The following is a 115,343-nucleotide window of genomic DNA, read 5'->3' as shown; positions in this document are numbered from 1 at the left end:
ACGTAATATGATTGATGAGGTAGCCAATTAATATAGCGCTTGTGAAGATTGTTCCACCTAAAATCACACCTTCAGAAATGTATTTATAGGCTCCGTGTATAAGTATTCCAAGTAACGATAAAATGATTGTTAGTAAAATGAAATTTTTGCGATTCATATTAGAAATGACACCTCCTATTATGTAAAAAACTCTTTACATTCATAGTATAAAATTGGAAAAGTTTTATGTCAAATACTTTTTACATAAAGGGACAAAAATGTGATATTTTGTTTTTACGATAAACAAAAAATTACATTACATCTGAATGTAAAAGAATGGGCTCGCATATATTTGGAAGGGATGTCAGATTAATTTAGGGGGTAGTTATGTCTATTCTATTAAAAGCTGGTGCTGATGCAGGAAATAACGGTTTGAAGTTAATGGTGAAAGGGCAAGACCCTATTTTTATTCCGAGTATATATTCTTTATATATAGGAGAGCCTACAGGATTGTTAGATGAGGTAGATGTTTCATTATCTGAATTAGAAAATCACATTGACGTGACCATTAGTTCTCCATCGCTAATGTTAAATAACGTGCGGTATATTGTTGGAGAAAAAGTCATTCAAGATCAATTAAAAGGTACTGAGGTTGAGAAGAAATCGAATAAGTCAACTGATGAGTTAATGGTTATTACAATTCTATCGGGTTTAGCGGTAAGTGCTATGCGTCAAAGTCCAACTTCAAGTCATATTAATATTCGTTACGATTTATCTGTTGCTCTTCCTATGCAGCTTATTACACAAGAAATAGCTGCGGAAAATGCGAAACGTTATATGGGTAATCATAAAGTTGTGTTCCATTATCCAAACGGACGTGATGTTACGATTAATGTATCTATCGAGTTTTGTAAATGCCTACCTGAAGGTGCTTCCGGGACGTGGGGCATTGTATATGATGAAGAAGGAAATGTTGTGAAACATAAAATAGAATGTGAACAAAATCAAGTTTCAGAAATTGATTTTGTTGATAAAACACTATTATCTTTTGATATTGGTGCCGGAACGACAGAGGAAGTAGTTTCTCTAGGTGTTAACTTTAGACCACAATTAAGTAAGGGTTTATCATACGGTGTGAAAGAAACGTTGCTACAAATTATTACGAGATGGAACCGGAAATATCCAACAAAGACGATTGATAGCATTACAGAATTTAACCAAATTTATTTACATGAAAAGCACCCGCGAAATGCGTTATTAGTTGAAGAATCACAGCCGGCATTATTAGGTTTAGCAGCGCGTGTCGCAACGGATATCATAAATAAAATTGATGATATGAAAGATGATCCATACGTATTTATTTATGGCGGGGGCGCAGTAATTATTAAAAACAGTTTGAAAATGATTTTAAAGCAAAAAGGACGATTAACAAATGTAATTTTTGTAGATAATCCGTTATTTACAAATGCACGTGGATTATTAGTATACACTTGTTCACCAAAATATAGAGAGCATAAGCAAAAAGAGTTAGGGTTTACAAACTTAACGATAAGTTAGTTGGTGGAAGTATGCGATCTAGGCGATATAAACGTGGTGATCGGGTAAAAATCAATATTCATAAGTCGGTATCACCTGAAATGCTTGCATGGCTAAATAAACAATCGAACCCAACGAATTTCTTTTTCTTTGCAGCGCAGCAACTTTTTAAACAAGTAGGAGATATTGATGTGTCAAAAGCTATACCTAGTAGCCATGTTTTCTCATTATACGTAGAGCCATCTTCCATATTAAAAGTTGAAGTAAACCCTTTTAAAAACGTACCACTAGAAGCTAATAAATCCACCGAAAATATAAAAAAAAAATCATGGGAATCTGTTGATCAATTAGATTGTCCGTTTTTTTAAACATAGAAAAATATAAGAAGTGCCCATCACTATACATATGGATACAGTGATGGGCTTTTTTCATGTAACGAATAAAAGGGCACAAATTGTGGTGTGCCCCTTCTATACGTTATTCACCTATATTTTAGAAGTATGTTCAGTAACAGCATGAATTATGTCTTTCCAGTCATCAGGATGATTCTCATGTCCTGCGCCTTCGAGGGTTAATAGGACTGAGTTAGGAATTTCATCAATAAGTGCGAGAGCATGTTCGAAAGGGAGTGCTGTATCGTCTGTTCCGTGAATAACTAATGTAGGTGATTGTATGGAGTGAAGCACACCTTCATAAGCATCATCACCCTGGAGTAAAGCGTGATTAAACATACTTAATAAATTGTTAGCTCGTTCTATTTCTTGTATTACTTGTTTATAGACTCTGTTTTCATCAAATGTTCGTTTGGATCCACATAATAGGCGAGATCCGGAAACTAAATATTCTGCTACAACTTTATCATTGGTCCAATCTAAATGCGTGCCATTTGCATGATGTGTTAAAATTTTTTCATCCATCGGAGGTAAATCGCGCGTGTTATTGTCAGATCCTATTACACTTGTAGCTAATAATGTTAACGACAATATTCTTTCGGGATATTTTACAGCAGCAATTTGAGCTATCATGCCACCTAAAGACATACCAAATAGATGTGCTTGATCAATATGATAAACATCAAGGACTCCGATTGCATCTTCTGCCATATTTGTAACTGTATAATTGGAAGTACCAGGTTCATATGAAACAGATCGCCCTACATCACGGTTATCAAAACGAATAACAAATTTCCCTGTGTTAGCCAACTGTTCACAAAATTCTTCATCCCAATAAACCATTGAGCACGTAGCACCCATAATTAATAAAACAGCTGGGTTTTTAGGGTTTCCAAAGCTTTCTGTACATATATCAATCCCGTTTATTTTAAATATCTTTTCAGTCATAAAGTTATCCCCATTTCTTTTGAATGTAATTAAAAATACAGTTTTGAATGATTCTAAGGTGTGTGTAAGATTCATTTTGGAATTCATAATCTTTCTTACGTAATTACCTCCAAAAATAAGTTTATGATAATTCAAGGCAAAAAATTTTGAGAAATATTTGTAAGTAATTAAAATAAACAGCAAGGAGGAATGGAAATGAAAGCAATTGTTATAGATCAATATGGTAGTGTTGAAGAATTAAAAGAAAGACAAGTTTTAAAACCGGATGTTAAAGATAACGAGGTATTAATACGTATTCTCGCAACATCTATTAATCCTGTTGATTGGAAAATAAGAAAAGGGGACTTACAACAACAGTTACGATTTTTATTTCCAATCATTTTGGGGTTAGATGTAGCTGGAATTATTGAAGGAATTGGGGAAGAGGTAGAGTGTTTCAAAATAGGAGATAAGGTGTATACGAAACCTGAAAATATAGGACAGGGTTCTTATGCTGAATTCATCACAGTAAAATCGGATTTAGTATCCTATATGCCTACAAATCTAAGTTTCGAAGAGGCAGCTTCGATTCCTCTTGCAGGACTTACAGCGTGGCAAAGTCTTGTAGATTACGCAAAAATAAAAGAACATGACCGAGTACTTATTCATGCTGGAGCTGGCGGAGTTGGAAGTTTAGCTATCCAAATCGCAAAATCATTTGGAGCTTTTGTTGCGACAACTGCAAGTAGTAAGAATGAAGAGTTTTTAAAGTCTTTAGGAGCGGATCTTATTATTGATTATAAAAAAGATAAATTTGAAGAACTATTATCAGATTTTGATATTGTGTTAGATACAATAGGTGGAGAAGTACAAGAAAAAAGTTTTCAAATTATAAAACCTGGTGGTGTGTTAGTTTCGATTGTTCATGAGCCAATTCAAAAAGTAAAAGGGATAAAATCAGGTTTTTTATGGTTAAAACCAAATGGAAAGCAACTAGAAGAATTATCAGATTTAATTGTACATGGAAAAATAAAACCAATCATAAGTAAAGTTGTTCCGTTTAATGAAGCAGGGGTTAGAGAAGCTCATATTTTGAGTGAAGGTCAACATGTTAGAGGTAAGATTGTAATGAAAGTCGGAGGATAATGTTTGAACCACAAAAAAACTCAGAAACAAATACTATCCCAAAAGTCACATTTTCATTTTGGGATAGTATTTCTTATTGGACATGTAATGTTATCTCTATCATATACATTTTCGTATTGTATCATGTAATCTCTCTAAACCAATTAACATATCTTTTTCATTTAACATAGAATAGCTAATTCTTAGTTGGTGATTATTTATTTCGGGATTTAATAGACAAGCTGTTCCTGGTAAAAAAGAGACATCTACTTCATTTGCTATTTGTAATAAGCTAAAGGGATCCATCGAGTCAGGAAGTGTAATCCATAAATTAAATCCACCATTTGGTATTTCAAATCTTATTTCTGTAAGTCGTGATAACATATCAATCGTTATATCACGTCTAATTTGTAAAGCGGTACGTAATTTTTCTAAATGGTTTTTCATACGTTCTGCACGCAGGAAAGATAGAAGTGCTTTTTGTGTTAATAAAGGACTACCGATATCCATTGAACCTTTTACAGCATATAACCATTCGAAAATAGGTCCATCAGCAATAAGCGAGGCGATACGCAGTCCAGGTGCTAACGTTTTACTAAATCCTTTTATATATATTACGTGGCCATTCGTATCAAAATTTTTGATAGGAGGGGGAACAGTCGCACCCTCAAAATATATTTCTCCGAAAGAATCATCTTCAATTATAAAAAACTTATATAGCTCTGCTAGTTCTATAAGTTCCATTCTCCGTTCTTTACTCATTACTGTACCTGTTGGGTTCTGAAAAGTCGGATTTGTATACAATAATACGGGATTTTTACTTTGACAAATATCATCGACTAAATCGGCTCGAATTCCATGATTATCAAGAGAAATTGGAATGATTTGAGCGCCTTTATTGATAAAAATATCAAGTGCGGCACTGTAACACGGACTTTCCACTAATACAATATCACCAGGTTTTAATAATGTTTGAGCAATTAAATCAATTCCTTGTTGAGCGCCGCTTGTAATTAATAATTGAGATGGGTCTGTCAGTAATTGCTGGTGTTCATTTAAGTAACTTGCTATTTCAACTCGCAGTTCATAATCGCCTTGAACTGGCCCATACGTTGCTAGGATCATCTGGTCTTTATCTAGTATTTTATGCATTTCATCGGCTAAGAATGGATTTGGTAATAAGCGAGGATATAAAATTGCTTGTGAAAAATCGTAATATTTCCGGTGCTGATTCATTGCATATTGAGATCGCATAACATTAATCGTTTTCGTTTGTTGCCATGTATACGGAATTGGTTTGAAATCTTTCTTTCCATTCTTATGTATATAAGCACCTTTTCCTTGCTCAATGCGTATATATCCTTTCTTTTCTAACTGCTTATATGCTTTACGAACTGTTAATAGGCTAATCTGCAAATCTTCGGCCATAGAGCGTAAAGACGGAAGTGCATCACCATGTGAAAGCATGCCACTTTGTATTCTTTCAACGATTTGCATATATATTTGCTTGTAATACGGTATGTTGGATTCTTTACGAAGGACAATCTTCATAGTTTCACCTTTTTCGTTTTTATTTCATTAAAGCGAAAAATATAGAGAGAATCAACTACAATTTTAGGTAACTGTTATATACATAGATACACTGTTATACACCATACCTTCTATACTCATGGTAAGAGTGAAAAGGAGGAAGAAAAATGGTTATTTTCAATTATATTTTAGTATGTATTATTTTCGGAACAACATTTTTAACGATAAAAATCGGAATTGAAGCAGGAGCACCTCCATTATTTTCAGCAGGCATTCGTTTCTTTTTAGCAGGAGTAATTTTGATGATTATATTTAAGTTAAAAAGGAAAGAAATTATGCCACATGTATTTTCGAAACGTATTATGTATGCTGGTTTTTGTTTAACATTTATGACATTCGCATCACTGTACTGGGCAGAACAATTTATTTCTTCGGGATTAGCTGCTGTACTTTCTGCAACAGGACCGATGATGATTTTGTTTTTACAGGCAAGGAGAAATAAGACGAAATTACAAAAGGAGCAACTACTAGCTTTAATTATTGCACTAATAGGTGTTGTTTTTGTTTCTTTACCAGGAATGCACCAAGAAGTAAGTTTCATATGGAGTATTGCTTGTGTTGTTTTAATAATAGGAGAGTTATTTTACGGAATAGGCTCTATTCGCTCAAAAGAAATACTTTCGGATTTACAAAGTGTATCACCATTTCTCATAAATGGTATTCAAATGTTTTATGGAGGAGTTTTACTATTAATCGTGTCTGCCGTAGTAGAACAACCGAATGTATCTGTATTAGCCTCATGGAGTGTACAGTGGCCTATTTTATATCTTATTTTTATCGGATCAATTGGTGGGCATGGATTATATTATTGGCTCTTATCAAAAACAAATCCTGTATTCCCGTCAACGTGGTTATATGTATCGCCGTTAATCGCTATTATAGTAGGCTATATCATATTAGGAGAACCTTTAAACCCTACAATGGGGATAGGTGCTTGTTTTATTTTGGCTGGTGTATTTTTAGCTAATCGATCCACACTCCGGACTTATTTCAAACAAGGGAGATTATTTGAGAAGGAAATGTAGTAGAATCAAAAACACAGTTGGAAAAATAACCAACTGTGTTTTTTTACTTAATTTACTTTTTTTATAAATCCTTTATAATGACGTTTCACAAGCTGACTTTCTAATGTCTTCATTGTTTCAAGTGCTACACCGACGATGATAAGTAAGCTTGTACCACCAATTTGTGCAGAAGGTGGTAACGTAGCAATTTTTGTGAATACGAGCGGTAAAATGGAAATGGCACCTAAGAAAATCGCACCAATAAATGTTAAACGGTATAAAATTTTCGTTACATATTGTTCTGTTGATTTACCAGGACGAATACCAGGCACATATCCATTTTGCTTTTTCAAATTCTCAGCCATTTGTTCAGGATTTACTTGAATAAATGCGTAGAAGTATGTGAAAGCAACGATAAGACCGACATAAAGTGTCATTCCAAATGGATGTGCAAAATCAAGATTTGCAACTATCCATTTTGAGACGCTTGAATCAGGGAAGAGCTGCGCAATTGTACGCGGCGTCATTAAAAATGCAGAAGCAAAGATTACTGGAATTACACCAGCACTATTTACTTTAAGAGGTAAATGAGTGTTTTTTGCTCCTTGATATTGATTGTTTCCTGAAACAGCTTTTGCATATTGAATCGGTATTTTACGCACGGCTTGTTGTATGTAAATAACGCCAACAACTATCGCTAAAATTACGAGACCAATTAAGACCATCTTTATGATGTGCATGAATAATTGATCGCCTGCATTTTGAAATTGTTGCAAATAAATTTGGTTCGCAACATTTGGAATCGCTGCTACAAGTCCTGCGAAGATAATCATCGAAATACCATTACCTACTCCATTAGCGGTAATTTGTTCACCTAACCAAAGTAAAAATGCAGTACCTGCAGTTAAAACTGTCGCAATAAATAAGTATGTAGTCCAGCTTTGATCTGTTATTAATTGTCCGCCTGCTATATTATTAAAACCATAAGACATCCCAATGGCTTGTATGAATGCGAGAATGATTGTAAAGTATCGAGTGAATTGAGCTGATTTCTTACGGCCCATCTCACCTTGCTTTGCCCATTCCGAAAATTTAGGTATAACATCCATTTGTAGTAATTGTACTATGATGGAAGCTGTAATATAAGGTGTAATACCTACAGCGAAGATTGAGAAGTGTTGCAGTGCTCCTCCGCCAAATACGTTTAGCATACCTAAAACGTTAGCTTGATCTTGTACTTTTAATACCTCTGCGTTAGTATGAGGAACTGGAATAAACGTGCCAATTCGAAAAACAATTAGCATCGCTAATGTAAAAAGAATTTTGTTTCTTATCTCAGCTACTCTCATGAAATTTGAAATCGTACGAAACATTTTGTCGCCTCCTATATTTTTATCAGTTTAAAACTGATTATTATATCCCGATGAAGTAACCACAAACCTCCTTCCGCATTAAATTCATTTGACAAATGGAATTTTATACATTTTGTAGTTTTCTCGGATATAAAAATATAAGGTGTTTTTTAGCGACCAATAAGCTTTTCGTAATCATTCAATACACATAATATATCGAATAAATTAACAAATGTACATACATACGCATGAAAAATGAATGAATAGGGGCATTTTTTACATTTATTTAATGCTAGATTGATAATTAGGAACGTTTTATGTATTTGTATTGAAAGGATTCCGTGGAAAGTATTATGGTGTAGCTGTAGCACATGATAACCTCAAGGAAATCTTCAAGGATGTTGAGAAAACTCATATATTTAGTCGTGAATTAGAGAAACTATTAAAGCAAGAAAAGATTTGATTGAAATAGTAGTGAAGGAAAACCTTTCTTCTATAGAGAATATTTCTAACGCAGGAATCTAAGTATATAGGCTCTAATGAAAGGAGAATTCACATGAACACATTTGTAAAGGACAAGTTTTATGAAAAGAGAAATCAATTATTTGAGGAAATTACTTTGTTAAGTGATGCTCAATTTAATAGAAAACCAAATAAGGATAAATGGAGTATAGCACAAGTTTGTCATCACTTAGTTTTATTAGATGAGAGAGTTATAACGGTTATTTCGTCAGGATTAAAAAAGATGGATAGTTTCCAAAATGAGCGTAAAGAAATTCATACTATTGTATTAGATAGATCGATAAAATTTATAGCACCAGAAATGATTGAACCAAGTATAGAACCATTTGAAGTGCTGCAAATGGTTGATTTGTTAAACGACTCTAGAAAAGAATTGATGCGTTTTCTGAGTTCAATAGAAGATGAATCTAAATTGGTAAAAAAATCAGTGATGCATCCAGCTCTTGGAGAACTATTTCTTGATCAGTGGATAGAATTAATCTATTTGCATGAACAGCGTCATATAGAACAAATCAAAGAGGTCAAATTGCTTTGTGAAGTTGAAAAGTAAAAATTATTATCTATTTATTGAGCGATTTAGGAGAGCATCAAGGGTTTGAGTGATAAAATACAAGTCTTGATTAAAATTACGATGAATTTAGTTGAAAGCAACCAATAAGCAGAAGAAAATACGAAACTAGCAGATCTTACTCTTGAATAGGAAACGAACATTCAAAAAAACTGAATCCGAATTGCTGTATAAGTGTAACCCCGTCTTAAATGAAGAACGGGGTTATTATTTTTGGAAGTAATCTCAGCATTTTCATTTAGAAGGAAATAAATTAGCAATGAAATCCGAAAATGTAACCAGCATTACACACTATATCTTTAAGTTATAATGATTTCCGGAAATGAGTTATATGTCCATAATTATACATCTACTGTTGGTTTAGCGCTCTTCACACGTTAGAGGAAGAAGAAAATACGATTCTGCTAGGGGGGGATATGCATTTTATTCTCTATATTTTCACAACAGAACCACCTCCAAAATTATCTTTTGTAGTTGAATTTTTCCGAATAATAAGTTACATTTTTTAAGTTCAAGCAACTTTATAGCAGTACAAAAAGGGGAGAAATATTGTTATTATGCAAAAAATGAAATGGAAGACCTATTTATGTTATTTTGTTATTTTTATACTTCTTGGAACAGCAGTAATAGTCAAGCCATCTATCTCAAAAGCTGAGGAATCTGATGTTAATATTACATTGTTAGGTACGGCAGATATTCATGGTAGATTTATGCCCTGGGATTATGCGCTCGATGGTGCAAATACGAGCGGAAGTTTAACACAGCTTTATACGGTTATAAAAAAGGTACGTCAAGAAAATCCAAATACCATATTAGTAGATGCTGGGGATACAATTCAAGGAAACTCAGTAGAATTATTCAATGATAAGCCACAATCGCCAATGATGGTAGCGATGAATACAATGGGATATGACGCCTGGGCATTTGGAAATCATGAATTCAACTTTGGATTAGATACATTGAAAAAAGTTAGTGAGCAATATAAGGGAAAGACGTTAGCAGGAAATATTTATAAGGAAAATGGAGAGCGTTTTCTTCCTGCATATACGATTGTTGAAAAAGGTGGAATTAAAGTCGGGATAATTGGTATGAATACACCAATGATTAGTGATTTTGAAAAAGGGACAGATCATTTGGATGGTTTAGTAGTGAAAAATCCAGTAGAAGAGACAAAAAAGGCAATTAATGAATTAGAGGGTAAAGTAGATGTAATGGTAGGGGTTATGCATATGGGACTAGAAAATGAGAATGGAATCCCTGGTACTGGTGTTCAAGATATTGCGAATGCTTGTCCGGAACTAAGTGCTATTTTTGCAGCTCATATGCATAAACTTGTTAAAAAAGAAGTTGTAAATGGCGTTATTATTACAGAACCAGATAAATATGGAACACATATCTCGCGTATTGATCTTACTTTTACAAAGCAAGATGGAAAGCTGGTTCTAAAAGATAAAACTGCTACCGCTATACCTGTAAAAAATACTGATGGAACAACAGTAGTATCTGATCCTGCACTTGAAGACACACTGACACCTTTTCATGAGTATGCGAGAGGAGATGCAAATGTTGTTGTCGCTCAATTAAAGGGTAGAAACCTTGTTCCTGAAAATGAAATAAAGGGTATTCCAAGTGTGCAGATTCAAGAAACACCTTTATCAGATTTCTTTCATGAAGTCATGCTCTACTACAGCAAAGCAGATGTAGTAGCCCATCAAATTGATAACGATAATGCTCGTTTGGATGTAGGTCCTATTAAGAAAAAAGATATTGCGTATAATTATCAATATGCTTTGGGAGAAATTACAGTATATAAGGTAACTGGGAAAGACTTAAAAGACTATATGGAATGGGCGGCAGGGTACTTTAACTCATCTCGTGCCGGAGATGTAACAGTTAGCTTTGATAAAACCCGTCGTGCTTCTAAATACAGTACGAATGATTTCTTTGGAGGCGTAAAATATGAAATTGACTTAGCAAAACCATATGGAAGTAGAATTACAAATTTACGTTCTATTCGTACAAATAAACCAATCAAAACGAACGATGTTATGACACTAGGAATGAATGCATATAGAATGGAGGCTCTTCAGGCAAAAGGTGGAGCTTTAGAGGGGCGTAAGTTTGAACAAATTTGGTCATCTAAACAAGAGAATGCATTCGGGGAAACTGGTGGAACCATTCGTAACCTTGCTATTACATATTTAAAAGAGGTAAAGAATGGTGTATACACACCAAAAGTTATGCATAATTGGAAAATTACTGGCGTGAATACACATTCTTCAGAGCATAAGGCTGTAGTGGATCTTGTAAATAAAGGGATTTTAGAAATTCCAAAAACAGAAGATGGAAAATATACAAATATAGCATCTATAAATACTAAAGATTCAATTACAAAAGAAGAGATTGTAGCACTCTCACAAAAAGTTAATATTAATCCAAATCAGTTTAATCATGTAAAAAGAAAAGGTGAATTTTACAAAAAACTTAGTAGGATAATTAAATAAATATAAAATAGATAGCTTTCATGCAAAAAACTATTAAACTTGGACATACCATTATCCTAAAAAAGTTTGTGATTGGTATGGAAATATAAAGAATCAACGATAAAAAATCCCCTGGATCATTAAACAAATCCGAGGGGTTTTTTATTTGAATAATTATGGTTTTATTTCTTACTATGCATATTTATTATATGCTTTAAAAGAACATACCTCGAGCTAATAACATGCAATAGATGTGTCCTTTACTATATTTAAATGGGAGACAAATTAAAGATATTTTTGACAAAATAAAAAAGCCTGAAACTCATATGAGACTTCAGCTATCTCATAATGTTACAATCCATGCAACTATAGACATACATAACAACATTATATTAAAAAATCTAAATTGTAGATGCGCTGCCTCACTAAAATATTTATATACTATATACATCATAAAACAAAACACGCACTTTCTTTTTCTTGTTTATCAAGGTCATTAGTATTCATTTGATCCATCTTTATCCTAAATCAACTTCATGTCCAAAATATAATTTAAAATAAGTAATATAAATTATAAGATGTCCTATAATAATTGTTATTTTAATAGCATTAAACCTACTCTTAAAATAGTAAAGAGTGGGTTTTTATGTTGTTATTTGGATGTAAGGGTACTTTGATTAGAATGAATATAGATAATTAACAACTAACCAATTGGATGAGCGCCTAAAAGAGCTCTTTTTTTATTGAAATTAATATACATATGTGTGTCGTTCTTTATTTATATCATCGGCCATATATATGTAATTTTGCATAATGTTACATGAATTTTGTATTTTCTCTTTTTTCCGACATGAATAGACAGTATACTTTGTACAAGCTTTCTATTTCAAAAATTATACGAGGTGAAAAAATGAAAAACAAAAAGACATTAACTAAGGTAGCTTTAACAACAGGCTTAGCTTTAACAGCTGTAGCACCATACGGAGTAGGTCATGCAGAGGAAACAGATCAACTACAAGTTCAAATTCAGGAAGAATCGTTCCGTTCGGGTGAACTTACACAACCGTCACAAAAAGCGCCAGAGAATGTAGTAAAAGATGCTCTGAAGGAGAAAACAGAACAAGCTCTTTCTCCAAAGCAAGTCAATGGGGAAACAGGAGTAGATTATAAAGTTCTTCAAAAACGTGGTTCATATGATGGGACTACACTTGTACGTATTCAGCAAACATACGAAGGAAAAGAAGTATATGGCCATCAATTAACTGCACACGTAGATAATAACGGTGTTATTAAAAGTGTTTCAGGCGATAGCGCGCAAAATTTAAAACAAGAAGAATTGAAAAAACCTATCAATCTATCAAAAGATGAAGCAACACAATATATTTATACGAAATACGGGAACGATATCAATTTTATTACTGAGCCAGAAGTTAAAGAAGTTATTTTTGTTGATGAAAATAATGGACAAGCTAGCAATGCATACCAGGTTACATTTGAAGCTGCAACACCAAACTATGTTTCCGGAACTTATTTAGTAAATGCACAAAATGGTGATATGTTAAAAAATATGGTACAAGAATCTAACTTAAAAGCAAGTGAAAAACTAGTTGGAGCATTAAAGAAAAGTAAAAAAAGTAATCTTACATCATTAACTGGAACAGGAAAAGATGATTTAGGTATATCACGTACATTTGGTATCTCTAAACAAAATAATGGCACATATGCTCTTGCTGATTATACAAGAGGACAAGGAATTGAAACATATGATGTGAACTATAGAGACATTACTAAAGAAGAAAGCTATTATCCTGGTACATTAGCAACTAGTACTTCGACAACATTTAACGATCCAAAAGCAGTAAGTGCTCATTACTTAGCAACAAAAGTATTTGATTTTTATAAAGATAAATATAAGCGTAATAGCTTTGATAATAAGGGACAAAAGGTAGTTTCAGTTGTACATGCTTGGGATTCCGGAGATACGAATGATCCGAAAAATTGGCAGAATGCTTTAAGTGCGAATAATGGAAGTATGCTTGTATATGGAGATCCTATCGTCAAAGCATATGACGTAGCTGGCCATGAATTTACACATGCTGTTACTTCTAGCGAATCTAATCTTGAATACTACGGTGAATCTGGTGCGATTAATGAGGCGCTATCTGATATTATGGGAACATCTATTGAGAAATACGTAAATAATGGAAGCTTTAACTGGACGATGGGAGAACAAACTGGATCTGTTTTCCGTGATATGGAAAACCCGGCTTCTGTTCCATCTTCACTTGGTGTACCTTATCCAGATGATTACAGTGAATTTAATGATTTTAATGGATGGGATCAAGGTGGCGTTCATTTTAATTCAAGTATTATTAATAAAGTTGCGTATCTCATTGCACAAGGTGGAACTCATAACGGTGTAACTGTTAAAGGGATTGGTGAAGATAAAATGTTTGATATCTTCTATTATGCAAATACAGATGAGTTAAATATGACTTCTAATTTCAAAGAATTGAGATCAGCATGTATTCGAGTGGCAACGAATAAATATGGAGCGAATACAGCTGAAGTTCAAGCAGTTCAAAAGGCATTTGATGCAGCAAAAATTAAGTAAGTTAGAAATATAGTTTTCATTCATATATTATTACATTATGAAAAACAGCTACTGTCATTTTAAAGATAGTAGCTGTTTTTTATGCAGCAATGTATGAGTGAAAATAAACTTACTAAGCGAAAATGAAGCTGTCTATCTTCAATAAGCTGTGACAAATATATAAGGATTAAAATCAAAAAACTGAAAATTAATAATATATTGACCTATTGATAGGAAGTACTATAGAATGAAAGCGATAACAAACGATTGCTTTAAAATGATTTCCCTGATCTTTTAGTATTTACAAATATATGAAGATATAAACAAATCTATTTTTTTGAATATTAATGCAAACGTTTTCGTATTGAAAGGTCATTGAAATACATATGTGAAATTAGCCAATATGGGGGTGAAGTAAAAGAGATTTCTAGATTAATTTAAATAGTGTAATTTAGTACGAGCATAATAAATTGTGCCTACTATTTAAAGAAAGGGTGTATGTGGTGCAAATGATAAAAAGATTAGTTAACAAATCAGTTTTATTACTTACTATAATCGTTATGTTATCATCTGTTTTCTCTTTTCAAAGTGTAAAGGCAGTTTCAAATTCGAAAACAACTGAAGTTATCATTCATTACAAAGAGCAATCTGGAAATACAAAGAACTGGAACCTTTGGACATGGGGAGAAAATGCAAATGGTAAATCATATGAATTTACTGGTGAAGATGAATTTGGAAAGTACGCTAAGATTAATTTAGATGGTGAATATAATCGTGTAGGATTTATCATTCGTACAAATGAATGGGAAAAAGATGGTGGCGATCGTTGGATTGAAAATATAAAGGACGGTCGTGCGGAAGTGTGGATTCTTTCTGGTGATGATAAAGTATATAACTCTAAGCCTTCTTCGGATCTATCAATTCAAAAAGCAACTATTGATAGTTTCAATGAAATTACTGTAACGACTAATGTCCCGTTTCATATTAAGGAACGGAAAATTGAAATTGAAGGCATTAAAATAAAGAATATTAGTCCTTATGATACAAGCAGTGGAAATGTTACTAATAAGGTGAAAATAATTACGGAGCAGAAAATTGATTTAAAACAATCATACAAAGTGAAAATTGAAAACGTAGCTGATACGAACACTGAAATCGGTAAAGTCATTCGTAGTGAGGAATTTGATCATTCATTTTATTATGGTGGTAACGATTTAGGGAATGTATATACGCCACAATTTACTAAGTTCCGTGTATGGGCTCCTACTGCGAGTGAAGCGAAGTTAGTTACATATGAAAAATGGAACGATAAAATAGGTACTGAAATAAACATGAAACAAGCTGAAAAAGGGACCTGGATAGCAGAACTTAAAGGAAACAAAAAAGGACTCTATTACACGTATAAAGTGAAAATTGGTGATAAGTGGACTGAAGCAGTTGATCCGTATGCACGTGCTGCTTCTGTAAATGGGGATAAAGGTGCAGTTGTTGATTTAGAAGAAACAAATCCGAAAAAATGGAAAGCAAACAAAAAGCCAAAATTTAAAAACCCGGAAGATGCTATTATTTATGAATTGCATGTACATGATCTTTCTATTCAGCCCGAAAGTGGCATTAAGCAGAAAGGGAAATATTTAGGCGTAACAGAAAAAGGAACAAAAGGGCCTGAAGGTGTGAAAACAGGACTAGATCATATAAAAGATCTTGGTGTTACGCACGTTCAGCTTTTACCAATATTTGATTATGCATCAGTAAATGAAGAGAATTTAAACGAACCACAATATAACTGGGGATATGACCCGAAAAACTTCAACGTTCCAGAGGGCTCCTATTCTACAAATCCATATGAGCCTACTGTCCGAATAACTGAATTAAAGCAAATGATTCAAACACTACATGATAATAATCTTCGTGTTGTAATGGATGTAGTATATAACCATATGTATAATGCTGCTGAATCTAATTTTCATAAGTTAGTTCCAGGTTATTATTACCGTTACAATGAAGATGGAACATTTGCAAATGGAACCGGAGTAGGAAATGATACTGCTTCAGAACGAAAAATGATGAGAAAATTTATGGTTGATTCCGTAGCATACTGGGCAAAAGAATATAACTTAGACGGATTCCGTTTTGATTTAATGGGTATTCATGATTATGAAACAATGAATGAAATACGTAAAGCTGTTAATCAAATTGACCCTACTATTATATTGCATGGAGAAGGTTGGGATTTAAATACACCTCTTGCAGCTGAGTTGAAAGCAAATCAAAAAAATGCAGAGAAAATGAAAGGGATTGCTCATTTTAACGATAATATACGTGATGGATTGAAAGGTAGTGTATTTGAGGAGAAAGAAAATGGCTTTGTAAATGGGAAGGAAAATATGGAAGATCGTATTAAAAAAGGCATTACAGCAGGTATTGACTATGATACAAAGTCGTCTACCTATCAAGATCCAGAGCAGGTGCTAACTTATGTGGAAGCACATGATAATCATACATTATGGGACAAACTTGAGTTGACTAATCCAGGTGACAGTGAAGAAGTGTTAAAACAAATGCACAAATTGTCTTCTTCGATTTTATTAACATCACAGGGTATTCCATTTTTACATGCAGGGCAAGAGTTTATGCGCACGAAATACGGCGATCATAACAGTTACAAATCTCCTGATTCAATTAACCAAATGGACTGGTTGCGCCGTGCAGCATTTAATAATGAAGTAGATTATATGAAGGGCTTAATAGAATTACGCAAAAAGTATCCAGCATTTCGAATGACATCTGCAGAACAGATTAAAAAGCATATAACTTTTATCGATGTTCCAAAAAATGTTGTCGCTTATACAATAGATGAAAAGGTAAGTGGGAATAAAAGCGAATACTTTATGGTGGCTCACAATGCAAATATGGAAGACATTGACATAACACTTCCATCAAAAGGTCCTTGGAAAGTACTAGTGGACGGTAAACAAGCAGGTAGTAAAACGCTTTATGTTGTCAATGATAATAAAATTAAAGTTCCTGCGTTAAGTTCATTCGTTTTAAAAACAGAGAAACCGAATAAATAAATGCAAAAAGCGGAGTGAAATGTTGTTTTCACTTCGCTTTTAAAGTTCAAGTAATATAATTTCACGTACTGTAATTTTATTACAATTTAATAAAAAAGAGAAGAACTCACCAAGGTTCTTCTCTTTTTTATGTGTAATTAGGGTTTACATAATTGTAGATATAAGAGTTTTTGAAAATAGCTAAAGGCAAGATGATGAACCTATTTACAAAGTGACAAGAAAATGACAAAACTGTAAGAATGCATGAATGTTTGTAAGAAAGTTCGATGTTTTCCTTTTTCTTTTTTTATTAAAGTGAAAAAGAAGAAAGCGGTGTCATAAGAGCTTGGTATTTTTAAATGAGTACAATAACCAAAACTATTCATGTAATGAAGGTATATGGCAATCAGTAAAACATCTTACAAAAAAGGAGGTCTTTGAATATGTCTTTTTCTCAATTCAATATTGATATTTTTCGAGTAATTAATGATTTAGGTGAACAATATTCATTCCTAAACTCAACCATGGTATTTTTGGCAGAATATATGGTATATATTTTAGCTTTTATTGTTTTAGCTTATTGGTTTACTAGGTCCAGAAAAAGTAGGATGATGGTTATGCAAGCGATGGTTGCTTTTGTAATTGCTGAGGTGATTGGAAAAATAGCAGGGGAATTTCATCTGAATTATCAACCATTTGCAGTATTGCCTGATGTGAATAAACTTGTCGACCATACTGTAGATAATTCATTTCCTAGTGACCATACAATTCTCTTTTTTTCGATTTGTTTTTCGTTTTGGCTTGTTCGTAAAAAAACTGGATGGTTATGGCTTATACTTGCATTTAGTGTAGCAATTTCTCGTATTTGGGTAGGGGTTCATTATCCTTTTGATGTTGCAATAGGGGCTTTAATAGGATGTGTTTCAGCATTTTTTTCTTATTGGTTAGTACAGAAATTTTCTTTTATCAATCAATTGCTTACTCTATATGAAAGAGTAGAGAAACATGTTTTACCATCCAAAAACAATTCAAAGGAATTTTGAGTATAGAAATATAAAAAAGACGTTATCCTTTCCTATAATTCTACAGAAAGGATAACGTCTTTTTCGTTTTATCGAAAGTGCAAAATATTAGATTGATAATGATGTATAGGGAACCCATAGTTGAATATAAGTCTCTTCAACTCTATCTAACCATTCAAAATAGCTTATTTTTGTATTAAAAAGTGTACCTTTTAAAATGACGTGATTTCTATGAGTACATTAACAATCCCTATGTAGATATTTAAATAGGTTCTCTATATTCATTGTATATAAATTATACAATGAATATTTTTTATATTACATACATTAAATTAAGCTTAACCTCTCTCTTTTCCTATAATTCTCTTTACGCTTTTGGATTGGCTTTTCGGTTTTCTTGACCAGGCCAATGAATAACTACACATAAACTCCTTATATCTCTAGATAAACTACCGATTAGCTCCATATAGCCTCTAGATAACATATATAGAATATAAGTTATCAAGGAGGTAAGAAAAAATGAACTTTATGAAAAGAGCAATTCTCAGTATGAAAAAAAGAGTAGGAACATCATTAATTTTGATGGCAGTCTTCCTAATTGTTACACATTTAGTGTTGGCAGGATTTACAATCCAAAATGCATCAAAAAAAGCTGCGGATGCAGCAAGAAAAAAACTAGGTGCAGATGTTACTTTAAGTCTTGATTTTGACAAATTAGGTCAAAAAGCTCAGGAAACTGGAGAAATGCCAAAGCCACCGCAGCTCGATACAAAAGAAACAGATCAATTAGCGAAATCCAAGTATGTAAAAGACTATAATTACATAGCTAACACTTTCGGTATTTCTGATGGACTTAAACTAGTAGGAGCTTCAGAAGGAGAAGAAGAAGGAAAAGGTAAAGTGGGAATGGCGGCTGTGCGAGGCGGTTCAAGCTCTGGTACAGAAATAGATATGAATGCTTCTTTTATGATTGAGGGAGTCCGCAAGACTGCATTACAAGAAAGCTTTAAAAACGGAAAAAGTAAAATCATTGATGGAAAACCAATTACAGAACAGATGAAAGATCAGAATGTAGCTTTAATGGAAAAACGATTAGCGGAATTAAATAATTTGAAAGTAGGAGACAAAGTAAAAGTACAATCAGGGGATAAGAAGGAAACCCTCGAGATTGAAATTATCGGTATTTACGAAACGAATGAACAAGCAATGGGTCAACAGGCTCCTCCTATTATGGATCCAGCTAATAAACTATATATGCCACATTCAACTATGAAAAAATTAGAAGTAGACCAAGGTATAAGTAGTGTTCAAGTCGTGTATTTCTTGAATGATCCACAATATATTGATGCATTTAAAAAAGAAGCGAAAAAATCTAATATTGATTTTAATTATTATAAATTAGATGCGCATGATTCATTGTACAAACAAATGATTGGTCCTATCGAAAATATCTCTTCGACTTCTCAAATGATTATTTATATTGTATCGATTGCAGGTGCGATTATTTTAGGATTAATCATTATGCTATCAATTAAAGGACGTCGTAAAGAAATGGGAATTCTATTGTCTATTGGAGAGAAAAAGTGGAAGCTGATGGCGCAGTTCGTAGTAGAAGTAGTGTGTGTCGCTATTTTAGCATTTGGATTATCCATAACAACAGGAGCTAAAGTTTCTCAATATATCGGGGATAATTTACTTTCGAATGAAATTGCTACAACAAGCGAAGAAACGGACAACATGCGAAATAATAGTACTGTAATGATGTCTGGACCTGGTGGCACGCTACAAAATCAAAAAGAAGATCCAATTGATAAAATTGATGTAAGTGTAACAGGAGAAGATGTAGGGAAAATGGGAGGGATTGGACTAGCTATTGCTATAATAGCAACGCTTCTTCCGGCATTATCTATTCTACGTTTAAACCCAAAACAAATTCTTTTAAAAGATGAATAAGGAGGCTTAACATGGAAACGATTTTACAATTTAAAAATTTGGATTATTATTATGAAAGTAATGGGAAAAATGTAGCGATACTAGACAATGTTAACTTTTCTTTTCAAAAAGGGCATTTCTACACGATTTTAGGACCATCTGGATCTGGTAAAACTACAACTCTAAGCTTAGGTTGTGGATTGGATATCCCTAAAAATGGTTATGTACTGTATAATGGCAAAGATATTCGAAAAATTGGTTTGGATCGATATCGTAATCAAAATGTATCTGTAATTTTCCAATCTTATAATTTGATTACTTATATGACTGCTCTTCAAAATGTCCTAACAGCAATGGAAATTACAGGTGTCAAAGTGAAAAATAAGACAGTAAGGGCATTAGAATTATTAGAGAAAGTAGGACTCACAGAAGTAGAAGCGAAACGAAACGTCTTGCAACTAAGTGGCGGGCAACAACAACGTGTAGCAATTGCTCGAGCATTATCTTGCAATGTTGATTTACTTATTGCAGATGAGCCGACGGGAAACCTCGACGAAGAAACGGCAATGGATATTATAGAACTGTTTCAAGAACTTGCACATAAAGAGAATAAATGTATTATTGTTGTAACGCATTCACAGGAAGTTGCAAAAAAATCCGATCGTGCAGTGTATTTAAGTAAGAAGAAGTTGGTCGTAAACCACATCTAATACAAATATCTTAGTTTTTAAATCCACAAAATTTTCAAAAATCAACCATTTCAAAAGCTTATATTTGATATATAATAAAATTAAACCATAATCAAAATGGTCTCCCTGTATTGAATGTGAAGATAGTTTGTTGTTTCCTTTTTAACAATATTTGAAAAAGAACTTGTAGGATATTCTACAGGTTCTTTTTGTTATGATTAGTTACCTATAATATTGAGGAATCACATATAAAAAAAGGGACGGTAATTAGATCATAGATCTAATTACTGTCCCTTTTAACTGTTTATCTACATAGTTATTGAAGAATTAAACCTACTATCATAATTAAACTAAATACTATCATCCAGCCAAATGCACAATAGCCGAAGATTCTAATCCATTTAGGTAATTGATTCATGTTAACTTTATTTGTGGGAACTCCTTGCATAGAAAACATCATTTTTTGGTCTCTATCCCTATTATTTTGTTGTTCATACATAACATCATCACCTTTCTAGAATAGTTGTATGTATAATATATCAGTCTGGAGAAAACTAAATACCGAATATTAGGCGAAATAAAAGTGATTCGACAAATATAGTGGATGGTTCTCTTTTCCAATACTGTATACTATATTTCAAAAAACGAAAATTTGTTTACTCAAAAGCTATATATACTAAAGTATTTGCTAATTTAAAATGTAGTAAACCTTTACCAAGAGATATTTATTATTCGTTATTGATTAATTCGGATAAATTCACTAATACTTCTTAGCGTTTAGACACGTATATGTCTTTCGAAATATAAGTACCGTAAAGTAGGAGTAATTATTTATTCGTTATTTTTAAAGCGTTTAACACTATTTTGGTTACGTCTGCAATAAGTTTATCATCGTATTTCGCATCCTCATTAGCATGATTAGAAAGTATCGCAAGAACAATTGGCTTTTTATTTGGTGGCCAAATAATTGCGATATCATTCCTTGTTCCATAAGAACCAGAGCCAGTCTTATCGGCTACTTCCCATTCTTCTGGAACTCCAGCGCGGATTAAGTTGTCCCCCGTAGTATTTCTTTTCATCAAATCTATTAAAAAGTTCCGTTTCTCAATTGGAAGAATATCACTTAGCGCGTAAGTTTGAAGACTAGTAGCTAATGCCATTGGGGTACTAGTATCACGAGTGTCACCAGGCTGCACTTCATTTAATTCTGGTTCAAAACGTTCAGGATTTGTAACAGAATCTCCTATTTCTCTTAGTGATTTTTTGAATTCACTTGGCCCACCTAATTGTTTAAGAATAAGATTTTGTGCAGTATTATCACTATATCGAATGGAAGCATCTGCAAGCTCCTTCAGAGTCATACCTGTATCTACATATTTTTCTGTAATTGGATTGTAATTCACAAGATCTTTGCTGGTATACTTAATTTTTTGATCTAAATCTTCTATTGATTTCTTTTGTAACAGTGCTCCAACAGTAAGGGCTTTGTGGGTAGATGCGTATGCAAAGCGTTCATCTGAACGATAAGTAACAGTTTGATTCGTACCTGTGTCCAATGCATAAATACCGAGTTTAGCATCATATTCTTTTTCAAGCTTTACAAAAGAATGCCTACTTGTATTTTCTTGTTTGGCTTGTTTCGGTGGTTCGGATTGAATATTACTATTGGAACAGCCTATAAGCGTTACACATGAAAGTAATACTACAGGTAGCACCTTTTTATAATGTGCAATGTGAAAAAACTTCTTTGAAACTATCATACATTTTCAACCTCTTTCAAGAATATATGGATTTTGTATACCTATACAATTAACAAATGCACTGGATAGCACTCCTCTTGTATTTCTTATATTACAAAATGAGAGGACTATCAAGAACGCCTTTTTTATACGTAATAGACAATCTAAGTAACACATTTGTTCCATTTATGATTAAATTTTTTAACATATCTATTAACTTTGTTTTTAAGCATCGCAAACTCCATTTTTTGAACTCCACTTAATTTAATATGGATTTAGATTGAGTTTTTCTTGTAACGGGAATTTCAATTGGATAGCCCATATATAACAACCTCGTTACGGATAGAATAAGTAATAACAACTACTGATTTTATTTTAAGATTGGATGGTAGAAATAAAGATCTTAAAAAAACGAAAAGTCCACTTATTGATTCCTAATAAGATTATACTTGCTACAAAAACAAACAAACTCGTCCTACTAAGAGGGGAGTTTGTTTATTGTTTAGATAAAGGAATGTTCATGCAAAATTGCACACTGTGTTCCATATTTTTTATAGAATACTTTATATTTAGCGTTTCAAGAATTTGTTTAACAATATATAGCCCCAAACCACTTCCTCCAGTATTTCGATTCCTAGATTTTTCAATTCGATAAAATGGTTTGAAAATTTGTTGTATGTCTTCATCTTTCATATTGATACCTGTATTTATAATTTGCATTTCGATTTGACCATGTTTAGAATCTTTACTTAATTTTATATAGACTTTTTCATTATGTGGTGAATACATAACTGCATTATGGATAATATTTTTACATGCTTTTTCAAAAAGAACACAATCTGTATAAACAGAAAAATCGGAGTCAATTTCTTTTATTATTTGGATGCTTTTTTGAGAAGCGAAAAATTCGAGATCTTTTGTAATTGTACCTATTAACTTTGAAAGATTAACTTCTTCTATTTTTAGTTTAAAAGTGTGTTGTTCTAACTTTGACATACTTAAAATTTCACGAACTAATTGTTCTATACTTTCAATAATTTGATGATTTTTCCTTAAATATTGATCACGATTTTGATAAGGGCCAATATTGTATATCATCCCTTCTAAGTATCCTTTCATTACAGTAAGAGGGGACTTTAATTCATGTGCTACAATGGCAAAAAACTCTCTGCGTTTTGTTTCTATTTCTCTTTCTTTTTCAATATCATTTTTTAATTGTTCATTTGCTTTTTTTAAATCAAACATAGCTTGTTGTAAGTTAATAGACATGTCATTCAAACTATTAGATAATTCTCCTAACTCATCTGTAGAGCGAACTTCAATTTTTTCGGAGAAATCTAAATTTGCCATCTTTTGTGCACCCTCATTAATATAAATAAGTGGCTTTGTAATAAACCTCGAATAGAAATAAGCACTCCCTATACCAATCACAAGCACGATGATACTAATATAGGGGAGAAAGCGCACTAATACCTGCGAAGCTTCATCAATCGGTTGAAATGTTGCGAACACTACAAGCATTAAACTACCATCTTGGAATTGAATTGGTTCCGTAACATTATATGAATTGCTAATAGTACCCGCATTATCAATTCGTGTTGCCTTAGTAACTACTGTTGTTTGTGTACCACTTTGAATAAAAGAAAATGAAGGCGAGTAAATAATTACTCCTTCTTTATTTTGAAGCGAAAGCATAGCGTTATTTTTTTTTGCGTATTCATCAAAAAGTGGTATCGCATCTTGAAACGTAAGATTTTTGGACTTATCAATTATCTCTTTTATCCCTGTTTGAAGTTGATCTGTTTTGTATTGCTCATAAAACGTAGGGAGAAAGAAATATAAAGTTAAATAAATCAATACTGCAAAGGATAACAAAATGAGAGATGTAGTCATAAAGAGTTTATAAGTAATTTGCTTCATCTTCATGATTTTTACAATTCTATTCATCAATTTTATAACCAATACCCTTTATTGTTTTAATATAGGGGATGGCTAGTTTTTTACGTAGGTTTTTAATATGTGTATCTATTATTCGTGTTTCTCCAAAATAATCGTATCCCCAAACTTTTTCTACGATATTTTCTCTTGTAAGTACTTTTCTCTCATTTTGAAATAGTAGTTGCAGAATTTCGAACTCTTTTGTCGTTAACAAAATTTCAACATCATTTACATATACTCTATATGCATCAACATCAATACGCACTTCTTTAAACACCAAATGATTATTTACATTTTTATCATAACTTCTTCTAAGTACAGCTTCGACTCGTCTAATTAAAACATGAAACGAAAAGGGTTTTGTAATATAATCATCAATCCCAAGATCGAACCCTTTCATTTGATCTTCCTCTTCTTCTAACGCAGTTAGCATAATAATTGGTATGTTTGACTGACTTCGAATCATTTTAGCAACTTCAAATCCATTAAGATTGGGCATCATTACATCTAGAAGAACTAAATCAAAGGATTGCTTATTAAATTGTGTCATACCCTCTAGTCCATCTGAAGCAACTACCACTGTATACTGTTGTGTCATTAAAAATTGTTTAATTAATTCCTGAATTTCTTGATCGTCCTCAACCACGAGGATATGATAGTTCTTCATAATATCACCCCTGGTAGTCATTATAGCCGTACTATCTGTAGTTTATGTGGAGATACAGTAGGAAACTTCATAAGACGTTTAACATATTAACTCCATTTTTCAAGATTGTGTATTCTTCGTAAAAAAGTATTATTCTCCATATTTCCTTTTTATGGAGAAATATTTATGCGCATAAAAAAACTTATCATATAGAAAACTGAACGATTAATATTTACGAAAAACTAATGTATAATAATGTAAAATGCATGTAGTTTTTTAAACTTTTTGAAAATATACTTTCGGAACTTTAATAAAAGGGAGAAAGGGAGATGAATTTAAATATAAAAGAAGCTAGCGAAATTCTAGAGCGTACGCCACAAACTTTGGAGTTTTTTTGCTAATTTAGTAAAGGCCTAAGGTGCGAACTAAGGATTATTTAAATTATGTGAGAAAGGTTGTGAAATTATTTGATGGGTTATAAAGCGATGCTGTTTGATTTAGATGATACGTTACTTGATAGAGATAAAGCAGTAGATAACCTGTTTTTATTAGTTTTAGAAAAGTGTTATAAGGATGTTAGTGATACAGTCAAAAACAATATGTTACAGAAATTTAAGGAGTACGATAAAAGGGAATATGGCATTAGTGATAAAACGATAGTTATAGAATCATTATTTGATGAATTCGCGCCGAAATATAGATTGCCGCGCAATTATATCCAAGATTTTTGGAATGAAAATTTCCCTAAATGTTTTTCAATTGACCAAAATACTATTCATTTCTTAAATCATATAAAGAAACACTTTAAAGTAGGAATAATAACAAATGGCTCAACTCAGAGGCAAAAGGCTAAAATAATTAATACGAATTTAAACAATTACTTTGATACAATCATTATTTCGGAAGAAGTGGGATTGAGTAAACCTGATAAACGTATATTCGAACTAGCATTAAGTAAGCTAAATGCACAGCCGGAAAATACCTTATTTGTTGGGGATGACTTAGAAAAGGATATTGCTGGTCCTCAAAATGCAAATATAAAAGGTGTGTGGTTTAACCCTCGGAAAATCAAGAATACTACCGAAATACAACCGTATGACGAGATTCATACTTTGGATAGTTTGTTAAGTTATGTTACTCCACAATATTTTTATAACAAGTAAAACCAATCTCGGTATTTAATAATTTCATTGACCGTATTAGTAATATAAATAATATATATGAAATAAAAAGAGGCTATTTTATTCACTGTATCTAATTTGAACTATGACTACTATGAAGAGCTGCAATACAAGTTTACTCTTACTGTGTAAGTATAAAAGGAGTGGGACTATGGAAATAAAGAAATTAGTTATCAATGGAATAAATATAGCGGTCATAAAAAACGATAAAGTATTAATTTCCGATGTTCAAACTGCATTGGATCTTATGGCAACAGTTCAATATGAGGTGGATGCGAAACATATTATCATCGACAAATCATTAATAAGCGAAAGTTTCTTTGACTTAAAAACACGACTTGCTGGTGATATTCTTCAAAAGTTTATAAACTACAGAGTAAAGATTGCTATCATTGGAGATTTCTCTATGTATATTAGTAAAAGTTTAAAGGACTTTATATATGAATGTAATAAAGGAAAAGACATTTTTTACTTAGCAACTGAACAGCAAGCAATTGAAAAACTAAGTACATTGAAGCTTTAATAATGCCCCAGTAAAATCTCTTTCTTTTTCACGTCGTTTATTATTTACAACATATAAGAACTGATGTTTGTGATAAACTAAGAGGTGAATAAAGGGGGGATTTTCTTGAATAAATTTAATAATGTAATCCAAAATTTAAACAATATAATTTACAAACCTAACGAATTAATAATTACGAATCTAAAAGAAGAACCGCAAAATGCAGAATATGCAGGTAGTTTATTTCACTTAAATAACAAGACTATCCGTTTTAGAGTATCAAAAATTACTCCTAATAAAATCGGGCAATTTGTTTCTTTTTGGGAAAAAGATGACAATATGCAAAATCAAGCATTTTCTTATGACGCTGCTCCTGACTTATTAGTTATCACTTGTATTGATGATAATAAACTAGGACAATTTATTTTCCCTAAAGAAATTCTTCTTAAAGAAAAAATATTGAAAACGCAAAGTCAAAAAGGGAAGATGGCTATGAGAGTTTATCCAATTTGGGATACTCCTGTTAGCAATCAAGCGAAAAAGAGCCAATTGTGGCAACTTCAATATTTTGTTGATTTAAGCGATCATAATAATTTACCTTTAGATAAACTATTAAATTTGTATTTGTAGTTTCTGTTCTTATGTAATATTGTGAGTGAGACTTTTTGTACCGGTACAGTTAAACGAAATGTACATTGTTTCAGTACCCCATCAAATATACAATCAGCATATACTATTTTAACTTATACATGTTAAGGGGTGCTGACTATGACAAGTCTACAACATAAGCTTTTTACAAGATTGAATCTTGCAAACCGTACTGAAGTGAACTTTGAAGAATTAAACACAATTCTCTTTGCATTTGCACACACTATACCATTTGAGAATTTAGATGTTATAGCACGTAATGCGAATACAATTACTATGGAAAACTTACAGAATAAAATTTTAAATACGTCCCGCGGCGGACTTTGTTATGAATTAAATACTCTTTTTTACTACTTTTTGCAAGATTGTGGTTATGATGTACAGCTTGCACTTGGTACCGTATATAAAAATGATATAAACATATGGGCACTTGAAAATGGACATATAACGATTATTTTAAATTATGATAACGTACGATACTTAATTGATGTAGGTATTGCATCTTTAGTACCACTAGTCCCTGTACCTTTTACTGGTGAGTCTGTTTCCTCTAAAAATGGTACGTATCGAGTGAAAAAACGAGAGACAAGTAAGGGAAATTACGTTCTAGAAAGAAAAGATACGAACGGAGAGTGGAAAGTTTGTCATGCATTTTATAATCGTATCATTGATGAGGCAGTAGTGAATGATGTTCAAAAAAGAGTAATAGAAGATGAGAAATCTATTTTCAATAAAGGACCAATTGCAGTTAAATTGACGGTCTCTGGCCATGTCTCTTTAACGAATACGAGTTTAACTGAAATGATTCATGGGGAAAAAATGAAACGAGTAATTACAGAAGATCAATATAGAGAGCTATTAAATACTTTATTTGCTATTGAGTTGTGATGAAACAAATAGCTAGCCGGTTCTTACGCAGAATCGGCTATTTTTATTAACTTTAATTTGAAACTAACTATTAAAGTTTGATTTTCTAATTAGATATAATACACTAGAACAGTATGAAAAATTATAAACAATGAATTTTGAATGTAAAGGAAGATTTTTATGTCAATTATTGATAAATTGAAACTGAATAAGTATACAAATATGGTCGTAATTAATGAACCTAGTGATTATGATATTTTTACAGGGAAAGAAACTGCATTTTCAAAAGAACACGATGCCATTTTTGTTTTTGTAGAAACACTTGATGAAATGGTGAAACAAACGAATTATATTATTAGTAATGAAGAATTACTAATTGAAAAAGGCTACATATTCTTCGCGTATCCGAAAAAAGGGAATTCTCGTTACAGTACGTTTATTCACCGTGATGAGATGTTTCCTGCATTAAGCGTTGGCGAAGATGGGTATGTAGGACAGAGTGATATTAAATTTGCACGAATGGTTAGTATGGACGACGTCTTTACTGTTGTAGGTTTAAAGCGTGAAAAGAAAAAAGAGAAGAAAACGCCTGCTATGAGTCAATGTGTTGCCGATTATGCAGATCGTATTAAAGATGTAGAAGCCCTACTGGCTAATCATCCAAATGAACTTAAATTTTATCAAAGTTTAACACCTGGATATCAAAAAGATTGGGCTCGTAATTTATTTTCTGTAAAACAAGAAAAAACACGTGATAAACGTCTGGAGAAAATGATTGAAATCCTTTCACAAGGTTATAAAACAATTGAATTATTCCGTAAGAAGAAAAAATAACGATAAGGAAAGTCACAATGATGCAACAATTAATTACACTTAGCACATTGAAAAAAGAATTCCTTTCAGTATACTAAAGTATGTTCTTATATTTAAATAATTAGCAAAAGAGAAAAGGTGTTTGAAATGAAATCGTATATTGTAGTTGGAGCTGGTATTTTAGGAGCATCTACTGCTTATCATCTTGCTAAAGCAGGTGCGAATGTTACTATCGTTGATCGCCAACAATTAGGTCAAGCAACTGATGCAGCAGCAGGTATTGTATGTCCTTGGCTTTCACAGCGTCGTAATAAAGCATGGTATAAAATCGTTAAAGGCGGTGCACGTTACTATTCTTCGTTAATTCAACAATTAGAAGAAGACGGTGAAACAGATACAGGTTACAACCGTGTAGGTGCAATTAGTTTACATACTGACGAGAAAAAACTAGATCAAATGGAAGAGCGAGCTTATAAACGACGTGAAGATGCACCAGAGATTGGTGAAATCACTCGCTTATCAGCTGAAGAAACGAAAAAATTATTCCCAGCATTATCAGAAGAATATAGTTCTGTTCATATTAGTGGTGCTGCACGAGTAAATGGCAGATTATTACGTAACGCATTAATAAGTGCTGCGAAAAAACATGGTGCTACTTTTATAAAAGGAGATGCTGTATTAGTTCATGAGAGTAATCATATTACTGGAGTTACAGTAAACGATGAAACAATTGTAGCAGAAAAGGTCATTGTAACTGCAGGTGCATGGGCGAATGAACTCTTGAATCCATTAGGAATTAATTTCTTAGTTACATTCCAAAAAGGACAAATTGTTCATTTACAAATTGAAAATACAGCAACGGAAAATATGCCGGTTGTTATGCCGCCAAACGATCAATACATTTTAACATTTGACAATGGTCACGTCGTAATTGGTGCAACACATGAGAATGACACTGGTTTCGATCACCGTGTAACAGCAGGTGGTTTACATGAAGTATTCCATAAAGCATTAACAGTTGCGCCTGGTTTAGAAGATAGCACTATGCTTGAAACGAGAGTTGGATTTAGACCATTTACTCCAGGATTCTTACCTGTTATCGGACCATTGCCTAACTTTGAAGGCATTCTCGTTGCAAACGGATTAGGTGCTTCTGGTTTAACTGCCGGTCCATATTTAGGATCAGAACTTGCTAAATTAGCACTCGGCCAAACAATTGAATTAGATTTAAACGATTATGACGTTGCTGGTGCAATTGAATAACAAAAAAGATTAGGAGCGTTTCCTAATCTTTTTTATTTATAGCTACTACTTTAATTGCCTTAATAACCTTTTGTTTAGTTCCCACAACGCTGTTTTGTTACTATCCCATTTTAAAAGCGTTACTGCTTCCTCAAAGGATAACCATTTATAATTAGAGTGTTCTTTGGATAATGAAATGTCTTTTGTAGGAACTTTAACTCCAAAGGAAAATTCTTTTATTACATAAACATCTTCTCCCCAAAGAAATTTCCCAACTACATCCTCTACAGGTAGTGAAGACACAGAATCTAATTTAATATAGGGATATTCTCTTAAAATACCAGCCTCTTCAAATGACTCTCGTTTTGCTGATTCAATAGGAGACTCATCATCTTCTCCACCACCAGCAATTCCTTGCCAATAACCATGATCACTTCGATTAAAAATAGCATATTGAATAGAATCATCAGTTATTATATAAGGAAATATTAATACTTGATATGATGCTCTCATTGCATAACCCCTCCCGAAAAAAAGCTTTAAATAAATATGAATAATTGTTAATTATTATATGGAGTGGGTGTTCTTTTGAATATAAATACTACGGATAAAATAAAGATTACGGCCTTTAAACTGCCCCAATACGGATAAACAGCATGATCTGTTAAACTAGTATATTGAAAGATATTCTCTAAACCGAAAATCCCTATCATAACCGCTAAAAGGAATGTAACTGATCCATAAATCCCATTACGATAGAGGGTAAATAAATATAGAGCACATATTAGTGGTACGATGATTTGTAGAAAGATTGCCATGGATTGTCCCCCTAATTTATATTTTATACTTATATCATACCAAAAAATGTAATAAAAAGGGATGTAAGTTAATTGATGCTAAGTGGAAAGCAGACTTGTACGAACAGGAATATCACGCTTTCACGTCTATAGTTTTGATACTAATTGAACTACTCTAATCATATTCTTCTATTAAAAAGAATAAAAAGGGGTGTACAGTTAATTGACAAATGTTAAGGTTCGTTTACGGCCCATCGTTCATAACTTAAATTTACCAACTGTAATAAAAACAGCTATACTTCCAGGTGAATCGACCGAAAGGCTATTTATCGCAACTCAATTAGGAGAGGTTTTTTACATAGGAGACGGAGCTATAAAGACATTTTTAAATATTCGTCACCGAATTATTAAATTAGGCACATTTGAAGAAGGTGTTGCAAGTAGCGGTTATGATGAACGCGGATTGCTGGGATTAGCGTTTCATCCGCAATTAAATCATAATGGTTTATTTTATCTTCATTATTCAATGGTTGGGACTCAAGGACCAGGTGCACTTTCAGAACAATTTAAACCGAATCCGTGTGACCTGAAAACTTTAAACTTAAAGTGGATTAATAGAGATACTCAATATGATCATATTGATACAATTGAAGAATGGATTTTACAATCAAACGGTCAACCTCAAAAGCGACGAACATTACTGAATATAAAACGGCCATTTTTTAATCATAATGGAGTAAATAGCTTAAACTTTTCACCTGAGACTGGAAAACTGATTTTTACAAATGGAGATGGCGGTTCAGGCTATGATCCATTTAATTTAAGTCAGGATGATTTAGAAATAGCGGGTAAAATAATTGAAATCGATGTAAGTAAAAATACGTCCATAAACAATCCTCCAGTAGTTACACGCTTTAATGAACTACCTTTATCTATACAAGAAACACTTACGGTAATTGCAAAAGGCGTTCGTAATATAACAGGTATTTCATTTCAAAGATTTTATAATCAATATATCAAATATGCCGGAAATGTCGGACAGGATATTGTAGAATCTATTTTTTCTTTTGTTCAATATAAACCAATACCAGTTACCGAACTTGTTCAAAACCATTTAATGAGAGATGCTCCCAATCAATATGGATTTATTAATTTTGGTTGGAGAGGGTGGGAAGGAGAATTACCTACTTCTTTTATAAGGCACTGTTCTGAGAATCCTACTTTAGATGAGAGAACAATGGCTTATTATAATGAAACAATAGAAACATCCGCAAAGCGAACTCAACCTCTAATCAGTTATTTTCATAAAGATTCTAGACCAAATAAATTCGGAGGAACTTCACTTACAGGAGTCCAGCCATATATGGGAACTGCAATACCTAATTTAACGGGTAGTATCGTGTTTACTGAACTTGCTAAGAAAGAAAAATTTCAGTCTCCAGTAAAGGGTGCGTTAGCTTATTCTAGAGCTGGTATAGACGGGACACGTAATGATTTTCAAGTTATTGAAACTAATTATGATTTTGGTGAGCAAGCAGCTTATTTTATGAGTTTAGGAACAAACTTAGATCAAACTAGATTATATTTAGGAGTTTACGGTTCTATGAAAGTAACTGATTTTAACAAAGGTACTATTTTTGAAGTCGTTCCTTAATATGTTAAAAACTCTCAGATTCATTCTTAATACAATTATTATCTATTGTTTACTTGAAGAAGGTAACAAATAAACAAAAAGTGCATGAATAAAAATAGAAAGTGATAAATTATATATCTTTAGGGGGATTTTGATGAATCACTTTAGAAACTATTGGTATCAACCGATGATCGCGCATGATACGAATTTTGTTCATAAAAGAAAGATGACGCCAGCAAAGGGGTTAGTCATTACAGCGTTATTCGGTTCACTTGCTGCTATTTTTCAATCAGCGGGGAACTTAATCCCTGGTATTGGCTTATTTATTAGCCCTTTTGCTACGTTACCGATTTTTTTAGCTATTTGTTATTCTATTCGCGAGGGAATACTTTCTTATATTCTTACTATTCTCCTAATATTTATTATTGAGCCAAGTGAATTAATTGTCTTTCCTTTTACTACAGGTTTATTAGGTATAGCGTTAGGAGTATCCTTTATACAATTCAAGAGGAGGATTTTGGTGGTTTCCTTTTCAGCGATATGTTTACTTATAGGAATTATGATCGTTCTTGATGTCTTTCGATTTCCTGTATTAGGTCCTACTGTTCATACAACTATGGACATAAAAATTATTTTATCGATATTTATAATGAGCTTTCTATATTGTTGGTTATATGCAGGCCTTTGTAGAATAATGTTAAATAGAGTATATAAAGTATTGTCTTAATAATTTCATATATATTTTCAAAGATTGGAGATTTAAGTCGTGTATAACGTTGAAATAAGAAGGCCAAATTCGCATGATTTAGATGAACTTAATTTGTTTTTTCGTCTTGTTATTACTCATACATTTAAAAATGAAGGGTTATCAAAATTATTGGATGACATAGAAAATGAAATACATACGAAAAAGCAGTATTTGAAAAATGATTTGGAGAGTAAGGGAGAAAGTCGTTACTTTTTATTAGCAATTGATACAAGTTACGATAAAATCATAGGAACAATTGAAATCGGTCCAGCAAGTACATTGATTCATAGTTGTACAGGCGGTGTTCTTAAAGATTTATATGAAATAGGAACAGTATTTGTACTACCTGAATATCAACGAAAGGGCATAGGCAATGTATTACTAAATGCAATGTATATTACATTACTTAGCAGAGGAATAACAGAATACTGTTTAGATAGTGGATACAAAAAAGCGCAAAGTATATGGACAAAGAAGTTTGGAGAGCCTAGTTATGTACTGAAGGATTATTGGGGAGAATCAAGTGATCATATGATTTGGAAGATGAGTTTACATGATACTCCTATAATATTTGAATTATAAAATGAAATATGCCTCTGAACGTAGCTTTTCTTACATATGTATGCTATTATTTATCTTTATAATAAAAGAGGACGTGAATGAACTTGATTAAAATTAATATTCCTGAAGCTAATGTTTCAATTACTGAACGTAAACAAGTTTTTAAAGGAGACGAGCCAATAATCACTCCAATTAATGGTTTTATCGATTTCCACTTGTTCCCTAGAGATAAAGGCGGCATTTTTATGTTTTACAATATTAATGACGAACTTCTTTTCGTAGGTAAAGCTCGTAAAATTAGACAACGTATTAAGAAGCATTTTGAAGACAATGTTTCACCAATTAAAAATCACCGTGATGAAGTATACCGCATTGATGCATGTATCGTAGAAGATCCAACAGAAAGAGAAATTTACGAAACATACATTATTAATGAATATAAAGCAAAATATAACGTTGATAAAGTGTTCTATAAATAAGTAACAAAAAAACAATCCTAGCACATATACTAGGATTGTTTTTTTATTGTTTCATTCTTCATTTCTTTCTCCTTTTTTAAAATGATTAGCAGCAATTAAACAGAAAAGCCCTATAAATAAAATTATGATTCCAAGTGTTTTATGTTTCCCTTCAAAAAAAGGAATATCTGAAATAACATTTGTCATACATAACCCCACAAACACAAAGATTGGTCCTATCCAAAGTAATACATTGCCGAATTTCGTATGTTGCCACATAGTAACCCTCCTGATCTCTTTTTACATATATATCCATAAAATGAAAGTAAATTCATAGAGAAATATAGTTTTTTTCATATCGAAAATTTAACCTTCATATATTGGTACAAGCAAACGAGAAAGGGGACTATCATGAATTGGTTAGAAGCTTTTATTTTAGGAATCATACAAGGTTTAACAGAGTTTTTACCGATAAGTAGTACAGGTCATCTTTATTTAGGAAGGCATTTGTTTCAATTAGATGAAGCCGGATTGTTTTTAGATACGATGCTGCATATTGGGACTTTGCTTGCGGTGTTTATTTATTACAAAAAAGAATTTATATATTTAATTAAAAATCCATTTTCAAAACTAATGCTATTACTTATTGTCGGAACGATACCTGCAGTTGTAATTGGATTGTTATTTAAAGACTTTTTTGAGGATATTTCAAAAACAGGTATTACGATTGGTTGGGAGTTTTTAGTGACAGGTTTATTTCTATATATGGCCGATAAACAAAAAAATGGTCGTAAAAAAATGGATGACATTACATATAAAGATGCATTAATTATCGGTTCTTTTCAAGCAGCTGCTATTTTTCCCGCAATTTCTCGTTCTGGAATGACAATCGTCGCTGCATTATGGAGGAAGTTAGACCGTGAAACTGCTGCTTACTTTTCTTTCTTGTTATCTACTCCAGCCATTGTCGGAGCTATCATTTTGCAATTAGCAGATGTTTATCATGGGAAAGCAGAATCTATTTCCAGTACATCTTTAATTGTCGGAACGTTATCAGCAGCATTTTTCGGTTACATAGCTGTTTCATGGATGATTCAATACTTAAAACGTCACTCCTTAAAAGTATTCGCGTATTACGTATGGGGATTAGGCATTTTAATTTTAACGTTGCAATATACTAACGTGTTTTAATGTAGTAACTATTCGTTTAGATCCTGTTTCATTCATACAAGGCAGGGTCTTTTTTCATTAAGGAGGAAAATATGTTTAATAAGGCTATTGTGATTGGCGGAAGTATCGCAGGGAAACTCGCAGCAAAAGCATTATCAACTACTTTTAAAGAAGTAATCATTATAGAAGCTGGTGAAAGATGGGATGGAAAAGCTTCGAGAAAAAGAGTTCCGCAAAGTAGTCATCCCCATGTGTTATTAAAGGGTGGAGAAAAAGCAATTGAGGAATTGTTTCCTGCTATCACTAATGAACTAATTGAAGCAGGTAGTATCGTAAATAACTTTACTCGTGATATAAAATGGCATCAATTTGGTTTATGGAAACAGCAATTCATAGGAAAAGTACAAATGGTACAACAAAGTAGGTTTTTGCTTGAATGGCATATCCAAAAACGACTTGATGATGTTTCAAATGTTACCACTAAATATCGAACATTGGTTGAAGGGTTATTAGTAGATAGAAAACTCAACAAAGTATGTGGGGTAAAAGCTAAATGTTTAGAAACTAGCTCGCAGGAAGAAATCCAAGCAGATATTGTCGTTGATGCGAGTGGATTTGGTTCAAAAAGTATAGCGTGGTTACGCGAAAACAATATCGAAGTGCAAGAAGAGAAAGTGCGTATTGATTTATTTTACGCAACTAGAATGTTTAAACTCAAAGAAAATGAAAAATTAGACTGCTGTAATATACTAATGTCTCCAAGTTTCCCTGACAATCCGTACGGTGTTCTAATTCAAACGATTGAGGATCATCGTTATTTTGTTACTTTCAGCGGGTACGCAAATGAGAAAGCACCACAAACTGATGAAGAATTTTATAATTTTGCTGTAAACCTATCAATCTCTACTGTTACAGATTTTCTAAATAAAGCTGAGGCAATTTCAGATATCAAAACGTACAAAATTCCTTTTCAAGTACGGCGGCGATTTGATTTAGTGAATGATCTACCCGAAAGATTGTTAGTAGTTGGGGATGCACATTGTCGTTTTGATCCTGTTTTCGGGCAAGGTGTTTCAGTTGCTGCTATGGAAGCTCACCAATTGCAGTTACTTTTACATAGAAAACCAAAGCTTGATAAAGCATTTACACAGCATTTTTATAAAGAGACCGATCATATCATACAAACTCCTTGGGAAATGACTACAACGGAAATATCACGTCATCCTCAGCTAAAAAGAGAATTAACGATAAAGCAAAAATTCCAGCTATGGTATACGAAACAAATATATCAACTCTCTGCAACTGACTCTGACGTATATATTCGATTAGTAAGAGTGATGAATTTAATTCGTAGTCCATTGCACCTATTTCATCCAAAAGTACTACTTGCTGTGTTACTGAAGCGAAAGAAATAGAAGGAAAATAGTTGATTAAAAAAGAATATATAACAGTTAGTAGATATAGAAGGAGTAGTTGAGATGAAAATATACATAGAACAATTAATGAAACACGATGCTAAAGATTTATTTACGTTTGAACTTACGAATAAATCTTTTTTTGAAACAATGGTACCAAATCGTGGCTCGCAATATTTTGATTTTGAATATTTTCAAAAACTACTAGACGATTTATTAATAGAACAAGCAGATGGAGATTCTTATTTTTATTTAATTCGTAATGAAGAAAAAGAAATTGTAGGACGAATAAATTTAGTAGATATAGATACGGAATCCCGAAGCAGTTCGTTAGGGTATCGAGTCGGAGAAAAGTTTACTAAAAAAGGAGTTGCATCAGCAGCTGTAAAGTTAGTTTTAGATGTGGCGAAAAATAATGAAATTAATGAGGTGCATGCGAAAACAACTACTAATAATCTCGCATCACAAGTTGTACTAGAAAAAAATGGATTTTCTTCTTATCCAAACGAAGCAGATACAAATTCTGTAGAATTAAACGGGGCACATGTGAAGTTTGTACATTATATATGGAGAAATACTTCGCGCTTATAATAAGGGGGACTTATGCATGAATGATTTACGTTATCCAATTGGGCAATTTACATACAAACGTCCTATAACTGAAGAAATGATTGATACATGGATTCAAGAAATTGAAGATTTACCTAATGAACTAACAAAGGCAATTAAAGATTTAGATCAGAAGCAGTTAGACACTCCGTATCGAGTTGGTGGATGGACAGTTCGTCAAGTAGTCCATCACGTTGTTGATAGTCATATGAATAGCTACATACGTTTTAAATTAGCACTAACAGAAAAGAATCCAACGATTAAACCATATAAAGAAGAGAAGTGGGCAGAACTACCTGATTCTAAATTACCAGTAGATGTTTCACTAGTGATGTTAGAGTCTTTGCATAAAAGATGGGTGAACCTTTTATATTCTCTAGAACTGGAAGATTTAGAAAAGACATTTAACCATCCAGATACAGGTGAAACAAAACTTGCTGCCGCAATTGGACTATATGCATGGCACGGACGTCATCATACAGCTCATATAACTTCATTAAGAAATCGACTAAATTGGTAACATGGAAATTACATTAGAGAAGGCGATAGAAAATGATGCAGCAGTTTTATTCCAAATGCAAAAAGACTCATTTAACCCTTTATTAAATAAATATAAAGACTATAATACAAATCCAGCAAATGAATCTATTGAAAAAACTATTTTAAAGATAAATAATACTAGCAGTAACTTTTATAAGATGATAATAGATTCGAGCCTTGTTGGAGCGATATGTATATCTCAAAAAGAAATACCATTTAAATTTTGGATTAGTCCAATGTTCATTCATCCAAACTATCAAGGGAAAGGAATCGCTCAGAAGGTACTTATTTTAATTGAAGAGATGTTTCCAGAAGCACAGAGCTTTGAACTTGCTACAATTTTAGAAGAAGAAAGAAATTGTTTTCTATATGAAAAAATGGGTTATAAAAGAACAGAAGTAATAAAGAAATTAAATGATAAAACCACACTTATTTATTACAAAAAAGAAAGGTAAAGCATTTGAAACACGCTTTACCTTTTTCTGTTATTAGAGATTAAATATACAAAATTAATGCATGTTCTTCCAAAATACTCGGGTTAGTAATTTCAGAAATGAATAAACATACAAAAAGACGTTATTTTGTCGTATATGTTACTAACGCTTTTTGAATGCTTAAAACACTATCGTCACCTTTAAATTCTTTCGTAATTGGCGTACTCAAACTAGATACCCAAATCTTAAGCTCAGCATCTAAATCAAAATGTCCAGCTGTTTCAATGCTGAATTGTGTAATGCTTTTATAAGGAATAGAATGATACTCTGTTTTTTTACCAGATATCCCTTGTTTATCTACTAAAATAAGACGACGGTTTGTAAATACGATTAAATCACGAATTAATTTATAAGCATGCTCAACTTTCTCATCGTCTAGCATAATCTTTTCTAAATCACGTTCTACACTTTCTGTACTCGCATTTGATGCATTTCCTAAAATACCGCTAAATAAACCCATATGAAATTCCTCCTCCATTATTTATGGATAGTGTTACTTATATTGTACCATGCAATTTACTAAGAGGTTATGACATTACTTTAGTAGTTTCTGGTTATAGTTGCAATTCTTTTATATAACCTCATCTTAAAATCTTGTGCTAACATGTAAGTAAGAAAAAAGAAGCAGAGGGATATAGCATGAATAATATCGGTTTAGTGTTAGAGGGCGGAGGAATGAAAGGATTATATACTGCGGGCGTACTCGAATATTTTATGGAAAAGAACTTATATTTTCCTTATGTAGTTGGCGTATCCGCTGGAGCATGTATGGGAGCCACTTATTTATCACGCCAAAAAGGAAGAAATAAAAAAGTAAATACAGAGCTCGTGTCAGATCATCGTTATATATCTTATCGGAATTTGATTCGAAAACGTGAATTATTTGGAATGGATTTTTTATTTGATGAAGTGCCTAATAAAATTGTGCCATTTGATTTTCAAACATTCTTAAACTCAAATGAACAGTTTGTTATAGGAACGACGGATTGTAATTCAGGAAAAGCAGTGTATTACAATAAAATAGAACACGGAAATGATATTTTAAAAATCATTCGTGCATCAAGCTCTGTCCCATTTATAGCACCTGCTGTAGATTATGATAATCGAAAATTACTAGATGGAGGGATTATAGATCCTATACCGGTTTTAAAAGCACAAACGGATGGTTATCAAAAGAACGTTGTTATTATGACAAAGCCAGAAGGATATGAGAAACAGCGAAATAAACTATCTGGACTAGCTAAAATTTTATATAGAAAATATCCGAATATCGCAGAGTCTTTAGTAGAACATTATCGTTTTTATAATGAGACGATATCTTTTATGAATCATATAGAACAAAAAGACAACTTTTATGTCATTCAACCTAGCGTACAGCTTCCTATAAGCGGAATAGAAAGAAATAAAGAAAAACTTGTCAATCTATATAATCTTGGCTATACAGATGCCCAATATCATTATGAAAAATTATTAACTTGGATCGAGAAGTAAAGGGGTGGAAAATTGCTATTAGGTAAAAAGATTATTTTTAATGAATTACAGAAAATGCATAGTCCACTGCAAAAACCATTTCCGTATCGTGCTATAGGAAAATTGCAGCGAGATTTAAAAAGTAAATTTACCGAAGATGACTATATAAATGCTGATTTTAATCATTATTGGATGCATACAGCAGGCACTTTAAGTTCTGTACTAAATGGAAACGAACAGAACATTACGTATCAGCAAGTAAAGTGGCTAAGGAAATCGTTTTTTGAATGGTTTCCACAATATTGTTTTCTAGAAACAGAAATTGTGAAGTATCCCGTTTTGTATAGAGATTTCATGAATTATGAGAAGACCCGAAAACTATTATTATATTATCTTACTGAATAAAAATTAAAACGTACAAGTTATGCTGCTTGTGCGTTTTTTGTTCATAAAAAAGACAATATTTATACCTTGTTTCTATAGGGATTTTAATGTGCAGAAAGAAGTATTTATAGAATGAAGTAAAGGAGGGAGGAGAGGCGTTTAGCGATTGTTTTCCTTTAATGCATATTCCAACTCGAATATCGTTAGTTATTTATGTTAAAATATTTCGAGTAAAATTAAGTGCTTATTTTATCAATAATAAAACGAGAAGGGACAACATTAAAATGGAAAACATATCGAATATAGATAAATTGGAATCAATCAAATCTTTACAATCGACAATCCGTAAACTTGAAAACGCATTATCACAGATGACTGAAAAAGGTGTAAATACTACATTAGTAAAAAAACGACTTAAAGCAGTTTGCGTAGGTTTAGCAGTGCTAGAAAACGTTTGGAATCAAGAAAGTCTCCAGTATAGTCAAGAAGAGTTAGCAGAAGCTCGTAATGTCCTTGCTGGTTTACTTCCATCAATAGAGAGGGCCTATGATAAGTCTAAAGTTGGAAGTCCTCAAAGAACAATTTTGACAAGACGGATAAAAGCTTTAGAACTTTCTATTCAGGCAATTGATAAACTTTCTAATAAATAACTCATCTAAATACATAACATCCTAATCCTAAATTTTATAAAAGTAATCTAGTGAAAAGAAATACAAAGGAGGAAGATGGGTGACTTCAATAATTAGTCCTAAGTTAGAGGAGCTTAATAATCAATTAAAGAATGGAAACGAGCAAGCTTTTTATACTTTTTTACATGAAATAAAGTCGAATAATACGCCACTAATAGAACAATGTCCTCTAGATAGTCAGTATAGGCTTATAACGTATATTTGGTTAGGGGATCAAAAAACTGAAAACGTTTATGTATTCGGCAGTTTTCCTGGTTGGGATCTATCTGTAAATCAATTAAAACGATTGTTACAGACAGATATTTGGTATGCGACGTTTAGGACGGATAAGAGTTTTATTTCAACGTACTATTTTTCAGTAAACGATGTTTTCGAAAATGATTGGATAAAGCGTAGTAAACAGTACGAACTAGACCAATTTAATAGAAATACATTTGGAGAAGGTGCCAATAAAGCGTCTGTGTTAAACATAGGCATGGAAGTGCAGTATAGTAGTCGTTTTCCTTCAAACCATTATCCATCTGGCAGAATTGAAACATATTCTTTTCATAGTTCGATTTTAAATAACACACGTAAAATTCATATTTATACGCCTCATGATTATTCTCACACTTCACATCTTCAAGAAATTCTCATTGTATTTGAAGGAAATTCATTCATTAATAACCTTTCAATCGCAAGAACACTCAATTATTTAATTTACGAAAAAGTAATCCCATCTTGTATTGCTGTTGCAATAGATCCTGTTGATCGGCTAGAAGAGCTAACTTATAACGATAAAATGAATGCATTTTTAACAGAGGAATTACTTCCATGGATTCAGGCGAAGTATCGTGTGCATCAAGAAGCGAAACATACAACAATTGCTGGGTTCAGTCTTGGTGTCTTAGCAGCTTGTTATGCAGCGCTTCAAAATCCACACATTTTCGGGAACGTGTTGTCAATGTCCGGATCCGTTCATTGGAAAAAAGATGGTTATGAAAATAAAATTCCTTGGATTGAAAATAAAATTTCAACTATAGATTCAAATGCAACGCAACCTCATTTTTATATAACAGACGGAGAAATTGAAAACGAACCTCTTTTAACGGCTAATAGACGCCTATATAAAGCTTTAAAAGAAAATAGATACCAAATTACTTATGAAGAGTTCCAAGGCGGTCATGACGGCATTTGGTGGCGAGAGAAGTTATTTGACGGGTTGAAAGCTTTAAAACTTACCAAAAACACACTATAAAATAAAAAGGAGAGAGAATCTATGAATCAAGAAGAACTAGATAAAAAACTAAAAAAACAAGAGATATTAGTAAAAGATGAGAAAGTTTGGTCCTATACGTATGAGGATCATATTAGTTCTATCGTTAAAGAAGCAGAAAAGAAAGGGTCTTTTGACAATATGCCTGGTAAAGGGAAACCTCTAAATCTAGATAAAGACCTTTCGTACAATCCTGAAAAGCAACTTTATAGAACGTTAAAGAATAATCATGTTTTACCTAGGTGGATTGAGCTTTCAAAGGAAATTGATGATTTAAAAGAAAGGCTAAAAGAAAATACAAATACTGCAGAAGCAGCGGATTTCATTCGAACTATTAATAAAAAGGTTTTAGAACATAACTTACTTTGTCCACCAAGTGCGCAAAAAACGAGGGTGAAAACGGACTTTTAACAATTTTCAATGAAGCTATCTCATGCTATATAATTAAGCAAGGCATTTTTAATTCATTATTAAAGGGAGGCAAATGTGATGAAGAATACGTATCAACTTCAAATTCCGAAAGAACTAGAGCAGTATCGTAGTATTTTAGAAGAAAGTGTGAAACCGTATATTAAAGTGTCTGGAACATTAGCAGAGACAACGCTTTTTGAGAGTAAGTTTGGTGGTTATCCGTATTTACCTATAGATCAAGAGCACCCTAAAGATTCAAATGGACAACCTATGATGTTACTTGCACAGCTAAACTTTGAAGAAATGCCGCATGTTGAATATATGCCTCAACAGGGAATGTTACAATTTTTCGTAAGTGCTGATGATGAGCTTTACGGAGCAGATTTTGACCATCCAACAACCCAAAAAGACTTTCGAATTATTTATCATTCTACAATTATAGAAGATTTAAATAATGTTATTACTGATTTTAGTTATTTAAACACATTAGAATTAGAGAACTTTATCATACCCGAAGCAGCAAAATTAAAGTTTGAATTAGGTTATCAACCAGTAACACCAAGGGATTATCGATTTGAAAAGATGTTTAGCGAGGAAATTGATTGGGAAGAAATTGTTGATGAAGAAAATAATACAGAATTAGGCGAACTGTATGATGATTTATGTAAAGATCAAGGGCATAAAATTGGTGGTTATCCATTTTTCACACAGACAGATCCAAGAGAATGGGAAGAAAAATACCAACAACATGATATATTATTACTACAAATCGATACAGACGATTCATTAAATATTATGTGGGGAGATTCTGGTGTTGCTAATTTCTTTATAAAGAAAGACGATCTGTTAAATCTAGATTTTTCCAATGTTATTTATAATTGGGATTGTTATTAAAAATTTATAAATGAAATACTAGCAAGCTAAAAAATCTTCCTGAAGGTGAGGGAGATTTTTTTATGTTAAAAATGAACGTTATGTTAACTAGAATATAGAACAATGAATGTAATGAAAGTCAAGCGTAAAAAACATAAATAGCTACAAATAAAGTAAAGTTATCAAATGTGTGCAAATAGCAATAAATTCATTAAGTAAAACATAAAATAAAATTATTATTTTCTTTTATGTATAGAAATAATTTTTCTGTATAAAAATTATTTGCCGCTCAAAAATATTTTTGATTCGTTAAATCTAAAGCGATTATTGATTAAAATCTGCTGTGATGGATTTATAACAAAAAAACGATAAAAACTGTAGAAATTCGTTTAGATAAGATTTTATGTGAATCTCACTAAAAATCTCCGTTTCGTCTCATTAAGTATAGTTTACTTGGTTTTTGATACCTGATATCACTTTGTTTCTATAACTACCTATAATATATATTATGTTAACTGGATAAAAATAATAAACTTATTATATGTTAGTTGATTCTTGTTAGGTTCCCCTTTTCACGGGATTCATTCTGTGTGAGTGATTATGTAATTGTTGTAGTTTAATAAGTTGTTACTGATAATGTCTCTAGATATAAATGATATGTAAGACAATAAAAGATACAATTCGTTTAATGCATTCATTTTAAACGAATTGTATTGATATGATTACGAATAAGTTTTTAAAATTAGTTTGCTACAGCAATTGCTTCGATTTCAATTAATAAGTTATCATTAATTAACTTTCTAACTTCTACAGCCGAACTTGCTGGTGGATTTTTAGTATTTATGTATTGATCTCGTATATCTCTAACAATGGCCATTTGAGAAATATCTGTTAAGAAAAATGTTAATTTTACTACATCATTAAATTGTAATTCCGAAGTTTCTAATGCACTTTTAATATTTTCGAATACTGGCCGTGTTTGTATGGCTAAATTGCCAACGCCAACTATTTGCCCATCGGTATTGATTGCTACTTGTCCAGATATGTAAATTGTTCGTTTTGCGTTACTAATTTTGACTACATGTGAGTATCCGAAAGTTGGTGGCATTGTTTCTGGATTGATAAATTTCTTTTGCAAGATCCTTCTCTCCTTTAAATATCTTATTTTCTTTATATTAGATTTTAATTTAGATTATTATCTATTTACTAATAATCCTTCGCATATTTAGCTGCTGCATACGTGAAATTATATAAATAAGTCATTATTATTTAAATTTCGTTAAAATACGTTTGTATTAGATTTAATAGATTATGTATGGTTGATTTTTTTGAGTATTAGTTTTAATTACACCTTTTGTTATTAATTCTTCTGTTACTTTTGTATAGAAAAAATGATACCACCAGATAAAATACTCTTCATAAGTTATTTCATGTGAGTACCTACTGCTAACAAAGTATTCTTTTAAAGGTGTATCGTTTTCTTTAAATAATAAGACTAAATCTTCAATGATTGTATTTGCAATTTCGTTGAGAATTGGTAAGTCTTCTGTTTTAAACACTGGAATAACAGGTTTTGAATTTTGATAAAAACCTAATTTTTCGTATAGTACATCTAAACTATTGTCTACTTGTCTATCTGCTGCTACGAAATTCTTCACTAATTGCTTTTTCATATAATTAATATCAGTATTAGTATTTCGAAAATGTTCTTCAAATGTTTTGTTATTTGCTGTTATTAAATTTAATGTTGAATAGCGAGCATTTCCATAAAGACCAATTTGAAATTCTTCTAAATCTAAATACGTATTACCATACATCCCGAACGCCTCTATATCTGTTTGTTCTTGTTCTGGAATTGAATAATAGTATCTATTCTTATTTCTTAGAGGTCGTTCCTTTTTTAAATAGTTTTTCTCAATGTTATTTATTTGTCCAAAATCTAATAACACACCGCTATATAGTAATAGACTATACGATTCTTTAGATAAATGATTAAATGTCTCTATTTTTTTAGAAATAGCATCAATTTGATTTAAATAATGTTCAATGATTTTAAGTGTAGGTTTAATTAGAGGTTCACATAGGTTATACAGCTCTTTTCCTTCATTAGCTGTTATAACCATACATGTTGGATAATAACTCTCTCCTATCTGTTTCAACAAACCTTCTAGTTCTAATGCATATATATGTTTTTCGAATTCTTCGTTCGTCCAATTTAGTTTCGTTTTTATTGTCTTTGACTCAATGTCAAGATGAAGCATTACAAGTAAGAATTGAAGCTTTGTTCCACTTATTTTTAAAGTTGGATAATTGTCACCTGACGAAATCATTTTTGACTCATAAGATGTTTGAAGTATATTCTCTGAAATATAATTGGCGAACATTATAAAGCCCCTCCTTTTTTAGTAAATTAATTGTAAAATCTGTGTATGTACTATGTTCCATAAATAAAAATAAGAATCCTTTAATAATTTCAACTAAAAAACCTTAGTATGGCTATGTTAATGCCTATACTAAGGTCATCTAGAATTTTAAAGTTAGTTATTGGTAGTTGGATTTATCAAAATTAATTCTTTCATAGTCTTTTTTAAATTGCTTATCATTTTTTAACCAACTTTTAAAAGTTGGTTCCTTTATTTCTAAAATGGAACAAGTTTTAGCGATACATTCATTTTTCATATATTCCTTAAGGAAATTTTGTTTTCTCTGCTTAACAGCAGCTTGAGTTCTTTTTAGTTTTCGATCTTTTAATTGATCTAGACTTAGACTTTCTTTCTGAAATTCTTCATATTTTCTATGCAAATAAATATTTTTGTCTTTATAAATCCACTTTGAAAATAGTTGTATTGGTTTTCTTCCGGTTAAAATGATGCGATAATGTTTATTTTGATTTAGTAAATCGGCTGATAAATTGTGGTTTTGTAGTATTTGATGTAAAGAATTCATAAAGCTATATGATCCTCCTACAAAGCTTACTGTATAAGTTTCATACTTGACGTAACCATCTCCATCAAAATACCCACGAACAAAGTGATGTAAATATTCTTCTGGTACAAATGGAATTTCAATGTTAAATGATTTACATGGCTTAATTCCGTGAATGTTCATTAAATCGTCTTTTATTGTTTTGCTATTTATGTTTAGCATATATACGCCTGTTTTTTTGTTTTGATATAGTGGCTGGTTGGTGTTTAGTTCTTGTTTTATATCTTCTAAAATGTAATTTTCTTTTTGAGATATGCTGACACATTGATTTTCTTTCTGTATGACACCATCTGCTGCTATAAACCCTAAAATATAAGCCATATTATTTGACCACGTTTTAAAATAATCTTCTGTTATGTCATACTTTCTCTTCCAACTCCCTATAGCGCGCCTTGGTACGTTATTGTCTGATAAAACCATACGAATATACCTTGCAGACACATTAGCCAGTATAGCGATTTCTGAGGTACTCTTCCCTTCTGCATAAAGCTGCGTTATTTCAGATTTTGATAGTTTACATTTTGATTTCTTTTTTCTATCTATTTGCACTTACATACTCTCCTTCCTACTCTTAATTAGAGACATGCTCTCTTCTATAACATACAACGAAACATACGTTCTTTGTTACGTATAAGTATGAATTTACTAAATTAAAACAATTTACATGTACTTCATATTAGTTTCATCTGCTGCTATATGATTTTTATTTTATATATAAGGATAATGAATTTTACAAATTTATGAAATGTACTGCATTTAAGATGAAAGGTAAAATGATTTCGTTTAAACTACAATTAGCTACAATAACAACATACGTATATTGTTAAACGTAAAAAGGAGAACGAATGAAAAAGAAATATATAAATCAAATTCATACTGATGTAAGTTTTAAACCGAAAGATATTATCGGTTTAATGACTGATTACTTTAAAATGAAAACTAAGCTGCGTCCTATAAAGAATTTACCTATTCTTTTATCGGATAATAATGAGTCTTTAGAGAGTGTGAAATGGTTTGGGCACTCTGCTTCCCTTTTGAAAATAGAGGGTAAAAAATTGTTATTAGATCCGATGTTTGGAGATGCCTCTTCCCCATTTCCACTGTTTAATAGTAAACGTTATAGTGGTGCTTTTTCTTTAGAACGTGAAGACCTTCAAGAAATTGATGCGATTATCATTTCTCATAATCACTATGACCATTTAAATTACAAAAGTATTATGCAGTTAAAAGATCGTACAAAACACTTTTATGTCCCAACTGGAGTTGCGCAATATTTAATTAAATGGGGCGTTTCACCTAGTGAAATTAGTGAGCATAATTGGTGGGACGAAATTACGTTAGATACTATAAAATTAGTTTGTGCACCTGCAAGGCATTTCTCAGGACGGAGTATGACAGATAGAGATTGTTCGTTATGGTGTTCATGGCTTATTCTAGGGAAAGAGACTAAAGTTTTCTTTAGTGGTGATAGCGGTTATGCTCCTCACTTTAAGGAGATTGGTGATAAGTACGGTCCATTCGATCTTACGTTAATGGAATGTGGGCAATATGATCCGAGGTGGTCTGCTATTCATATGTTGCCTGAAGAAACGGTACAAGCTCATATGGATGTTAAAGGAGAACTCCTTCTTCCAATTCATTGGGGTGCTTTTACATTGGCATTACATGAATGGAGTGATCCAATTGAACGAGTAACGAAAGAAGCTAAACGTTTAGGAGTTAAAATCACAACGCCGCAAATTGGTGAATCGATTACGTTAAAATCTACAGACTATCCATCATCAGCTTGGTGGAAAGGAATTTAATTATAAATAAGAAAGAGCGAACTTTCTTATAAGTGATTCGCTCTTTTTATGTATTTAAACTTATTTTACTATATTTGCTTTCCCGCTGTCTAAAATTCTATTTGTTTGTACAGAGGTAATATTAATAACCGTATTCATACTTTTATCAGTTAGTTCAATGAGTTCGTTTTCGTGATTGATTTTCTGTAAATCCCACACCATTCCATTGAACTCGTTATGCTGTCCACTTACTCTTACTATATTTTTTGTTTTACTTGATGGTTGTATTTGTAGATTTGTAAATTGGTTCCCACTAATTTCATTTGGTGTAGTTACATTACTATCCATATAAATCATATTTACACAATCTTCAAGTGAGAAGTTCATAAAACGGTTCGCATTTATCCAAGCATAACCAGATTGCGGTTTCTTTGCTACTAATTTCAGCCCAGTTTCCATTCCTACAACTTTTATATTTTCAAAGTTAATAAATGAAATTTCATTTTCTTTTCCACCAGCATACAAAGAAATTCCAGTACCTTTATTTGTTTCTGTCCAATTGATAATATTTATATCTTTTATTTGTGTCTTGTGCCACGTGTTATAATACTTATTTTTGCCGTCTAAATATATAACTTCAGAATTAAATGTAGGATCGTCTATAGCTATATAGGCTCCTTCGATAGATGCATTTTTTTCTAATTCTAGAACTCTAAAATTACCTTCAACAACAAATTGTGTTCCATAACCAAATAATAACTTTACACCCTGTTTTACTATAATTGGTGACGTAATTTTATACTTTTTATCATCAAGCAATACTGTTTTCATTTTACTAGATTCTGCTTTATTAATAGCAGATTGTATTTTGTTTGAATCATTTTTTCCTTTAAAGTCTTCTACATACACCTTATCATTTTTAGATAAACCATCTTTTTTATTGTATTGATAAAAAGCAAAAGTAATTAAAACTACAGCTATGAGTAAAATAATTATTTTCTTCATTACACTCATCCTCATTTAAATTTTCTCCTTAGCTACTCTTCGAATCATTTACGTTATAATTATTTTGCTGTGTATTATAGATTACAATTCCTGCTTTTTATAATTGAACTATATTATCTCTAGAACTGTCCTGCTTAGCCAATTCTTTATTCCTATAATCTATTAATTTATGATTAGATAAAACAAAATTGTGCTCTAATATTAATTCATTGTGGAGTACTTCATATAAAAATTTTGGTATCATCTCTCCTACGCCGTAATTATAGTCACTTAGAATCCAAGAAATCTCTTTCCAGTCTAGAATTCCTTCTGAAACTTTTTTTGGAGTGTGATATATAAATTCATTCAGTAGTTCTATTAAATAAACATACATGCCGCCAGAATATGAAGAGTCCTCCCACTTAATAATGCCTTTAAATTGAATGTGGTCATGCGTAACTTTTATATTAGTCTCTTCTTTTATTTCACGAATTGCATTTTCTAAAGGTGTTTCTCCTTTTTCGACCTTTCCTCCTACCCCATTCCACAATCCTTTTACAGGGTCATATTCTCTATTTAACATAAGTATCTCTTCGTTTCTTTTTATAAAACATAAAGTATGCTTGTACATAATGTGATTCCTTCCGCTGTTTTTAATAAGCTCTTACTGGTGATATAAGATGTACTGCTGCAGATTCTGTCCCTGCTTCAATTAATATTGGTTTCATAGAACCGCTGAAACTTAAAGTAACCGTTTCTTCTTTTATCGTCCTTAAAGCATCCATCATAAATCGTCCATCGAAAGATATATTTAATTGTTTTTCACCTTGAATCGCATCTATTTGTTGTGTCTCGGATATTTTACCAATCTGAGAAGAGTTAGAAGAAATTTTCAATGTGGATGCGTTTATGATTTCTAAGTTGACATTGTTATTTGCCCATTCCCTTGCTAATAAGCTGGATCGATCTACACCTTGTAAAATTCTTTTTCTATCTACGTTAATGACTGTCTGAAATTCATTTGGAATTAAACTAGATATATTAGGGTATTTCCCTTCAATTAGTCTTGAATATAATGTAGTTGTGCCGAATGTAAAAATAATGTGACTTTCTGAAAGATAGATATATACGAATTCGGAATTACTACTCATTAATTTTAGAAGTTCACTAATAGTTGCACTTGGTACGATACAACTTGCTTTCACATCTGTAGATATCATCGTTTCGCGTATAGCAAGTCTATGTGAATCAGTTGCTACGCAAATTAATTTATTATGATCTAACTCCAAATGAACGCCAGTAAGAACCGGTCTAGATTCATTTTTAGCTACTGCAAAGACAGTTTGTTTAAACACCTCAATTAATTGTTCTGTTTCCACTTGTATTTTTGCATGATCGTCAATAAGTGGGACATTCGGAAACTCATTTGCTGGAAGTCCATTTAAGTTTAATGTAATTTCTTCTGACTGTATCGTAATGATTTGCTCATTCTTACTTTTTATTGATATATCACTTGGCATTTTCTTTATAATTTCAATGAAATATTTTGCAGGTACTACAATAGTTCCTGCTTTTAATATAGTTGTAATTTGGTCGTTTTCGTTGGAACTAGGGATGAATTTTTCAATGAAAATATTTGAATTACTTGCGATTAAAGTAATTCCAGATTGATCTGCGGTTATTTTTATACCAGATAATATAGGTATTATAGCTTTGGTAGATATAGCTTTACTTACTTCTGAAAGTGCTTGAGTGAAATGATTATGATTAACGATAAACTCCATTTTTTCCCCGCCTTACATGATATGTTAATGTTATGAAGATTGATGAATGATTGTTCCGTTAAAAAAGTAAGGTGCTGTTTCGTTCCTTTGTAATGTATTTAATAATTGTTCTGGTATACGTAAATACGGTGCTGCTTTATGTAATTCCATCCAAGTAATCTCTTCAATTTCTTTTGGTCTTGTTATATTTGTCTCCCCGTCGATTATTTCACCTAAAAAATTAAAGAAAATGGCATGGTGCCCTCTCTCTTCAAAAAAAGCTTCGCTAATGTAACCAATACCATTTACAGTTATATATAGCCCGGTTTCTTCTTTCACTTCCCGAATTACTGCCTCTTCTAACGTTTCTCCAAATTTAACTGCGCCACCTGGTAACGTGTAATAAGAGCCATTCTTCCCTTTGTTTTTTACCATTAGAATTTTTTCGTTTGTTTTATCATATAAAAGTGCATATGTAACATTTACTTTTTTCATCTAAGTCCACCTTCAATAACGAGAATTTTCTGTCTTTGTTACATTCTACCATTTAATCGTTTTAAAATATAAAAAAATTAATAGAGTATTTCATTTATCTGCTCTTAGTAAAGTTAATAACCGATAACCTTTCATTGCTATATAAAAAAGAACGTATGTTGAAAGTAATTATTCAATGTACGTTCTTTATGCTTTGATTTATTTTGGGATTCTATATATTTTCTAACCTTTTTTCTAAATAATATCGATTGTGCCCTTTCGGATGATCTTCACTTACTCCAATCACTTTATATCCATGCTTTTTATAAAAATTAGGGGCCTGAAAACTAAAAGTATCTAAATTGATTAGCCTACACTCTTTTTCAATTGCAAATTCTTCAATAAGTTTTAATAACTTGCTTCCATATCCTTCGTGTCTATAATCTTTAGAAACCCAAAGGAAATCGACATGCACGTGGTGCCAAAATGTAATTGCAGTTATTCCACCTACAATTTCTTCCTTTTCATTTTTCACTATAAAACTAATTTTTTCTGAAGGCTTTTTCTCTTCATCCGAAATATGTTTTTGGTTATATTCAATTACTTTTTCTCTTATGTAATCACTATCTTCTTGGACCCATTGTTTTACTATTTTCATTTTAATTATCACGCTCCTTTTAAAGTATCTATTCAATGTAATAATCATAATGTCCTGTCTAATTTAATAGTCGTAGAGCACTGTTTCATTTGACTAAAATAAAGAAAAGCCCTACTACACTCCATCTGTAATAAGGCTTTATACGTAGTTCGATTCATTTAATAAAAACTTCCGTTAGTTTAAACATATTAGTAAAATAATTCAATTGTATGACTGCGAAAAAGAATGAACATTCCTAAACAAATTAGAACTATTGGAACAATAATATGACAATTTCTCTCAAGTACTTTAGCTAAAATAGGAGCTCTTAACAATTTGTAGCTAATAAGACACCATATTGCTATCATGCAAAAAAAGATAACTAATGTAACAATATTTGTTTTAAAATTTTGACTAGCGAACATTGGTATATAAATTGAAATATTGTCAGCTCCATTACCTAATGTAATCGAAGCCACTTTAAATATTGAACCTGAAACGTTATCAATGACTGTATTTCTTTTATAAGAACGAAGTGACAATAGTGCTTTCACTCCCATATAAATTGGCACGAATCCTAATAACCCAATCCACGATATAGGAATGAAAAAAGAGCTTAAAGAACCAATGATACTTAGGAAAATAATTACACTAAACCCTAAATATTGTCCAACAACAATATAGAGTTCTTTCATCTTAGTTTTTTCCGGGACTGCTCTACCTTCTTTCTTAATTACTCCTGTTTTTACTTGTGAAAATAAAACAAGGAGTATAAAAATGTCATCAATATTTGTTGAAATGAATGCCATAAAAGAAGAAATTATGGTTGTAACCAATATAAGCCAACTACCTTCATTATAAATTTATAAGAAAATAATGGTCTATAAATGTATTGCATTTCTAATAACAAAGTTGATTAACTGTAGTTTTTAAGAATATTTTGGTTCTTTTATAAAACAATATGATTATTTTACTAATCTGCTACTTGGTTCGTTAAGAAATAAACTACTTTATTCCTTTTTAAATCATTTTACTTTGAATGATGTAACTCTTTTCTTCCTACACAATTAGTAAAAAGGAAAATCAAATATTTCATAATATAAAAAGAGCCCTATATGAGGACTCTTTTTAAAATTAAGCTACTTTCTGATACAAATGTTGTTTTTCTTTTTTCTTTTCTGCTTTTGGCGGACGAATTAATATCGAAATAATAAAGGAGATAACACTTAAAACACCGATTATAATAAAGGTCGGTTGAAATCCACCAAGTAATGCTCCGATAAAGGCTCCTGCAAGTGCACCAAACCCGAAACCTTGATATACAATCCCATAATTTGTACTATGATTTTTTAAGCCAAAGAAATCTCCAACAATTGCTGGGAAGATTGTGATATTACCACCAAAACAAAAGGCGACACTTGCTACACAAGCGAAATAAATTCCGTAATTTAGCGGAATGAAACTTAAAGTAAAGACTGACAATCCAATTATTATAAACGTTGCAGAAACAATTTTCATTCGACCAATTTTATCTGATAACGTTCCAAGTACAATTCTACCTACTGTATTAAAGATTGCGATCATTGCAACGGCGTTAGCAGCGGTTGCTGCGCTAAGTCCAACGAGCTGTACGCCGATATCTTTTACCATACCGATTAAATATAGACCGCCCATACACGATGTGAATAGCATAAAAAATAAGAGATATACTTGTTTCGTTCGCATCATTTCACGAGGCGTATAGTCATTGTGTAATGATTCAGTTACAGTGTTACTTACGATTGCTTCACGTAAGAAGAACGATCCGGTTAAAACTAAAAGCAAGACGATGATACCCCAATATAAAAATGCTTGTGATACACCAAGACTATCAATAAGACTTCCGTTTATATATCTAAAGATTAAGCTACCCATTCCATATGCAGAAACAGATATACCAGAAATAAGTCCTTTCCGATTTGGAAACCATTTAATTAAATTAGAGAGTGATGTAATATAAGCAGTTCCATCTGCATAACCAACAACAACACCAGCTAATAAATAGAGTAATGGTAGGGAAGAAACTTGTGAGCTAAGTATTAACCCAAGTCCCAGAACAATCCCTGCCGTAGCGATGAGTTTACGAAGTCCTAACTTTTGCTGCAACTTTCCTGCAAATAAGGTTGAAAATGATAAAGAAAAACTTGTTATGGAGAAAGTTATCGCAACGGCATTGAGGTTCCAACCAAACTTACTGACAAGGGGTTGATTAAATAAACTCCATGTATAAATTGTCCCAAGGCCAATTTGAACAATGATTGTACCTAGAACAATTAGTAACGGATTTATAGAAGTTTGTTTCATACTAACTGTCCCCTTCTTTTATCATGACATGAATTTTCACAGTTAGTATATCCATCATAAATTGCATAATACTGTACGGAAAATGGTAATTCAGTTCATATACACAAAAAGACACTCCATAATGAAGTGTCTTTTTGCAGGTTATATTAGATTTACTTAAAGAAAGCTTTGTTAAGATAAGACATTTTCAAATGCTTATGTATATATGATATCAAAAAACTTCTGTCATGTGATGGGACTTAAGATGTATTTTTCTTTCATCATATAGTCGGATGGCTAAAAATTAATATTCGATTTCATCAAAATCCTTCGGCTGCGGTACCGTCTGCATATTAGCTGCGTCTTTTGGATCGCTATAAATTGCATTTTGTTCTGTATTTACATCTTTAATGTTTTGCTTTTTATTTTTATTCATTTTATCTTTCACTTTTCTCACTCCTTTTCATTATAGGAGTCATTATGCCCTATTATTGTTACGAAATGTATCAGCGACTAAATTGCTAAATTCACGTAAATAATATAAATAATGATTACCGCCGTAGTTATATCTTTTATTATACATTTTTGCAACAACTACATTATATTTAGGTATTACTAATATAGTCGGTCCTGTAATTCCTAATATTTGATACGATCCTTTTGGAACTCGTTCACCAAGTTCACTTAAAAGCGCAGGTTCATTTTGAACGAACCAAAACAACCCGTTTTGTGGTAGTTCTTTGTTTGCAAATGTTGGGCTTTGCAAACTCGTAGCAATTTTTATAACTTCTTTTGGAACAATTTGTTCACCGTTTATCATACCTTGATTTAAATGAAGAGTGCCCCAATAAGCAAATTCTCTAGCTGAGACAAACAGATTTTTTTCAGTACCATCATCTACCGTACCAATTTCACTAATTGCGTCTTTATTTGGGTCATTAACTACTTCAACTAAATTTTCATCTTGCTGAATTCTCCAACCTGTTTCTTGAAAATTAGCAGGTGTAAACACACGCTCTTTTAATAATTCAGGAAAACTTTTGCTATATAGCTGATAAATAAGACGTGTTATCATTCTTACATTAACATCTCTATACGCCCATGCTTGTCCAGGTTCAAATTCACGAAAAATTGTTCCATCATTCGTTTCTCCTAAACCGTGCGAATGAGTTACTAAATGTCTTATTGTTGTTTTACCGAGCAATGCAGAATCAAAGTCTTTAAAATACTTTATCGCTTCATCGTCAATAGAGTTTATTTTTCCCTCGTAAAGCGCATATGCTACCATTAAACCTAAATAACTTTTTCTAGCAGAAGCAACATTGAACTGTGAAGATGCGGTCACTTTTTTATTAGTCGATGTATTTGAGTGATATCCACTATAATGCTCTAGTACGATTTTGTTATCTTTTATAATACAAAGTGCTGTTGTAGAGCTATGATTTTTTTCTTTTATATTTTCTACCCAAGAAATTAACTTATCGTAAGTATACAAATAAATCCCCCTTAATACGCATAACAATTACAGTTGAAAGAAAAGTGCAAAATAATTTCCACACCTTTCTTTCAAGTAAAATAGTTTTCTTTCTATACTTAAATGATCCACCAGTTCCAGCAGTTAAAACAACCGAAACATCCAGCGCAACCTACACAACGTCCACCGCAGCCTCCGCATCTTCCACCGCCACATCCACCACAGCGTCCACCACACCCTCCGCATCCGCCGCAACGACGTGCTTCGTCTTGAATGTAATAGTATGGATATTGATTTTGTTGTAGTTGATCCCAATATACAACATTACCAGATTGATAATCATTAAGGTTTAATGATTGTAAGTCTTGTTGAAACTGATTCATTACGAAACCCTCCATTTATAAAAATAAATTCCGTCCAAATGTTAAAGTTTATATATTTTTGCAAACAAAGTAGAAATAAGAATATAGACTAAATGCGTACATCAACAAAATATGAAATTACACTAGGTGATGTACCTTGTTTTTTCGCCTATTTTCTTAATCTGCTTTCGGTGGACGTATTTACTATTAATAGAGGTACTTAAAAATTACTAATCCAACAGTTTAGTAGTTCATCGCTTATTTTTCTTTCTAGTAACTCTTTAACAGAAGGCGCTGGCATGATTTTATACGTATGTAAAGCTTCTTGATTATAATCTATCCAATGAAACGCTAAATGAGATTCTTTAGATTTTGGTATGAAATCAATATGTAGCTCTTGCGAATCTACTTCAAAAATGTGATTGATTTCATGATGAAGAACTTCACGGTCTTGCCATTGGTTTTCTATCACGCCTAAAAATTGTTTTATGTTACAATTTACTCCTAGTTCTTCTCTTAGTTCTCTTATTAATGCATTCTCAGCCGATTCGCCAACTTCAACATGACCACCTGGTAAAAAATAATGATGGCCGATATATTCAGCCAATAATAATTTATTATCCTTTAACATAACAGCTCGTACAATATGATGAAATTTATTTTTCAATTGTTATTCCTCCTAGCCATTTATTTTATATTTGATTAAAATAGTCATTTAATATCGGGATAATATAAATCATAGGTGTTTCATACGAATGAATTTTGTTTATAACTTCAAGTGCATCCTTTGCATGGTCCCGTTTACACTTTATTTCAATTTTACATTCTTGACCTTCACATATTTGGCTATTTCTCCATTAAAAGATGATGCATCATCTAATGGTCTCCAGTATCCTTTCACGGAACTATAGGAAAGACAATGGTCCTATTTTCCCGTTTTACAAGCACCCATTCTATTTAGTTCATCCCGTAATATCTCAATGTATTCTTCAGGAATAAACACTTCGATTTTCACTTCCGAAAATTGCATATTTCCTTTCACACCTTTACTTCATAATATTTAAACGAATAAACGATATACTTGCTCACCATCATAATCATGTCCCAATGGTTGAAAACCGTAATGTTCATATAGTTTCTTTGCAGAGAGATTATCTTTATGTACGGTTAATCTTATTTCTTTACACGCCTTACATGTATTTTTTATTAAGTAAATACTTTCTTGTAACGCCGCTTTTCCATAACCATTTCCTTGCTGCTTTTGATCGATAATAAATCCATTGATCCAATACATATCAATTGTTTCTCTTATAACAGCATGCATAATAAAACCAACCATTAAATTGCCGTCGTATATCGCAAATGGTATGTACTCTACATTGTCACCATCTGGCTTTATATATACTTTAGCAAGTGAAACTGCTACAGCTGGAACAAATTTCGTTTGATTTTCTTTAACTTGTAGCTTTAAAGCATCTTCCCAATTCTCTCTCGTAACAACCTTTAACTGGACATTCAATATTGTAAGCTCCTTTATAAAGAGAATGTATTTATATATTCAACGTAGTGAAATAAATCCCTGTTTCGGCAGCGACTTATAGCATCGTTTTAATAAAGTCTTGAATAAATTTTTCTTCATCTATTTCTAAAGCTATACTGGCTCCTTCTGATATAGAACTAGGTCGAAAATCAGCAAATGTTTGTCCTTTCGTATCTCCGTATGTATCTACATTCACTGTACGATTTACAAATTCGAAAAAACCTGGATTTACTAATCCACTTATAGCAACCACATCATGAAGCAATGGCCCTTCGATAGATGGATTAAGTTTTTGGTATGCAGAAAAATAATAATCATACATTGGTTTCATTATCGTATGAAATGGATTCTTTGAATTAGCTTGAATATAGTCAAACATATTTGGCGTTAACGCAGCTTTGTTTGTTACATTTAAAGGAAATATAAATAAATTATTTGCTTGCTGAAAAACAATTTTACTTGCAATAGGATCTCCATACACATTTGCTTCTGCTAATGGCGTCACATTTCCTACTTCTAAAAAGACACCACCCATGAAATATATTCCTTTTACATTTAGCATTAAATCATTCCATAAATTAAAAGCAATCGCTAACGAGGTAGATCTTCCTACATCGACAATTGTTAAGTCCTTTCCGTACTTTACAAGAATCGAGGCAATACTACCAAAATTGTATATCGGGATAGACAATACACTTTCTGGCACATGAATAGACCCTAATCCTTCTGGTCCATGAATTTCAGGATAATATGTAGTAATTTCTTCTGTAAGTGGTTTTGTTGCACCGCTAATCACAGGAATGTCTTGTCTATTTGCTAACTGTAAAATATACGCTGCATTATGCGCAGCATGTATATGTTCAACATTTCCATATCCAGTTACAATACCGACAATTTCAATTTCAGGATGCAGTAAACCAAACATAATGGCAAAAGAGTCATCAATACCTGGGTCTCCGAAAAATAATACTTTTTCCAAAGGATATCTCCTTTCATATAGAAAATAGCAGATGATAATTATGTATATGTAAAAAAATAATTAAACTATACAATTTTATATGGATGTTACTAGTAAGAATTGTATAAATAAAAAGGATTAACATGATGCTAATCCTTCTACTAATAAGAACTCTAATTAACAGTTCAATTATATCTCTTGCAAATACTAACCAAACTACCTTGCTGTATTGCCGTACTCTGCACTTTGCATTTCTTTCTTTAATGATACATGTGCAATTAATACTCCAAGTATAGTGATTCCTCCGCCAATTATTGAAACAAAAGTCGGTACTTCACCTAACCATATCCAAGCAATAAAACATGCAGTTACTGGTGTTAAATATAGAGAGCTTGTTGCCTCAGCAGCACCAGAATGAGATATGATATAAGCTAATGCGATATATGGGAGTACTGTTGGAAATAAACCTAAATATATAACACTCATGTTCACTTCAAGAGGAGCTGCTAGTATTTCTGTATACACTCCCGGTAATAAAATAAGCATACATACAGTACTAGATAAAATTGTATATATGGTAAATGGCAAGAAGTCGTATTTTTTCAAGTAAGAAGTTTGGAAAACAAAAAATAGGCTTTCTGAAATCGCTGCTAATAATATAAATAATCCTCCGCTATTCAATTGGATAGCATCTCCTTGACTAAATGATATGAAAGCAATTCCTATAAAACTAATTACACCACCAATCCAACCATTTACTTTCATTTTTTCGTTTAAAAAAACAGAAGCAAAAATAGCCGTTACGATAGGTGTGACTGAAACAATTAAACTTGCAGATCCAGCATTTACTGTTTTTTCACCGTAGTTTAATGCAATGTGATAAATGGTAAACCCTAAAGCACCAAATATAAAAATTGCTGGGAGATCCTTTAAATCTGGTAGCCGCAACTTATATATAAAGGAAAACAAAAGAAGTATAAATGAAGCAATTAATAAACGTAGTAGAGTAAGGTGCTCTGGTGTATAAGATTCGAGTCCCATACGAATTGCCGGAAAAGCGGTTCCCCATATTAAAATCGTAAAAGCGTGAGCACATATGATGCGTAAATTCCATTTTTTATTCTGCATGTCATCTTTCCCTCCCTAATAAACCAACCACTTTCAAATTACCAATTATTTCTTTCCATCATATTTAATAGTTGATACAATGTCTTCAACCAGTTATTTATCGTAAAAACCAACCACTTGGCATTTTTAAAGTGAACGAGGGAGTTTTTTTATGACAACTAATAAAAAACTGCCTAAATATCGGCAGATAGTAGATTATATGAAAGAAAAAATTGAAAATGGAGAATGGCCAATTGGAAGTAAGATCCCTAGTCAAAGGCAGTTAGCAAAATTATTTCAAGTAAATCGTAGCACTGTAATAACTGCACTAGATGAACTTATGGCAGATGGATTGATTCAAGGGAAAATTGGAGCAGGAACAATTGTAACGAATAATACATGGTCATTATTAGCGACGAATCCCCCGCCGGATTGGAGTGAATATGTAAAGGCTGGTATTCATAAGCCTAGTAAGTTAATGGTACGAGACATAAATGAAGCAGAAGCAAATAAAGAACTTATCCACCTTAGTAAAGGTGAACTTGCGCCTCAACTTTTCCCACTAAAAACTATGCAGTCCATTATGAAAAGTGTAAGTGACGAATTAGATTATATTGGATATGAAGAACAAAAAGGGTTTTTACCGTTACGTGAAGCAATTAGTAACTACGTAAAATCATTTGGAATACATGCATCGCCTAACTCTATATTAATCGTTTCTGGTGCGTTACAAGCATTGCAATTAATATCAATTGGTCTATTGCATAGAGAATCAACCGTTTTACTTGAGCAGCCTTCTTACTTATATTCACTTCATGTGTTTCAATCAGCAAATATAAATCTAGCTGGTATCTGTATGGATCATCACGGTATCTTACCTAACGAGTTATTAAAACGAATCAAATATAGTCAAAAGAAAAATATTTTATATTCTATCCCTTGTTTTCAAAATCCAACAGGGATATTAATGTCTCAAGAGCGCAGAAAAGAAATATTAAAAATATGTGAAAAAGAACAGTTACCTATTATTGAAGATGATATTTACCGCGAATTATGGATTGATGAACCACCTCCAGCTCCTTTAAAGTCGATAGATAAACATGGACATGTATTATATGTTGGTAGTCTCTCTAAAACACTTACTCCTGGTCTTAGAATTGGATGGATTATTGGACCAGAACCTGTAATTGATAGATTGTCAGATATAAAAATGCAAACAGACTACGGATCGAGTTCATTATCCCAAAGAGTTGCTGCTGAATGGATACATAAAGGTTTTTATGAAGAACATGTTGCAAACGTAAGAATTCAATTAAAAGAACGAAGACAAATCATGATACGGTCTTTAAATAAGTACTGTGCAGATGTTGCATCGTGGGATATTCCTAGTGGTGGATTATTTATATGGCTAAAGATTGTGCCTAACATTCCGATGAAAAAATTATTTTCAGAGGCATTGTCAAAAGGAATTCTTTTAAACCCAGGACGTATATATGAAGAAGAATCAGATCAGTACATTCGTTTATCATATGGATATGCTTCTCCAGATCAAATGACTAACGGGATTAAATTGTTAGGAGAATTAATCCGTAAGTTAATGACATAACAAAAACTCCTCTTTTATTTATAGAGGAGTTTTTGCGTATCGTATTTACCACAATCTCATTTCCTGTCCCAATAAAATAAGTTCGTCATAAGGATCTCCGTCAATATTTAATACTTGAGCAAAAGCAGGTTCTGTTTTTAAACCGTTCTCTTTTAAGCGAAGAATTTCTTCCCTAATATGGGGGTGCTGCATTAATAACATGTGCTCTACGATCATATGTCTATATGCATTTTGGTTACGTACTGGCTTAGGCTGAGCAAATAATTCAAATTCAAAACCTTCAAATTCAAAATTCACCTTTATCGATTCTGTATTTTTAATTTTTTTCTTTTTTATTTTAAATCCTTCATAAGAACCATATAAAGATCTCATTTCCTGTTCAAAAACATAAAAGTTATGTACTTCCATTACTATATCTAAGTCGGATTGAAGGGTATCAATTCTTATAGGGATTGTCCCGCAAAGAACGGGACTATACAAAGTTAAATCCTCCATGATGTTTAATTTATTCAAAACATCATACGCTTTTTGTTGCTTTTCATTCCCAGATTGTAAATATGTAATAGATGTAAACATGGAAGTCTCTCCTTCATTTCACGTAATACGTGACTCACTAAATTCAAGAAAAATTTGTCCGTTTAAATGTGTTCTAGAAGTACCTTTATTTCAATATATTAAGGTGAATAAACAATATGTTTCAACTTTTCTCCTATACTGCAATACTATAAAAATAAAAAAGGAGGAATTATTATGAGCATTTTTAACATTCTTTTAACCATCCACATATTATTTGGAACAATATGTTTAATCACTGGTATTGTAGCGATGGTTGCTCAAAAGAAGAAAGGAAAACACACGGAATGGGGTGAAATATATCATGCATCCTATGTTGTGATCACCGTTACTGCAATTATATTATCCATTATTAACTGGGATAAAATCGCATATTTATTTTATGTAGCAATTTTATCTTATTCATTTGCGATTTATGGCTACCTAGCACGAAAAAAACGTTGGAAAAATTGGCTGCATCACCATATTAGAGGTATGTTAGGTTCTTATATTGGTGCCGTTACCGCGCTATTAGTAAATGTCGGTATTCATATTCCCTTAATTAATTTACTACCACCTATATGGTTTTGGTTTTTACCTACATTAATCGGTATTCCTCTCGTAGCCAGTGTATCAAAAAAATATAAAAAGCGTAGTTAAAATTCATTACAATTTCGTTACTTTCTGATGGTAATTACAAAAAATCATACTCAATGTAATATTTTATTAACAAATTCAAATTCATATCGCTTTAAGTTCGTCACTTAGAGCTAAATAAAAAGAATCCAATAAAAATATTGGATTCTTTTTCGGATTTCATTTCAATATCGGCTCTATACATTCAATGATGTTACCATTTGGACCACAAACTATCTTTGTATACTTGTGGATACTTGTTTTATTGGTTCAGTGATAATTACACCAATATAGTTTAAGATTGTAGTAACGAATGTAAACGATCCGGGTAATTCGTAAACATCCCGTCAACTCCCCAGAGAAGTAACTTTTTCATGTCTGTTTCATTATCTACAGTAAATGGATGAACTTCTAATCCGTGTTTCTTAATTCGCTTTACATATGCTGAATCAATATATCTATAGTTCATCCCAAGACCGATACAGTATGTTTTATACTTTTTTATCTCTAATTCAGTTAATTGAACTGCCTTTTTGTAAGGTAGTAACTGTACTAAAGGTATAGTAACATCTAAACTATGAATTTTTTGCAGACTTTCCTCACTAAATGATTGAATAATAACGTTATCCCTTATTTCGTAGTGCTTTATAATTTCTAATAGCTTTTCTTCCATACTAGGATATTCATCTGGTGATTTTGTTTCAATATAATAGTTTGCACCATGCCCGAACGTTTCAATAATTTCTTCTAGTGTTGGGACTTTAGTACCCTCAAATTCTTTCTTCGCTAAACTTGGTTGCTTTTCATTGAAAAAAGAACCTGCATTTAGTTTCTTTATTTCTTCTAATGTATGTTCCTTAACTAATCCTGTACCATTTGTAGTGCGATTTACTGTTTGATCATGCATAGCTACTAAATGTCCGTCTTTTGTCATTTGAAGATCAATTTCTATATAATCTCCTTTTAATTGTTGTCCTAATGTATAAGCTGGTATTGTATGTTCCGGCGCATACGCAGAAGCACCTCTATGTGCAATATTTTTTATATGATTTAATTGATTAATAGCTTTCGTGTACTTAAGTTCATTTGCTTTATGAAAAACAAAAGTACCTATTACTATAAAAGTGCAAATGATTATAATGATATATATTTTTTTCATAATGATGTATTAACTCCTACACGACAGCAATTCGGCTTGGATAATCTATTCAAATAAATGTCGATTTTCAAAAACAGCCATTTGCCCAACAGATCGAAAGCCAGCCTTTTTATAGATATTAATTCCATCAGGTGAAGCTTGTAATACACATTGAGCAACGTTCAATTCTTTTGCTTCTTGCAGCAAGTAATTAAACATAGTAGAGCCAAATCCTTGCCCTCTCATTTCTTCTTTCGTTGCTATATCATAAATACCAATACTATCTTTTGTACATACTAATGAACCAACCGATACGACTTCATTTTTAAAAATCCCTAAGTATAGTTTCAAATTCCCGTTATCCCATAAATCGGAAGAAGTGGTTTGATTGTAGAATGCTTGTACATGTGTACCTTCCTCTGATGTACCAAATAGATTAGCTAACGTTTCCCCAAACTTTTTAATTTGTCCTAACGAAGATGCTCTTTGTATCGTAAAACCTTCGGGCATTTTTATTGTTGGTTGAATTGTCTTTAAGTCTGCTACCATCGCGATATTTTGTTCTGCTTCTTTTAAGCCAAGTTTTATTAATTCGTTTTTTATAGTTTGCTCATGCCTATCATCCCAAAACCAAATACTCATTGGAAATTTCTTTTGATTATATGTGCTTACCACTTTATATATTTTCTCAATACCTTCCGTTACATCATTGTTTAGTAAAGTAATGATATTAAATGTATCTGCAGGTAAACCACAGTCTACAGCAATATAATCCTTCGTTTCTTTTACATTCATTCCACGTACCTGTCGCGCAATATATGACGTTTTATATGTGAAGTTATCTATTAATAACTGTTTATAATTCATTCTTTTTTCTCCTTTCATAAAAATTCGTATTCGAATCGTTCAGTATTAAATATAACATATATGAAATATGCCTATTTCTATAAAAATAGCTCTATACATCACTCTTTTCACTCTAAAAGAATTAAAAATGATATAACGTTGTCGGAATGAAAAAAGTGGTATATAATAAATATTAACATTACTAGTAATTATTTTAGGTATTCCTAGAATAAAGGAGCGATACATATGAAAATTACTATTTATTTCGGAAGTCATGAAGATCAAGATGTTCGTACTATGGACTGTCATTTAGATGTAGAAGATACAGAAGAGATTGTTTCTGTATCATAATATAAATTGTAGGGATGAACCCTATTCCCTACAGCGTTTAAGGCACCTTTTACAGGTGTCTTTTTTGTTGTTTTTTTCGTCAAAAACCCTTTACTTTATAGCGTTTTAATAGTAAAATATAAATATACGAACAAACGTTCTTTTTATTTTAATTGTACATGAAGGGATGATTTTTACAATGGCTCAAGCAAAGCGCAGAGGAAGAAAAAAGCAAACACCTATCATTTCAAATACAGGCTTTATCGGCTCTGTCTTTATTGATACATTGGAGTTACAAAAGAAATCCTATTATTTCGCTCGTAAAAAACTTCAAATTGTTCATCACGTACTTGATGGCCTCTCTGGGGCAACAAGTTCTCTATTTAAAGAACATAACATTTCAGCATACATGTCATGTGTGTATTTACATAAACAAAAGAAAATTGGCTTTGTTCTTTCAACGAAACCATTTGAACAAAGTGACGGTGTTGCTTACTTTATAAATTATTTAATCGAAAAGAATTTTTACGGTAATGACGAAGGTGTAGAATATCAAGAAGTATTTAATACAGGTTTTATCGGTGTAGTATTCGCTGATTTATGTAGCATAGATCGCTTTAATTTCGAGTTTGAAATGGGTATGTTAACGAAATTAATGAAAGATATGATTATTCCGGTTAAAGAACTCTTTTTACGCCACAATGTACCGGCCTACATCTCCACTTCTCATTTAGAGGAACAAAACAAATTAGGTTTCATTCTATCTGTAAAACCGTATGATGAACGTGCAGAAGCAGATTTATATTTTGAGGCGTATTTAAAAGAACGCGGGTTATTTATCGGTGATGAAGAAGATGATATTGATAAGATTGTTATTAGAAAAACAGCTGAATTACGATAGAAAAGCGCAGGATCATCCTCCTGCGCTTTTTATAATTTATGAAGTTGATTTACCAAATAAACGGTATTAGTTTTTTTTGTTTTCTGTTTATACAATGTAAATTGTTCCCCATACTTGTTTTGTAAGTAATCATCAGATTTTGGAATATAGTCAAAAACAAATACTAAGAATAGGCCTATACGTTTTATAGTATTTGCTTTTCTTACCTTGAATGATGTAGCAATATACATTATAAATAACCTAAGATTCTACGAAGCACTATAATCTTTTGAATGCACTTCTAACGTGAAACGATTTGATGAAATCTTAATTACTATTAAATATAAGATTCCACCTACAATTGGAATGATGTAGGCTGGAATATAATTTAATAATAGACCTGATATTGCGAGTGCTATTGGCTGCATCATTTTTCCTAAGCTTAATCCAATACTAAGCACTCTTCCCCTATATTCATTAGGGATCTCTTTTTGCATGAAATAGATTAAAGGAATATCAATTAGCGCTATAATAAGCCCTAAAAAGATCATAACAACACAATACGTAATAACGAATACAAAATCATTCACTTCAAAGCTTTTGAATAAAACTGGAACCCCTGAAAAAATCATAATAACTGACAACATATAACTTAGCTTTTTCAAAAGATAAGAGTAAGAAAAACGATCAGATATTTTTTTTACTACAATTGCACCAATTATCATCCCTACTGGAAAGGTCCCTTGAATGATACCAAATTGCTTAGAACTAAGATTGAGTACTGTGTTAATAATGTATGGCAATGGAACGATAACAGCAAAGCCTAAGAAGAAATTAAACGAAATTAAAATATGAAACGTATTCTTTAAGCTTTCCTTATCAAGTAAGTAAGAAAACCCCTCTTTTATATCTTTAATAAAATTAACTCTTCTTTTTGAATTTTCCTCATTTATATTACACTCGAACAGTTTAAAGTGAATAAATAGTAATGCTATCCCTGAAAGAATAAATGAAATACCGTTTATAATGATAAAAGTTTTCATATCAAATACTGAAAAAATGATACCACCTAACATGGGGCCAAGAATTAGAGATACAGAATCAATAATTTTACTTATAGAATTAATACTCATAAGCCTCTCTTTAGAGACGATATTCGGTTTCGCAGCTTCTAATCCTATTCCAAAAAAGGTTGTAAAGACCGTCATTAGAAAGGTCGTAGTATAAATGATGAATAAGTTTAATCCATAATGGCTGCTTACTATATAAACAGCTATTAATAAGCAGCCACTTAGTAGATCCATACAAACAACTAGTTTCTTTTTATTAACTTTATCAGCAATTACACCAGCAAATGGATTCATAACAATCATTGGAATTGTTCCTAATATGAGCGTAATCGCGAAATTTAACGCTGATCCAGTTATTTGTAAAACATATAAACTTAATGCGAAACTATACATAGAGGTACCGAATATTGATACTGTTTTTGCGATTGAATATAAACAAATATTTCTTAGTTCCGGGTTTCTTTTTTTATTTTCTATATGTAATCGTAAACCTCCCATAACAATTCCCCCACTTTTCTTAGTATTACATTAAGTGTAAGTTATTGGGTTAACCCAATATCAATATGTACTATTTGAAAAGTTTTAAGGGGAAATAAATAAAAGATGGGGTTAACCCCATCTTTTTCCGAAAAATGAATATGTATAAATTTCTTCTCCCTGAACAAAGAAATCCTCGTATTTCCCGCCCCGTTCCAAATAATTTGATGTTCTCTCATCAATGGATTGAAACTGTAGATTTTGGATTTCTTTCGTTACTTTTGAAAGTGTAAAATTAGCTTGAAATTTATTTGTAATTTGGCTATTTGAGCTAAAATTTTTAAATAAAATAAATAAACTTAATAAATAACAATCAGGTTTAAAAAGCGGATTTAATTCGTGAAGTAAAAAATTTTCATGCTCAAAACTATAATTGCTCGTACCAGAATGATCAATTACAATATCAACAGACCGATTCTGAATAGGGATGTTCAAAAAATCAGCACAGATAAAGAGTATGTTTCTTTTCGGATTTCTTCTTGCTAATACATCTTTTAAAAATATAAGTTTATTTAAATCTCGATCCACTGCTATGTATAGGCAATCTTCGGGTAGGTCTTCATAAATGTTTCTCAAAAAGAATCCAAGTCCCGATCCTATATCCAGTATTAATTTGTTATTTAAATCTAAATGTATTAGTTTCTTTTTCGCCCATTCCCCTTCTTTAAGCATATTTTCCAAATATGCATTATCAGTTTCATGAATATAATCCGAAATAGTATCTTCAAGTGACGTTCGCTCATTTTCTTTAAATGATTTACCAGCAGTTATAATTCCTGAAGTAATACTATATTCTTCACCACAATTACAAATTAACTTCCCCTCAGTAATTTGATTGTTATTAATAATTCCATCTTGAAGAATTAGCTTTTTGCTACACTTAGAACATGCCAGTAAATGAAGTACGCTTAAATCTATCCCTAAAATTGAATTAGAGGTTTCATTTGTTAATAATAAATCATGTAACACTTCCTTTAATTTATCCCGTTTCTTCTCCAAAAGTTCTATTTCCTGTTCCAACTTGTCATATTTCAGTTTAAATAAAGATTGGTAAAAAGTATCTTTTTCGTAATTCATAGATTTCGCTAAATTTTTATAAAAAAATAGTTCTTTAATTTCATTCAAACTAAATCCTAGCGCTTTGTAATGTAATATAAGCTCTAAATCTGTTTGACAATACTCGTCAAAAAAATAGTGACCTCCCTTTTTTTCAGGAATAATCAGACCCAGGTCCATATAATGTCTAATTGTATCAATACTTATGTTATTTAATTCTCCAAATTTACCAATTTTCATAGCATCACTACCATTTGTATATTTTTTTATATAGATTTCTATTTTTATATTTAAAAACCCTTTAAACTTTCGAAACAACATTATTTACGTTATGTATGGGATATTTGGATGCCACATATTTTATAGGTGTATAATCCTTTTATTTAATTAAATTTTCATCGCATGGAATATACAGGAATTTATAACTTAATATAGAACATAAAAAGGAAAAGTTTATATTCTAAATAAGGGGATATACATACGGAATGAGGGATTAGAAAATGAAAATTGCAATAGTCTGTTTCGATAACTTTACTGATATAGATGTTTTTTTACCATGGGATTTATTAAATCGTGTACGTTTAGTTGGCGGTGTTTCTGATTGGAACGTTCAACTATTAGGAACGGAAAAAACTCATATATCCATGTCTGGCTTACGTATTCCTATGACAGGAAGCATATCTGATATTCCTACTGCTGACGCAGTAATATTTGCAAGCGGTAAGGGTGTACAAGATTTATATAAAAACCAAGAATATATTAATAACATTCATGTAGATCCTCAAAGGCAATTAATAGGATCTATGTGTTCTGGTTCATTACTACTAGGAGCTAAAAAATTGCTTACAGGTAAAAAAGCGACTACATATCCGTCCGTAGTAGAACAGCTTAAAGAATTCGATGTAGATGTTATTGAACAAAGTTTCGTGAACGAAGGAAATATCTCGACTGCTGCAGGCTGTTTTGCTGCTCAAGATCTCTCAGCTTGGATTATAAGAACCCTAATCAATGAAGAAATGGTCGATACTGTGCTAGAAACTGTTCAGCCAGTAGGCAAAGGTTTATATTTTTAATTTCAAATCAAGTTGAGGGAGTGGTTGCTCCTAAAAACAATAATATGAGACTTTTTACTTGATGGCGACGTAATATGCCTCCATTTTCAATTTAATTAAATAAAAAACCCGCGAATCATTCACGGGTTTTCCTCTTAATAACTAATTGCTATTGTACCTTCACCTGCATGAACCGCAAATGAAATTGGTAATGGATATAGTTTGAAATCCATTTCAGGGAATGCTTGTCTAATATCTGAAATCCATTCTTCAGCTCCATCTTTATCGTTAGCATGGAACATGTGTAGTACTTTTGGTAATTCTTTTTCAAGCTCATTTTTAATATATTCTCGACATTTTTGGATTTTGCGAACTTTCTTTTCAAGTAAAAGCTCTCCACCTTTTACTTCTAATATTAAGTTGACACTTAATAAACTTCCAAGTAAAAATTGAACTCCTTTTACACGTCCACTTGCGTAAAGGCCTTTTAAACTTTTCGGGAATACGTGGAAAGGTCTTCTTTTTTCATCTACTAATGTTTTGTGTATATCTTTTAACGTCATACCATCATTGTATAACGATTTCGCTTTTCTAATTAGTTCATCCATTGGATAACTTGTTGTTTCACTATCCAATACCGTTAATGGGAAACCTGCCATTTCTGCAGCTAACTTCATGTTTTGATAAGTTCCACTTACTTTTCCGCTAATAGCAACTGCAAATCCCTCTTCATATTCTTCTTTGCATTTCGAAAATAACTCTACCATTTCCCCTATGTTAGGCTGTGATGTAGTGACAGTTTTACCTTCGTTTAACGCATTATAGACGCGCTCACGCACACCTTCTTCACAATCTTTGTACGACACACCATCAATAATAACTTCAATTGGGATAACAAAGTTATCTCCTTCTGTTGTAAAACTCGCAGTTGTACTATCAGTAATCCAAGCAACACGCTTCATGTTGTTCCTCCCTTAATTCAATTCCTCTTTTCTGACTTTTCTATATATTTATGTTACGAAAAGAGAATATCCCTGTAATAGTAACAGGACTTTATTGTTTTGGCTATAGTAGATGCATATTAAATGTGAATATTTTTTGTCATTTTCACGAAAAAAAGAAGAAAACCGAAGTATTTGCCCCATTTTCTTCTTATCGTACATTATTTAAAAGTTTCATTATCTAAAATTACAACATAATCATTCGTCAATCGGCCAGCTTCTTTCGTATAACTAACAAGTCTTTGTATGTTATCACAACTAAGTTTTGCTCCCCATACGAGTAATGGTACACCGATAAAATCGATGTGGAACCTTCTAGAAAATAGTCCACCGAAAGTCATAGGTAAAGGTACTGTTGGTGATGTATTAGAAAAAATAATTTTTTCATGGCTATGATAATGTTTTTGCAGAATCTCTCCTAAATGCTTCATCGCAGGTACGACGACTTTGGATGCCCCGCACCCAATTGTATATACAGGATTCTCATATTCGTCTACTCCATGAAAAATGATTTTCCCCATATCCTCTGTTTTCAATTTATTAAAGTAATCTACATTTAATATTTCTTCTTTCGTTAACTTACGATCCGTTGGTAATTTATTCAAATGATATGCTGCAGCGAGTGCAGTTGAATGCGTTCCGCCGAAATCTGTGTAAATGAATATCATATTATCATCCCTTGTTGTAAAAATTCAATGTTATTTAGTATTACCGTCCACAGCATTGTTAAACAAGGGATACATGTATTTACACTTTTTGTATTAACTCGTTATATTTTTTCCAAATATAATATCGTCTACTTATTACTGTACCTAATGTGACGCATAAAAAGGCATTCGTAACAACCATTAATGTGTTGTGAGTACTATCAGAAAACATACTTTGCTTAATTACAATTTTCGCCCCTAAAATAATAAGAAGAATTATTGTGCTTAACCAATTTCCTTTTCGTAATACATGACCCGTTTCACTATCTATTCGAAATGTTAACGCTTTTCCTCTAATAATCCCAAGAACCAATCCAATTCCGAGCATGACAACGAATAATAGTAATTGTAATATAGTTAATTGTCCCATATGAATAATGGACTGAATTGTTACAAAGCACAACAAAGTCGGAACGAGCCAAATGCGATTAACTTTCACTTTACGTTCCTTACTTTGCATTAACACGATAATAAGAATAACAAGTAAAATATCCATTTAGTATCCTCCTTTATACTTGTTTACCTATAAAATTATATTCACCTCTTTTTACTCCATACTTAAAATGCAATAGTCACTTTAAATTGTAAAATATGGAATGAGATTCCTCATCAGTCTGAAGTATTATTTTTAAAAATAAAAAGACATACTTTTTACTCGTACGTCTTTAGTATCTATATTCGTATTTTCATATACCTGTTTAAGCCATTTATTTTTCAGTTAACTCCATACCTTTAGGATTAGTTTTATTTAACACTCGAAAATTAAATTTACTTGCTAACATTAAAGTGATTTTATAAATAAAATATCCAACAATAGAACCTATAACGTTACAGATCACATCATCAATATCAGTAATACGTCCCCATCTACTAAACAAAGACTCCATTAGTTGTAATAATTCGATACTAATTGATATAACCAAGCCTAATAAAATAGTGTTTTTAAGCTCTTTAAATTTATCCCATATAATTGGTGCTAAAAATCCTAAAGGCATTAATAATAAAATATTCCCGCCTACATTTCTTACTATGATACCAATCATAAATAGGACATCACCATCATAAGCAATTCCTATTTTCCCTATATCTTTAATAATTGAAACAAAAGGGATAATATTAATTGAAAGTCTAATATGTTCAATACTAGTTGAAAAACCAATTGGTATGGGGAATAAAGTTACCGCAACAACCATACCAATATATATTGCGAACAGAAAACTAATTAGTTCTTTCCACCAATTTACACCTTTTTTACTTTTCATTCCAATTGAAATAATTCGTACAAGCAAATAACAGATAACTCCTACTATGATAAAAACACTACCATTAATCATATACAAACTGTTAACACATCCCTTCATAGTAATATTTTATAAATCCTTAAATATAAATACAATGATTAAGAATTCACTTGTATAGAATGAAATATTTTTCAAAACAAAAACAATCGTGAACTCGTTTAAATTGTTTTCTTATCTCTTCTTTATTTTCACCCGTATAATGAGCAAATGTTTGAACTGGATATAGCCGATCTATATTACTTTTCATTACACCTTTGATCTCGTCTGTATGATTGGAGTATACGTGTAAATATGAATCTACGTTTACGAATCCGTTCTTTTCATACCATCCATGTACCCATAGGTTATCCCTAGTCCATGCTTCTAATCGATTTAGGTTATGTTCTTTCGCTAACTTCTCTGCCTCATTTAATAGTTGATTAGCAATCTTCATTCTACGGAAATCTGGATGAACTGCAATATGCCAAATCATGCCGCCAAGACCAGTCCCTCTTGAGCAAACTGTACGTTCTTCTAATTCATATTCAATATCTATTAAACCCACAATTCGATTTTCATATAGAGCTACTAATTCAATAGCAGGCTTTTCATATTTTTCTTTCTCTCTAAATACATTATCGTAATATGCTGTATCTAAAAAAGACAACACACGACAACGTACCCAGCCTGTTTCATCAGATTTTTTATACGCTCTAATCTTAATATCCATGTAATCTAAAAACTCCCTCTATATTTTTATTAATTTTTTAATTCCTATATCGTTAATTTGGATATATACCACTTGAACACTCTAATCCATAGTGTAATTCTTTTACGCTTTTCGAAATTACATGCTGTGTATTGATCATAATGCAACTAAGATTCTTCCACCTAATTATTATTCAATATATAGATGGAAGACTCCTCTAGTTACATACACTAATTAAAGAGTGACACTTAAAATTATTTAGAATCTATTGTTTCAGTATGATATACCTTGGATCTTGAAGGTAATAAGGTAAACACACACAATATGATAGTTATAAGTAGCATTACGAATGATCCTACGATAACGACAAGTTGTATAGAAATAAATTGAGTTGTAACTCCGAACAATATCGTAATTAAAATGGTTATGACCGCAATCACAAGCTCATAAATACTCCCAATCCGTCCCATCATATGGACAGGTACATTATTTTGATAAAAGGTGTTAAATCCTGTATTTGCATATGCCATAGAGAAAGATAAAATAAAGAATCCGATAGTAGCTATTAAAAACTCATTTGAAAAAGCATAAATTAAATAACCGATAGCGATGAATAATGATCCTATTCCAATTAAAAATGAAGGTGTTAATTTTTTTGATAATATTGTATTTGTTATGGCTCCTAAAATAAACCCGGCTCCAGCGATACTAACTAAAAAGCCATATTCACTATCTGTTAACAATAAAACTTCTTTCGCAAATGACAATTCAAGTGAATCAGTTGCGGCAACTAAAACCATCATCCCTTGAAATAAGAAGTACACAAAAACGATATATAAAGATTTCTTACTGAAATTTAAAACGATGTTCCAATCTTTTTTTAATACAGCTAAAGATAACTTTTCATTTGACGTAGTAATATCGGATTTTTTATCAAGATTAGGTAACAGTAATGTAATTACTCCTGCTAAGAGAAATGCTATAGCATTTATATATATAGCAAACTCTGGTGTACTTGCAATTAACAATACTCCCGCTATCGCTGGACCAATTAAAAATGCACCAGATCCTATTAAACTACGTAATGAGTTAAAATGTTGTCTTTGCTCAACTGGAATTAATTTCGTCATATACGTCATAGCAGTTGGCTCATAAATTGCACTGGCCATACTAATAAAGAATACGAACACATAAACAATCCAAAGTGATGGAACTAAAGGTAAAATAGCGATAAATACTGCACGATATATATCGAGGTGAATCATTAACTTCCGTTTATTTAAACGATCAATCATACTTCCTGACCAAGCGTTTGTAAATAAAGCGGCTAATGGTTGAATTACATATAAAGTAACAACAGCTAAGGCTGAGCCCCCCATATTATAGACAAGTACATTCAGTGCTATTAAGTAAATCCATGCCCCTAAATTTGCAATACCAACTCCGGACAGTAGTAATAAAGGATACTTCCAATCTTTAAATAAGTTTTTCATTTTAGGCCCCCGCTTTCCAAATTGTTTTAAAACAACAAAAAAATCCCACCCCCAAGACTTTTAGTCTTAGGGACGAGATTTATCATCGCGGTGCCACCCTAGTTTGTTAATATGTCGCCATATTAACCTTATCAGGTACTGCATTCTAATTCATGCTTATACCATAGCTCTATAACGGGAGCTCCCGTCACACCATCCCCTAATAATAGGTTCCGATGCGCTGCTCAGAGGCTTGGTTCAATAAAGAATTTTTACTCCTTTTCAGCTAAATGGAGCTCTCTGTGAAAAATTCATTTTATTTACTCTTCTCTTCACTGCATTTGATTTTTTCCATATTATCACAATTATTTTTAACTGTAAATAAAAAATAATCAGATATTTAACGACCTGCTTCTGTTAATTCACTTATTTATTATTTTTTCTGAAAATTACGGTGCGTGAAATTACTTATAACTCTAAAAAGAACCTATTGGATCTAGGCTCTTCAAAGTGTTGAAATTAATTTGTATTTGCCTCTGCTAACGGTTGTAACGGTGGTTCTAAGTCTAGTTGTAATGCATCTCCTTCTTGTATAGCTTGTCCTTTTTCAATGCTTTGATTTGTTACATAGCCCGTACCTGTAGTTTTTAAATCTAATTTTAATAATTTAGAGAAATACATAACATCACGCATTGACCACCCTTGTAAATTTGGCATTCTTGCGTTGCTTCCTAATAAAAAGATACGATCTCCTTCACTCATTACTTCACCAGACTGCGGATATTGTTTTATTATTTTTCCTTCACCTAAAATTATCGGTTGGAACTTCTCTTTTTTCACCTTATTCTCTACTGTATCCATTGATTGACATGATTTTGTACTTTTAATTGGGATTTTTTCGTTGCATCGGCCATTTGTTTTTCTGTGTATGGTTTCACCTTTAAATATTCAAGGCTATTTTTCACAACTGGTTTAAATATTTCAGCAAGCGGCTGAGCTCCATACTCGTCCCCCTTTAGCTTTGGCTGCTTAATAGCTAAGTATACAATTAACTCTGGGTCATTAATTGGAGCCATTCCTAAAAATGAAAAAATATAATTTTCTTTTCCTTCCATATATCGTCCATTTTCAGGATTCGGAATTTGTGCTGTTCCTGTCTTACCTCCTATTGGATAACCGTCCACTTTATACATTGTACCGGTACCTTTTGAAGACGTAATAACACGCTCCATTAAGTCTCTTACCTTGTCCGCTGTCTCTTTTTTTATCGGATTTCCAGTTTCTTTCGGTTGATTTTCCATAATAACTTGATTGTTTGTTGGATTTACAACTTTGTCAACGATATATGGTTGCATCATTTTCCCGTCATTAGCTATAGCAGTAGCTGCTTGGATTAATTGAATCGGAGTTACTGTAGAACCTTGTCCGAAAGAAGTTGTAACTTGTTCAATTTGTGTATTTAATAATAAAGTATTTTTACTTTCACCAGGTAAATCTATGCCGGTTTTTTGGTTGAATCCAAATTTATTCATATATTGCTTAAATTTATCTGGTTTTAATAACTGATCTTCTAAAATAGAAAAAGCTACGTTTGATGATCTTTCAAAGCCTTCATCAAATGTAATAGATCCCCATCCAAATCCACCATTATGATCTTTAATATCAGATGAACCAACGGAATATTTTCCTGATTGGAAATATTCTTTCCCGTTATATACCCCTTCATTAATTGCAGCAGCTAGCGTAAATATTTTCATTGTTGAACCTGGTTCGTATGCATTTGCGATTGGATCATTCAAAAAATATTCGATATCGCCTTTATTAGGATTAAAACTAGGTTTACTAGACATTGCTAAAACTTTTCCTGTCTTTGGATCCGCTATGATTCCTACTAACATAGAAGGATCATAGTACTCTTGTGCTTTATTCATCGCTTCTTCTAAAAAACTATTAATTTGTTTATCTAGCGTAAGGTATACGTTATTCCCATTTTTAGCGGGCTCTATTTTCCCTATATCATTTGTAAGCGGGATTCCTCTTGGTGCTCCCACATATTCTATTTTCCCATTTGTCGAGCGCAAATATTTATCCAGACTCTTTTCAAGTCCAAATTTCCCTTCTGTATTTCCTTTATCATCAGGTCTAGCAAAACCAAGTATATAGGATGCAAAATCTTCATTTGGATATACTCTTGCTTTCTCTGTCATAAAGGATACACCTGGGATTTTTAATTGCCTAATTTGTTCCTTCACTTCCCTAGTTAAATTCCGGCCAACTTTTCCAATTTCAACTTGCGTACGTCCCTCATGAAAATTTTTTAATACATCCTCTTTATCAATTTCAAGCGCATCAGCTAATCGCCCTGCAGTTTCATCTTTATTTTTCACTTTATTTGTTCCTTTTAAATTCACAACAACACGATACGTTGTGGAATCTTGGACAAGCACTTTTCCAGCTTGATCATATATTGTGCCACGATTTGCTTCCAAAACACCATTTTTATTATGTTGCTCGTTTGCTAGATCCTTTACATTCACATTATGCAAGACTCCTACTGCCTGAATATAGAAAAACCGCGAAAGCATAATAAGAAACAAAACAATAAAAGCAACCATAAAATACCGCGCGCCTTTATTCGTTTGAAGTTTATGCATATTTATCTCCTTTCTTTCACAAATAATTACTGCGATAGTGTGCTATAAATTAAGTAGTTTTTGCTTTCAATACTATATGTTTCGAACTTTTCCTTTTAATTCCTTTAAATCGTACTGAAAGTAGCTATTGTTTCTTTTTTTATTTTTGTATTTACAATACGGTGCGTGAAATTTTCGAATATTCAGTCATAAAATAGTTAACTTATAATAAGCTACAAATTTAACGAATTTCCCGAAAAAATTCTCCTTCCTCAAACATGTGAAGGGCGTAGCCCAACGATAGGTGGGAGATGAATTTCGGTTTGACAGTAGTCAAAAAATTTTGATAAAGTAGCTATATGAGGTTCTTTGATAACTTGATATAGAAGGTAGCAGGAAGAAAATAGAGTGCGAAAACCAAGCCATTCGGTTCCTGCGTAAAATATCAACCGTATAAAGAGAACATCCAAGCGTTGGTCATCTAGGGATGGAACGCCCCGAAGTAACGCTCAGGGAGACGAAAGGTTGCTTTCGTCGTGGAACTGAGAAGCTCCCACTTCAAGCTTTGCTAAGTGGTGAGTAGTTCACTAGGTACTAACTCAGTTGCACTTTCCCAACTCTTTTAATGCATATATATCCTTTTCTTGTGCACAATAAAAAAGTTCCCCACTGGATTTCCAAAGGAGAACTTTTAAACAAACTTACAAATAGTTATTTATAAGAATTAAGCTATATGATTATATTTCGCTAAAAAAGGAATTCGTTTCGCTACTAATGCGTACATTTTAAATACAAATTTCGCTATCGGTTCAAACATACCTGTACTTTGCACTACTAAACCGCTCGTAATAAATGTTAAGAAAGCAGCACCAAGTATATCTAGAGGATAATGAACTCCTACGTACATACGTGATACACCAACTAATACTGCCCAAATAAGAGCGACATATTTAAGTTTTTCTCCTCTAAGCAAAAATACAAATGCAATGGAAAATACAAGTACAGAATGATCACTTACAAATGATGAGTCTGCTGCATGTGGCACTAATTGATGTACATCATGTGATACAAACGGACGTGGATGGTAATATACCGCATGTATCACAACATTTACTAGTAATGCGATAATGACTGAAAGTGTCGTATATAACACTGTGTATTGTTTTTTAATGGCATTGACTTTCTTTCCATTATTAAACCATAAGATAAACATAAACAAAATTGCTACATATACAGCACTATTTGTAATTGCAATCATTAGCGTATCTAATAGTTTGGACGATCCAGCAAAATTATTAAACCATTGAAATACTGTGTAATTCATAATACTCTCTCCTTACATAAAAGCGTTCTTGATTTACACAGTATACAACATCAATATGAAAATGGGCTTAAACTTTTCTCATCAAATTCTCATTTTACTAGTACTCATTTGACAATAGTAAGACTAATTATATCGGCTAATTATGTATAAAGCTGAAAAACCTTTAAAACAATACGAATCATACGCTTTTTATGTGTAGAATACATAACATAGTTATTTAAATATACTAGTTGCGAAATCATATTTTTATTACATACGAAGTGCGATATTACCAAATTGTTCTCCTTGTTCCATACGATTTAACGCCTGAATGGCTTCTTCTAACGAATATACTTTATCAATAATTGGCTTAATTTTATGTTTCTCTATAAACATAACCATTTCATGAAATTCCTCACGGCTACCCATAGATGTTCCCATTATATCGATTTGATTATAAAATAATGCTCGTAATGGTAATTCAATTTTATCTCCTGAGCTTGCACCGAAATTAACAATTCTCCCATTTGGTTTTAATACATCAAAGTATTTTAAAAATGTTGCTGGACCTATACTATCAATTATTAAATCTACTTTCTTTCCGCTAAAACTCTCTTCCCAATTTCCAGAACTATTAAAAGAAAAGTCTGCGCCGTATGTCTCGGCAAACTTTCTTTTACTCTCTACTCTTGAAGTAACACTTACTTTTGCACCAATTGCTTTTGCAAATAACATGGCAAATGTCGCTACACCGCCGCCTATCCCCGGAATTAAAACATGTTCTCCACACTTTAATCTACCCTTTGTAAAAAGTGCTCTATATGCAGTTAGTGCCGATAAAGATAGAACACCAGACTCTTCCCATGAAAGATATGACGGTTTTGCCACTACATTTTCAGCTGGCACAATAACATATTCTGCAAACGTTCCATCTTTCGGTCCACCTAACACTTCTGGTAACTCAGGTATTTCAGCAATATTATCCCATCCAATACTAGGATTAATAATAACCTCGGTTTGCAATAAAGCACCTGAAACCCCTTCACCAATTTCCGTAACAATACCTGCACCATCTGATCCTAAAACTAACGGTAATTGCATTTCTTTTCTATTATTCATTATAAATAAATCACGATGATTTAAGCCGGCTGATTTTAATTTCACTTTCACTTCTCCATCATTGGGTGTTATCTCTGGTAATACGTTATATTCTACCCCTTCAAATCCAGATTTATATTGTTGTACGATAGCTTTCATTATTATTCCCCCTTCATGATTCTAATGTACTAGAAAGTTCGAAATAAACAAAATAATTTGACCATAAAAAAGAAGGAATGCACAAAACATCCCTTCTTTCCGAATTATTTAAGTGAAACGGTAGGCAGTGTAATCGTAACGATTGTTCCATCGCCTTCTTTGCTCTCTATTTGTATCGTTCCGTTGTATTTCTCTATAAGTCGTTTTGCAATAGACAAACCTAGACCATTTCCACCCTGTTTTCGACTTCTTGCTTTATCCACACGATAAAAGCGGTTAAGAACAAAAGGTAAATCAGCTTCGGGTATTCCCGCTCCACGATCTATAATACGAATTTTAACTTTCCCTGATTGTACACTAGATTCAATACAAATATATTTATTAACTTCTTTTGTATATTTCACTGCGTTATCCATTACGATAATAATAATTTGTTCTAAGTAAGATGAAGGTATTGAGACATATGCCGCATCTCCACCTAGTTTCATATCAAATTGAAATTCAGTTTGAAGTACGCCAAAGTTTTGTGTAACTTGTTTTAATATGCTATTTACATGGACTGGATCAGCTGCGATTGGATGCATCTGTTCTGATTCAGCTCTTGATAGTTCTAGCAATTCTAAAACTAACTTATTTAAACGATCAACTTCCTTTAAACTGGATTGAAGCGATTTATCTAAAACTGCTGGATCATTTTTCCCCCACCGATTTAACATGGACAAGTGTCCTTGAATAATTGTTAGTGGTGTTCTCAATTCATGGGATGCGTCTTCTACAAACTGTTTCTGTTGTGTAAAAGAAGTTTCTACCTCATCCATCATTTCGTTAAAAAGAAACGATAATTTTGCAAGTTCATCATTATTTTCACGTACTGGAACTCGTTCATTTAGTCCATTTTTCTTAATCCGTTTCATCGTATCCGTTATATTTTGAACACTTGATAATAGTTTTTTCGTAATTAGTAAACCACCTAAAAAACTAAAGATTAGTCCACATATTCCGGCAATAGCCATTACCACTAGAATAATTTTTAATAAATGATCGAAAGTCTCTAAGTTTTTCGTAAGTTCAATAGTACCAGTGAACTCTTTTGTTTGAATTGGTATACGCTGAACTAATATGCGATCTTCTACATGTCTTTTTATAAATAATTCCTCTTGTGTAACTTGTTTTGGTTTTATCCACGATTCATTAAACTCTCGCGAAACAGTAACAATTGTTTTCCCGTCCATACCGATAATACGAATCATTTGATGTTTATCAATCATATTGTTTAAGAAATCTATACTGTTTTCAAACGTTTTACTCGAAAGGGTATCATTTTTATCTTGGAAATAGGCCGCTATTTCTGTCACTTGTCTATTTATTTGTTTCTGTTCATAGTCTATAGTCCACTTATTTATTACAATAAACTGCAGAGCACTATATAAAATGAATAAAATAAATACTAGAGTCGTCGACCAAAGTGTTAGTTTCCACTTTATAGGTAGATTTCGAATTCGATGCACAATATTTTTAATCATTTCATTATATATCCAGCACCGCGGACCGTTTGGATATATTCCTCCTTATCCACACCATGTAACTTGTTACGTAAATAACGAACGTATACATCAACGATATTTGTCTCAACCATCGCGTCATATCCCCATACTTGATCCAATAAAACATCACGGGTAAGTACTCTATTAATATTTTTCATAAACATCAGTAATAGTTCAAATTCTTTATTTGTTAGTTCGATTTCTTCATTTCCTTTCGTAATCGCTCGCGATTCAATCTGGAGCTGTAAATCTTTGAATGTAAGAGATGAAACATGTTTATTTTCTATGTGTTCTTCTCGTCTAAATATAACTCTCATTCGCGCTAACAGCTCTTCAATTGCAAATGGTTTCGGAAGATAATCAGCGGCTCCGCTATCTAATCCTGTCACGCGGTCCATAATACTATCGCGTGCAGTCAACATAATAATAGGTGTATTTTTAGTTGCCCTTAATCTACGACACACTTCTAGTCCATTTAACCCAGGCAGCATTAAATCAAGTAAAATAAGATCATAATTTGTTTCAAGTGCGGCTTCTAATCCCTTTCTTCCATCAAACTGAATGTCTACCTCATATCCTTCATACTTTAATTCTAATTCTAAAAAATCAGCTAAACTTTCCTCATCCTCAATAATTAATATGTGTTGCAACAGTAATTCCTCCTATACAGTTAAATGAATGAGTAATCCTATCCCAAATATAATTGCAATGATTTGATGTGCTTTTCTATACAATATCAAGGTTGTTTTTTTATTATGTTTCTGTAGGAAAAATCCAACGATTCCTAGTATGATTAAAATGAAAAGAGAGAATATACCACTATAAAATATAAGCATATGCCGACTTCCTTTTAATAAAAAATAAATGCCGTGAGTAATTGATACAGCTAATACAGTATATCCAATTAATACGTGAAACTTTTTAATAAAAAGATATACATCCTTTATCAATTTAAACCCAATTATATTTTTCTTTTTAAAAAATAACCATATATGACGTAAAATCCATAACGATGCAGCTAAAATTGCCCCGTATTCACTTAAAGAACCTAATTTCTTATTTAACCATTTCACATTTAATACGTTGCCGTATATTACATCTATAAACAGCACTGCTGCACTACAAAAAATAATAGTAATGCCTATAATTTTAACATACAAATGAAAGTATTTATTTCTTAGTACCTTCTCCAATTCATTTAAGCTCCTTCCTTATAAACCTTCTGTAACAAGCAGAATATCAAATTAAAAAGAAAGGAACATGAGAGAAAGATTAAAATAAAATGAGAATTTAAAGATCACTTGAATTTTCTAGCAATCATTTTTAGCTAATTTTATTATATTTTGAATAAACGGTGCTTTTGCATTTGTATATGAAGCACGATCAAACGGATATGTAGCTGCAAGTTGCTCTTTTAATTCTCTATATTCAATTTGTGCCCATTTATGTTCTCTAAGAAAATCACGAAATAAAATGTTATTCTTCCACTCCTCACTATTATAAATATAAACATGTAAATGATGGGTACCAGCTCTCCATTTTCCCTTTCTAAAAAAACGCCAATTAGGTGTTTCTTTTGGAACATATTCATATCCAATTTTTATTAGCGCTTCAATCCACTTTTCGATAATTTGCAAATCCGTTACGCCAATCATCATATCTATTAGAGGTTTCGCTCCTAATCCCTCTACAGATGTACTTCCAATATGTTCAATAGCAATACAATCTTCTCCGAATAAAGAAATAAATTTCTCTTTTTCTATTACATACTCTTCATGCCAGTCATTCTGATATGGTTTAATTACGATTTGTTGTTCCACTTGTTCCACCTTCTTATAATTATTTATTATTATATTTATAAAATTTCATGTGATTAACATAGGATTTTCACAAAATATGTCGAATACTGAAATATACAACTTAATTATAATAAATGCGAGGTATATTATGAAAGCTAATCCAGTTGAAATTCAGTTAAATCAAATAACATTCCAATTAAAAGAACATCATAATTTTGATTGGCTTACGAAATTAGGAACCGTATTTGCGGTTTTTGACCAGCAAGATTCAGGTAATCTATCTTTCGGTGTAGAAAAAAATGGGCATAAGAAATTTATTAAATATGCCGGAGCAAATACAATTGCATATAACGGTAAAATCAGTGATGCTATTGATAAATTAAAAAATTCAGTTTCCCTATATGAGACATTAAAGCATGAATCGCTTATAAAACTAATTGAACACTTTCCAGTTCACTCTGGATATGTATTAATTTTCGATTGGTTTGATGGTGAATGTCTTCATTCGCATTGGAGTTTCCCGTCTCCTGAAAAATATACAAATCCAAACTCTCCATTTTATAAATTTAAGCATCTATCAGTTATGGAACGAATTCAATCCTTAAATTCTATTTTTTCTTTCCATACATATATCGAAGAGAAAAACTACGTAGCACTAGATTTTTATGACGGTAGTATTTTATATAATTTCCATACAAATGAAACGCTGATTTGTGATATAGATTTATACAATAAGAAACCCTATGTAAATACAATGGGACGACTATGGGGATCCTCACGTTTTATGTCCCCTGAGGAATTTCAGCTAAACGCTATCATTGATGAGAGAACAAATGTATTTAATATGGGGGCAATGGCTTTTGCGCTTTTAGGTGGTGAAAAAGATCGTTCCTTTATAAAATGGGAAGCAAGTAAGGAGTTATATGAGATAGCTTTCCGTGCTGTAAGTGCAAACCGTTCGGAACGATTTGCATCAGTTGAAGAATTTTATGTAAAATGGTTAAACGTGGCAAATGCTGAAAAGATATAAACCTATATTTTCAAAACCAATATATAGTTTATACTATTATCATGTATAATACATATGAAATAGAAATTCAAAATAACGAGGCACATACTATGAACTTTGTTTATATTAATCAAAACGTATTAAATAATCTTCTCTACATTCTAATTAGTATATTTATTTTCTATTTTATATATGATAGCGGGCACTATTTAAAGAAATATAAAAAACTACTTATTATACTTTGTACGAGTATACCTCTTATTTTATGTATGCGCTATCCTATCTATATGGATGAAAATTGTATTCATGATTTAAGACAAATACCAGTTATAATAGGTACGCTTTATGGTGGCTTCCCTGTCGGTATCATATTGTTTACTATTTTATTAGTTACAAGGTTTTCATTTTATGGGTTTAGTATGTTAACCATACTAGTTTATGGCACAATGTTTATCATTACAGCGTTCGCATCCGCAAAATTTAATAAGCATAATAGAAAAGTTAAAGTAGCATATGGAATGTTTTTAACATTTTTTTTAGCGATATTTACAACTGTAATTGTATTAACTTTATCAGATTTTGAAGTGAATAATTTATACATTATTTATTTCATAATATTACCAACTATTTTGATGTTGTTTGTCATTTATTTTAATGAAGTTTTAAAAGATGCTGTAGGTATGCGATCGAAGCTAATTAAAATGGAAAAAATGGAGATAGTTAGCCAACTTGCTGCTAGTATATCGCACGAAGTTAGAAATCCCTTAACTGTCGTAAAAGGATTTACTCAACTTTTAAAAACACCAAATTTAACTCCAAAATCAAGAGACGAGTATATTGAACATATACTTGAAGAGTTACATCGTGCCCAAGGAATTATTGATGATTATTTAACGTTTGCCAAACCCGCTTCAGAAAAATTAGATCATATTTCAATAGAACAAGAGTTAAATCGAGTTATTAACATGATCTTACCGTTATGTAATATGAACACAATACATATTACAAAAGATTTCTCTACGGCAACAATTGTTGGTAATAAACAGCACTTTCAACAATGTTTTTTAAACTTAATAAAAAATAGTATTGAAGCAATGCCGAATGGTGGTACTTTAAATATTTCCTCATCTATTAGTAATAATAAAGTTATCATACGAATTGAGGACAGCGGCATTGGTATGTCACAAGAGCAAATAAATCGATTTGGCGAACCATATTTTAGTACGAAAACGAAAGGTACAGGTTTAGGTACAATGGTTGCTGTTAAGATCATTGAAACGATGCAAGGTAGTTTAAAAATCCGAAGTATTGTTAATAAAGGTACAACTTTGACAATTACATTGCCGAAATGTAATATGAACTCATCTGAAAACAAATAAAAAAGGAGCATAATTGCTCCTTTTTTTATTTCGATACATAAGTATCTTCTATGTTTTTTAAGTTTACATTTGTGGAGACTAATTAGAAATTAGTACCCTCCGCCCCAGCAGCTGCATCCTACGATAATTAATAAAATAAATAACACAACTAATAAAGCGAAACCTCCACCAAAACCACAAGAACCACCGTAACTCATAATTTCTCCTCCTTTTGGTTTGAAAACTAATAGGTAGTTGATCATTTTAACTGGTTCGTATTATACATTATGAAAATATCCTCTTTTTGAGCATGTCTACATAAAAATAAGTAAAAGCACTCATTTGAGAGTGCTTTAAAATGGATACCAAAAGTTTTGAAATACATGTAACTTTAAATATACTGCTACAATTAAAATAAAAGCACCTACAAATAAAGCAATGAAATCCCCGCTTTTTGCTTTATTTGTATAAAACCACGTACGTTTATCCTTCTTTCCAAATCCTCTTAAATCCATTGCATTTGAAACTGTATCGATTCTCTCTAGAGAATGAATAATTAAAGGCCAAAAAATTAAGACACGGTTTTTCATACGGGTCCATAAACTTGCTTCTCCTTTTTCAAAAGCTACTCCTCTCGCCTCTTGCGCATGTTTAATAACTTTATATTCGGACTGAATATCAGGTATATAACGTAACGCAATATTTATTGCATAGGTAATTTTATAATGAATACGAAATTTACTTAAACTACTCACAAATTCGCTTGGATCAGTCGTATAAATAAAAATAAGTGTAAATGGTAATAACGTAAAATATTTTAATGAAAGTGTTGTTGCATAAAATAATGTTTCATAAGTAATTGTCGCATATCCGATATGTAAAAACGAAGTATATGACTCAGTTAATTCAGATCCATGGGTTGGTGTAATAAATAAAATCATGACAGAATTTAATAAACTAAATGTAAATATAACACTAAAAACAATTAAAATTTTACGAAATGGAATCTTTGCAACAAGAAGTCCGATACAACCAATCATAAAAACAATAAGCAATATGCGAAAATCAAAAAACAAAAAAGTAAGCGTCATACAAAAAATAAATAACAACAATTTCACTGCTCCATCCATACGATGAAAGTATGTACTATTCATGTTCCTCCCTCCTAGTAACCTCAAAATAAAGTTCTATAAACCTTTCAGGATAGGCAATCCCACTAAATTTAACTAACTTGAATAATGAACTTTCCCTTAGATTCGCTCTTTGTAGCGTTTTTGAATGACCTAATACGATAGACGCAGTATTATTTGCAATAATTTGCCCTTCATGTAAAACGATAGCTCTGTCTGCATATTCTAGTGTGAGATTCATATCGTGTGTGATAAAAATAAAAGATATTCCCTTTGCAGCTAGTTTTTTTATAAACGACATAAACTGTTTATAATGATAATAATCTTGTCCCGCTGTCGGTTCATCTAAAATGATCAGTTTCGGATTTGTTGTTAGTACACATGCAATCGTTACTCTCTTTTTTTGTCCATAACTTAATGCCTGAATTGGCCAATTACGAAATGGATACAAACCACAAATTTTTAATGTTTTTTCCGCTCTAAGCTTAATTTCTTCCTTTGAAATCTTTTTTAATTTTAATGAAAATGAAACCTCTTCTATAACGGTAGGTTGCGTAATCATATGATTTGGATTTTGCATCACATAAGATATAATCTCTCCACGTTTACGAATAGACCAAGAATTAATATTTACTCCAGCAAATAAAATCCTATCATTTTTTGTTTTGTTTATACCTATAAGACTATGAGCTAATGTTGATTTTCCAGCCCCATTATGCCCTAAAAGTGCTACAATTTCCCCTTCTTTAATTGAGAAATTTACATTGTCTAATACTTTTTGTTTATTAGGATAGGAGAACGATAAATTTTCTACTTTTAATAATTCTTTGTTGGTAGGAGTTCTTTTACAAAAAACTTGCTTCTCCATCCACTCATTTATTGCGCTACTTACACTTTCACTTTGAAGATTTTCAAGTGGATATATTCCAGCATTATTACTATCAAAAGGTAATCTCTTTAATCCTTCTATGTACATAGGTTCTCTTAAGCCGATAGATGGTAATATATTTGACGTTAAAATCTCTTCTGGAGTGCCTATCGCAACAATTTCCCCGTCATCCATTAAAATGATTTTATCTAAATCCAGATTTAACATTTCTTCTATACGATGTTCAATAATTACAATTGTTTTATTATATTGTTTATGTATATCTTTAATCAGTTCTATTGTTTGTAAGCTACTTACTGGATCTAAATTCGCTAAAGGTTCATCAAATAATAATATATCGGTATTCGTTGTTAACAAACCTGCTAGAGAAACAGTTTGTTTTTGACCTCCTGATAATTCATGTGGACTTTGTTTATGAAATGAATGCATCTTTACCTTTTTTAATGAGTCTGAAACAATTTTTTTCATAGTGTTTTGATTTACACATTCATTTTCTAAATAAAAAGCTACATCTTCTTCTACTGTAAGACCAATAAATTGAGCATCTTGATCTTGTAAAATTGTTCCTACCTGTTTACTCTGTTCAAAAATACTCCCTTTCCTTGGGTCTTTTCCGGCAATGAAAATATTACCAGTACTAATTCCCCCATAAGAAAACGGGATTAGCCCATTGATACAATGAGCTAACGTTGACTTCCCTGAACCACTACGTCCAGCAATTAATACTTTTTCCCCAGGATATATATGAAAAGTAATGTCCTTTACAGTAGGTTGCGCCGTATGCTCATATTGAAAGCTAAATTGTTCAAAAGAAATAATTGGTTGCATGTTAACATCCCTACTTTTCAATTTTTAAATGTGTATGTTTCTTATTAGACTTAGCTAGACCTATTGTAATTGGTAACCCAAGTACTAAAAATACAATAACATCCGCAATTGTTGCTCCTAATACTTGTATAACAATTTTGTCAAACGGTTCTCCCATCACAATAATATCGAATGCACCAGCAAATATAATAGCAATGACAATACCAAGTAACCCCGCAATAGCTAAATAAGAAATATTCCCCTTATTATACGTCCCGTTTTTCACACTAAAGCCAACTCTTTTTTGAATGAGTCCCATTGCAAAGCCGATAATGCCTGAACTAATAACCCATCCCCACCAAATACCCCAACCAGCGATTGTATCCGTTACGGTATGACCGATAAGTCCTATTAGCAGTCCTGCCACTGGGCCAAATAACGCTCCAAAAACAGTTAAAATAGCTAATGCAGGTTTAATAAATGTATTTGGTGCAATTGAAAATCCCCAAAGTCCTAATATCCCGTATAATGCTGCTCCAATTCCGATTGCCACTACTAACTTCGTTGATAATTTGTTCATTACAATTCCCCTCTCATATTAGTCAACTTTTATTACTCTATATTTATTTTGAAATTGAATTATGCATCGACACTCCCTTTCTATACAACAAAAAATGACCCCTTATATAAGAGGTCATTTTCTTTCACGTTCAAGAATCCTCTTATCTTCCAAAAAACACATCGTGTCCTCTGCGGAATTAGCACCTTCCTATAAATGTACATAGGGGTTGCTGAGGTTTCATAGGGCCGTTCCCTCCACCTCTCTGGATAAGTATTAATTTGTAATTCGTATTATGGCACCAAGAAGAATAAATATCAACACTTTTCTAATTATTTTTATTTTTTGTTAAATGATACATTTAAATCATTGTATTCTTATCGGAATTATGAAATAATGAACTCAAAATTGTTTCGGGAGGAATGTATAATGAAAGTAATTGGTTTAATTGGTGGACTAAGTTGGGAATCTACATCGTTATACTATAAACATATAAATACACTTACACTCTCTCAATATGATCAAAATGCAAAGCTTGTTTTATATAGCATGGATTTTGGCGAGGTAACTACTTTATTACAAAATCATCAATATGAAGAAGTGAAAAACGAATTAGTTACCGTTGCAAAAAAGGTTGAAAATTCCGGGGCTGAATGTTTATTAATGTGTTCCAATACGGTCCATTTATTTGCTGAAGAAGTAGAACAGGCAATATCAATACCACTCCTTCACATCGGTGATGTAAGTGCTAAAGAAATGGTAGAGCATAATATAAAACGTATTGGACTATTAGGAACGAGACAAACGATGGAACAAGACTTTTATAAATCTCGTCTAGCGAATTATAACATTGAGACAATTATCCCAATTAAAGAAGATAGAGATTTTATACATCATGTTATTTTAAATGAATTAAGTAAAGGAATTATTTCAGAATCATCAAAAGAAAAGCTATTACAAATTGCAAAATCATTAATTCAAAATGGTGCAGAGGGTATATTACTTGGATGTACTGAAATTCCTTTGCTTATTTCTCAAAACGACCTTACTGTACCTGTTTTTGATACTGCTTTAATACATGCAAATACTGCTGTGCAGTTTGCGGGATAATAATATAAAAGCATAAAGGTAGCATCTCTATGCTTTTATATTGTCCAAACTATTTATTTAAAAGAGCTTTAATAACTTCGATTGCTTCTTTTGAACCACCGCATTCTAAAAAACTATCATTCAGTTTTCGTATACCATGTTTATACTTTTCATTTGAAAGAACGTCTAATACCGCTTCATTTAGAGTTTGCACATTAACATGCTCTTTCAATAATCTATGTGCTGCTTCCAAATCAGTTAATCTTTGTGCTATCATTGGTTGGTCTTTATCATGTGGAATTATGACAAATGGGACATTAAAATAAATAGCATCGTGCACACTATTCATGCCGCCATGTGTAATAAAAACATCTGCTTCACTTAATATTTCTGATTGTGGTACGTATGAAGCAATTAGAAAATTGTCTGGCGCTTTCTTAATTTTAGAACGATCATTTCTATCACCAATTGCCATTACAACTATTCCATCAAAATCTGAAAAAGTATCAATGCAAGTATTAAAGAATGGTTCGAGTCCTTCAAGGAGTGTTCCCATTGAGATATAAATAACTTTCTTATTTTTAAGTAATTCAAGTGGAAACTCTACATTCGTTTTACGCTTTGAAATACTAGGTCCAATAAAAATGTTATTTTCTCCGAACGCATCGCTATTAGGTTGAAAATAACGACTTGTGTACACGAGAGAAATATCCCCCTTATTATGCATAAATTGAAGATTGTTTTTGGGCTTTACTCCAAATTCGTGTTCTATTTGATATAATAACTTTTCAGAAAGTTCATCAGGTTGAAATTGTATTTCTGCATTTGGATGAAAAGGTAAAGTCTCCAAAAATTCTGGAGGAATTAAAAATATAGGAGAAGAAACTACGCCTGGAATTTGTAAATACTCCTTTACTAACTCTCCAGCACCAAATATATCATAAATTACGAAATCAAAATTTATTCTTTCACATAATTGTTTTGTAATTTTCAATATATATAAAGAAGTTTGAACATGTACATGAAAGAAAGAATTCAGCCCAGATGAAGTTTCATTATCAATAGAAATCTCCTTTAATAAATCTGGATGGGTATATACAGTCGCTCCCAAATCTTCAATTCTGCCTTTAAAGTGTTCTGTTGTAATATAATGTACATGATCCCCCCGTTCAATAAAGGCTTTGACTAAACCCAATGTAGGATTTACATGTCCTTCTGCTGGAAAATTAACCACTAAAATATTTAGCACTTATTTCTCACTCCTTACATTTCAATACTCTTATTAATCATACTGTAAATATTACCGTCAATCTTCACCTAATAGTCCTAATATGCTTGCTACTTAAGGTTGATAAATAATTATCAGTTAATAACATAAAAAAGCATCTACATAAGTAGATGCCTAACTGTGATAAGGAGTGTTCTGTGAGGTTAGAATAAGCTTTTCAGCTTGTCCTATGCTATCAATATATGATTTATTTTATAAAATGTGAATAATTGATAGAATTATTTTACCCATTTTATTCGATTAAATAGATAATATACCATTTCTACTTTACCTATTATACCTCGTTTCTAATTTATTCCTATGAAAAAACGCCTCTAGTTCACATGATTGCTAGAGACGCTTCGTACATTTTAATTCTCCTTAGGATCATCTATTTTTGGGGATTCTCCACTTAAACGCTTGTTTTTCAATTCGAAATAAGCATCTAAAACTTCTTTTCCAATATCAGAGTTAATGCCAGATTTATCATTAATAACCCATGGTACAACTACAGAGAACGCTACTTCTGGATTATCATATGGCGCATATCCTGCTAATGTTAAATTATAACATTCCTTTCTCTCGCCCTTTTCATTCCTTCCAATATCACTTTCACCACCATAAACTGTCTGTGCTGTCCCTGTTTTACCTGCTGGTTTATATGATGCTTTTTGAAACACCCTTACCCCAGTTCCATCACCTTCTTGGAATACCCTTCTAAATCCTTCTTTTACTTGATTTATATATTCCTCTTTCATATCGATTTTATTTAAAACGATTGGCTCTACTGCATGTACCACTTTTCCAATTTCATCTTTTTGCGACGTTTGCTCTCTTACCTCTTGAACAATTTGTGGCTTCATTCGATATCCACCGTTTGCAATTGTTGAAATATACTGTACAAGTTGAAGTGGTGTATACGTGTCATACTGGCCAATTGAGTAGTCTAATAAGAAACCAGGTTGATTATCTTTTTTACCAATTTGTCCAGCTATTTCATTCGGTAAATCGATACCCGTTGGAACACCTAATCCAAATTGCCTAAAATAATACCTCATTTTATCAAAGTACTCCTGTTTAATATTTAATGAGCTATTTTTCACATAATCCACACCTGCAATTTTTAATGCTGTATGAAACATATAAACGTTTGAAGAAACTTGTAACGCTCTTAAATCATCAATATTACCAAACTCTTTCCAAGACTTTTTTTCCTTAGTTCCTTTAAACTTCATTGGTGCATCATAAAAATAAGTACCTGGTGTTATCGCTTTCGTTTCAAATCCAGTTAAAACTGTCGCACCTTTCACTGTTGATCCAAGCTCGTATGAACTAGTCATTGTGCCTAATGCATAGTCTTCAACTTCTGTTTTTCCGTCTTTTTCTATAAGTCTTTTCCCAGCCATTGATAATACTTGACCATTTTTCGGATTCATCATTACAACGAAAGCACGGTCTAGCATGGATTCTGAACCTTTATATGCTTTTAATATTTTTTCAATACTTTCTTCTACTTTTTTCTGCAGCTCCATATCTATTGTTAAAGTTAAGTTTTTACCGCTCTTTCCCTCAGAAACTGTTTCTGTTCTAATAATTGTATTACCTTGTTTATCAGCAACGCTTCTTACTTCTTTTTTTGCCCCATGCAGTACATCTTCGTATTGCTGCTCGATATAACTTTTTCCAACCCTATCATTTCGGCTATAATCACGTATCAAGTAGTAATCTAATCGTTCACTCGGTAATCCTTCATCGGAATTAGAAATATTTCCAAGAACGGATCGGAATAATCCGTCATTTACATACACTCTCTCCCAATCAACCGATACGTCTACTCCTGGGAGATTCGCTAAACCTTCACTAATTATAGTAAATTCCTTTTCACTAACATCTTTTTTAATAATTTGGGGAGCCATTTGATAACCTGAAGTCATCTTACTTTTAATAGCTAACACTTTTATATCTTTATCTGTTAATTCCTGAAGATTTTTATCTGTAACTCGTTTTCTTTTTAACTCTTCTATTTTTTTATCTAGCTTCTTACCGCTAATATCCTTCTCTCTAAATGTATCTATTTCTTTTTTTGACACTAGATTTTCAGCCAGTTTCGGATTTAATTGCATCCAAAAATCTTTCTTATCTGTCTCAGTTAACTTAGTAATATCTTCTTGCGGCATTTCAATTATATCGGCAAGTTGCCTTGCAGTTTTTAATATATCTTCTGATTTTACACCTTTCATCTTTGTGTATGTGATCGTGCGTAAAGATTTATTATCGACAACCGGATTTCCTTCACGATCAAATATTTTCCCGCGCGGGACGGAAAGACTCACAGTTGCATTTTCCCTCTTTTCTACTTCATTTTTATACGTCTCTCCATCGAGAATTTGCACTTTCCCTAACTGTATAATCATTGCAGAAAATAATAAAAATACACAAAGAAATAAAATGTTTAACCGCGTCGGTATTGCTCTACCACTTTTTTTCTCTTGCTTATTCACTTTGTCATAATCTCCTCCTTACAATATTCCTCATAATAATAGAATCTATATATTAAAAGTAATGCACATTTTCTATACAGTACTTTATATAAATATTAATATACCGATAAAAACTTAATAGAAATTAAAACAAAGGTAAAGAAAAGGTAAAGTTTATTAAATTAAATATAAAAATACCCAATGAAAAAAGTTTAGCTTTTTTTCATTGGGTATTTAATCATTTATTTAAGAATGAATGCTAGAACGTATCGATATACATCTATCATCACAATTTGATAGAGGTTCTTTACTCTGAACTTTCGGCAAGTAAATCGTTACTGTTGTCCCGACACCAACCTCACTCATAATACTTATATTTCCTTGATGACTTTCAATAATTTTGTAACTTAACATTAATCCAATACCGGTACCTTTTTCTTTCGTACTATAAAAAGGCTCACCTAATCTTTTAATTCTTTCTTCAGGTATTCCTATTCCTTCATCAATTACATGAATAATGACACCATCATCGTTTATTTCTTTTATGTGGATTGTAATTTTCCCACCATTTGGCATAGCTTCGATAGAATTTTGCAAAATATTAATAAATACTTGTTTCAATTGATTTTCTGAGCATTCAATACTTATATCGTTGGATTCTGCATATAATTCGACTTGAATATTTGTCATAATTGCTTTTGTATTCATTAACGATACGACATTTTTATAAATTTGATAAATATTTTTTTGTTCTGTATTCATTTCATCTGTTTTAGCAATTGACAAAAATTCTTGGAGGATCGCCTCTATTCTTTCAATTTCCGAAAGCATTAGATCAAAATATTTTTCTTGATCCTCTTTATTAATTTGGAATAACTGTATAAACCCTTTTATGACTGTTAATGGATTCCTCACTTCATGAGCTACACCCGCTGCTAATTGACCGATTGCTGCAAGTGTATCTGATTTATTTAGTAATTCTTCTGTCTTTTTCCGCTCTGTAATATCACGTACAATGATCATTATTTTATCATGTAATAATGGTAAGCATCTAGCTTCAAAGAAATCAATACTCCCATTAATTGTAAGGGGATATTCCACAATTACATTCGTTCCTTTTTCCTTCACTTGATGAATTGCTTCCTGAAACTGCTGTGCTACTGGAGATGGTAATACTTCGAAAAACTTTTTTCCCATAAAAGCTTCTGCCGGTACGTAAAATTTCGAAGGGGATCCTGCTTTATAATCTATAATTGTGCCATCATCTTCTGTTAAGAAACATAAATCTGGTAAAGCTTTAAAAATTAATTCCAATTCAGACGTTTGTTGTTTTAACTGCTCTTCTATCGCTTTTAAATGTGTAATATCTACACCGACAGCCCAGTAGCTATACCCTGTTACAGGAAACTGTTCTGATATATTGGACCACATGATTGTTTTGATTTCACCATTTTTACATGTTAAGCGCATTTCCCAATCCCTGAAATTTTTTCCGCAAGTTAAAAATTTCGTTTGTATTTGGTGACGATAATTATGATCTGGGTACAATAATTGAAGGGCATTTGGATTTCCGATTATTTCTTCAGCCGTATAACCTGTTACAATTTCACACTCCCGATTCCACAAAACAAAATCTCCATTATAATCAAGCGCATCAACCATAACAGGCATGTTTTGTAAAATCGTATGTAGTTCCTCCTCTTTTCGAGAAAACAACGTTGTATTTTTACTTTGAATTACTTTTGTTGCTCCATCAATAATTAGATTTGAAAGCATTTCAAAGTATCTTTGACAATTGAAAATTTCGCTTTTGTTTGACCATACTACAAAAGATCCTAAATGTTGATTGAATATAAAAATGGGGATTTCAATTTTGGGAAGTTTACATATTTTCGTCTCATTTATTCCAAAAGAAAATATACATTCTTTTTCAGCATCAAGAAGTTGATGTGATATGTTGGTTAATTTATAAAACTGTTCTGCCATGGTTTCTATTGTACTCACATCAATAAGTTCCATTAGCCGCGCATTCATTCCTTTTTCACCTCAATATGTAAAATTAATACAAATTCAAAATTTATACTTCTCCATTATACGAAGAATGTACGTATAGGTATATAGCTGTAGAATAATTATTCGAACAAATTTTATTTTTCAATTAAAAACAGAAAAGAATTTGCATGAAAAATAAACTTTTAATCCATTTGTATTTACTCATCTCATACATGGTTTTGATATGAGAGTAATACACATCACCTTTAGTAGTATAAAAATACAAAAAATATAAAGTTCATAAAATTTTCACAATTAACATGAAAAATATAAACATTTATTCCAATATATTCTATATAATTAAAAGTAATAAGGCTTCTATGAACCTCATAGAATACCTTACCCCTAATAAAAAGAAAAAAAGAATCTATTTGGATTCTTTTTTTCTTTTTATATTACATTACATATTTATATAAGGCATGTGCAACACCGTGTTCTTCATTTGATAAGGTTTCGTATTGACACATCGCTTTTATTTCTTCCACTGCATTCCCCATTGCAATTGATATGTTCGCTTTTTCCATCATGGAAGCATCGTTTAGCCCATCACCAATCGCTACAGTATTTTCGACTGGAATATTCAGATGTTCTGCTAAAGTATATAGTCCATTTCCTTTTTGGGCATCTCGATGATTAATCTCTAAGTTATGCCAATATGAAGATGTAATTGCTAAATCAGTATTATACAGAAACGCTGCTTTTAACTTTTTTAATTTTTCTATATCATAAGAAAATGGTAGAAGCTTATGCACATGTATATCAGTTTCTACAATTGGTTTACAACTTTCTGCACCATGAAATGCTGTATGTTCAAGATATAATGCTGCAATCGTTTCTAACTCTTTCAAATCAAAATTTTCTTTTGAATTCTTCACATATTCGATTTCATTACGCACACTCTCTACGCCATAATCTGGTACATATACACCTTTATTCGTATAAAGCTGATAATATAAGCCATTCTCTTCAAGATAGTCTATAATCTCAAGTGCCTGCATATTTTCAATTGGATATCTCTTCATCATTTTTTTATCTTTATATATAAGCGCACCATTTTCCGCGATAATTGGACAGTCTAAATTAACTTCTAACAACAATCTTTCAATATCAACGATAGAACGCCCTGTACAAATTGCTACAACATGGCCAGCTTCCTGACATTTTCGAATTGCATCTGCATTCTCTTTACTAATCATTTTATTCCCTGAAAGAAGAGTTCCATCTAAATCAATTGCTATTAATTTCATTATTTCTTCACCACTTTCTATATATACACGAGTTCATATTAAACAATAGGTATCGTTTTCATACTGATCTCGTGAAGTACTCCTTATTTATAATTTATGAAAAGCGTTTCAGGTCAAGAAATAATTACAAATAAAATCAAAAGCTTTTCTTTTTAAAGAAAAGCTTTTGATTTTAATCTATGAATTATAACTAATATATTTTGTCTCACACATGTACACATTTTTTTCTTCAGTTGGGACATATACTTTAAACTTTTCTAAACGTTTTCCGTAAATATGAATCGTAATAACGCTTTCATTTTCAGCTATTTCAAGAATATGACAATCTGCTGGTGGAATGACTTTATCTGTTTCTCCTTCTCCCAAATAAAGATTTCCTGTATGCGTTAAATAAACATGTGAATTTTCAAACTGCTTAGTTTGTATAAAATTCTGCACCATTATCCTTCCTGTAAAAACACCTTCTACTCCCCATGTACCATCATGATCATGTAAAGGTGTAGATTGTCCATCTTTCCATACAAGAGCTAATACTTCAAATCTCTTTAAAGGATCTTCATATAATAAATGTCGTGCATATTGATCCGAATTCGCCTTCTGTTTTTCTAGTGGAAGCCATGTTTTCTTTTCTAAAAGTTCTTCTAGTAATTTTTCAATCGTACAAACAATTTGATCTTCTAATAAATTACTATCAATTAAATCCGTTACAGCTTTTATAAATGTTTGAAACGTTTTACTTCCATTACACGTTAACATAAGCATCCTCCTCTACTCTTTTCACACACTTCCATACTAAATAGCTAGCTAAAAATTTACAATTGAGAAATAAAAAAGCAAGGTACAATAATTTTGCACCTTGCTGATCAGCTTATTGAGTTGTCAAGCGAATAGGTAAGAATTTCAAAGTTTGTTCATTTTCCAATATACATTTTTCTAAATTGAAAGATGACGATAACTCTATTTTTTTAAAAGCATTTATAAAAGTTCTTAATGCAATCTCAGCTTCTAGTCGTGCAAGTGGTGCCCCTAAGCAAAAGTGAGGACCTTTACCAAAGGTTAAATGCTTTTCATTTCCAATTCGGTGTAAATTAAATTTAGAGGCTTGTGAAAACTTTTTCTCATCTAAATTTGCTGCACTTACCCATGCAACAATCATTTGATCCTTTTTCATAAAAGGTCCGAATATATTTGTATCCTCTGTAATTCTTCTAGCTAATGTAACGGGAAAGCGATAGCGTAAAACTTCATCAATCGCTTTTGAAATTAATGTAGGTTCTTTTCTTAACTCTTCATATGTTCCAGGTGAATCCACTAAAAAACAATAAAAGCTATTAATAATTAAATTTGTAGTTGTTTCATTACCTGCCGCTAATAAGCCTAAAGAAAAAGTAACTATTTCTTCATCGGTTAATCTTTCGTCTTCATATTCAGCTCGTATTAAATCTGAAATAATATCGTCGGATAAATGAAATCTTTTCTCTTGAACAATTGGAAGAAGGTATGTTTTAAATTCATTTAACGCAATTCCTTTTTCTACATCCAAATCGTTAAATTTTTCTTTACTATATGGCATAAATAAAATATCAGACCATTCTTTAATTTTTTTACGGTCAGTTGTTGGTACTCCTAACAAATCAGATATGACGGTAACAGGTAAAGCTGCAGCAAACTCTTCAACGATATTAACCTCACTATATTTTCCGATATGTTGTACAAGTTCATTTGCGATAGACTGTATTCGAGGTTTCCATTGTTCTATACTTCTTGGAGTAAATGCTTTAGAAACAATAGAACGTACATTTCGATGTTCTGGTGGATCAGTAGAGTTTATATTTATTCTCGTTTCTAAAGGTGGGATTGAGAATTGTCTTCGTTCCCTTCTACTTGAAAATAAGCGATAATCCGATAAAACTCGATTTACATCATCGTATAAAAAAACATTCCATACATCCTGCTCCTCATCATAATGAACCGGATGATTGTCCCTCATAAATTGATACCACTCATACGGATTCCACAATTCTTCTTTTGTTTTCAGCTTTGAAATTTCATGAACTAAAATCACATTTTCAGGCGAAGCCATAGTTCTTTCCTCCCTTTTCATTTACAATAAAAGTGATAGGTCGGTAGTTCAAAGTTGTATAATCTAACATATGTTATTTTAACATATGCTAAAGCGGATTTTTCATTGGAGAACTTGAGAAATATACAAGGGGGATTATTATGTATGTTGACATTTTATTACTAGCAGAATTAACGACTGGACCAAAACATGGATATGAAATAAAGAAAAATGTTCAAAATCGGTTAGGTGAGAATTTCGAATTAAATCATAATACACTGTACCCTGCTCTTCGGCGTTTCGAAAATATGGGTGCTATAACGAAAAAAATACATAAACAAGTCGGAAAGCCAAATCGAAATATGTACGACATAACTGAAACAGGAGAAGAAATTTTTTATGAAATGTTAAGAGAGTTTCCCGAAAAGATTGCGACAAATAACGCTGAATTCCTTGTGCGTATCGCACTATTTGAAAAACTTGATTTCGAAGCTAGAAAAGAAATTTTAACAATACGCCAAGACGTACTACATAAACAGCTTACTTCTATTCAATCTTTACATGTTAGCTCACCTTTTATTACAGAAGTCATTGAATTTAGTAAATCACGTATAGAACATGAATTGCTCTGGATTACATCACTTATGAAGAAAATATGAAAAAATAAAAGAAAAGTTAAAAACAATGAATGAAAATGAGATTTATTATCAATACTATAATTAAGAAAAGGGCAACCACGATTTGGCTACCCTTCAAAATTTTATATTTCTGGATCGAAAGTTTTGCAATCTGTTTCTTCAGTAGTTGATGCATGTTTCCCTTTATTACTTACTACATAAATTGCATCTGCACTACATTTATTGCCGTTAGCCCAGAATTTACAGTTGTTTACTTCACATAAAACGTCTTGTGCCATAGTATCACACCTCCTTGTTCTATTATCATTAACAAAATTCGGAGGTATGATACTCTTTAGACTGCATTTTTTATTCCCTTTTTAGCTTTCTTAATGATTCAATATCTCCTTGTACAATCGCATCTATATTTTCAGTTATTTTATTAATGTCAAAATGCCACCATTGAATTTGCAATAATTCTTCTATTATTGTTTTTGTAAATCGTTCCTTTATTTTATTTGCAGGGTTTCCGCCAACAATTGTATATGACTCGACGTCTCTAGTCACAACAGATTTAGCTGCAATGATTGCACCATCCCCTATTTTTATTCCAGGCATAATCGTTGTATCCATACCAATCCATACGTCATTGCCTATAACTGTATCACCTTTGTAAGGTAAATCAGACAAATTAGGTGTATACTTCTCCCACCCATTCCCAAATATATTAAATGGATATGCCGAAAATCCATCCATCCGATGATTCGCTCCGTTCATAATAAAGGTAACTCCATTTGCAATACAACAAAACTTTCCAAGTATAAGGCGATCTCCAAGAAATTCATAATGATGTAATACACGATCTTCAAATGTTTCTCCATCTTTCGCATCATAATATGAATAGTCTCCAATGAGTATATTAGCTTTTGTTATTGTATTTTTTATAAAATGGACATTTTGATTTCCTTCAATAGGATATTTAACATTTGGATTAGGATTCATGTTGTACAGCACTTCCTTTACCATTTATTTCACTTTCTACCGCTATTACTGGCTTTAAATTGTATATAGGTAAAATAAATAATAATCCAATAATAAATAGTAACGCTGTGCCCTCATACATCGTACTTAATGAGAATACTTCTTTTAATGAACCAGCAATACTCATCGTTACTACCATTGAACCGGTGAATAGTGGACTTAATATACCATTTACACGACCAATAAAATCAGTATCGCTATTTTGAATAATAAGCGTATTAATACCTATTTGGATACATGGAAGAGCTAACCCACTAAAAAGTTGTGCTGTAAGTGTCACCCATAAATTTGTCGAATAACCTATTATACCAATGCCGATCGCCTGACCGAGCATCCCTATAATTAACATCTTTTGCGGAGCAACGTTCTTCGCAAATACCATCGCTAAAGCACCGCCAACAATCATTCCTGCACCATTTACTGTTAGTAACCATTGTAAACTCTCTTTTGATAAACCTAACTGCTCAGTTACGATAAATATACCTAATGGCTGAATCAACCCTATACCTAGTCCTGCCGCCATAAAACAAAGTCCTAGCAAAGTTAATGCTTTTTTCTTTTTCACATATTTAATACCATCAAGCATCTCCTGTAGTAGCGTGATTTCTTTCTTCTCATTATCATTCTCAATATCTTTCGGAAGAAATAACAACACAACAGCTGCTAGTAAAAAAGCGATACCTGTTATGATGATTGAAATATAAATTCCAAAACTATGAAAGATAAATGTTCCAAGAATCGGTCCTAATACCATAAAAATCGCAAATATTGTTTGATATATAGACATTGCTAATTGGATCTGTTCCGCCGATAAATGTTGTTTAAACAATTTCATGCCAGATGGCTGAGAAAACTGTGAAAGGATTGCAGAAATAAGCGTGACAAAAAATACAATTTTCCACGTACCAAACATAAGTGTAATTAATACAGCGAATACTGAAATAGAACTTAAAGTCTCACACCATATCATTGTCTTCTTTGGCTTCCACCTATCAGCAAACGTTCCGCCAATAAAAGAAAAGATGAAAATTGGAGCAAACTCTGCAACTGAAATCATCGAAATAGCAAAAGCATCACCCTTCGTCATTTCCATTACATACAGTAATACCGCAAAGTTTCGAACCCATATCCCTACTTGTAAAAATAATGCTGAAGCTAAAATTCCCTGTACAAATCTATTTTTCAATACTTGTGATACCCCATTATTTTGTTTCGTTACTACATTTGTCGACATAAAAAAGCCCCCTATTTCATGTTCTGAACAGGAGGCAGCACAAATCATATAAAAAGACTATATATTCGCAGAGCGAAATACATCCCTTTTCTATAAATGTACAGACTAATCCTATTCAGAAGAATATTTCGTTTTTTAACGAAGATCTCTTACAAATAGAATTAGTTGATCATTGGGATGTGTTCACCCTTCCGTTTCGAATTTAAATAACACATACATACTCTATGTAAATCATTTTCTATGTATGCATGTCTAAAAATAAATATTCTAGAATGTTAATGGTAATTCCTCTAAAGAACGCATTAAATAATTCCCCTGCCATTTAACATCTTCACGATTCCCTTTTATTTGTAATTCAGGCATCCGATTAATCAAAGTAGTAATAGCAATCTTCGCCTCCAACCTAGCAAGTGGAGCGCCTAAGCAGAAATGGCTACCATGTCCAAAGGCAATGTGACGATTATTTTCCCGAGTAATATCAAATACTTCTGGGTTTTCAAATACTGTTTCATCGCGGTTTGCCGAAGCTAATGCAATGACAACCATATCCCCTTTTTGGATTGTTTGTTCGTGAATTTGAAAAGGCTCAGCTGCCCATCTTGCAGTTGTAACCTCAACTGGAGAATAATAACGCAATCCTTCTTCAATTGCAGAATCGATTAATTTTGGGTTATCTTTTAATAACTGTAATTGATCTGGATTTTCAAGAAGTGCTAATACCGTATTCGTAATTAAATTCACTGTTGTCTCATGTCCTGCTACGATTAATAGCATTATCATTGAATATAGCTCTGGAGCACTAAGTTTATGTCCTTCATTTTCTGCAAGTATTAGCGCACTAACCAAATCTTCTTTTGGATCTTTTCGTTTTACATCAACTATATATTGAAGATATGTAATAAACTCAGATAGTTGTTTTTCCGTTTCTTTTATTTCTTCAGGTGTTTCTGGCGATGCAATAACAGCATGAGACCAAATTCTAAATTTTGCTTGATCTTCTTTTGGAATACCAAGCATTTCACTTATTACAATAATCGGTAAAGGGAACGAATAATCATCCACAAGATTTAAAGTGCCTTTTCGCTCTATCTCACTTATTAAATCATCCACTATTCTCTGAATTCTCCCGTCTAATTGTGTAATCATCTTCGGTGTAAAAGCTTTTTGAACTAAAGATCGTAAACGACTGTGATTAGGTGGATCTGAATTTAACATGTGAGTTGTTAAATGATCACTATTGTCAACGGAAAGATACATGTTCGTTGTATCTTGAGGAAACACATTTGTCATATCTTTTTTCAAACGATTATCTTTTAAAAGTGGCAGAGCATCTTCATATCTTGTAATGAGCCATTCTTTACCAAGTTCAACTTCATTTACAAATAATATAGGTTGTATTTTTCGCGATTCTTTATAAATTTCATAAGCATCTTCTTTAAACTGCGCTGAAGCTAAATTAATACCATCCTCTATTCTTTGCCCAACTTTGTTTTTCATTGACATTGTATCCCCTCACTCTCATTTTTTTGAAAACGAACCAACAGTTGCATTATACTCTAATAAAAACGTGAAAATTGTAAATTTTTAATCAAAATCTTACTTCTTATATTGAAAAATAAAAAAGTGAGAGAGTAAAATCCTTCTACTCTCTCACTCTTATTTACGCAAAACACATGAAATTACTAATTTGTTGATAGCGATAACTTACTTTACGACGGCGACCACCTTGCCAAGTGTAACCTGAAACCCCATTTCTCCTCACTTCAGTTGGGAAGAACCATAAGTCCCTTCCGAAAGGTCCAGGACGATGCAAACGTAAATAGCCCCATCTTCCTAGACAGTTACACATCCAGGATTTCATATTTCCTGGCTGTGCTGGCGAAGCAAATGTCGATGGTAACGATGGAGCTTGAGATGGTGGTGGTGACGTTGGAGCATCTTCCGCATCATCTGGTCTATAATCTTCTTGTTCCATATCTCTCACTTCATTTACAGGTTCATACCCGTAGTTTTGTGGATTATAATACATCCCTTGATCATATGAATAATTTTGCTGGTTATACATATTAACAACTCACCTACTTTTCATTCAGTACCTTTAACATTCATATGTGATATGCGCACTATAGGAAGCTTATGTATAGCCTAAATTCAACAAAAAAATAAAGCTCGTATTTTAAAAATACGAGCTTCTTCATAAACGGAATAGATGTATTATTTTCTTAATTTCACACTATAAAAACGCATTTCTTCTAATGAACCTTCAAATTCAAATACTTCTTTTTTAATTAATTGCTTTAAACGATATTCTAAAAAAGTATCGCCAACTAATTGCTCTACAAGACCAAGTGCTTCACCAATTACTCTAGGGGCTTTTAGAAATTCTCGATCAGCACCTATACTTTTCGCGCATTCAATAATAAATTGATCAAAATAATCTTCCTGTACCGAACGCACTTCATTCTCTTTCCAAACTCTTAAAAACTCCGTACTTTTCGATAGACTATCCCACTCATGTTCAAACTGCATACGTTTCTCTACAGTTAAATATAGCAATTCTACAAAACTTTTTTGAATTAGAGCTAAACTTTCAGGTGCTAACTCTCCAGTTCCACGAATATCATATTCTTGTTTTAATATTTCTTTACTTGCTTCAGACGTATTCATAACGCGAATGTTTTTCTTATCTTTTAATTGTGCAATTACAAAACTTAAGCCTACATGTTCATGTGCGTTATCTGCCTTCCAAATGGTAATTGGTGTTTCATTTGGAATTGAATGTAGAACTTCTAAAGTTTCCTTAAATTTTGGTAAATACTCTTCTTCAAAATAACAATCATAAGAAGTTAAGTTATTTAATAACCACTTTTTTCTTGCTAATTGACCTTCATTTGTATGTAATTGATGAACAGGCCCAATTGAAAAGAATTCAGAGAATGAAACTACACTCTCCTCAAGTAATCCTTCCTGTTTCAACATATATTTTAAACAGCCAGCTGTTGAATCATCAAAGGCGATATGAATGTGTATACTTTCTCTTACGTTCTTTTCCTGAGTCGCATGACTTGTCAATTGCTTAGGAATACTCGTTAAATTTTTTATCATATCTTCGTTATAATTCCCGTCTAATACATCTAATTGTATTAGAATACTTTGAAGTAAATGTTTTGCTTCATCTTCGTACATATCATCTACAGCATTTTTAATTTTATCTATCATGTAAATCCCTCTATTCATTTCAAAACTAACATAGATTATAGTTTATCATTTTAGTATCGCTCTTTAAAAGTTTTTTTAAGTAAAAACATTTATTATTTAGATTGCTACAGCTAAATAATATTTTTAATAGCTAAATAACTTTTTGTAAATCCTTTTATTTAAATGTATAATTATATAGAAAATAAAAAAACACAGGAGCTATATGTATGGATAAAGTATTTACTACTTATAAACATTATCTGAAAAATTGGAGATTTATATTTATTTGTATATTACCTACCACCGCCTTATTATATGTTTTCGATGTCATCTTCGAATTACTATTTCATCAAAATTTCTATTTATCTAACTTAATTTTTGCTATTATATTATTTTTAATATTTATTAACATCAAAGATATGTTTAAAATTGAAAGTTAAAGAGCTGGATAAAAAAAGAGCACCCTGCAATTGGATGCTCTCATGTGATAGAGGTTTTTTCTGAGTATTAAGTAGGACACGAAGGTCTTGTCCTACTTAATACTATATGCTTGTACTTATTTTATTGTGCACCTATTACACATCAAATGTATACGTATTGCTAAAAATCCTGCTCATATATTCATTGTACAATTATCATATTTATAAATAAAAAAACATCCCTATGGATGTTTTTTATGTACCAATTTTTAAGCTTCTATAAACTTAGCCGGTACACCAATTTTTTCAACTACAGAAGATATATTAGTAGGATTAATCATTACATTTTCAATACTAACTAATTTATTTTCTAATAGTCCATTCTCTGTAGTAATAAGTTCTTCAAACCGATCTAAAGTCATCGAGAATTTGTGTTCGCTTCCGCCATTCATACATACTTTTACATACTTCATAGTGTCACCGCCTTTCATAATAATCTATACTTCGATAAGAAGACGCTTACATCCTTTTTATTTCCTACTAGATTTCTCACTTTTACTCCTTGCTAATTCACGTTTATTTTAAAGAAAGCAGGTACTATTTTCTGTTCACGATATTATTGCTAGTAAGAATGATAAAGATAAAAAAGCACAAAGTGGTATATATAAAACAGTATCCATTCTTGCAAATTGCGTATCCTTTTTTCTTTTAAAGATACCAAAATAATGAAACTCACCAATTACTCTTATGAAAAATACAATCATACAAATCCAGGATCCCATTTGAACAATAATATTAGGAAATGCCAAATGAACAACATTCGTTTGTTGTAATAAAATTATTGCTGCCATACTTAATAATAACGCAATGAACAATGTCATCCCTGTACCTGGTGTAAACGCCTTTTCTCCAGCTTTTGTTGGAATGACACTATTGGTCGCCCAACTACCTCCGAAAGCCCAGTAAACATGTAAAAAGCTAACTAAAAACAATATACAGACCGAAATATATGTAATAATAAGCATTTTGTCCTCCCATTATTTTATTTAAGTCCTCAACTTTAGAGTATGCTACAATTTCCACATTAGCAATCTATATTTAATTACATAAAAAAAACCTTTAATGATACATCATTAAAGGTTTTTTTATACATTATACTTATTCCTACGACGTTCCATCCTCGTTTGTCCTTGAACAGTACCTTCTTTATATTGTTGTATTGGCTCTGTCATTTCATATGTTGCAGCTGAAGCTGGTTCTTCGTAATTATGCTCACGTATGTTTTCTGGTGTTTTTCGTTTTGATCCTTTCCCACCAAATTTAAATAATTTCATCTTAATTTTCGGTAATTTTGGAAGTGGAATCTTAAATGATAATTTTTTGCGTTTCTTTTTTTGTTGAAAAAGATTTATATTTTCTTTATTATCATTTTTCTCTCTGCGGTGAATTAACATCGCAAGTAATCCACCTACTATTAGTCCTCCAACTAACAATAGAAGATATAAGTAATGACTTGTCATTAAACTCGTCATACGTTCAAGTATAACTAACGACTGTATTTCTTTAATATCCCAAAGTAAAGCGGCCCATAATGACAATAAACCTAAAGTTAGTCCATATGTACGAAAACGGAATAAACATGGAATTAAAGCGATACAAGCGGCAATTTTTGCATTCGCTATTATTGAACTTGTTGAGATATCCTGATTCCAAAGGATTAACAGTAGTGTTATAAATGGCGCGTACGCTATCCAACTACATATACGTGAATATATTTTTTTCGCAAAATAGCTACCGAAACTAGTAAAAAATAATAGGCCTCCAATATATAAAGATTGTTCTAATGGGATTTGCTTCATAATTCCTGCAACTGGAAAGAGGCCGCTTAATAGCATTAATAACACATCTAATTTCTTCACAATTCCTCATTCCTTTCAAATTTCTTTTGAATCAATTCATATTGCTTTTCCATATGATGTAGATTTTGTATTTCTAAAAAATATCTTAATCCTGTATGTAAATAAAGTAAATACTTAAAAGAAAAGATACATGACAAAGGATATCCTTATTTACATGAAAAAATGACAAATCCTGATCAATATAACGGGCAGGATTTGTCTACTATTATTTAAAGCAGAAAGATTGAATCATTCTTTTCTATTTTCATTATATCTACATCCAATTCATCATCAAACTCTTTAAATTCTCTTGCATCTATATCCGTCATATCGCGAATATTTTTATAAGCAATTCGTATAAGTGTGATCTCTTTAATTAAAGCTGTTTTAAAGAAGACATATCAGCGATAATTTATGTCTATTCTGTATAAGTGTTAGTAAGTTCGTTTGCAAACTTGTTAGCACTTTTTTATTTTCTTCTGTTAAAAATCTTCATTGTATTTTTTCTTTTACACATCAATCAAACTTCCACTATGACCAAAATCATTAATTAAAGAAAAAATAATAATAGTCGCGTTCATAACTTGCAAATTTCAAAAAATTCTTCTTAGGCTGTAAAATTCGTGCTTTGTTGGTACTCCCCCTTGCCCACCAACCTAAGAAAAGCAAATACCCCAAAACGAGAAAATTGAGCTGAATTCTCATAAATAACTGTAAAAAGCTAAAATTTTGTTATAAGGGTCTCAAAATCTTAGCTTGATAGCAATGGGGTCTTCTCCCTATTAAGTAGACAATAAGAAAAATACTAAATTACCAGTGTATTTCGATATTCGATCGAAACACACTGGTTTGATTCCTTATTAATGTGGAACAAATTTATTACTTAGATTGTCTATTAAGTGTATTCCTAAAAATATAGGCAAACAGCATAAGGGGGATTTCTGCTGAAAATTAATGTGATAAGAACAATATTTGAAGTTAGGTTATCAAAAGAAAAGGCTTCAAATATTTAATAAAAATTTAAAGTTTACCCTACTTTTTATTTTAATAGTTCCTTATATCCTATATGTATATGTGTACATCTCTCGCACTACACTCTTTATGAACAGCAAAATTTACAATTTACAAGGAGTAGACTTTATGAATAAGAGAATCAAAGAATTAGAATCCCAAGTTGTTAGAAAAGTAATCCCAGGCTATGCAAGATTTATCAATGGGCTAGGCGAAATATCTAAAGTAGGTGTAAAATGAATTTTATCAATAAACGAGAAAAGAAATTTACTAAACGACAAGTTATATTATTTATATTAATTATAGGATATTATTCCCTTTTAATGATAGCTACCACATTTGGGCGTTCAGCTGAGAATATCTTTGTAAGAACTATTGATTTCGATGTACTAAGCCAGTATCAACAAGCATGGAATCAATTTTCATTTAATTCTTTTTTTCATATATTTGTTAATATAGGTATGCTGTTTCCGTTAGGGATTTTATTACCTTTATTTAATGAAGTTTTTTTAAAAGTAAAATGGATGTTAATCAGTTCAATTACAACATCTTTATTTATTGAAACTCTTCAATTTATAACACTTCGTGGAAGTGCGGAACTAGACGATTTACTTCATAATACTATTGGAATGATGCTAGGGTATTGTATATTCAATATAGTTCTTATTCTTCTCAAAAAAAAGGAATCACACACATATATAGTCAAATATTTAATCTTACCAGCTGCTGTAAGCTTCTTCGCACTTGGAATAATTATTTCGTATGAAATGAAGGAATTTGGTAATATGCCATTTGATCCTTACAGAAAAACAGATATGTCTCATGTCTCTATAAAAGCATCACTAGAGTTAAGCGATGAAGGTAAAAAAATGCCTGTTTACGATTCTAAAGGTGAAAAAGTGCGAGACGTCAAAATTATTTCTCCAAAAGAAGCATTTCAAAAGCTGAAACAAGGAGATATTTATCCTATGGGAGCTTTCGGAGCGGGTGAAGAATTTGAAGGTGAGACTTTAGTCATTACGGAATATAATTTAGAACGCGTCACGGATACAAAAGGTTTTTCTCAACCAGTATATATCTTTCGCGTACAGTTAAAAGATCATGACGTAGTTCTAACGAGTCCACCTATTTCCGCAAGGAAATAATGTGAATTTTCATTTTATACGCATATAATCATAAAGTGAACTTCCCCCCGATTGTTAGACACAGGGCAGTACCACACACCCATCGACTTAAGTTTTTGTTGCATCCCCAAGTGTAAAAAAACGTTATTTTCTAAAGTTAATGAATTCCAAAAGCTTAATTTGTTTTTTTCGTTATTTCTCAGTTACTTAATTTTCAAAAAAAGACTATCTTCTGGCTTGTGCACAGGGATAGTCTTTTTAATTATTAATTAGTTAGAACAGCCTTTACAAACGGTGAGAGCTTATCTTCATAGATGCCTTAGCCTTCAAAACTATATTTTTGATGAACTAGAATTGTTTTCTAAAAAGTTGCAACGATATATGTCACCTTAGAAGGACTGTTATTTTTTATTTCGCTATTAAATACTTGCAATCACATAAACCTTCACAAAAACATCATACATTCTCGCTAACTCTTCCAGCTTCTTTTCTCTGTATTTTGTAACCGTAAAAAAATAAATCTTCTTATTACTGCGATGGTTTGATTAATAACATGCACATAAATGTTCAACATATAGAGCCAATGCTAAAAACTATTTATTGTACAGATGCATTTGGACTAAATACGGAAATTAAACTCAATGAATTAATTAATATACATTAAAAAAGAGCTGTCCCAGAAGTCGGTGACACCGACTTCTGAGTAGCCCTTTTAAATGCCCCATGCAAAGGGAACATTTAAATCATTTATAAGTAACTTTTAGTATTTTCGTTTTCCAAGAAAAGCATATATATCATTGCCATCCCTATAAGTTTCAACTTTGCGACCATCTAATTCTATTGTTCGAGAGCTTGCAGTAGGATTTTTCATTATATTGTACAGATAATCTCCTTTAGTTGGTAGTAGGGTTTTTAAGATTTTTTTCACAGGCTCATTTAATACAGGGTCATCACTATACATAAATATTTTATATGCTCTGTCATCGTTAGAAGAGAATTCAAAAGACATAAGGTTATCATAGTTTTTATTATATCTGTAGTTATATTGGGTTTTTTCAAATCCATAATCAATCAGTATATTCTGAATTTCTTTATAATTTTGCTCATCCCCATCTTTCTCAGGAATAGACTCAGGAACAAAGTTAGGGTTTACAAAAATTGCATTATACATAAATTTTGCAAATTGTTCCCTTGTTACACTCATTTCTCCGCCATATTGATAGTTTCCAATTCCATTTGTGATGCCATTACTATACAATGAACGAACAGAGTCTGTTGCCCAATGATTATTTGAAACATCATAGAAAAGGTCGTTTGTTTTTACAGCTAAGTGAAAAGCTTTTTGTAAGATAACAGCCATTTCGTATCGAGTTAATGTATCATCGGGTCTGAATTTGTCAGTGCTGTCTCCTGTCATGATCCCTGCTTGAGCAACTGCTTTAATACTGTTTTCAAACATATGCCCATGAATATCAGAGAAATTTTTGATTGTAGATCCATTATTTTCTAGTTTTAGATATCTTGAAATAATCGCAGATACTTGTCCACGAGTTACATTGTCTCCAAAACCAAATTTCCCGTTGCCATAACCACTTATTACCTTTTTATCTGCTAAGTAGTTGATAGAACTTTCAGACCAATGCCCACTTGGTACATCAGTGAAATCTGCAGTTTGTGCATGAGCATTCGTTGCACCGAATAGTGTGGCGGTAATTAAGCCTGTTACAAGTACATGTTTAAAATTCATTATGATTCCTCCTATGTATATAACTCTCACTTATATCCGTTGTTTTTAAGTGATTATCATTTTTTGTTATATTAATATATAATAATTATATAAAAAACGTCAACTGCTTTCGTACTACAACGGATATTATGGTATCAGCAGTTAAAAATAATCCTGCAAATAAAAGACCGACTCATACGAGTTAGTCTTTTATTCATTTTGACTAAACGTTATCTCTTAGATCTTTGATAGATATTAGAATAGCTCTTTATAGAAATACCGCTAATTGTTCACGCGTTACTGTACCATCTGAATTAAAGTTATTATTACCTACACCACCAGTAAATCTACTTTATTTAATTAATATTTAATGGTAATATGTAAATAAAAAAATATAAAGAGGTGTTTTTAGTGAAAAAAGCAAGTCTGTTACTAACTACTTTTGTAATGATTCTGTCATTTTTTATTCCTAATCTTGCAAGTGCTAAATCATTCCCAGATGTACAAACTACTAATTGGGCGTACAAAGAAATTAACTATTTAACTGAAAGAGGAATTATTAATGGTACTCCAGAGGGTTATTTCAAACCTAGTGATAATGTAACTCGTGGTCAAATGGCTGTAATGTTAGATAGAGCATTAGATTTAAAAATGCCATATAACTATAAGGACACATTCCAGGATATCCCGGTATATTCCTATTACTATGATGCTGCGCATAAATTGATGCATTACGGCTACATAGCTAATTCTTTTAATTTCTTTGGTGAACGAGAATTAACACGCGCAGAGATGGCTGTAGCACTCGTTAAGGCTTTTGATTTAAAATCAACTGGCGCACACGTTAGATTTAAAGATGTTTCACCTACTCAATATTGGTCATATGACTATATTGTCATTTTAGCTCAAAATAATATTACTGTTGGATTCCCGGATGGTACATTTGCGCCTACAGCCAAAGTTACTCGTGAACAGTTTGCTGCATTCTTAACACGTGTGCAAGAACCAAATTTCCGTCCAACTCGTAATTAATGGCCATTATTAAATAAACGCCCCCAAAAAGGTCTGCTCTAGTCTGAGCAGACCTTTTTTACCCTACATTACATACACATAGGCTTTATTTACAATTATGCAGATTTTATTTCACATAAATATTATTATACTAATCTAAAATTTCCATATTTACATTTTTTTCTTTTTATCTCATAATTTAAATTGGAAAAGGGAGGAAAAAAATGGTTCAAATCAAAGTAACACCTGAAATGCTAGAAGAAGTGGCTAATCGTGCAAATAATACCAGAATCGCATTAGAATCTATACATAATAATTTATGTAATGAAATAGATCAATTGTGTTTTCAATGGATTGGTGCCTCTAATCAACAGTTCATTCAAATGTTCAATGATGCGAGACCAAAAGTTTTTACATCTATTAATTCACTTGTAAAAGTAGAAGAAGACTTGAAACGGATTGCTGAAAAATTCCGCAATGCAGATAATCAAGATGTTACAATGGAAGAAGGTGCAATGTGTGGTAAACCTTCCTCTGAAGAAAAAGGTTTTGATGGCGGTAAACTAGCTCGAGATATAGCTGGTGAAATAAGTGGTGAGTATGATATTAAAAGAGCGTGGGATGGTGTTGATCCATCTACTGGTGAAAAACTATCAACCTGGGATAGAATCTTTGCGGGTGGGATGGCAGTAGCTGGTCTTACACCAGTTGGGAAACTTGCTAAAGTGGGTAAAGGCGTTAAGATGACGCATGCTGCAATAGAAAGTAAAAACCTTTTACGAGGAGAAGATTACTTAAAAGCAGCAACAAGACCAAATGGTATCGGTAAACCACATATTGGTGAGAACGGAAACTTAATCCCAGCAAATAAAGAAGGAATGTATAAAGGCCGACAAGTAACTGTAACTGAACATATCTTAGGTGGATATCGCAGAGGAGCAAAACATAGTAGTCCTTATACTAGTTTCTCGATAAAACCTGAGGTTGCAAGTAATTATGGTAAAAATATTATTGATATTGATTTACCTGCTCTAAGAAAGGGAATTAGGGAAGGTGAAGTAAAAGATGTTGCTATTTTAAGCCCTAAGAAAATAGAGCGTTTAATAAAACAAGATTCCGCAACTACAGATCACTGGAAAAATCTCGCTTTAAATTGGACTAAAAGAGATACTGAATACCTTATTAGAGGAGAAATTCCTGGTAAATATTTTAACATTAAGAAATGAGAGGGATATTCGCTATGAAACTATACTTTAAAGATATACATTTAGGAGACATTTCAAATGCAAATGGTGATGGTTTTTGGATGTATGGAAATATTAATTTCACTAATAACATTTCTGATTTCAAAGAGTTTCTTAACAAAATGGTAGATGAAAATAATCCGCCTTTAGATGATGTAAATCCAATCCTATTGGATGAAAACAATTGGTTTGTATCTAAAAATAATCAATTAGAGGGAATTGGAATACCTGCCGTCTACTTTGATTCAAACGAAATAGAATGGCGTTGGAGATAAATATAAAGGTTCTCAGTTAAGAGAACCTTTTTCACTTCACTCACATATACATAGGTTTCATTTGCTATTACATAGTATATTTCACTTAACTTCATACGGTGAAAAAGCGCCTGATTGGATGATGTTTTGTTTAGGTTCCTCCGCTTGTATTTGCTCCTGCTTCTGTTCTGCTCCAGTAAACCAAGAAAGTGGCTTACTCCCTACAAGCGAATTCAAGTCACACTTACCGATACCAGGTACATTTCCTGTTTCTGTGTACTGCCATATATCACAAGGATATGCTGGTTTATTGCCACCATATCGAGGAATCCAAACGAAATCACATTTCACATTTGCCATTTTAAACGGTGCGTACATATGATGCCCAACATATAAACCAACTTTCTTAGCACCTAAACGGTATAACGCATCGATAAAGGCTTAAGTGCGGGCTCTCATATCCTCCATCGATTTGTCTATTATTTAAAGTAGACTAATTGAATCTTTCTTTTTTATTTTTATAATATCTACATCCAATTCATCATCAAACTCTTTAAACTCTCTTGCATCTATATCAGTCATATAGCTCTTTATTACTTTTGCCATATGCATAAAATACGGCATATGTATATTTTTTTCCTGAAGCATACTTGAATTACAGCACATATAGTGTATCATTTTAGCGATGTAATTCCGTTCTATAGGTTTTACACCTAGCGTTAATATTTCAAGTATGTATCGCTGCGATGTTTCACTACCATTTAGCGAATATTCGCCAGTGCTATAATACATCCCTTTTTGATCTACATATAAACTTGTGCCCTCTGGAACATCATCACGTTCTATCACACCGTATTTTGGTGTATCAAAAGATGTATTTATTCTTATAACATTTAAATTAGGAACCTTTAGCACATCAGGAACAATCTCCGGTAAAATATCTATATCAATTTTTTTATTTTGTAACTC

Annotated in this window: 111 protein-coding genes, 8 pseudogenes, 1 riboswitch and 1 other annotated feature (2 of these 121 cut by a window edge); of the genes and pseudogenes, 47 read left to right on the top strand and 72 right to left on the bottom strand. The window is 32.0% G+C overall.

From position 1 onward, the window contains the following. On the bottom strand, positions 1–157 hold the 5' portion of the coding sequence (locus MR113_RS00860; protein WP_242250633.1) for a hypothetical protein. The gene continues 245 nt to the left of window position 1, outside the view; only the first 157 of its 402 coding nucleotides appear in the window; its start codon is at positions 155–157; its stop codon lies off the left edge, out of view. A 209-nt stretch (positions 158–366) separates the two neighbouring features. Between MR113_RS00860 and MR113_RS00855 the strand changes: the two genes are divergently transcribed. Together MR113_RS00855 and MR113_RS00850 are read left to right on the top strand one after the other, a co-directional pair. Then, entirely contained in the window at positions 367–1,536 is a 1,170-nt protein-coding gene (locus MR113_RS00855; protein ID WP_242239590.1) for a ParM/StbA family protein, read from the top strand. Positions 1,537–1,547: 11 nt separating this feature from the next. Continuing rightward, complete coding sequence (locus tag MR113_RS00850) at positions 1,548–1,883, top strand: hypothetical protein (protein ID WP_061679806.1); 336 nt, start codon at positions 1,548–1,550, stop codon at positions 1,881–1,883. Between the two features lie 117 nt (positions 1,884–2,000). On the opposite strand, the gene mle is transcribed toward MR113_RS00850, so the two are convergent. Next, entirely contained in the window at positions 2,001–2,855 is an 855-nt protein-coding gene (mle, locus tag MR113_RS00845; RefSeq protein ID WP_242250631.1) for a BCA family alpha/beta fold macrolide esterase, read from the bottom strand. A 195-nt stretch (positions 2,856–3,050) separates the two neighbouring features. Between mle and MR113_RS00840 the strand changes: the two genes are divergently transcribed. Next, entirely contained in the window at positions 3,051–3,980 is a 930-nt protein-coding gene (locus tag MR113_RS00840; RefSeq protein WP_242250628.1) for an NADP-dependent oxidoreductase, read from the top strand. A gap of 99 nt (positions 3,981–4,079) precedes the next feature. On the opposite strand, the gene pdxR is transcribed toward MR113_RS00840, so the two are convergent. Next, a complete protein-coding gene (gene pdxR, locus MR113_RS00835; protein ID WP_242250627.1) occupies positions 4,080–5,510 on the bottom strand; it encodes a MocR-like pyridoxine biosynthesis transcription factor PdxR in 1,431 nt (476 codons plus the stop codon). Between the two features lie 146 nt (positions 5,511–5,656). On the opposite strand from pdxR, the gene MR113_RS00830 reads away from it, so the two are divergent. Next, positions 5,657–6,574, top strand: a complete 918-nt coding sequence (locus tag MR113_RS00830) for a DMT family transporter (protein WP_242250626.1) — start codon at positions 5,657–5,659, stop codon at positions 6,572–6,574. A gap of 47 nt (positions 6,575–6,621) precedes the next feature. On the opposite strand, the gene secY is transcribed toward MR113_RS00830, so the two are convergent. Then, a complete protein-coding gene (gene secY, locus MR113_RS00825; protein ID WP_000490104.1) occupies positions 6,622–7,926 on the bottom strand; it encodes a preprotein translocase subunit SecY in 1,305 nt (434 codons plus the stop codon). 535 nt (positions 7,927–8,461) lie between these two features. Here secY and MR113_RS00820 point away from each other — a divergent pair. The 7 genes from MR113_RS00820 (at position 8,462) to MR113_RS00790 (ending at position 20,788) form a co-directional block, all read left to right on the top strand. Beyond that, on the top strand, positions 8,462–8,977 hold the full coding sequence (locus tag MR113_RS00820; RefSeq protein WP_242250625.1) for a DinB family protein: 516 nt from the start codon (positions 8,462–8,464) through the stop codon (positions 8,975–8,977). 575 nt (positions 8,978–9,552) lie between these two features. Further along, positions 9,553–11,499 (top strand): bifunctional metallophosphatase/5'-nucleotidase, encoded by a 1,947-nt coding sequence (locus MR113_RS00815; RefSeq protein ID WP_242250624.1) that lies wholly within the window; start codon positions 9,553–9,555, stop codon positions 11,497–11,499. An 889-nt stretch (positions 11,500–12,388) separates the two neighbouring features. Further along, positions 12,389–14,092 (top strand): M4 family metallopeptidase, encoded by a 1,704-nt coding sequence (locus MR113_RS00810; protein WP_242250623.1) that lies wholly within the window; start codon positions 12,389–12,391, stop codon positions 14,090–14,092. A gap of 482 nt (positions 14,093–14,574) precedes the next feature. Beyond that, positions 14,575–17,145, top strand: coding sequence for a type I pullulanase (gene pulA, locus MR113_RS00805; RefSeq protein ID WP_242250622.1), 2,571 nt, complete (start codon positions 14,575–14,577; stop codon positions 17,143–17,145). Positions 17,146–17,567: 422 nt separating this feature from the next. Beyond that, a complete protein-coding gene (locus MR113_RS00800) occupies positions 17,568–18,167 on the top strand; it encodes an undecaprenyl-diphosphatase (RefSeq protein WP_242250621.1) in 600 nt (199 codons plus the stop codon). 498 nt (positions 18,168–18,665) lie between these two features. After that, a complete protein-coding gene (locus tag MR113_RS00795; protein ID WP_242250620.1) occupies positions 18,666–20,099 on the top strand; it encodes an ABC transporter permease in 1,434 nt (477 codons plus the stop codon). Positions 20,100–20,110: 11 nt separating this feature from the next. Further along, the gene (locus MR113_RS00790) at positions 20,111–20,788 is read left to right on the top strand and encodes an ABC transporter ATP-binding protein (protein ID WP_242250619.1); all 678 of its coding nucleotides are present in this window, start codon (positions 20,111–20,113) and stop codon (positions 20,786–20,788) included. A gap of 295 nt (positions 20,789–21,083) precedes the next feature. Here MR113_RS00790 and MR113_RS00785 read toward each other — a convergent pair whose 3' ends face one another. The 4 genes from MR113_RS00785 to MR113_RS00770 all read right to left on the bottom strand — a co-directional run bounded on the left by MR113_RS00785 (position 21,084) and on the right by MR113_RS00770 (position 25,111). Next, positions 21,084–21,266, bottom strand: a complete 183-nt coding sequence (locus tag MR113_RS00785; protein ID WP_002172101.1) for a hypothetical protein — start codon at positions 21,264–21,266, stop codon at positions 21,084–21,086. A gap of 328 nt (positions 21,267–21,594) precedes the next feature. Next, the gene (bla, locus tag MR113_RS00780; RefSeq protein WP_242250618.1) at positions 21,595–22,527 is read right to left on the bottom strand and encodes a class A beta-lactamase; all 933 of its coding nucleotides are present in this window, start codon (positions 22,525–22,527) and stop codon (positions 21,595–21,597) included. A 474-nt stretch (positions 22,528–23,001) separates the two neighbouring features. Beyond that, positions 23,002–24,453 carry a sensor histidine kinase gene (locus tag MR113_RS00775; protein ID WP_242250617.1) on the bottom strand — a complete coding sequence of 484 codons (1,452 nt, stop codon included), beginning with the start codon at positions 24,451–24,453 and terminating at the stop codon, positions 23,002–23,004. Then, complete coding sequence (locus tag MR113_RS00770; RefSeq protein WP_060486774.1) at positions 24,446–25,111, bottom strand: response regulator transcription factor; 666 nt, start codon at positions 25,109–25,111, stop codon at positions 24,446–24,448. The genes MR113_RS00775 and MR113_RS00770 overlap by 8 nt, the downstream gene beginning before the upstream one ends. A gap of 449 nt (positions 25,112–25,560) precedes the next feature. On the opposite strand from MR113_RS00770, the gene MR113_RS00765 reads away from it, so the two are divergent. From MR113_RS00765 to MR113_RS00740, 6 genes are all read left to right on the top strand, one after another. Continuing rightward, a complete protein-coding gene (locus MR113_RS00765) occupies positions 25,561–26,253 on the top strand; it encodes an HAD family hydrolase (RefSeq protein WP_242250660.1) in 693 nt (230 codons plus the stop codon). Between the two features lie 169 nt (positions 26,254–26,422). Next, the gene (locus MR113_RS00760) at positions 26,423–26,794 is read left to right on the top strand and encodes a DUF4180 domain-containing protein (protein ID WP_242250616.1); all 372 of its coding nucleotides are present in this window, start codon (positions 26,423–26,425) and stop codon (positions 26,792–26,794) included. A gap of 105 nt (positions 26,795–26,899) precedes the next feature. Further along, the gene (locus tag MR113_RS00755; RefSeq protein ID WP_242250615.1) at positions 26,900–27,403 is read left to right on the top strand and encodes a MepB family protein; all 504 of its coding nucleotides are present in this window, start codon (positions 26,900–26,902) and stop codon (positions 27,401–27,403) included. 138 nt (positions 27,404–27,541) lie between these two features. After that, on the top strand, positions 27,542–28,309 hold the full coding sequence (locus MR113_RS00750; RefSeq protein ID WP_242250614.1) for an arylamine N-acetyltransferase family protein: 768 nt from the start codon (positions 27,542–27,544) through the stop codon (positions 28,307–28,309). A gap of 159 nt (positions 28,310–28,468) precedes the next feature. After that, on the top strand, positions 28,469–29,122 hold the full coding sequence (locus MR113_RS00745) for a YdeI/OmpD-associated family protein (protein WP_242250613.1): 654 nt from the start codon (positions 28,469–28,471) through the stop codon (positions 29,120–29,122). Positions 29,123–29,248: 126 nt separating this feature from the next. Further along, positions 29,249–30,364: an NAD(P)/FAD-dependent oxidoreductase gene (locus tag MR113_RS00740; protein WP_242250612.1), complete on the top strand. Its 1,116-nt coding sequence runs from the start codon at positions 29,249–29,251 to the stop codon at positions 30,362–30,364. Between the two features lie 45 nt (positions 30,365–30,409). Here MR113_RS00740 and MR113_RS00735 read toward each other — a convergent pair whose 3' ends face one another. After that, positions 30,410–30,856, bottom strand: a complete 447-nt coding sequence (locus MR113_RS00735; RefSeq protein WP_242250611.1) for an NUDIX hydrolase — start codon at positions 30,854–30,856, stop codon at positions 30,410–30,412. Positions 30,857–30,903: 47 nt separating this feature from the next. Continuing rightward, positions 30,904–31,161, bottom strand: coding sequence for a hypothetical protein (locus MR113_RS00730; protein WP_242250610.1), 258 nt, complete (start codon positions 31,159–31,161; stop codon positions 30,904–30,906). Positions 31,162–31,363: 202 nt separating this feature from the next. Between MR113_RS00730 and MR113_RS00725 the strand changes: the two genes are divergently transcribed. The 4 genes from MR113_RS00725 to MR113_RS00710 all read left to right on the top strand — a co-directional run bounded on the left by MR113_RS00725 (position 31,364) and on the right by MR113_RS00710 (position 34,561). After that, positions 31,364–32,794, top strand: coding sequence for a PQQ-dependent sugar dehydrogenase (locus MR113_RS00725; RefSeq protein ID WP_242250609.1), 1,431 nt, complete (start codon positions 31,364–31,366; stop codon positions 32,792–32,794). Between the two features lie 133 nt (positions 32,795–32,927). Continuing rightward, positions 32,928–33,500: a hypothetical protein gene (locus MR113_RS00720; protein ID WP_242250608.1), complete on the top strand. Its 573-nt coding sequence runs from the start codon at positions 32,928–32,930 to the stop codon at positions 33,498–33,500. Positions 33,501–33,539: 39 nt separating this feature from the next. Further along, positions 33,540–34,103, top strand: a complete 564-nt coding sequence (locus MR113_RS00715; RefSeq protein WP_242250607.1) for a GNAT family N-acetyltransferase — start codon at positions 33,540–33,542, stop codon at positions 34,101–34,103. Positions 34,104–34,180: 77 nt separating this feature from the next. Beyond that, positions 34,181–34,561 (top strand): nucleotide excision repair endonuclease, encoded by a 381-nt coding sequence (locus tag MR113_RS00710; protein WP_061679041.1) that lies wholly within the window; start codon positions 34,181–34,183, stop codon positions 34,559–34,561. Positions 34,562–34,612: 51 nt separating this feature from the next. Here the strand turns inward: MR113_RS00710 and MR113_RS00705 are convergent, their stop codons facing one another. Beyond that, positions 34,613–34,819 carry a hypothetical protein gene (locus tag MR113_RS00705; RefSeq protein ID WP_063263425.1) on the bottom strand — a complete coding sequence of 69 codons (207 nt, stop codon included), beginning with the start codon at positions 34,817–34,819 and terminating at the stop codon, positions 34,613–34,615. Positions 34,820–34,951: 132 nt separating this feature from the next. Here MR113_RS00705 and MR113_RS00700 point away from each other — a divergent pair, with 132 nt between their 5' ends. The 5 genes and pseudogenes from MR113_RS00700 to MR113_RS00680 all read left to right on the top strand — a co-directional run. Beyond that, positions 34,952–35,731, top strand: coding sequence for an undecaprenyl-diphosphate phosphatase (locus MR113_RS00700; RefSeq protein WP_097817990.1), 780 nt, complete (start codon positions 34,952–34,954; stop codon positions 35,729–35,731). A 71-nt stretch (positions 35,732–35,802) separates the two neighbouring features. After that, entirely contained in the window at positions 35,803–37,125 is a 1,323-nt protein-coding gene (locus MR113_RS00695; RefSeq protein WP_242250606.1) for an FAD-dependent oxidoreductase, read from the top strand. Between the two features lie 63 nt (positions 37,126–37,188). Next, positions 37,189–37,716 (top strand): GNAT family N-acetyltransferase, encoded by a 528-nt coding sequence (locus MR113_RS00690; protein ID WP_242250605.1) that lies wholly within the window; start codon positions 37,189–37,191, stop codon positions 37,714–37,716. A gap of 16 nt (positions 37,717–37,732) precedes the next feature. Then, the gene (locus MR113_RS00685; protein WP_151582856.1) at positions 37,733–38,254 is read left to right on the top strand and encodes a YfiT family bacillithiol transferase; all 522 of its coding nucleotides are present in this window, start codon (positions 37,733–37,735) and stop codon (positions 38,252–38,254) included. A gap of 1 nt (position 38,255) precedes the next feature. Next, a pseudogene (locus tag MR113_RS00680) lies at positions 38,256–38,729 on the top strand (GNAT family N-acetyltransferase); the annotation flags it as partial. Between the two features lie 121 nt (positions 38,730–38,850). On the opposite strand, the gene MR113_RS00675 reads toward MR113_RS00680, so the two are convergent. Next, positions 38,851–39,228 carry a PH domain-containing protein gene (locus MR113_RS00675; protein ID WP_000522465.1) on the bottom strand — a complete coding sequence of 126 codons (378 nt, stop codon included), beginning with the start codon at positions 39,226–39,228 and terminating at the stop codon, positions 38,851–38,853. Positions 39,229–39,407: 179 nt separating this feature from the next. On the opposite strand from MR113_RS00675, the gene MR113_RS00670 reads away from it, so the two are divergent. The 6 genes from MR113_RS00670 to MR113_RS00645 all read left to right on the top strand — a co-directional run bounded on the left by MR113_RS00670 (position 39,408) and on the right by MR113_RS00645 (position 43,871). Continuing rightward, positions 39,408–40,259, top strand: coding sequence for a patatin-like phospholipase family protein (locus MR113_RS00670; protein WP_242250604.1), 852 nt, complete (start codon positions 39,408–39,410; stop codon positions 40,257–40,259). 12 nt (positions 40,260–40,271) lie between these two features. After that, complete coding sequence (locus tag MR113_RS00665; RefSeq protein ID WP_098597391.1) at positions 40,272–40,643, top strand: YxiJ-like family protein; 372 nt, start codon at positions 40,272–40,274, stop codon at positions 40,641–40,643. A gap of 263 nt (positions 40,644–40,906) precedes the next feature. Further along, the gene (locus tag MR113_RS00660; protein WP_242250603.1) at positions 40,907–41,272 is read left to right on the top strand and encodes a hypothetical protein; all 366 of its coding nucleotides are present in this window, start codon (positions 40,907–40,909) and stop codon (positions 41,270–41,272) included. A 79-nt stretch (positions 41,273–41,351) separates the two neighbouring features. Then, entirely contained in the window at positions 41,352–42,548 is a 1,197-nt protein-coding gene (locus MR113_RS00655; RefSeq protein WP_242250602.1) for an alpha/beta hydrolase, read from the top strand. 21 nt (positions 42,549–42,569) lie between these two features. Continuing rightward, on the top strand, positions 42,570–42,977 hold the full coding sequence (locus MR113_RS00650) for a DnaJ family domain-containing protein (protein WP_242250601.1): 408 nt from the start codon (positions 42,570–42,572) through the stop codon (positions 42,975–42,977). Positions 42,978–43,055: 78 nt separating this feature from the next. Beyond that, entirely contained in the window at positions 43,056–43,871 is an 816-nt protein-coding gene (locus tag MR113_RS00645; protein ID WP_098870449.1) for a YwqG family protein, read from the top strand. Between the two features lie 721 nt (positions 43,872–44,592). On the opposite strand, the gene MR113_RS00640 is transcribed toward MR113_RS00645, so the two are convergent. From MR113_RS00640 to MR113_RS00630, 3 genes are all read right to left on the bottom strand, one after another. Next, positions 44,593–44,988 (bottom strand): RidA family protein, encoded by a 396-nt coding sequence (locus MR113_RS00640; RefSeq protein ID WP_242250600.1) that lies wholly within the window; start codon positions 44,986–44,988, stop codon positions 44,593–44,595. A gap of 163 nt (positions 44,989–45,151) precedes the next feature. Beyond that, on the bottom strand, positions 45,152–46,234 hold the full coding sequence (locus tag MR113_RS00635; protein WP_242250599.1) for a hypothetical protein: 1,083 nt from the start codon (positions 46,232–46,234) through the stop codon (positions 45,152–45,154). Positions 46,235–46,391: 157 nt separating this feature from the next. Then, positions 46,392–47,384 (bottom strand): LAGLIDADG family homing endonuclease, encoded by a 993-nt coding sequence (locus MR113_RS00630; RefSeq protein ID WP_242250598.1) that lies wholly within the window; start codon positions 47,382–47,384, stop codon positions 46,392–46,394. Between the two features lie 296 nt (positions 47,385–47,680). Between MR113_RS00630 and MR113_RS00625 the strand changes: the two genes are divergently transcribed. After that, complete coding sequence (locus MR113_RS00625; protein WP_242250597.1) at positions 47,681–48,640, top strand: MBL fold metallo-hydrolase; 960 nt, start codon at positions 47,681–47,683, stop codon at positions 48,638–48,640. A 60-nt stretch (positions 48,641–48,700) separates the two neighbouring features. Here MR113_RS00625 and MR113_RS00620 read toward each other — a convergent pair whose 3' ends face one another. The 15 genes and pseudogenes from MR113_RS00620 to MR113_RS00550 all read right to left on the bottom strand — a co-directional run bounded on the left by MR113_RS00620 (position 48,701) and on the right by MR113_RS00550 (position 60,261). After that, positions 48,701–49,639, bottom strand: coding sequence for a hypothetical protein (locus MR113_RS00620; RefSeq protein ID WP_242250596.1), 939 nt, complete (start codon positions 49,637–49,639; stop codon positions 48,701–48,703). Between the two features lie 82 nt (positions 49,640–49,721). Beyond that, a complete protein-coding gene (locus MR113_RS00615; protein WP_242250595.1) occupies positions 49,722–50,234 on the bottom strand; it encodes an NUDIX hydrolase in 513 nt (170 codons plus the stop codon). Positions 50,235–50,256: 22 nt separating this feature from the next. Next, positions 50,257–51,387 carry a DNA polymerase III subunit beta gene (dnaN, locus tag MR113_RS00610; protein WP_242250594.1) on the bottom strand — a complete coding sequence of 377 codons (1,131 nt, stop codon included), beginning with the start codon at positions 51,385–51,387 and terminating at the stop codon, positions 50,257–50,259. Positions 51,388–51,417: 30 nt separating this feature from the next. Continuing rightward, complete coding sequence (locus tag MR113_RS00605) at positions 51,418–51,861, bottom strand: NUDIX hydrolase (RefSeq protein WP_242250593.1); 444 nt, start codon at positions 51,859–51,861, stop codon at positions 51,418–51,420. A 211-nt stretch (positions 51,862–52,072) separates the two neighbouring features. After that, on the bottom strand, positions 52,073–52,498 hold the full coding sequence (locus MR113_RS00600; protein WP_098578511.1) for a GNAT family N-acetyltransferase: 426 nt from the start codon (positions 52,496–52,498) through the stop codon (positions 52,073–52,075). Positions 52,499–52,686: 188 nt separating this feature from the next. Further along, positions 52,687–53,313, bottom strand: coding sequence for a cadmium resistance transporter (locus MR113_RS00595; RefSeq protein WP_098578510.1), 627 nt, complete (start codon positions 53,311–53,313; stop codon positions 52,687–52,689). 298 nt (positions 53,314–53,611) lie between these two features. Further along, positions 53,612–54,820, bottom strand: coding sequence for an L-lactate MFS transporter (locus tag MR113_RS00590; RefSeq protein WP_242250592.1), 1,209 nt, complete (start codon positions 54,818–54,820; stop codon positions 53,612–53,614). Between the two features lie 283 nt (positions 54,821–55,103). Then, complete coding sequence (locus MR113_RS00585) at positions 55,104–55,247, bottom strand: hypothetical protein (RefSeq protein ID WP_000653369.1); 144 nt, start codon at positions 55,245–55,247, stop codon at positions 55,104–55,106. A gap of 30 nt (positions 55,248–55,277) precedes the next feature. After that, positions 55,278–56,294: a serine hydrolase domain-containing protein gene (locus MR113_RS00580; protein WP_242250591.1), complete on the bottom strand. Its 1,017-nt coding sequence runs from the start codon at positions 56,292–56,294 to the stop codon at positions 55,278–55,280. A 98-nt stretch (positions 56,295–56,392) separates the two neighbouring features. Next, a complete protein-coding gene (locus MR113_RS00575) occupies positions 56,393–56,656 on the bottom strand; it encodes a heterocycloanthracin/sonorensin family bacteriocin (RefSeq protein WP_141524356.1) in 264 nt (87 codons plus the stop codon). Positions 56,657–56,855: 199 nt separating this feature from the next. Further along, on the bottom strand, positions 56,856–57,302 hold the full coding sequence (locus MR113_RS00570) for an NUDIX domain-containing protein (RefSeq protein ID WP_242250590.1): 447 nt from the start codon (positions 57,300–57,302) through the stop codon (positions 56,856–56,858). Between the two features lie 25 nt (positions 57,303–57,327). Beyond that, a pseudogene (gene cutA / locus MR113_RS00565) lies at positions 57,328–57,665 on the bottom strand (divalent cation tolerance protein CutA). Positions 57,666–57,695: 30 nt separating this feature from the next. Continuing rightward, positions 57,696–58,154, bottom strand: coding sequence for a GNAT family N-acetyltransferase (locus MR113_RS00560; protein ID WP_242250589.1), 459 nt, complete (start codon positions 58,152–58,154; stop codon positions 57,696–57,698). A 76-nt stretch (positions 58,155–58,230) separates the two neighbouring features. Continuing rightward, complete coding sequence (locus tag MR113_RS00555; RefSeq protein WP_242250588.1) at positions 58,231–59,154, bottom strand: nucleoside hydrolase; 924 nt, start codon at positions 59,152–59,154, stop codon at positions 58,231–58,233. A 195-nt stretch (positions 59,155–59,349) separates the two neighbouring features. Continuing rightward, the gene (locus MR113_RS00550) at positions 59,350–60,261 is read right to left on the bottom strand and encodes a DMT family transporter (protein WP_242250587.1); all 912 of its coding nucleotides are present in this window, start codon (positions 60,259–60,261) and stop codon (positions 59,350–59,352) included. A gap of 151 nt (positions 60,262–60,412) precedes the next feature. Between MR113_RS00550 and norG the strand changes: the two genes are divergently transcribed. Further along, positions 60,413–61,846, top strand: coding sequence for an efflux pump transcription regulator NorG (gene norG / locus MR113_RS00545; protein ID WP_242250586.1), 1,434 nt, complete (start codon positions 60,413–60,415; stop codon positions 61,844–61,846). A gap of 45 nt (positions 61,847–61,891) precedes the next feature. Here the strand turns inward: norG and MR113_RS00540 are convergent, their stop codons facing one another. Beyond that, complete coding sequence (locus MR113_RS00540) at positions 61,892–62,422, bottom strand: DUF4269 domain-containing protein (protein ID WP_242250585.1); 531 nt, start codon at positions 62,420–62,422, stop codon at positions 61,892–61,894. A gap of 174 nt (positions 62,423–62,596) precedes the next feature. On the opposite strand from MR113_RS00540, the gene MR113_RS00535 reads away from it, so the two are divergent. Beyond that, positions 62,597–63,058: a DUF2306 domain-containing protein gene (locus MR113_RS00535; protein ID WP_242250584.1), complete on the top strand. Its 462-nt coding sequence runs from the start codon at positions 62,597–62,599 to the stop codon at positions 63,056–63,058. 271 nt (positions 63,059–63,329) lie between these two features. On the opposite strand, the gene MR113_RS00530 is transcribed toward MR113_RS00535, so the two are convergent. Together MR113_RS00530 and MR113_RS00525 are read right to left on the bottom strand one after the other, a co-directional pair. Then, positions 63,330–64,193: a glycerophosphodiester phosphodiesterase gene (locus tag MR113_RS00530; RefSeq protein ID WP_242250583.1), complete on the bottom strand. Its 864-nt coding sequence runs from the start codon at positions 64,191–64,193 to the stop codon at positions 63,330–63,332. A 45-nt stretch (positions 64,194–64,238) separates the two neighbouring features. After that, positions 64,239–65,039, bottom strand: a complete 801-nt coding sequence (locus MR113_RS00525) for a GNAT family N-acetyltransferase (protein ID WP_242250582.1) — start codon at positions 65,037–65,039, stop codon at positions 64,239–64,241. A 496-nt stretch (positions 65,040–65,535) separates the two neighbouring features. On the opposite strand from MR113_RS00525, the gene MR113_RS00520 reads away from it, so the two are divergent. Next, positions 65,536–66,249 carry a hypothetical protein gene (locus MR113_RS00520; protein WP_242250581.1) on the top strand — a complete coding sequence of 238 codons (714 nt, stop codon included), beginning with the start codon at positions 65,536–65,538 and terminating at the stop codon, positions 66,247–66,249. A 49-nt stretch (positions 66,250–66,298) separates the two neighbouring features. Here MR113_RS00520 and MR113_RS28700 read toward each other — a convergent pair. From MR113_RS28700 to MR113_RS00510, 3 genes and pseudogenes are all read right to left on the bottom strand, one after another. Continuing rightward, positions 66,299–66,428, bottom strand: a pseudogene (locus MR113_RS28700) (methyltransferase family protein); the annotation flags it as partial. A gap of 69 nt (positions 66,429–66,497) precedes the next feature. Continuing rightward, entirely contained in the window at positions 66,498–67,796 is a 1,299-nt protein-coding gene (locus tag MR113_RS00515; RefSeq protein WP_242250580.1) for an MFS transporter, read from the bottom strand. Positions 67,797–67,907: 111 nt separating this feature from the next. Beyond that, positions 67,908–69,131, bottom strand: coding sequence for a MerR family transcriptional regulator (locus tag MR113_RS00510; protein ID WP_242250579.1), 1,224 nt, complete (start codon positions 69,129–69,131; stop codon positions 67,908–67,910). Positions 69,132–69,391: 260 nt separating this feature from the next. Between MR113_RS00510 and MR113_RS00505 the strand changes: the two genes are divergently transcribed. After that, complete coding sequence (locus MR113_RS00505) at positions 69,392–69,964, top strand: DJ-1/PfpI family protein (protein ID WP_242250578.1); 573 nt, start codon at positions 69,392–69,394, stop codon at positions 69,962–69,964. 134 nt (positions 69,965–70,098) lie between these two features. Here MR113_RS00505 and MR113_RS00500 read toward each other — a convergent pair whose 3' ends face one another. From MR113_RS00500 to MR113_RS00440, 13 genes and pseudogenes are all read right to left on the bottom strand, one after another. Next, positions 70,099–70,905 (bottom strand): DegV family protein, encoded by an 807-nt coding sequence (locus MR113_RS00500; protein ID WP_131932216.1) that lies wholly within the window; start codon positions 70,903–70,905, stop codon positions 70,099–70,101. Positions 70,906–71,105: 200 nt separating this feature from the next. Further along, positions 71,106–71,612: a DUF3189 family protein gene (locus MR113_RS00495; protein WP_131932217.1), complete on the bottom strand. Its 507-nt coding sequence runs from the start codon at positions 71,610–71,612 to the stop codon at positions 71,106–71,108. Between the two features lie 79 nt (positions 71,613–71,691). Beyond that, positions 71,692–72,147: a CcdC protein domain-containing protein gene (locus tag MR113_RS00490; protein ID WP_242250577.1), complete on the bottom strand. Its 456-nt coding sequence runs from the start codon at positions 72,145–72,147 to the stop codon at positions 71,692–71,694. A 211-nt stretch (positions 72,148–72,358) separates the two neighbouring features. Next, positions 72,359–72,991 carry a VanZ family protein gene (locus MR113_RS00485; protein WP_242250576.1) on the bottom strand — a complete coding sequence of 211 codons (633 nt, stop codon included), beginning with the start codon at positions 72,989–72,991 and terminating at the stop codon, positions 72,359–72,361. A gap of 67 nt (positions 72,992–73,058) precedes the next feature. Next, complete coding sequence (locus MR113_RS00480) at positions 73,059–73,661, bottom strand: GNAT family N-acetyltransferase (RefSeq protein ID WP_242250575.1); 603 nt, start codon at positions 73,659–73,661, stop codon at positions 73,059–73,061. Positions 73,662–73,894: 233 nt separating this feature from the next. Continuing rightward, complete coding sequence (locus tag MR113_RS00475; protein WP_242250574.1) at positions 73,895–75,133, bottom strand: MFS transporter; 1,239 nt, start codon at positions 75,131–75,133, stop codon at positions 73,895–73,897. A 65-nt stretch (positions 75,134–75,198) separates the two neighbouring features. Next, positions 75,199–75,457: a binding site (T-box leader), on the bottom strand. Between the two features lie 174 nt (positions 75,458–75,631). Continuing rightward, positions 75,632–77,766, bottom strand: a pseudogene (locus tag MR113_RS00470) (penicillin-binding transpeptidase domain-containing protein). A gap of 703 nt (positions 77,767–78,469) precedes the next feature. After that, a complete protein-coding gene (locus MR113_RS00465; RefSeq protein ID WP_242250573.1) occupies positions 78,470–79,069 on the bottom strand; it encodes an undecaprenyl-diphosphatase in 600 nt (199 codons plus the stop codon). Positions 79,070–79,318: 249 nt separating this feature from the next. Next, positions 79,319–80,305 (bottom strand): zinc-binding dehydrogenase, encoded by a 987-nt coding sequence (locus tag MR113_RS00460; RefSeq protein WP_242250572.1) that lies wholly within the window; start codon positions 80,303–80,305, stop codon positions 79,319–79,321. Positions 80,306–80,409: 104 nt separating this feature from the next. After that, the gene (locus tag MR113_RS00455) at positions 80,410–81,828 is read right to left on the bottom strand and encodes a sensor histidine kinase (RefSeq protein ID WP_242250571.1); all 1,419 of its coding nucleotides are present in this window, start codon (positions 81,826–81,828) and stop codon (positions 80,410–80,412) included. Next, positions 81,825–82,499, bottom strand: a complete 675-nt coding sequence (locus MR113_RS00450; RefSeq protein ID WP_242250570.1) for a response regulator transcription factor — start codon at positions 82,497–82,499, stop codon at positions 81,825–81,827. Before MR113_RS00450 ends, MR113_RS00455 begins: the two co-directional genes overlap by 4 nt. 12 nt (positions 82,500–82,511) lie before the next feature. Further along, positions 82,512–83,042 carry a hypothetical protein gene (locus tag MR113_RS00445; protein ID WP_242250569.1) on the bottom strand — a complete coding sequence of 177 codons (531 nt, stop codon included), beginning with the start codon at positions 83,040–83,042 and terminating at the stop codon, positions 82,512–82,514. Between the two features lie 117 nt (positions 83,043–83,159). Next, positions 83,160–83,669 (bottom strand): GrpB family protein, encoded by a 510-nt coding sequence (locus tag MR113_RS00440; RefSeq protein WP_242250568.1) that lies wholly within the window; start codon positions 83,667–83,669, stop codon positions 83,160–83,162. Between the two features lie 127 nt (positions 83,670–83,796). Here MR113_RS00440 and MR113_RS00435 point away from each other — a divergent pair, with 127 nt between their 5' ends. Both MR113_RS00435 and MR113_RS00430 read left to right on the top strand, forming a co-directional pair. Further along, a complete protein-coding gene (locus tag MR113_RS00435) occupies positions 83,797–84,678 on the top strand; it encodes a protein kinase family protein (protein ID WP_242250567.1) in 882 nt (293 codons plus the stop codon). A gap of 89 nt (positions 84,679–84,767) precedes the next feature. Further along, positions 84,768–86,036 carry a sensor histidine kinase gene (locus MR113_RS00430; RefSeq protein WP_242250566.1) on the top strand — a complete coding sequence of 423 codons (1,269 nt, stop codon included), beginning with the start codon at positions 84,768–84,770 and terminating at the stop codon, positions 86,034–86,036. A gap of 89 nt (positions 86,037–86,125) precedes the next feature. On the opposite strand, the gene MR113_RS00425 is transcribed toward MR113_RS00430, so the two are convergent. From MR113_RS00425 to MR113_RS00410, 4 genes are all read right to left on the bottom strand, one after another. Then, the gene (locus tag MR113_RS00425) at positions 86,126–86,233 is read right to left on the bottom strand and encodes a YjcZ family sporulation protein (RefSeq protein WP_000120182.1); all 108 of its coding nucleotides are present in this window, start codon (positions 86,231–86,233) and stop codon (positions 86,126–86,128) included. A 135-nt stretch (positions 86,234–86,368) separates the two neighbouring features. Beyond that, positions 86,369–87,169: an energy-coupling factor transporter transmembrane component T family protein gene (locus MR113_RS00420; protein ID WP_242250565.1), complete on the bottom strand. Its 801-nt coding sequence runs from the start codon at positions 87,167–87,169 to the stop codon at positions 86,369–86,371. Then, the gene (locus MR113_RS00415; protein WP_242250564.1) at positions 87,162–88,862 is read right to left on the bottom strand and encodes an ABC transporter ATP-binding protein; all 1,701 of its coding nucleotides are present in this window, start codon (positions 88,860–88,862) and stop codon (positions 87,162–87,164) included. The genes MR113_RS00420 and MR113_RS00415 overlap by 8 nt, the downstream gene beginning before the upstream one ends. Positions 88,863–88,872: 10 nt before the next feature. Next, positions 88,873–89,421 (bottom strand): ECF-type riboflavin transporter substrate-binding protein, encoded by a 549-nt coding sequence (locus MR113_RS00410; protein ID WP_097817944.1) that lies wholly within the window; start codon positions 89,419–89,421, stop codon positions 88,873–88,875. A 139-nt stretch (positions 89,422–89,560) separates the two neighbouring features. Next, a riboswitch (SAM riboswitch) is annotated at positions 89,561–89,676 on the bottom strand. 153 nt (positions 89,677–89,829) lie between these two features. Between MR113_RS00410 and MR113_RS00405 the strand changes: the two genes are divergently transcribed. Then, positions 89,830–90,510, top strand: coding sequence for an aspartate/glutamate racemase family protein (locus tag MR113_RS00405; RefSeq protein ID WP_242250563.1), 681 nt, complete (start codon positions 89,830–89,832; stop codon positions 90,508–90,510). A gap of 49 nt (positions 90,511–90,559) precedes the next feature. Here MR113_RS00405 and MR113_RS00400 read toward each other — a convergent pair whose 3' ends face one another. The 6 genes from MR113_RS00400 to MR113_RS00375 form a co-directional block, all read right to left on the bottom strand. Next, the gene (locus tag MR113_RS00400) at positions 90,560–91,738 is read right to left on the bottom strand and encodes a macrolide family glycosyltransferase (protein WP_242250562.1); all 1,179 of its coding nucleotides are present in this window, start codon (positions 91,736–91,738) and stop codon (positions 90,560–90,562) included. A gap of 389 nt (positions 91,739–92,127) precedes the next feature. Continuing rightward, a complete protein-coding gene (locus tag MR113_RS00395) occupies positions 92,128–94,257 on the bottom strand; it encodes a peptidoglycan D,D-transpeptidase FtsI family protein (protein WP_242250561.1) in 2,130 nt (709 codons plus the stop codon). Between the two features lie 225 nt (positions 94,258–94,482). Then, a complete protein-coding gene (locus MR113_RS00390; protein WP_242250560.1) occupies positions 94,483–96,270 on the bottom strand; it encodes a PAS domain-containing sensor histidine kinase in 1,788 nt (595 codons plus the stop codon). Between the two features lie 413 nt (positions 96,271–96,683). Then, on the bottom strand, positions 96,684–97,535 hold the full coding sequence (locus MR113_RS00385; RefSeq protein WP_242250559.1) for a Cof-type HAD-IIB family hydrolase: 852 nt from the start codon (positions 97,533–97,535) through the stop codon (positions 96,684–96,686). Positions 97,536–97,712: 177 nt separating this feature from the next. After that, the gene (locus MR113_RS00380; protein WP_242250558.1) at positions 97,713–98,291 is read right to left on the bottom strand and encodes a cysteine dioxygenase family protein; all 579 of its coding nucleotides are present in this window, start codon (positions 98,289–98,291) and stop codon (positions 97,713–97,715) included. A 112-nt stretch (positions 98,292–98,403) separates the two neighbouring features. Further along, a complete protein-coding gene (locus MR113_RS00375; protein ID WP_242250557.1) occupies positions 98,404–99,618 on the bottom strand; it encodes a cytochrome P450 in 1,215 nt (404 codons plus the stop codon). Positions 99,619–99,758: 140 nt separating this feature from the next. On the opposite strand from MR113_RS00375, the gene MR113_RS00370 reads away from it, so the two are divergent. After that, on the top strand, positions 99,759–100,256 hold the full coding sequence (locus tag MR113_RS00370; protein WP_242250556.1) for a PadR family transcriptional regulator: 498 nt from the start codon (positions 99,759–99,761) through the stop codon (positions 100,254–100,256). A 101-nt stretch (positions 100,257–100,357) separates the two neighbouring features. Here the strand turns inward: MR113_RS00370 and MR113_RS00365 are convergent, their stop codons facing one another. From MR113_RS00365 to MR113_RS00340, 6 genes are all read right to left on the bottom strand, one after another. Continuing rightward, entirely contained in the window at positions 100,358–100,513 is a 156-nt protein-coding gene (locus MR113_RS00365) for a DUF1540 domain-containing protein (RefSeq protein WP_000046092.1), read from the bottom strand. A gap of 70 nt (positions 100,514–100,583) precedes the next feature. Then, a complete protein-coding gene (locus MR113_RS00360) occupies positions 100,584–101,216 on the bottom strand; it encodes a Vat family streptogramin A O-acetyltransferase (protein ID WP_242250555.1) in 633 nt (210 codons plus the stop codon). Then, a complete protein-coding gene (locus MR113_RS00355) occupies positions 101,206–102,489 on the bottom strand; it encodes an MFS transporter (RefSeq protein WP_242250554.1) in 1,284 nt (427 codons plus the stop codon). The genes MR113_RS00360 and MR113_RS00355 overlap by 11 nt, the downstream gene beginning before the upstream one ends. A gap of 267 nt (positions 102,490–102,756) precedes the next feature. Beyond that, entirely contained in the window at positions 102,757–103,992 is a 1,236-nt protein-coding gene (locus tag MR113_RS00350) for a cytochrome P450 family protein (protein ID WP_242250553.1), read from the bottom strand. A gap of 157 nt (positions 103,993–104,149) precedes the next feature. Continuing rightward, positions 104,150–104,554, bottom strand: a complete 405-nt coding sequence (locus tag MR113_RS00345; RefSeq protein WP_061659363.1) for a hypothetical protein — start codon at positions 104,552–104,554, stop codon at positions 104,150–104,152. A 149-nt stretch (positions 104,555–104,703) separates the two neighbouring features. Next, positions 104,704–105,708, bottom strand: coding sequence for a DUF1835 domain-containing protein (locus tag MR113_RS00340; RefSeq protein WP_242250552.1), 1,005 nt, complete (start codon positions 105,706–105,708; stop codon positions 104,704–104,706). Positions 105,709–105,914: 206 nt separating this feature from the next. Between MR113_RS00340 and MR113_RS00335 the strand changes: the two genes are divergently transcribed. Then, a complete protein-coding gene (locus MR113_RS00335) occupies positions 105,915–106,127 on the top strand; it encodes a hypothetical protein (protein ID WP_242250551.1) in 213 nt (70 codons plus the stop codon). 248 nt (positions 106,128–106,375) lie between these two features. Here the strand turns inward: MR113_RS00335 and MR113_RS00330 are convergent, their stop codons facing one another. The 3 genes from MR113_RS00330 to MR113_RS00320 form a co-directional block, all read right to left on the bottom strand. Next, on the bottom strand, positions 106,376–106,579 hold the full coding sequence (locus tag MR113_RS00330; RefSeq protein WP_242250550.1) for a hypothetical protein: 204 nt from the start codon (positions 106,577–106,579) through the stop codon (positions 106,376–106,378). A 135-nt stretch (positions 106,580–106,714) separates the two neighbouring features. After that, on the bottom strand, positions 106,715–107,131 hold the full coding sequence (locus MR113_RS00325) for a DUF3995 domain-containing protein (RefSeq protein WP_242250549.1): 417 nt from the start codon (positions 107,129–107,131) through the stop codon (positions 106,715–106,717). Positions 107,132–107,251: 120 nt separating this feature from the next. Next, positions 107,252–108,025, bottom strand: coding sequence for a DUF3959 family protein (locus MR113_RS00320; RefSeq protein WP_242250548.1), 774 nt, complete (start codon positions 108,023–108,025; stop codon positions 107,252–107,254). 1,226 nt (positions 108,026–109,251) lie between these two features. Between MR113_RS00320 and MR113_RS00315 the strand changes: the two genes are divergently transcribed. Beyond that, entirely contained in the window at positions 109,252–110,160 is a 909-nt protein-coding gene (locus MR113_RS00315) for a VanZ family protein (protein ID WP_242250547.1), read from the top strand. Positions 110,161–110,558: 398 nt separating this feature from the next. Here MR113_RS00315 and MR113_RS28695 read toward each other — a convergent pair. Beyond that, positions 110,559–110,660, bottom strand: a pseudogene (locus tag MR113_RS28695) (replication-relaxation family protein); the annotation flags it as partial. A gap of 2 nt (positions 110,661–110,662) precedes the next feature. Between MR113_RS28695 and MR113_RS00310 the strand changes: the two are divergent. After that, a pseudogene (locus tag MR113_RS00310) lies at positions 110,663–110,803 on the top strand (YolD-like family protein); the annotation flags it as partial. A gap of 96 nt (positions 110,804–110,899) precedes the next feature. On the opposite strand, the gene MR113_RS00305 reads toward MR113_RS00310, so the two are convergent. Next, positions 110,900–111,886: an S-layer homology domain-containing protein gene (locus MR113_RS00305; protein WP_071723155.1), complete on the bottom strand. Its 987-nt coding sequence runs from the start codon at positions 111,884–111,886 to the stop codon at positions 110,900–110,902. 390 nt (positions 111,887–112,276) lie between these two features. Here MR113_RS00305 and MR113_RS00300 point away from each other — a divergent pair. From MR113_RS00300 to MR113_RS00290, 3 genes and pseudogenes are all read left to right on the top strand, one after another. Beyond that, positions 112,277–112,885, top strand: a pseudogene (locus MR113_RS00300) (S-layer homology domain-containing protein); the annotation flags it as partial. A gap of 215 nt (positions 112,886–113,100) precedes the next feature. Continuing rightward, entirely contained in the window at positions 113,101–114,102 is a 1,002-nt protein-coding gene (locus MR113_RS00295) for a WXG100 family type VII secretion target (RefSeq protein ID WP_242250546.1), read from the top strand. A 14-nt stretch (positions 114,103–114,116) separates the two neighbouring features. Continuing rightward, on the top strand, positions 114,117–114,395 hold the full coding sequence (locus tag MR113_RS00290; protein WP_071723819.1) for a hypothetical protein: 279 nt from the start codon (positions 114,117–114,119) through the stop codon (positions 114,393–114,395). 90 nt (positions 114,396–114,485) lie between these two features. On the opposite strand, the pseudogene MR113_RS00285 reads toward MR113_RS00290, so the two are convergent. Both MR113_RS00285 and MR113_RS00280 read right to left on the bottom strand, forming a co-directional pair. Then, positions 114,486–114,848 (bottom strand): annotated as a pseudogene (locus MR113_RS00285) (GH25 family lysozyme); the annotation flags it as partial. A 9-nt stretch (positions 114,849–114,857) separates the two neighbouring features. Then, positions 114,858–115,343 carry the final stretch of an RNaseH domain-containing protein gene (locus MR113_RS00280; protein ID WP_242250545.1) on the bottom strand. The gene runs 1,902 nt beyond the window's last position, so only the last 486 of its 2,388 coding nucleotides appear in the window; its start codon lies off the right edge, out of view; the stop codon is at positions 114,858–114,860.

Origin of the sequence: Bacillus cereus group sp. BfR-BA-01379, assembly GCF_022663605.1 — a bacterium.
Lineage (GTDB): Bacteria > Bacillota > Bacilli > Bacillales > Bacillaceae_G > Bacillus_A > Bacillus_A mobilis.
The sequence above is the reverse complement of the archived record's forward strand: the minus strand, read 5'-3'. Positions and strand labels throughout refer to the sequence as shown.

Bases quoted from the DNA above. Each gene is read 5' to 3' on its own strand.
- MR113_RS00855 (WP_242239590.1), top strand. From the start codon at position 367: ATGTCTATTCTATTAAAAGCTGGTGCTGATGCAGGAAATAACGGTTTG.
- MR113_RS00850 (WP_061679806.1), top strand. From the start codon at position 1,548: ATGCGATCTAGGCGATATAAACGTGGTGATCGGGTAAAAATCAATATT.
- mle (WP_242250631.1), bottom strand. From the start codon at position 2,855: ATGACTGAAAAGATATTTAAAATAAACGGGATTGATATATGTACAGAA.
- MR113_RS00840 (WP_242250628.1), top strand. From the start codon at position 3,051: ATGAAAGCAATTGTTATAGATCAATATGGTAGTGTTGAAGAATTAAAA.
- pdxR (WP_242250627.1), bottom strand. From the start codon at position 5,510: ATGAAGATTGTCCTTCGTAAAGAATCCAACATACCGTATTACAAGCAA.
- MR113_RS00830 (WP_242250626.1), top strand. From the start codon at position 5,657: ATGGTTATTTTCAATTATATTTTAGTATGTATTATTTTCGGAACAACA.
- secY (WP_000490104.1), bottom strand. From the start codon at position 7,926: ATGTTTCGTACGATTTCAAATTTCATGAGAGTAGCTGAGATAAGAAAC.
- MR113_RS00820 (WP_242250625.1), top strand. From the start codon at position 8,462: ATGAACACATTTGTAAAGGACAAGTTTTATGAAAAGAGAAATCAATTA.
- MR113_RS00815 (WP_242250624.1), top strand. From the start codon at position 9,553: ATGCAAAAAATGAAATGGAAGACCTATTTATGTTATTTTGTTATTTTT.
- MR113_RS00810 (WP_242250623.1), top strand. From the start codon at position 12,389: ATGAAAAACAAAAAGACATTAACTAAGGTAGCTTTAACAACAGGCTTA.
- MR113_RS00800 (WP_242250621.1), top strand. From the start codon at position 17,568: ATGTCTTTTTCTCAATTCAATATTGATATTTTTCGAGTAATTAATGAT.
- MR113_RS00795 (WP_242250620.1), top strand. From the start codon at position 18,666: ATGAACTTTATGAAAAGAGCAATTCTCAGTATGAAAAAAAGAGTAGGA.
- MR113_RS00790 (WP_242250619.1), top strand. From the start codon at position 20,111: ATGGAAACGATTTTACAATTTAAAAATTTGGATTATTATTATGAAAGT.
- MR113_RS00785 (WP_002172101.1), bottom strand. From the start codon at position 21,266: ATGTATGAACAACAAAATAATAGGGATAGAGACCAAAAAATGATGTTT.
- bla (WP_242250618.1), bottom strand. From the start codon at position 22,527: ATGATAGTTTCAAAGAAGTTTTTTCACATTGCACATTATAAAAAGGTG.
- MR113_RS00775 (WP_242250617.1), bottom strand. From the start codon at position 24,453: ATGAATAGAATTGTAAAAATCATGAAGATGAAGCAAATTACTTATAAA.
- MR113_RS00770 (WP_060486774.1), bottom strand. From the start codon at position 25,111: ATGAAGAACTATCATATCCTCGTGGTTGAGGACGATCAAGAAATTCAG.
- MR113_RS00765 (WP_242250660.1), top strand. From the start codon at position 25,561: ATGGGTTATAAAGCGATGCTGTTTGATTTAGATGATACGTTACTTGAT.
- MR113_RS00760 (WP_242250616.1), top strand. From the start codon at position 26,423: ATGGAAATAAAGAAATTAGTTATCAATGGAATAAATATAGCGGTCATA.
- MR113_RS00750 (WP_242250614.1), top strand. From the start codon at position 27,542: ATGACAAGTCTACAACATAAGCTTTTTACAAGATTGAATCTTGCAAAC.
- MR113_RS00745 (WP_242250613.1), top strand. From the start codon at position 28,469: ATGTCAATTATTGATAAATTGAAACTGAATAAGTATACAAATATGGTC.
- MR113_RS00740 (WP_242250612.1), top strand. From the start codon at position 29,249: ATGAAATCGTATATTGTAGTTGGAGCTGGTATTTTAGGAGCATCTACT.
- MR113_RS00735 (WP_242250611.1), bottom strand. From the start codon at position 30,856: ATGAGAGCATCATATCAAGTATTAATATTTCCTTATATAATAACTGAT.
- MR113_RS00730 (WP_242250610.1), bottom strand. From the start codon at position 31,161: ATGGCAATCTTTCTACAAATCATCGTACCACTAATATGTGCTCTATAT.
- MR113_RS00720 (WP_242250608.1), top strand. From the start codon at position 32,928: ATGAATCACTTTAGAAACTATTGGTATCAACCGATGATCGCGCATGAT.
- MR113_RS00710 (WP_061679041.1), top strand. From the start codon at position 34,181: ATGAACTTGATTAAAATTAATATTCCTGAAGCTAATGTTTCAATTACT.
- MR113_RS00705 (WP_063263425.1), bottom strand. From the start codon at position 34,819: ATGTGGCAACATACGAAATTCGGCAATGTATTACTTTGGATAGGACCA.
- MR113_RS00700 (WP_097817990.1), top strand. From the start codon at position 34,952: ATGAATTGGTTAGAAGCTTTTATTTTAGGAATCATACAAGGTTTAACA.
- MR113_RS00695 (WP_242250606.1), top strand. From the start codon at position 35,803: ATGTTTAATAAGGCTATTGTGATTGGCGGAAGTATCGCAGGGAAACTC.
- MR113_RS00690 (WP_242250605.1), top strand. From the start codon at position 37,189: ATGAAAATATACATAGAACAATTAATGAAACACGATGCTAAAGATTTA.
- MR113_RS00685 (WP_151582856.1), top strand. From the start codon at position 37,733: ATGAATGATTTACGTTATCCAATTGGGCAATTTACATACAAACGTCCT.
- MR113_RS00675 (WP_000522465.1), bottom strand. From the start codon at position 39,228: ATGGGTTTATTTAGCGGTATTTTAGGAAATGCATCAAATGCGAGTACA.
- MR113_RS00670 (WP_242250604.1), top strand. From the start codon at position 39,408: ATGAATAATATCGGTTTAGTGTTAGAGGGCGGAGGAATGAAAGGATTA.
- MR113_RS00660 (WP_242250603.1), top strand. From the start codon at position 40,907: ATGGAAAACATATCGAATATAGATAAATTGGAATCAATCAAATCTTTA.
- MR113_RS00650 (WP_242250601.1), top strand. From the start codon at position 42,570: ATGAATCAAGAAGAACTAGATAAAAAACTAAAAAAACAAGAGATATTA.
- MR113_RS00645 (WP_098870449.1), top strand. From the start codon at position 43,056: ATGAAGAATACGTATCAACTTCAAATTCCGAAAGAACTAGAGCAGTAT.
- MR113_RS00635 (WP_242250599.1), bottom strand. From the start codon at position 46,234: ATGTTCGCCAATTATATTTCAGAGAATATACTTCAAACATCTTATGAG.
- MR113_RS00625 (WP_242250597.1), top strand. From the start codon at position 47,681: ATGAAAAAGAAATATATAAATCAAATTCATACTGATGTAAGTTTTAAA.
- MR113_RS00620 (WP_242250596.1), bottom strand. From the start codon at position 49,639: ATGAGGATGAGTGTAATGAAGAAAATAATTATTTTACTCATAGCTGTA.
- MR113_RS00615 (WP_242250595.1), bottom strand. From the start codon at position 50,234: ATGTACAAGCATACTTTATGTTTTATAAAAAGAAACGAAGAGATACTT.
- dnaN (WP_242250594.1), bottom strand. From the start codon at position 51,387: ATGGAGTTTATCGTTAATCATAATCATTTCACTCAAGCACTTTCAGAA.
- MR113_RS00605 (WP_242250593.1), bottom strand. From the start codon at position 51,861: ATGAAAAAAGTAAATGTTACATATGCACTTTTATATGATAAAACAAAC.
- MR113_RS00600 (WP_098578511.1), bottom strand. From the start codon at position 52,498: ATGAAAATAGTAAAACAATGGGTCCAAGAAGATAGTGATTACATAAGA.
- MR113_RS00590 (WP_242250592.1), bottom strand. From the start codon at position 54,820: ATGAAACAAACTTCTATAAATCCGTTACTAATTGTTCTAGGTACAATC.
- MR113_RS00575 (WP_141524356.1), bottom strand. From the start codon at position 56,656: ATGAATCAGTTTCAACAAGACTTACAATCATTAAACCTTAATGATTAT.
- MR113_RS00550 (WP_242250587.1), bottom strand. From the start codon at position 60,261: ATGCAGAATAAAAAATGGAATTTACGCATCATATGTGCTCACGCTTTT.
- norG (WP_242250586.1), top strand. From the start codon at position 60,413: ATGACAACTAATAAAAAACTGCCTAAATATCGGCAGATAGTAGATTAT.
- MR113_RS00540 (WP_242250585.1), bottom strand. From the start codon at position 62,422: ATGTTTACATCTATTACATATTTACAATCTGGGAATGAAAAGCAACAA.
- MR113_RS00535 (WP_242250584.1), top strand. From the start codon at position 62,597: ATGAGCATTTTTAACATTCTTTTAACCATCCACATATTATTTGGAACA.
- MR113_RS00530 (WP_242250583.1), bottom strand. From the start codon at position 64,193: ATGAAAAAAATATATATCATTATAATCATTTGCACTTTTATAGTAATA.
- MR113_RS00525 (WP_242250582.1), bottom strand. From the start codon at position 65,039: ATGAATTATAAACAGTTATTAATAGATAACTTCACATATAAAACGTCA.
- MR113_RS00520 (WP_242250581.1), top strand. From the start codon at position 65,536: ATGATTTTTACAATGGCTCAAGCAAAGCGCAGAGGAAGAAAAAAGCAA.
- MR113_RS00515 (WP_242250580.1), bottom strand. From the start codon at position 67,796: ATGGGAGGTTTACGATTACATATAGAAAATAAAAAAAGAAACCCGGAA.
- MR113_RS00510 (WP_242250579.1), bottom strand. From the start codon at position 69,131: ATGAAAATTGGTAAATTTGGAGAATTAAATAACATAAGTATTGATACA.
- MR113_RS00505 (WP_242250578.1), top strand. From the start codon at position 69,392: ATGAAAATTGCAATAGTCTGTTTCGATAACTTTACTGATATAGATGTT.
- MR113_RS00500 (WP_131932216.1), bottom strand. From the start codon at position 70,905: ATGAAGCGTGTTGCTTGGATTACTGATAGTACAACTGCGAGTTTTACA.
- MR113_RS00495 (WP_131932217.1), bottom strand. From the start codon at position 71,612: ATGATATTCATTTACACAGATTTCGGCGGAACGCATTCAACTGCACTC.
- MR113_RS00490 (WP_242250577.1), bottom strand. From the start codon at position 72,147: ATGGATATTTTACTTGTTATTCTTATTATCGTGTTAATGCAAAGTAAG.
- MR113_RS00480 (WP_242250575.1), bottom strand. From the start codon at position 73,661: ATGGATATTAAGATTAGAGCGTATAAAAAATCTGATGAAACAGGCTGG.
- MR113_RS00475 (WP_242250574.1), bottom strand. From the start codon at position 75,133: ATGAAAAACTTATTTAAAGATTGGAAGTATCCTTTATTACTACTGTCC.
- MR113_RS00465 (WP_242250573.1), bottom strand. From the start codon at position 79,069: ATGAATTACACAGTATTTCAATGGTTTAATAATTTTGCTGGATCGTCC.
- MR113_RS00460 (WP_242250572.1), bottom strand. From the start codon at position 80,305: ATGAAAGCTATCGTACAACAATATAAATCTGGATTTGAAGGGGTAGAA.
- MR113_RS00455 (WP_242250571.1), bottom strand. From the start codon at position 81,828: ATGATTAAAAATATTGTGCATCGAATTCGAAATCTACCTATAAAGTGG.
- MR113_RS00435 (WP_242250567.1), top strand. From the start codon at position 83,797: ATGAAAGCTAATCCAGTTGAAATTCAGTTAAATCAAATAACATTCCAA.
- MR113_RS00430 (WP_242250566.1), top strand. From the start codon at position 84,768: ATGAACTTTGTTTATATTAATCAAAACGTATTAAATAATCTTCTCTAC.
- MR113_RS00425 (WP_000120182.1), bottom strand. From the start codon at position 86,233: ATGAGTTACGGTGGTTCTTGTGGTTTTGGTGGAGGTTTCGCTTTATTA.
- MR113_RS00420 (WP_242250565.1), bottom strand. From the start codon at position 87,169: ATGAATAGTACATACTTTCATCGTATGGATGGAGCAGTGAAATTGTTG.
- MR113_RS00415 (WP_242250564.1), bottom strand. From the start codon at position 88,862: ATGCAACCAATTATTTCTTTTGAACAATTTAGCTTTCAATATGAGCAT.
- MR113_RS00410 (WP_097817944.1), bottom strand. From the start codon at position 89,421: ATGAACAAATTATCAACGAAGTTAGTAGTGGCAATCGGAATTGGAGCA.
- MR113_RS00405 (WP_242250563.1), top strand. From the start codon at position 89,830: ATGAAAGTAATTGGTTTAATTGGTGGACTAAGTTGGGAATCTACATCG.
- MR113_RS00390 (WP_242250560.1), bottom strand. From the start codon at position 96,270: ATGAATGCGCGGCTAATGGAACTTATTGATGTGAGTACAATAGAAACC.
- MR113_RS00385 (WP_242250559.1), bottom strand. From the start codon at position 97,535: ATGAAATTAATAGCAATTGATTTAGATGGAACTCTTCTTTCAGGGAAT.
- MR113_RS00380 (WP_242250558.1), bottom strand. From the start codon at position 98,291: ATGTTAACGTGTAATGGAAGTAAAACGTTTCAAACATTTATAAAAGCT.
- MR113_RS00375 (WP_242250557.1), bottom strand. From the start codon at position 99,618: ATGGCTTCGCCTGAAAATGTGATTTTAGTTCATGAAATTTCAAAGCTG.
- MR113_RS00370 (WP_242250556.1), top strand. From the start codon at position 99,759: ATGTATGTTGACATTTTATTACTAGCAGAATTAACGACTGGACCAAAA.
- MR113_RS00365 (WP_000046092.1), bottom strand. From the start codon at position 100,513: ATGGCACAAGACGTTTTATGTGAAGTAAACAACTGTAAATTCTGGGCT.
- MR113_RS00360 (WP_242250555.1), bottom strand. From the start codon at position 101,216: ATGAATCCTAATCCAAATGTTAAATATCCTATTGAAGGAAATCAAAAT.
- MR113_RS00355 (WP_242250554.1), bottom strand. From the start codon at position 102,489: ATGTCGACAAATGTAGTAACGAAACAAAATAATGGGGTATCACAAGTA.
- MR113_RS00350 (WP_242250553.1), bottom strand. From the start codon at position 103,992: ATGTCAATGAAAAACAAAGTTGGGCAAAGAATAGAGGATGGTATTAAT.
- MR113_RS00345 (WP_061659363.1), bottom strand. From the start codon at position 104,554: ATGTATAACCAGCAAAATTATTCATATGATCAAGGGATGTATTATAAT.
- MR113_RS00340 (WP_242250552.1), bottom strand. From the start codon at position 105,708: ATGATAGATAAAATTAAAAATGCTGTAGATGATATGTACGAAGATGAA.
- MR113_RS00335 (WP_242250551.1), top strand. From the start codon at position 105,915: ATGGATAAAGTATTTACTACTTATAAACATTATCTGAAAAATTGGAGA.
- MR113_RS00330 (WP_242250550.1), bottom strand. From the start codon at position 106,579: ATGAAGTATGTAAAAGTATGTATGAATGGCGGAAGCGAACACAAATTC.
- MR113_RS00325 (WP_242250549.1), bottom strand. From the start codon at position 107,131: ATGCTTATTATTACATATATTTCGGTCTGTATATTGTTTTTAGTTAGC.
- MR113_RS00315 (WP_242250547.1), top strand. From the start codon at position 109,252: ATGAATTTTATCAATAAACGAGAAAAGAAATTTACTAAACGACAAGTT.
- MR113_RS00305 (WP_071723155.1), bottom strand. From the start codon at position 111,886: ATGAATTTTAAACATGTACTTGTAACAGGCTTAATTACCGCCACACTA.
- MR113_RS00295 (WP_242250546.1), top strand. From the start codon at position 113,101: ATGGTTCAAATCAAAGTAACACCTGAAATGCTAGAAGAAGTGGCTAAT.
- MR113_RS00290 (WP_071723819.1), top strand. From the start codon at position 114,117: ATGAAACTATACTTTAAAGATATACATTTAGGAGACATTTCAAATGCA.